Genomic DNA, 115,343 nt, shown 5'->3' with positions numbered 1-115,343 from the left:
TATATTTCAGGGTAAAGCTTTTTAAGGCAATCCGGGCAAATGGCGTGGCTGAACATGACATCCGTGCGCTCACTGAAGTATTTCTCCACCTGCTCCCAGTATCCCTCATCATTTCTGACATTTTTACACGAAGCACAGATTGGAAGAAGTTCATTAAGCATTCTGACATCTTTAAGAGCCTCCTCCAGCTCACGTGTTCTTTGCTCAAGGGTGTCTCTCTTTATTTTAAGCTCAAGATGATTGCGAACCCTTAAACGGACAAGATCCGAATTGAAAGGCTTTGTAATATAATCTGCAGCACCAAGCATAAGGCCTTCGGATTCTTCGTCAGCATGGCCAAGGGCAGTGATGAAAATAATTGGAATACCGGATAATTCAGGTGTTTCTTTTATTGTTTTGCAGACTTCGAATCCACTCATTCCCGGCATAATTATGTCCAGAAGAATAAGATCAGGCCTAAGACTCGCCACTCTCTTCAGCGCATCTTTACCATTTAAGGCAAAATAAAGCTCAAACTCGCCGTCCAGAGCCGAACTGAGTATCTGGATATTTTCGGGTAAGTCGTCCACAATAAGAATTGATGGTTTACTATTTTCCATAAAGATCCTAACAAAATGACTAAAATGCATTAATCGCTGAAGCAACCATAATTCTTCGGACTATTCCTAATTATAGCATTTGGTTATAGCTTTCTGTTTTGGAGTTCCATAAAAAAGGGATTAAGGGCACTCCAGCCTTGATGAACCCGCAAAAAGCCTGATTACTATCATTCCGGCGGGCCTGCCCCTGTGAAAACCGGGTGCATGAATCCGGAAGTGTCTGAAAATACAAAGATGGCGGATCAAGTCCGGCATGACACCGGCGTCTTTTTTGACTTTTTGCGAGGCCATCAGTCTTTGCTTTAACATAATACTTTTTTTTAAGGATGAATCCAGAAAAATAAATGGGTGTAAAAACACATAACCTGAACAATCAGTCCGGAATAATACAATTGATTCCCGGGCTGTTTTATTAGTTTTTTATTTGATAAAACAAATGATTGCGTTTTTAATTATTTGCATGTATCGCAAAATGTCGGCTTTTTCTGAAGAGGCTGCTTGCTGAAGCCAGGGCTTCAAATTCAAATTGAAACCAGATAAATCAGGGAGATCCGTTTCATGTTTTCCGCACTCGTCAATCCTGAAATCCGGCAGCTCATAAAATCTAAAAATTTCAAGCTTCTCAGAGAAGTGTTAACAGATCTTTATCCTGTTGAAATTGCGGGTATAATTGATGATCTTCCTGCCCAGGATGATATCATTGTTTTCAGACTTCTTCCCCGTGATCTTGCGGTCAGGACATTCGAGCAGCTTTCCCTTGAAAAACAGCATGAACTGGTTGACAGACTTGCAAAAGATCCATATTCCCTGTCGACCCTGCTAAACGACCTCTCTCCTGATGACAGAACAAGTCTTTTTGAAGAACTCCCAGGTTATATAACCCAGAAGCTCATGAGGCTCCTGTCTCCTGAACAGAGAAGAATAGCAGTCACTCTGCTTGGATATCCGCCTGAGAGCGTCGGCCGCCTCATGACCCCGGATTATGTCTGTGTCAATGACAAATGGACTGTTGAAAAAGCCCTTGATCATATCAGAAAGACCGGAAGCGACAGTGAAACGCTGAATGTTATTTATGTCGTAGATGACAATGAAAGACTCATCGGAGACATGAGGATCAGACAGATTATTCTTTCGGAGCCAATGGTTCCTATATCCTCACTTATGGATGGCAGACTTCTGACCCTTAAGGCCACGGATGACCAGGAGTCTGTTATTGGAATCTTCCAGGACTACGACAGAACGGCCCTTCCTGTAACTGACACGGACGGAGTTCTCATAGGTATAGTTACCATTGATGACGTGTTTGACGTCATGGAGGAAGAAGTAACAGAAGACATACAGAAGGTCGGTGGTACCGAAGCCCTTGACGCCCCTTACCTGGATATCCCTCTTTTTACTCTTATAAAGAAAAGGGCAAAATGGCTGATAAGCCTTTTTATCGGTGAAATGCTCACAGCTTCCGCAATGGGAGCTTTTGAGGATGAGATCGCAAAAGCTGTGGTACTGGCGCTGTTTGTTCCTTTGATAATTTCCAGCGGAGGCAACAGCGGCTCCCAGGCTGCAACACTCGTAATCAGAGCCATGTCATTAGGCGAGGTCAAGCTTGCTGACTGGTGGACAGTAATGAAAAGGGAGATTTTTTCAGGCCTGGCTCTGGGCGGACTGCTTGGGGTAATTGGCATTATAAGAATCGCTATATGGCAAAAGGCCTTTGGAATGTATGGAGAACACTGGCTGTCCATTGCAGTTACTGTCGGTTTGTCATTGATACTGGTTGTTTTATGGGGAACTCTCACCGGATCCATGCTTCCGCTTTTTATGAAAAAAATAGGCGCAGACCCAGCCACTTCATCCGCTCCCTTTGTTGCAACGCTTGTCGACGTAACAGGCCTGGTTATTTATTTTTCCATGGCTATTTTTATCATGCAGGGTCATTTGATATAAAACCGCTCGTCCGGAATCTTTAAATCATTAATCAGCAAATTTGACAAATTCAGCTTATTTGTTGTACGTTGAAGAGTCACTTCATTTTGTTTCAGTATCTTTTCTTTGCAACTATTATTTTCAGTCCCTAAGACTTGACCATGACATCAGTTGAACTATCCGCGAAAGACTTCAATCAGTTCAGAAACCTTGTCTATGAGAAATGCGGCATAAATCTCGGAGAAGGTAAAAAGGATCTTGTCAGGGCCAGACTTTCTAAACGCTTAAGAAAACTTGGTCTTGAGAGTTTCAGAGACTATTACAAGATGGTTACGGAGGATTCATCAGGTCAGGAACTTGTATGCCTCATGGATGCAATCTCCACAAATCTTACGAGTTTTTTCAGGGAAAAGAAGCATTTTGATTTTCTGACAGACAAAATTCTGCCGGATTTCATGAAAAAAGGAAAAGGAAGATCCTCATCTGAATTCAGGGTCTGGAGCGCAGGATGCTCAAGTGGTGAAGAACCTTATTCCATTTCCATTTCCCTAAATGATTTTGCCGAAAAAGCAGGAGCGCTCCCATACAGAATCCTTGCCACCGATATCTCCACAAAGGTTCTGGATAAAGCGGCCTCAGGCATCTATGATTTTGAAAGAGTAAAAAACCTTAATCCGATTTTAAGAAACAAATGCTTTCTCAAGGGCCATACCAGCATGGATGGCCAGGTAAAGGTAAAGCCTTTCATAAGAGAGCCCGTTACTTTCAAGAGATTGAATCTTATGGATTCTTTTCCGTTCAGGGATCATTTTGATCTTATTTTCTGTCGAAACGTGATGATATATTTTGATAAAAAAACCCAGGAACAGCTTGTAAAAAAGTACCATGACAGCCTCAGGCCAGGAGGCTATCTTTTCATCGGTCATTCAGAGAGTCTTATGGGCATAAGCCACAGTTTCAGTTATGTGCAGCCGACTATCTACCTTAAAAGCAATAGTTAAACTCTTTAGAGAGATACGCCATGAATAATAGTATTGAAGCAAGCATCCGAGAAAAATTCGGCAAGCTCCTTATGATGGTGTCAGGCATTTCGGTCGAGGATATACCTGCCCTTGGGGACAGCCTTAATTTTGTGATTTCGCTCCACGAATTCGCCTGCTCAGAGAATCATCCAGTCCAGGATGCCCTTACGGAAATAAGAAAATATCTGGAAAAAATAATCCTTGGGGAAGAATCAGATACCTCGGCCCTTTCAGAATGCGTGGAAAAGCTTGCAATGTCAGACTCCTTTTCTACAGAAAACAGCATGGCCGCCATATACGGAATTTCTGGTCAGAATAGTGATGAACAATCAATTCTTGTCGGAAAAAGCCAGACAGAACCCTGCAAAGCTGAAAATATCGAAGAATTTCACCAGAATAAAACCGAAGAAGATGTCCAGATTCTTTGCGATTTCATAGTTGAAGCCATGGACAGCCTTGATAATCTGGAATTTTCCCTGGTTGCGCTTGAAAAAAATCCCAATGACCAGGAAACCCTGAATGGCATTTTCAGGATATTTCATACTATAAAAGGCGTATCAGGTTTTCTTGAACTAAAAAAAATAAACACCCTTTCACATACCACAGAAAGCCTTCTTGATGAAGTCAGACAGGGAACTTTTGCAGTTAACAAAAAGGTAATAGACATAATTTTTGAAGCTGTGGACACCCTCAAGCGTCTCATCATGGACAGAAAAACCAATATGGAGGCCGGATTTCCATGGAGGGAAAGCGACACAGACATAAAAAAGCTTGAGGCCAAGATTGAACTGATTGATGAATCGACTGAAGAGGAGTTAGAAGATCTGCCCATAGGAGAGATTCTTGTCCTCAAGGGGATAGCAAAGAAAGAAGACATTGATGATTCCCTTGCCTTTCAGAAGGAACATCCTGAAAAACGTCTTGGAGAGATTCTTGTTGAACAGAAAAAGGCTGACACAAATGAAATCAACAATGCCCTGAAAGATCAGAAAAATTCCAGATCCCAGAATGGCCAGCAGGTCAAGATCGATATCTCCAAACTGGATAACCTTGTAGATCTTACAGGAGAACTTGTCATAGCTCAGTCAATGCTCAAGCAGCATACCCAGGCAATGATCGGAGCGGAACCGAGGTTCCATCAATTCATCAATCATCTTTCCAATGCGGTTTCAGGTATTCAGAAAATCGCAATGTCAATGCGAATGGTTCCCATAAGAAGCACATTTCAGAAAATGGTGAGGCTTATCAGGGATCTTTCTAAATCCGCAGGCAAGGAAATAATCCTCAAGATGACCGGAGAAGATACGGAAATAGACCGCAATATGGTAGAAGCCCTGTATGAACCCATGGTCCACATGATAAGGAATTCAGCGGATCACGGACTTGAGACGCCCGAAGAAAGACTTGCTGCCGGAAAACCATCCCATGGAACGGTTTTTTTAAGGGCTTATCATAAAGGTGGCAATATAGTCATAGAGATAGATGATGACGGAAGAGGCCTGAGCAAGGAAAAAATAATTGAAAAAGCACTTTCAAAAAAGCTGATCCAGTCTTCGGACAACCTCACGGATGACCAGATCTATGATCTTATTTTTGAACCAGGATTTTCAACAGCAAACGCTGTCACAGATATTTCAGGCAGAGGCGTCGGAATGGACGTTGTCAAGCAGTCCATAGAAAAAATGAGGGGACATATCGGAATAACCTCTACTCCGGGCAGAGGGTGTACGTTCCATATCAATCTGCCTCTTACACTGGCAATAATCGAGGGAATGATAGTCAGAGCAGGCAAGGAAAGATATATCATACCCACCATGGCGATACTTGAGTCTTTCAGGCCAAAGGAAGAAGAATACAAGACCGCACATAACCGAGGCGAAATGGTCAGGGTCAGGGGAAAACTTCTTCCGCTCATAAGAACAGGCAATGTTTTCGGGGTGGATGTTGATGTAAAAAATCCGTGGGAAGGAATAGTAATTGTTCTTGAGAACAAGAACGAACGCCTCGGATTACTTGTGGACGAAGTTCTTGGCAAAGATGAATTTGTCATAAAAACCCTTGGAGATACCTTCAGAGGTGTTCAGGGAATAGCCGGAGGTTCCATACTCGCGGACGGTAAAGTTTCACTTATAATCGATGTTCCAGGACTTTTTGACAGGATATTCGAGTAATTTCCGTTATATTTTTTATTGTTCCGGCAATTGCAAAACAACGGTACTGGCCTTGTTGGATATTCAGGAAAAAGCGGTTTTTTATTCTGATGTAAAGGGTGTGTCTGGATGAATATTGTAGTCGGTATTTCTGATATGAAAGTAAGCGGCACCTCAGGTGATAATATTATTACCTATTCACTCGGGTCTTGCATAGGTGTCGCAATATATGATCCTCTGGCAAAGGTGGGCGGCATTCTTCATTATATGCTGCCGGAGTCTTCGCTTGACAAGGAAAAGGCTGAAAGAAATCCTTTCATGTTCGCGGACACCGGAATTCCGACTCTGTTCAAATCTGCATACGCTCTCGGAGCCAAAAAGCAAAGAATGAAGGTGGTTATAGCAGGAGGCGCCCAGATTCTTGATCAAAAAGGATTTTTCAATATTGGAAAAAGAAATCATATGGCGCTTAGAAAACTCTTTTTCAGAAACAACGTGATGAGCACGTATGAAGATGTCGGCGGAAGTGTCAACCGTACTATAAGGCTTGATATATCCACAGGCGAGGTTTCCATAAAGATTTCAGGAAACGGTGAGATTAAAATATGAAATCCGTAGAATCACTGATCAGCGAGATAAAGAATCTCAAGCCATTCCCGAAGATTGCTCAGCAGCTGCTGGAACGCATTGAGGATCCGAACAGTTCCTCTGAAGATATTGCAGAGCTGATTCTATATGATCCTGCAATAACAGCAAACCTTCTGAGGGTATGCAATTCAGCCTTTTTCAGCCTTCCGCGCAAGATAGAATCCGTTCATGAGGCTGTTAATATTCTTGGAATGAATCATATAGTTGACCTTGTCATGGTAAAATTTGGTTCCGAGAATTTCAAGACAAGCCAGGAAGGATATGGTCTGCATGAAGGAGAGTTGTGGCGTCATGCTGTATCATCAGCCCTTATTTCCAAAGATCTGGCAGCAAGAATGAAAATTGAGGGCGCACATTCAATTTTTACGGCGTCTCTTCTGAAAGATCTCGGGAAAGTAGTTCTGGACAGATTTGCGGCAAACGCCTTTGAAAAGATCTACAATACGGCAAAAAACAAGGGCATAAGTTTCAGGGACGCTGAAAAGGCCATAATCGGCATAGATCATGCCGAAATAGCCGGACTTATCGCCGAAAGCTGGGGGTTCCCTCCAAAACTGGTCAAAATGATCAGGAACCATCATTCACCAAAAGACTGCGAGGGACCTGAGGCTGCCATAATCTACATGGCTGACTGTATATGCATGATGATGGGCATAGGCGTGGGAGCGGACGGTCTTTCATATTATTTTTATGAGGATATAGCCAGGGATCTTGGTATCACGCCCGACGTAATCCAGGAGATCATGGTTGATTTTTCAATTGGAATGCAGAAAGTTGAATCTCTCATAGGAGCAGATTAGCATTTTAAGATTAATGATCCGGAGTTATCTATGACTTTAAAAATTCTGATAGTCGATGATTCAGGCCCAATGAGAGCCGTTATCATCAAGACGGTCAAGGCCGCTGGTTTTGGCTGTGCCGTTTTCCTTGAGGCCAAGGATGGACAGGATGCCCTTAATATTCTGGAAAGGGAAGAAGTTGATCTGATAATGACAGATTATAATATGCCTTTAATGAATGGCCTGGAACTTGTTGACAGGGTAAAACACGATGAAAAACTAAAATCAATTCCTGTGGTTGCTGTTACGACGGACGGAAATCCAAGAAGGATCATTGAATTTATTGAAAAAGGAGCAGCTGATTATGTCAGAAAGCCTTTTACTCCGGAAGTCATAAGCGAAAAACTGAAAAGGATCTTGGGAGATGTTAATGGACGTTCAAACGACCCTGCTGAATGCAATGAAGATTTCGATTTCTGAAATTTTCGAAACCATGTTTTATATGCCTGTCGAGTTTGAAAATAAGCCTGAAATGGAAGCCGTAATAAACGCCTCATCTGTAATGGCCGCCTCCATAAGCTTCTCAGGAGCACGATCCGGCCATTTTAAGGGCATTTTCCCTGTTTCTGTTCTTAAGTCCATTGCCTCTGCGTTCATGGGCATTGACGAGTCAAAGATAACCCAAAATGACATGACCGGGACCATAGGCGAGATAGTCAACATGATCGCAGGAAATACCCTTACGTTGGCTGGCGGGGATTTTCATCTTGAACTCCCTGAAATACTGAACCATAAGGATCTGGAAATAAAAGCCCCGGATAATACATTAGAGGGCCGGACATTTGTAAAAACATTAAATGGGCTGTTCAGCGTGAGCTTCGATCTTATCTGAGAAGATTGAAACAGAATGCGTGCTCTGCCAACATTTCTGTTTTGACGTTGAAAAAACGGCGGATCTATAATTCTGATAAACTCGCAAAAAATCAAAAGATGGCGTCAGCATCATGCAGGGCTTGATCCGGCATCTTTAATTTTAAGATACTTCTGGGTTCCAGCCTGCACCGGAATGACGAAAATAGGACTTTTTTGCGACCTTGCCGATTTTGGATGTAGTGGCAAGAAAACGGTGCACTGAGAACCGGAGTTTATGAGTTTATAAATGAGAAAAAACCATCCAACCGTTTAGATATTTCACAGGCATACATGGCTATAAGTTTTATTAAAAAAAAAATAAGGGTTCTGATAGTCGATGATTCCGCCGTTGTCAGGCGGATTCTAACGACAGAGCTTTCCAAGGAAAAGGATATGGAGGTTGTCGGAGCAGCTCCTGATCCTTATGTGGCAAGGGATATGATTGTTGCCCAGAACCCTGATGTAATAACCCTGGATCTTGAAATGCCGAGAATGGACGGGCTTACTTTTTTGAAAAAGCTCATGATATACCGTCCTGTTCCTGTTATCATTGTCAGCTCACTCACAAGAACTTCCAGCGAACTGGGCCTTGAGGCTCTTTCCCTCGGAGCGGTTGATATAGTCAGCAAACCTGCGGAGGCATACAGTGTAGGCGATATGGTCGAACAGCTCAAGGAGACGATCAGAGGGGCTTCCAGAATAAGAATCTCTGATCTTAAATCCAAGATGCAGACAGCCCATCTTGCAGGAACCCAGATAAATCGTAAAAAAAGATCCGCTCCCCTTTCACTTACAACTGACAAAATCATAGCAATTGGTGCTTCAACAGGTGGAACAGAAGCTATTAAAAATGTTCTTATGAAGATGCCACCAAATTCTCCTGGAATTGTTGTGGTTCAGCATATGCCTGCCGGTTTCACAACCCAGTTCGCTAAAAGACTCGACGGCCTTTGCGCCATCCATGTCAAGGAGGCCGAGGACGGCGAAAGCGTTGTTAATGGCAAGGCCCTCATAGCTCCAGGAAACTTCCACATGGTTCTTGCGCGGAGTGGGGCAAGATATTATGTCCAGATTAAAAACGGCCCCATGGTGAACCACCAGAGACCCGCCGTAGACGTGCTTTTTGAAAGTGTCGCCGCAAATGCCGGGGCAAATGCAGTTGGTGTTATTCTGACTGGTATGGGAGCAGACGGGGCAAAGGGCATGCTTGAAATGAAAAACGCAGGAGCAAAAAATATTGCCCAGGATGAGGCATCTTCGGTTGTTTTCGGAATGCCAAAGGAAGCCATAAGGCTTGGGGCCGTGACCAAGGTTGTGCCTCTCGAGAGAATAGCTTCCCTTGCCTTGAATATGGCAGGATCGGATAAATAAGGCAGGATCAGATCCCTGATTTTTTCAGCAGGCCCATGATTCCTTCAAGATGTGAGCCAGACCAGTATATTCTGTCGCAGGAAGAGCAAATCAAAAAATTCTCGTAATAAAGAATCGTTTTTGGCTGAAGCCTGTGGACAATATCCTTCTTCTCTGTTTTTTCAAGGAGTCCATTGCACATTGAGCATCTTGTGAGCGGCTTAAGAAACCGGCCCAGGTCAAAAAATTCAACAACTTCCCTTAACTGATCTTCAGGATGAATTGATTTTACATATTTAGCGAACTCAAGATGCTTTCTTTTGAGGAGATTGGTGTCCCTTGTTAGAAGGATTCTTTTTTCATTGCAGGCTTTTTCGGCAATATCAAGATCTGAAAATTCAGGATCATAGGCTGTATCCATACCTGCCATTCTAAGCAGTTTTGCAAGCCTGCCGGCATTAAGATCAACAATGAATTTTATTTCTGTCAAAGGCTCCGGCCTTAGAAGAGAAGAAGAAAAAACATCAAGGGGAGGTTTTATGGCTTCGATTCTGAAATGCAGGCCTTGCTGGGCATAAAAACCGAATCCAACCTGTTTACCATGATGAATTATTGAACCGGCTTCGGTGTGGGGAATTCCAATGGATTCGATTACATCCTTTATAGAGGTCTTTCTGTTTTTCAGGCCGTATTCAAGGAATTCAGCCGTCCTAATGGCTTTATGCAGAAAAAAGCGCAAATCTTGATCTATAAATAATATCACTGGCGCTTTTTGATTCATGGCTTCAGGTTTGTGCAAGTCTTATAAGGGTTATTTCGGAGGGTGCTCCGAGCCTTACCGGAGGTCCCCAGTAGCCTGTTCCGCGACTGACATAAATATGCATGTTTTCAATTTTTTTAAGCCCTGCAGTGACCGGCTGATCAAGCCCCACAAAAAGGTTCCATGGCCAGAACTGTCCTCCGTGGGTATGGCCGGATATCTGAAGATCAAAACCAGCCAGAGTCGCAGCGTGAAGACTTTTGGGCTGGTGGGCCAGAAGTATTTTATAATCAGAATCAGGAGCTCCTTTGATTGCAAGCATGGGATCTGAAGCATGGTCCTTGATGAACCCTCCAGCCCTGAAATCAGGAACTCCCGCAAGAAGAAGCCTCGCTCCTTCGTGCTCTATTATTTTGTGGTTGTTCTGAAAAATCTCGAACCCCAGTTCCTTGACCTTGTCAAGCCAAGGAAGAACTCCTGAATAGTATTCATGATTGCCTGTGACATAATATTTGCCTAGTTTTGCCTTAATCTCCGCAAGAGGTGAAACATCCACGCCCAGTCTTTGAACAGAACCATCCACAAGATCTCCCGTAAGAACAAGAATGTCAGGTTCGATTTTGTTGATTTTCCTGACGAGTCCCTCAATCCACGAACGCTTAAGGGTCGGCCCTGCGTGTATATCGGATATCTGCACAATTTTGAGTTTCGTCAGAGCTTCAGGGATTCGTCCGGCAGGAACAGTGACCATCCTGACTTCGGGTATTTTTACAGCCTGATAAGTTCCGGCCGCAGTTAGACCTGCCGATGCCATTATGAGCGCGGAGCTGAAAGATGTGCCTATGAAAACCCTTCTTCCTGGGTTGAAATCTTCGTCTTCGGTTTCCTCAGGAATTGCGTCCGTGAATTTTCTGGTTCCCCACCATGTGAACTTGAAAATATCCATTATCACGATGAGCATAAGGAGCATGGATAAAAAGCCGAGACTCATATATACGATCCAGGCAGCAGAGTCTGTCCAGAAGTTTTCGTATCCCAGGCGCTGTAGACCTATTATAAGCGGGACAGCCGCCAGCAGGGCAAAAAGCAGCACTCTTGTCGTATGGCGCCCCCATTTGCCTACGCAGGAATATGCCACAACCCTTCGGTATATATATGATTCTGCAATAGCGACAAGCGTCAGTAGTATGCCAAGAAAAATAAATAGTCTGATCATAATTTCTTTTTGTTATATGAATCTGTTTAAATGCTTTGAACGTCGGGCTTTTTGATCTCTGAATCTGGATTTATGATTGATGGCAGCAGGCCAATACTTCAAAAATCTCCGTTCAAAAATCACGAGCCTCCGGCGGGTCGCTTTTTGAAAAAAACTCCGCAACAACTTTAGGTAGTGGGGGCAGAGGCAATAATATAGAGTCAACTATGATAAACTCGCAAAAAGTCCGGTTCCCGTCATTCCGGCGCAGGCCGGAATCCAGAAGTAGCTCAAATTAATGGATGCCGGATCAAGTCCGGCATAACGCCGTTGCCTTTTTTTGAATTTTTGCGACGCCTTCAACCATACTCTATCGTTAATAAAAAACATAAAATTCTTGAGGGGTATAGGGAACGGCATTTAGGATACTTGTCTTTATAAATGCGTTCCAGTGAACTTTTTACAAAAAGTTCCCCTGAACATGCACCTCAAATAAAATCGGTAATGGCCTTAGAAATCAACATTTCCAGGAGTTCTTGGAAAAGGAATTACGTCCCTGATATTTGTAGTTCCTGTCAGAAGCATGAGGAATCTTTCGAAACCCATTCCAAAACCGCTGTGAGGAACGCTTCCGTATTTCCTCGAATCCAGATACCACCAGTATTCTTCCTTGTTCATACCCATGCCGTCCATTCTCTTTTCGAGAATATCCAGCCTTTCTTCACGCTGGGATCCGCCGATTATCTCTCCGATTCTTGGCACAAGAACGTCCATGGCAGCGACTGTTTCATTGTCGTCATTTACCCTCATATAAAAGGGCTTTATTGTCTTTGGATAATTATAGACTATAACCGGGCCTTTGAAATGGTCTCCTGTCAGAAATCTTTCGTGCTCGGACTGAAGATCCTTGCCGTATTCAGGTTTGAAATCGAAAGTTTTCCCGCTTTCAATAAGTATTTTTACGGCTTCCTTATATGGCAGCCTGATAAAGTCTTGATTAAGAATGGCTTCGAGATGGCTCTTAAGGTTTTCATCCACAAATTTTGAAAAAATATCCAGATCTTCATGACATTTTTCCAGAGCAAAGCGGATAAGGTATTTCAAAAAATCCTCGGCAAGCTCCATATCGCCCGCAAGATCGCAGAAAGCCATTTCAGGCTCCACCATCCAGAATTCTGCGGCATGCCTGCTCGTATTTGAATTCTCAGCCCTGAAGGTAGGGCCGAAAGTGTAAACGTCTCCAAGTGCGAGGGCAAAAAGTTCTGCTTCAAGCTGGCCGGAAACTGTGAGATTTGTTTCTTTACCAAAAAAATCTGCGGAAAAATCCTTCTTGCCTGTTTCATCAGGAGAAGGAAGTTTGTCAAGGCAGGTTATTCTGAACATCTCTCCGGCGCCTTCGCAATCAGAACCGGTAATTATAGGGGTATGGAGATAACAAAAGCCTTTTTCCCTGAAATAATTATGTATGGCAATGGCTATTTCTGACCTTATTCTGAACATTGCGCCGAACCGGTTTGTCCTTGGCCTGAGATGGGCTATGCTTCTTAAAAACTCCTCTGAGTGACGCTTTTTCTGTAAAGGGTAGTCATCCGCAGCTTTGCCTATAATGCCGATTTTTTCGGCTTTTATTTCAATATTTTGGCCTTTTCCCGGAGATTCGACAAGAAGCCCTTCCACTGTTACCGAAGATCCTGTTGAAAGGTGAATAATCTCATCATAATTTACGAGGCTTGAATCCGCTATGACCTGAATATTCATAAGGCATGAACCGTCATTTATTTCCAGAAAGGAAAATTCCTTTGAATCCCTTCTCGTTCTGACCCATCCGCAGATCATCACCTGATCGGCTTTTTTTCCTTCTTTTATGACGGATTTAATCCTGCTTCTTTTCATGGCCGGAATTTCCTGTTTGTGTCAGTCTTTATGGATTTTTTCAGTTAGGCACCTTGACTACGCCGGAAGCATGGACGAAAGAAACTTCCTTGCCAAGCTCCGGCAGCATTCTTTTCAAAACAGCATATGTTTCTTCATGGGGATGACCAATTCCCACAGCCTGCCCCTTCGCCTTTGCTATTATGATCAGTTTTTTCAACTGGGCTTCTATGGCAGCTTCGGTCTGAACATGATCAAGAAAAACATCCCTTTCAGCAAAAGGAATTCTGAAAAGCCTGGCGGACGGCTTGCAGATAGTATTTGAAGTGGTTCTGCTGTCAATAAAATACAGATCCTTCTTTTTTATTGCGGTAAAAACCTGATACATCTGGGTGGAATTGGACGTGACCCTTGATCCCATATGATTGTTGATTCCTTTTATATAAGGAATTTCTTCCATGTTTTCATTCATACGGTTGATTACTGTGTCCGGAGACATTCCAGCCATGATTGCGCTACGACCAGGCTTCACTTTGGGATATTCGTTGGGCTCCATGGGCAGATGGAGCATGACTTCAAATCCCCGGGCATTAGCCCTTGCCGCAAGACTCTTGTGATAAGTCCCGTATGGAAGAATGGCAAAAGTCAGGTTGACTCCGATGTCCATAAATTTTTCAGCAATCTGCCTGTCATTGCCAATGTCATCAATGATGATTGCAATTCTTGGAGTGTGATCTCCGGGCGGGAGTTGATCCACGCCTGGCTTGTCTTCCTTGATGGTGTCTTCGCTGTAAATTTCGAATTCGAGCGATTCTTCATCATCGGGTTCTTTTTCAGTTTCAGGCTTCCTGGTCACAGTTTTTTCAGGCTGTGGAGGCTTGACTATGTTTTCTTTTGGAGGAGGAGTTTTCTTTGTTGAAACAATAGGTTGTGAAGGTTCTAAGAAAATCCTGAGCAGAACCGCGCCTAAAAAAGTAATGGCGGCGAGAATCATAAGAGCCGCCGCCATTTTTTTCAGATTTTCAGTGATCGGCCCTGAAGCCGGGGTCTTTTTCTTTTTTGGACTTTTTTTTGCCATCTTTTGAAAACCAGGAGAGTCTTTAAGGTCATCAAAGACTCTCCCGTGAAATTATTTTGTCTTAATGTTTTTAAAAACGCTGTAACCGATGAGAAGATCAAGTCCTCTTCTTACCTGATTATCATCGAGAAGTCTTTCTGCTTCAAAGGTATCCGAACTCTTCCGCATTTTTACTTTTTCTTTCTTTGCGGATTTATCATCCTTCTTATCTTCTATCTTCTCTTTTTCCTTGGTTTCCCCATTTTCTGTTGTTCCAGGATTTACAAGGTGATTCTTAAGGTCTTTTTCCTTGAGGAAAAGGCTCTTTTTCTTTTTTTCTTCGGCTGCGGCCTTATCATCCTTCTTCGGTTCTTCGTATGTCACTTCAATATCAGGAACAATGCCTTCGGCCTGGATTGATCTACCGTTAGGGGTATAATATCTGGCGATCGTATATTTCAGACCGTATCCATCTTTAAGAGGCTTGACAGTCTGTACCGATCCTTTTCCGAAAGAAGTCGTTCCAACAACAATCGCCTTATTGGTATCCTGAAGAGCTCCGGCAACAATTTCAGAAGCGCTTGCGCTGCCGCTGTTTATCAGAAGCGCTATGGGATAATTTCTCGGCGTCGTGTTTGGAGTAGCTTCCCATGTCCTGTTATTTTCTTTTTTGCGGCCCTTTGTCGAAACAATAGGCCCCTTGTCTATGAAAAGATCGGCTATTTCGATTGCTTGGTCAAGGAGACCGCCAGGATTACCTCTGAGGTCTATGACAAGGCCCTTAAGAGGATTAGGGCCGCTTTCAAGAGCCTTGATTGCCTTTTCAGTATCTTCTGCAGTCGATTCCCTGAAGTTTGTTATGAGAACATAACCGTATCCAGGTTCAAGCTCTGCCCATTTCACGCTTTCCAGGGGAATATCATCCCTCACGAGATCAAAATCAAGGGGTTCTTTGGTTCCCTCGCGGAAAATGGTGATCTTGACATGCGTTCCTTTTTTGCCGCGCATCTTTTTGACAGCTTCCCAGAGCTGCATATCCCTGGTCTGTTCATCATCCACTTTCAAAATGATGTCTTCGGCCTTTATTCCCGCCTTTGCCGCTGGAGTACCATCAATTGGAGATATTACGGTTATTGCCCCGTCTTTCATGGTCAGGACTATACCGATTCCGCTGAACTCACCTTTTGTCTCCATCTGCAGATCAGCAAAATTTTCAGGTGGCATGAAAGCGGAATGAGGATCCAGGCTGCTTACCATTCCTTCTATGGCTTTCTGTATAAGTTCGTTGGGTTTTACTTCATCCACATAGTTGTACTGGATTTCTTCCAGAACCTCTGTTAGCTGCTTGAGGGATTTGTACGTTTCTTCAGAAGTTTCCGCACCCGCAAATATTTCCCTGACATAACCGGCACCGAGAATACAGATGACTACGGTTACGGTCAGAACAGTTGAGAGGCGAGGATATTTTCTGGTTAGCTTGAGCATGATCTGTCAGTCCTTTTCATGTTTTGAAAAATTGGCTACCAAAAGCAATTGTTCCGGTTTAGATAAGTTGGCATACTAATATTTTTATTGAATTAAAGCATCAATCTTTTTATTCTTTATGAAAAAAAATTCCGCGTCACCGATTATAGAATGTGGTTATGCTCAATTCTCAGTAACATTTGAAAGTTCATGGGCTTAACATTTTTAAAACTCTAAAAATATCAGTTTTTTGCCTACTAACAAAACCATAAAGTTTCTGCGGAGCTTTTTACAAAAAGCGACCCGCTCGAGGCACTCGGCTTAACGTCGGATTACGGACAAAGGGCGTCCTAATCCGACCTACGCATCACACTTTTTTGATGGCAAATTAACCATAAAAGGCACTTCTTAACTGAAAATCAGGCAGAGCCACATTATAGAATGACAAAATAGAAAAAAGTCCGATTCCCGTCATTCCGGCTCAGGCCGGAATCCAAAAGCATCTGAAAATAAGCAGATGCAGAATCAAGTCCGGCATGGCACTGAGGCCATTTCTTAGCTTTTTGCAGTCCATCATTTTTAAATGTGAAGTCATTATTTTGGCCAATACCGGGGCTTGACTTATTGACAGGTATAATCTAAGTTTAGGGCTGTTTTGCGCCCGTGGCCCAGTGGATAAGGCGTCGGCCTCCGAAGCTGAAGATCGCAGGTTCGATTCCTGCCGGGCGCGCCATTTAAAATCAGCATATTAGGCCCCATGATCCTGAAATCATGTGGTTTTATTATCTCTATGATGAAAGTCCATCACTCAAGGGCTCTATGTATGATTCTCTTGAGGGCATCTACCTTGAAGGGTTTCTGAATGAATCTTACGAGTCCTTTTCCTGAAAACATGGATGATATTTCGGTTTCAGAATAACCGCTTGCCACTATCACCCTGACGTCGGGATCTATTTTCAAGAACTCATTATATGCCTCTTCTCCGTCCATTACAGGCATGGTCAGATCAAGAATTATGCACGCAATTTCATCCCTGCTCCTGCGATAAACAGACAGGGCCTCCTGTCCATCCTGGGCAGTCAACACCTGAAATCCAAGTTTTTCAAGCATTCCTGTTCCGACTTTCCTTATGATTTCTTCATCATCAACAAGAAGGATTTTCCCGTGCGGAATTTCGGATTCATCAACCTCCATCTCCTGATCCGAGCCAGACATTGATGCAATACCCGTTAGAGACGCAGGAAAATAAAGATTGAAAACAGTTCCAACCTCTGGTTCGCTTTGAATCAGAATAGCTCCGCAGTGCCCTTTTACAATGCCCTGGACAGCAGCCATTCCGAGACCCCTTCCCGTGAACTTGGTGGTAAAAAAGGGCTCAAAAATTTTTGAGAGAGTATCCTGATTCATTCCGCACCCATTATCTGAAATTTCCAGATTTATATATTCTGACTTAGGATTTACTGTGCTGAAAAAAGCTGAGTCAGGAGGGATTTCTCCTCCAAAAACCTTTCTGGCTGAAATGGAAATAAGGCCGTTCCTATCTCCGATGGCTTCTGACGCATTGATTATAAGATTCATTATTATCTGCCGAATCTGACTGGCATCAGCCTCCATCTCAGGCAGATTTGCCTCAAGATTCAGGGCTATATTCGCTTTTTTGGAAATACAGGTTTCAAGCAGGGGAATCATATCCCTGATAACATCATCAACATTTATCCTTTCGATGATAAATCTGCCCTTGCCAGTATAGGCAAGAAGCTGCTGGCATAATTCAGCGGCCCTCTGGGATGCCTTCAGGATTTCATTCATATGGGATGACGCCATGCTGCCTGCTGATATTTCATAGCTGCACAGTTCAGCATAGCCCATGATGGCCATTAGCAGATTATTAAAATCGTGGGCTATGCCTCCGGCAAGAACGCCAAGACTTTCCAGCTTCTGGGTATGGAGAAGCTGGCGCTCCATTTCTATTCTCTTGTCCTCTTCTGTCTTTCTATCCTCAACTGACCTTGCCGTTGCAATAACGCCGTTAATATCAGGATCATCAATGAAGCTCTGACCAATCGCTTCAAGATGAACAAATCCTCCATTTTTATGAGCATGCCGGAATTCAACCTTGACAGCATTTAATGGATTCCCGGTGCATTCTTTCCAGGCTTTTTCCACGATGGAAATATCATCGGGATGTGTTATGGACAGGATGGATTTTCTAAGCTCATCAGGGCAGAATCCTGTAATGGTCTCAATTGCAGGGCTCACATATCGAATTACTCCGTCTGGCTTTATGATTACAAAAATATCAGAAGCGTTCTGAACCATTTTGCTGAATACGGCTTCGCTCTTGGCAAGACGGGCTTCGGCAATTTTTCTTGCTGTCGTGTCTCTGCATATTACTACAACTGCATAGACCTCGGAGTTATAGTGCCTGATCGGAGAAAAGACTGATTCCGTGAAAATTATGTTTCCGTCTACCTCGAAATGATCCTCAGACTTTATGGGCTGGCCTGTTTGAAAGGCCCTATCGATCTTTCCTTTAAGAATGGTGCCAAGTTCCGGTATATGGCGGAAACAGGAGGATATATCAGCGCCAGATGGGATTTTCTCCTTTATTTTAAAAAGATCGATTGCTGAAGAATTAACGAATGCGCATCTGAATTCCTGATCCCATACAGACATCGCATCGTAGCTGAATTCAAATATGGATTTGAACCTTTGCTCACTTTCATTCAGATTTCTTATTTTGGTATTTACGGCCCTTCTTAATGAAAAATTCCATGCCCACATTCCTCCGAATACAAATACCAGAAACACGATGACCCATTTAAAAAGCCATAGATATGATTTGGCCTTAAGAATAAAATTGTCTGTCTCATATACTGCAAACCATTTGTCATATATTTCATTGTACTTTCCCGAAGACTTCAAAATCTGCAGACCTGTGTTCAATTTATCAAGAAGATCCGCATTCCCCTTTTTAACGGCAAAGCAGTAGTCCATCTCAAAAAGATTGTCTTCAACAGCCACAAGATCCTGAAGCTTAAATTTTTCTATTATGTAATACCCCTGCATTCTTCCGACAAGAACAGCGTCATGTTTTCCTGCTGCAAGAAGAGTAAGCGCTTCCGTAATACTTGGGACAGGTATTATCTTTTTGGAAAAATCGTTAGCAATGGCCCAGTCATGGCCGATATCGGATTTTTCAACAATGAGTTCCCTGTTTTTAGCGTCACCGGCTTTTTTTATGCCAGAACCTGCTCTTACAAAAAGAGTATATGCCGAGATATTATGCCTTGTGGAGAAATCGAAAAAGAGTCTTCTTTCAGGCATATTGAACATGCCTGATATGGCGTCTATCTGACCTGATTCGAGATCGGTCTTTACCTTGCTCCAGGGTTCCAGACGTATTTCAACCCTTATGCCCAGTTCGCGGGCGAGTGCCTTTGAAATATCAATGTTAAAACCTGATGGCTGGCCGTTTTCATCCAGAAAAGCGTATGGAGGATAGCTGTGGTCATCGCCAATTATGATTTTATTTTCAGCTTTTGGAGGCAGCGGTTCAGAATAAGCAGTTTCGACTGAGCATATACCAATAAGAGCTAATGCCAAAAAGCTGAAAAGCAATATGCAGCTATATGAGTAGGTCTTTGAAGGCACTGATTTCTCCGGATAGTTTTAAGGGTCGTGATTTTGGGAAAAAATAAGGCCTGGCAAGGTTGTGAACAGATATTAGGTTTATTATTGATATGGTTTTTTGGGGTGAAAAGCAAATGGTATTTATAAAAGCCTGATCAGCGCCATGGCACTGATCAGGCATCTGTTGATGGACTCGCAAAAAAGTCAAAAAAAGGCTTTAGCGTCATGCCGAACCTGATCCTGCATCTTTGCAATTTCAGCCACTTCTGGATTCCGGCCTATGCCGGAATGACGAGAATCGGACTTTTTGCGACCTTGTCAACTATTAATGCTGATTATCTTTCGTAATAAGTATATCCTCTGAGGCCTGATTCATATGCCTTCAGAATCTGCAATCTGTCAGGAACAGATATTTTTTCATCCCTTACAGCCTGCTCGGCTGTTTCCCTCAGCCTGTTGAGCATGGATTTAGGATCATATTCAACATAGGTAAGGATGTCTGCGACAGAATCACCCTCATGCTCCTTGACAAAGTCATAGGTGCCGTCAGCATGAATTCTGACGCTTACGACGTTTGTGTCTCCGAAAAGGTTGTGAAGGTCTCCCAGGGTTTCCTGATAGGCTCCGACAAGAAATGTGCCGAGGTAGTATTCTTCGTTTTCCTTCAGGTCATGGAGAGGAAGAGCCCTTCGAACTCCGTGAAGGTCTATGAATTTGTCGATCTTGCCGTCGCAGTCACATGTGATGTCAGCAATGATTCCCTGACGTGTGGGCATTTCCTCGAGTCTGTGAACAGGCATAACCGGAAAAAGATGATCAATGGCCCAGGAGTCCGGAAGTGACTGGAATACGCTCATGTTTGCGTAATAAATATCGCAAAGAGCACTGTTTAAATCTTTCAGATCGCTTGGTATGTATTTCAGGTTTTTTGTTTCTTCTGAAATTGAGTGAATGGTGTGCCAGAAAATATTCTCGCCAAGAGACCTTTCACGCAGGGTTATGTCACCATGTTTGAATCTGGTTCTGATTTCATCCCTATAATAAATGGCGTCGTTAAAACATTCCTGAATGTTTCTGACATTTACGGAATGAAGTACATCAAGCAGGTTCGCTATTACATCCGGAAGATCATTGGGAAGATTGTCAAGGAAAGGAAAAGGATCGAGTCTGCTGACATCCAGAATATTGAAAAGCAGAAGCGAATAATATGCGACTATGGCCCTGCCTGACTCCGTAATTATTGTGGGATGAGTAATATCCTTCTCATCCATTGTGCTCATGACCGTTTCTATTATATCCGCGCAGTACTCGTCATGGGTGTAGTTACGACTGCTTTTGAAATTGGTATGAGATCCGTCATAATCGACCGCAAGCCCCCCCCCAAGGTCAAGGTATCCCATGGCTGCGCCTTCATCAACAAGGCCTGTATAAATGCGGCAGGCTTCCAGCACCGCGTTTCTTATATCGCGTATATTAGGAATCTGGGAACCAAGATGATAATGAAGCAACTGGAGACAGTCGAGCATGTCATGCTGCCTCAATACATCGACCAGGCCTATTACCTGGGTTGTGTTGAGTCCGAATATGCTTCTGTCGCCGCCGGATTCTGTCCAGTGACCGCCAGCCCTTGAAGCCAGCTTGATTCTGACGCCGATGAGAGGTTTTACGTCAAGAATTCTTGATCTTTCCATTATGAGTTCAAGCTCGCTGGGCATTTCCACAACGATGAAGCATTTAAAGCCCATTTTTCTTGCGTAGAGTGCGATATCCACAAACTCTTCATCTTTGTAACCATTGCAGATGAGGCATGCCTCGGGATCCTTGAAAAAAGAGAGCGCCGCTATGAGTTCAGCCTTTGAGCCCGCTTCGAGGCCATAATGATAACGCCTGCCGAAGTCAGATATCTTTTCCACAACCTGTTTCTGCTGGTTGACCTTTATAGGATAAACACCTCTGTACTGGCCTTTATAACCAACGTGTTTGATGGCCCTGTAAAAAGCGTCATGAAGATTTGAAATCTGAGAATCAAGAATGTTTTCGATTCTCAAAAGCAAAGGCATTCCCATTCCTCGCTCTCGCATGCCATCAATTATGGACGGAATGCTTATGGCGATTTCTTTACGTTCTGGAAAAGGGGTAATTACAACCTCTCCATTTTGCGAGATGTCAAAATAACCTGCTCCCCAGTTCTGAATTCCGTAAATGTCTGCTGACTTTTCAATAGTCCAGCGTTCCAGGGTGTCTTTTTTTATCAATTCTTATAATCCTCACAAGGTTTTTGCGGCGGGGCCGACTGAGGGTTTAATTGGTTGTGGACAGATTTCTTTCTGCCAGCTTTTTACCAAAAATCTGGGTTCTTGACAGGAACACAGCATAATAAAAGCACGAACTTAAAAAGAAAATTTTAAGAATGAAAGGAGCAGATAAATCATTATTATCCAGGGGTCAAGTTCGAATTATATAATGATTTGAATTTTATTCACATAAACATATTTCCCGTGCTCCCAGGTTTTTTATGAAAGATTGACCACCCGGATATTACCTGATAAAAGCACATCTGTACAGGGGTGGCTGCAAAACGGTTTTCCTTGTCAAAAACCTCCATCCATCCCAATCAAAAAATTTTTCCCGGATGGAGGTTTTTCAAAACAATATTGCGCAACGCATTAAAAATGATGATCTCGCAAAAAGCCATAAAAGGATTTCTATGTCATGCAGGACTTGATGGGGTATCCAGTATTTTCAAATACTTCTGGATCCAGGCCTGCTCAGGAATGACGAAAATCGGACTTTTTGCTACCTTGTCAAAAATAATTATTCGATCAGGGGCAAATAATGAAAGAAGAACTCTTAAGGATTCTGTGTGAAAAGTCTGTAAAGACCTCGGACGAACCTGTTTTCAAACTTGTTTCAGGCAAGATGAGCGATTTTTATGTCAATTGCAAGCCAACAACCCTGAGCCCCAGAGGAATGTATCTGATAGGCAATCTTGTTTTTGATGCCATAAGGGGCGCCAATCCCCGCGGAGTCGGAGGCCTCACCTTTGGCGCAGACCCCATAGCAATGGCCACAGCCTTTGTTTCCGAGATCAAAGGACAGCCAGTAAGCGCCTTTTCCATAAGAAAGACCAAAAAGGATCACGGGATTTCAAAATGGATAGAAGGTGATCTTCAGAAAGGTGACAGGGTCGTAATCATCGATGACGTGGCAACAACCGGAGGCTCTACAATTTCAGCCATTGAAAGGGCAAGGGAAGAAGGAATGGAAGTTGCCCGCGTGATCGTCCTTGTTGACCGTCAGGAAGGCGGAATGGGGAATATAAGACAGCATGTAAAAGACGCTGTTGCCCTGGTAACAAGGGAAGAGCTTGTGGCAATGGCGAAAAAGCCATAATTATCGGGTCTGTTTCAATGAAAATTTTTATAAAAGGACTCGGCCAGAGCCTTGTAATAGCCATGGGATATATTCCCGTGGCAATAGCTTTTGGTGTTACTTCTGTCAAAATGGGGCTTGATCCGATTGAGGCGATAATGGCCTCAATTCTTGTTTTTGCGGGCGCAAGCCAGTTTATGCTTGTGGCCCTCTGGAATACGGGTACAGGCATTGCAATGGCAAGCCTGATCATGTTTCTGATAAATCTCAGGCATATTTTTTACGGGCCATCCCTTTTTTCAAAAACAAAGCCTGAAAAAAGATATCTTCTGCCCCTGATTTCTTTTGGAATAACAGACGAAGTATATGCTACCTCCCTCGTAAAATCAAATTCCATTATTGAAGATGAAAGACTCTCCTGGACAGCAGGACTTGAAACAGGAGCTTATCTTTCATGGATTTCAGGAACGGCCATTGGCGCTATCCTTGGCGATCAGATTCTCAAGAATTATCCAGTGATAGAATCAACCCTCTCGTTTGCCTTGCCAGCCCTTTTCCTTTCTCTGTTTCTGAGCATATATGATTCAAAAAATGTTGCCATGCTTGCAGCAACTGCCGTTCCGGTGATAGTTCTACAGTATTTAGGATTTACTTCCGCAGCGGTCATAGCAGGAATAGTAAGCGGAATAACCTCTTCAGCACTTTTTGGAAAGAAAGACTGATGCGCGAAGATTTTTTCACAATGATAATAGTATCAACCGCCATAACCTACAGCCTCAGATTCGTTCCAACCTGGCTGAGCACAAGCCGGAAATTAGCGTCCTTTTTTTCTCCTGAAAATTCGAGCGCAGCATGGATAAAGGCAGTGGGGCCGTCCGCCATTATTTCGCTTTTTCTGGTTTCAGTCGTGCCACGGTCATCTGCAATGCCTGATCTCAAATCTTTGATGGCCACAGTTGCAGGAGTTTTCATGACCGCGGCTGCTTACGGTTTCCGCAAGAATATCGTTTTTTCAACTCTTTCTGGAATAGGAGCTTATGGGCTTACTATTTTTCTTTTTGGATGTTCCATATAAAAACATTTCACATCATCAAACAAAATCATTTCTTCTGATTCAAAATATCCTTCTAATACTCCAAATTAAGCTGTAAATACTTTTCTTCCACACATAAGAAACGGAGTATAAATGAAAAGACTTCTCGTAATAGACAACTTCGATTCCTTTACCTTTAATTTGGTTCAGATGTTCAAGGCAAAGGGAGTTGAAACAATTGTCAAAAGAAATAATGAAATTAATATCAACGAAGCCCAAATGATTGATCCTTCTCATCTGCTAATTAGCCCTGGCCCAAAGACTCCGGCTGATTCAGGTTGCAGCATAGGTATGATTGAATTCTTCCATAACAGAATCCCGGTTCTTGGCGTATGTTTAGGCATGCAGTGCATCGCAGAATTTTTTGGAGGAAAAACAATAAGAGCCGCCCTTCCTGTCCACGGAAAAACCAGTCTTGTTTTTCATAATACAAAAGACCTTTTTGAATCAATTCCGACGCCCTTTAAAGCTGCAAGATACCATTCACTCATTGTGGAACCCAATGATGAAACGACAGAAATTACCGCAAAAACCGAAGACGGTGTTATCATGGGCGTAAAGCATAAAAACCTCCCTGTTTTTGGTGCGCAGTTTCATCCGGAGAGCTTCATGACTGAACATGGTGATATCCTGATCGACAATTTTCTAAATGCTGGCAAAAAAACATGATTCTGCCTGAAATTAAAGAAATTCTCACAAAGGAACTGATCACAGACAAGGCGCTGATAAATATAGCAGGCTGTTTTCGGGATATAGCAGGCACTGTATTTCTCCTTGGAAGCAAGTCCGGCAGTGCATCTGAGTACAATATCCTCGGCTTAAAACCCTGGCTGACCATTTCATCAAAAGGAACAAGAATCAGCCTGCATCCTCAAAAGCAGGAAATCAAGGCAAATCCCTTTGACATTCTAAGAATAGTACTTGGGAAATACCACTTAGAATCAGACTTCAATCCAGTGAATTCAGGCCTTTTTGGCTATCTTGCATATGATCTTTGCAGAATTCTTGAAAATATCCCGAATACTGCAATGGACGATCTCAATCTTCCTGATCTTTATCTTTGCGCTCCTTCCATCATTCTTGTCGAGAATATTAAAACCGGAAAAATTCTGATTCATACCATTGAAACTGATTCCGAAAATTCCGAAACCCATGATTATTTAAGAAACTGGTTTGATTTAAATCTGAATAATGACTCTTCTGAACGCACATCTTACTCGGCCAAAAACATGAAATCTGTTTTTACCGAAGAAACATATAAAAAAGCCGTATCTGAGATAAAAGAGCTGATTTCTGCCGGAGATGTCTATCAGGTCAATCTTTCCCAGAGATTTGAAGCTGAATTCAAAGGCGATTCCTTCAAACTGTTTAAGGATTATTACAGCTCTAATCCGGCATCATTTTTTGCCTATATAAATGCTGGCGATCATTCAATAGTTTCAACTTCTCCAGAGAGATTCGTATCAAGAAGAGGCTCAAAAATTGAAACAAGGCCTATCAAAGGAACAAGGCCAAGAAAATCAGACATCGAACAAGATGAAAAAATTCGCCAAGATCTTTTAACCAGCCCTAAAGACGATGCAGAGCTTTCCATGATAGTCGATCTCATGAGAAATGATTTCGGAAGGATTGCAAAACCCGGATCTGTAAAGGTGAAAGCCCATAAGGATATGGAATCCTATGAAAATGTCCATCATCTTTTCTCGAGCATAGTTGCAGAACTTGAAGATGGTTATGATTCCGTTGATTTTCTAAAGGCTGTTTTCCCGGCAGGATCAATAACAGGATGCCCCAAGATCAGATCCATGGAAATAATAGACGAACTTGAACCAGTAGGCCGTCATATTTATACAGGCTCAATCGGCTATATAGGATTCAATGACAGCCTTGATCTTTCTGTGGCAATAAGAACATGCGTCATTAAGAATGAAAAAATCTATTTTTCTGCTGGAGGCGGGGTAGTATTTGATTCAGATCCAAAGTCAGAATATGAAGAAACCCTTCACAAGGCAGGAACTATCATGAAGGCTCTTTGTTCAGGGAATGAAAAAAATGAAAAAGATTATCTCATGTGGCTGAACGGGTTCTTCATGTCGGATTCAGTCCCTTTTTTGAGGATTTCTGACCCAGGAGCAAATGGAGTAGGTTTTTTTGAAACAATATATGCGGAAAATGGTAATATTTTCTTTCTTGAAGATCATCTTGAAAGATTTCTGAAAGCCTGGAACCAGATATTTACTCATGCTCCTGAAACGCCTGCTCCTGCCATCTCATATGAAGACATTATAAATAAGCTTCTTGAAAAAAACAGGCTAATGCAGAAACCAGCACGGGTCAGAGTATCGGTTTATGCTACATCAAAATCGCCAGGTTATTTTTTGAGCATACTGGCAAGGCCTTATGTTCACAGACTTGTTTCTATCAATAAAAGGGGCGTCGATACGGTCATCTATGATAAACCGCAGACAAGTCCATTTGCCGAACTAAAGACAATATCCAGAATATTTTATGACGCGGCAGGAAGAAAAGTCTCCGAACAGGGCGCGGATGAAGCAATCATACTTGATTCAGAAGGCTATGTCCTTGAAACCAACACCGCCAATATCATTGCCATAAAAGACAAAAAAGTCCTGATTCCACCATATTCAAACAGACTTCCCGGAGTCATGGAAAAAAATGTTTTGAAAATACTTACGGATTGGGGTTATTCCATAAGTGAAGAAAGATTAAAGGCCGAGGATCTTTTTGAAATGTCCTCGGTTTTTATTACTAATGCCCTTATGGGAGCTGTTGCTGTTCTTTCTGTAAACGGAATAAAGATTATTTCTGATCCCGATTTTGCAAAAAAAATTGAAACAGCAATCCGTTCCTGATTATCAAATAGACTCAGAATCTACAATCATCGAATGCATTTATTCTCATCTCAGCTCGCTCAATCAATAGCGATTTAATGTCTTTCTAAAGTTATCCGCCTTTCTGCCGATGTACAGAAAAGGAGAAATAACTTAAGCAAGGAGGCTTTCTGATGGTAGATATTATAATAGGCGTAATGCCAGCGACAAAAGTAGCGGAGAATCCTGTAAGGGCAAATCCTAAAAAGGAAAACTTGATTGACGCTAAAATTCTGGACATGAGACCTGCGAGAAAAGGTCGCAAACAAGTACCTGATGGACCTGATGACAGAAGACATATTGGCAGGACAAATGTGGATCCACTGGGAAGCACCGTGCTTGTACTGATGGTAAGCAACGCCAATAATCTACCACAGGATCTAAAAACGGGCGATTACAGGATTAGTATTAAAATTACCAATAAAAAGACGGATCAGAAGTTCTTTGTTCAAGGAATCCAAGCGTAAAACAGACTCATTCGCATGGAAATGAAAATAAAAAAGCCGGCTGCCATTAGGTAGCCGGCTTTTTATTTTAAGACAGATTGATTATCCTTTGACTTCTTCCTTAATGGAAGCAGCCATTTTAAAAAGAACAGTAAGGACAATAAAACCTATTGAAAATATGCCAAAGGTGATCAGAAGCTCGGTTCTGGTCGGAGCATATTCAGTGTAGATGTGCATTGGCGAAGGAACAAAACCGCCCGAGATCATGCCAAGACCTTTGTCTATCCATGTTCCTGCAAAAACCATGAGGCACAGAACAGGAAGAATCTTCAGGTTATTGCGGAACTTTGGAATAACAAGAAGAATTGCTGAGCCAACCATGAGAATAAGAGACGTTCTCATCCATGGCACAAGGCTGTTGGCACCATGACTTCCGAAGAAGAGATAGTTAAAATGTACTGTGTGATCCGGAATCTGGCTGTAATAAACGACAAAAGCCTCGCAAAAGAAAAAGAACACATTGATGATGATTGCATAGCATACAATCTTTGCAAGGGTCTTGATTGCTTCTTCGCCTGGATCAAATTTGGTGAATTTGCGTACAAGATAGCAAAGAAGAATCAAAAATGCCGGTCCTGCTGCAAACGCTGAGGCAAGAAATCGTGGAGCAAGAACTGCTGTGAGCCAGAAATGTCTTCCTGGAAGACCGCAGTAAAGAAACGCTGTAACAGTATGGATGCTTATGGCAAAAGGAATAGAAATATAGCTGAGAACCTTTGTCCATTTTGCTGGAGCCACGCCATTGCGCTCTGCTTCAAGAACTTTCCAGCCTATTATTATGTTAAGCAGGAGATAGCCGTTCAAAACCAGGGTATCCCAGAAAAGAACCGAGCCAGGTGTGGGATAAAGCCACACATTAAGAATTCTCATTGGCTGACCAAGGTCGACCACGATGAAAAGCAGACACATGATAAGAGCTGCGACAGCTAAAAATTCGCCGAGAACCGTAATTCTGCCGAATTTCTTGTAGTCATGCAGGTAGTATGGAAGAACCACCATTACACCACCAGCTGCAACCCCGACAAGAAAGGTAAACTGGGCAATATAAAAACCCCAGGAAACGTCACGGCTCATACCTGTAACACCGAGACCCAGCTGGAACTGTCTCATATAAGCCAGAAACCCTATTCCGGCGATGGTGGCAAGCACAAGCAACCAGATCCAGTATTTCTTGCTTCCTTTTATGGCTGTTTCAAGCATTTGTCACCTCTATATGATGTAATATACAGACGGAAGAGTGCCAAGGGCTTCCTTACGTCTGATGGTGAAGTTGGAATTAAGAAGCTTCCTGACTTCTGACTTAGGATCAGCCAGATCGCCAAAAACGATGGCGCCTTCAGATGCCTCAACACATGCAGGAATCTTGCCTATGGCAAGACGCTCAGCACAAAGATTACATTTTTCCACAACACCCTTCATGCGTGTTGGGAAAGCAGGATCAATCTTTGCTGGGTCAAGGAATTTTCTCGGATCACTGAAGTTGAAGCTTCTTGAGCCATAAGGACAAGCAGCCATACAGAAACGGCAACCTATGCAACGGTGAAAATCCATCATTACGATACCTTCGCTGTTCTTGAAGGTGGCCTTGGTTGGGCAAGCCCTGACACAAGGAGGATTGTCGCAATGGTTACAGAGAGCCATTACAGGCATTTCTTTGAATTTTTCAGCAAGGTATGGATCTTCCTTGTCTGGAAATACATGCTCGAACTTGTCAGGCCATATCCACTTGATTTCCTGCTTCTTGTTCGGAATCTCGGGAACATTGTGGATTGCATGGCATACGGCAGTTATCTTAGCCGCTTTTTTAGCGTCTATCATACTGGTGTTTATTACCATACCCCAGCGAGCTCCATGAATAGCGCTCTTATTTGTCTTGTAAGGAGAATCAACCGATGATTCTTCCTTTACAACCACTTTTTTCTCTTCATGGGCTACTTCACCGCCTGAGGCCAAAGCATTCAGCACCGGAGAAGCGGCAGCTACGCCCAAAGCAGATATACCTGCAACTTTTATAAATTCACGTCTGCTGTTTTTCATTTCGCACTCTCCTTCTGGTCAAGATGGCAGTCCCAGCAGTAAGGAGTAACATTGGCATAAGTATGGCATTTGTCACAGAATTCGGCCTTGTTGTTATGGCATCCAAGACATGAATTCTCTCCTGTTGAAAAGCTGACATTATGCTCAACACCCTTGCTGTTGACAAAGGTACGCTTGCCTTCACGAACTGCGAGTACACGCCATTCATCGAGAAGCTTCATATGGCTCTTTGCCATGACATCCTTGGATTCTATACATGCTCCGGCTGCCCTTGCCTTATCACTGATGACAGGCTTTGGAGCAGGCTTTGCCTTGGCCATATTCCACCAGAAAGGCAGAGTAAAAAGAACAATAAAGACCGTCAGGCCTGCTATGGCTATTTTTTTATCATTCATCGCCTTCCTCCTCATCTCTCAAAGGCTCACCACGCAGGTTGGTTTCGCGTTCTATTTCACCGTCAAGTATCAAAGCGTTTCCGACAAGTTCATGCAGACCGGTTACCGAAACTCCAGGCACCCAGTAATTCATGAGAGGAGGAAGAACAGCTCTGTCGATGGCGCATACGCAGGCCAGCATGTTGACGCCGTATTTGTCATGGACATATTTGACTGCATTTGCTCTTGGAAGTCCGCCTCTAAGGCGTATTTCCATGATTTCCTCTGTGTTGAGACCACTACCGCTGCCGCAGCAGAAGGTGTTTTCCCTGATGGTATTTGCAGGCATGTCATGGAAATTATTACATACAGCTTTCAGAACTTCTCTTGGCTCGTCCAGCATACCCATGCCTCTGGCAGGGTTGCATGAATCATGATAGGTAACGATATGTTTATCGTTTCTTGAAGGATCGAGCTTGAGCTTGTTGTGACGGATAAGGTCTGCTGTGAATTCCGCTATATGAACCATTTTTGTGGATTTAGCGTTTTCAAATACAGTGCCTGTTATCGGAGACTTAGGAACTTCAAGGAAATTAGCAGGGCCATTCATGGTTTCCATATACTGATTTATTACTCGCCACATATGACCGCACTCGCCGCCGAGTATCCATTTTACTCCCAGACGTTCAGCTTCATGGTACATCTTGGCATTGAGCTTCTTCATCATGTCAGATGATGTGAAGAGACCAAAGTTACCGCCTTCCGAAGCGTAGGTACTGATTGTGTAGTCAAGACCGATCGCTTCGAAAAGAAGCAGATAGCCCATGTATGAATATGTTCCAGGATCTGCAAAAGCATCGCCAGACGGAGTGATGAAAAGAACCTCCGCACCCTTGCGGTTGAAGGTTGGCTCAATTCTCTTGCCTGTAATATCTTCAAGATCATCGCAGAAAAACTCGATGATTTCCTTGTAGTTCTGGGGCTGGATACCGAGATGGTTACCGGTCTTGGAGCAGTTTGCAACAGGCTCCATGATCCAGTGTATGCTTATTCCAAGCTCATGAAGAATTTCACGGGCCATCATGGTGATTTCTGCCGTATCAATGCCGTATGGACAAAAAACTGAACAACGACGGCATTCAGTACACTGATAGAAATAAGCGAACCATTCCTTGATGACTTCTTTGGTCATCTTTCTGGCTCCGGCGAATTTGCCCAGAATTTTTCCGGCGAGGGTGAAATCATTGCGGTAAATGGAACGCATGAGTTCTGCTCTCAGAACAGGCATATTTTTTGGATCGCCTGATCCGATGTAGAAATGGCATTTGTCAGCGCATGCTCCGCAACGAACGCACACATCCATGAAAATCTTCAGGGAACGATATTTGTCGAGTCTCTCCTTGAAGGCTTTGTGTACTATTTCCTGCCAATTCTCCGGAAGTTTCCAGTCCTCATCGGACGGAGACCATTCTCTGGGATTCGGGAAATGAAGATACTCAAGATTCTTGGGTTTTGAAGGAAAGCAGAACTTTCCGTCAGACATATCAGCCGGAATGTCCATCCAGGACTTCTTGGGCGGCTTCTTGTCTATTGAATTCAGCAGTTGATCCGCTTTTGGGGTTGCCATTTCTTACTCCTTTTCCACTGGGAGTCCAGCTTCAATCATTTTTTCCCTGAACTCGTTCTCGTAATCTTCATAGGTTACAAACTTGAGCTTCGGATTCCACGGATTAATATGCCGTTTCATGCGGCTGTCGTTTGGCAGATTTCTTGTCGGGCTAAGGAATACGCCGCCTGCATGCATGAGCTTGCTGAACGGAAAATAAGCCAGAAGCACTGACACAAAGAAAAGATGAATGTAGAAAACAGCAGAAACTCCCGCTGGAATCACAGGACTGAATGTAACGAGACCCATGGTGAGTTCCTTGATTACGGTGATATCCACATGGGATACATAGCGCATGAAGATTCCGGTTCCAGCTATTCCTATAATGAGGAAGAGCGGGAAATAGTCTGCAGCAAGTGAAATGTATTTTACCTGTGGAATAGTAAGGCGCCTTGCAAGAAGATAGCAGGCAGCACCAAGCAGAAGCACTCCGGACATGAGAACTCCAGGCAGGCCGATCTGGAGAAAACCGTCAAGCGCTTCAACCATCTTGAGAAGTCCCGGAACTGGCTCAAGGAAAAAACGGAAATGACGTACGAGAACTGTAAAAAAGGAATAATGGAAAATCAAACCAAAAAGCCAAAGCCAGATCTCCAACTCGAAAACGAGTCTGCCTTCTTTAATTGAGTTTTTGGTGTTTCTGAACAGGGATCTGAACAAAAGAACCTCAAAAAGCATTCTCAGCACAACGCCTTTTTTATCAGAAGGGTTGTCTATCTTGTTCTGTTCAATCCACGGCAGGGATTTTTGCTGACCACAGGTGGTCGGAATCCTGAACGGCACAGGTGACTTGAGCCATCCCAGGACTTTTTTCACGACGCCCGCGATGAAAATGATGACGGCTGCGTACGGAATAATAATTCCGAAAACTGACTGCAGACCGCCGGACGTTCCACCGACGTAGGCTACCATTCCCAGAACCAATACCGTCAGCAGGGGAAAAACGATTTGCAAGTTCATTACTTACCTCACTCTCCGGCCCTTGTTAATATTGTTAACTTTAAAGCCAAAGCCAGATCTTCCGTCTGACGCGCTTTCCATCTGCACCCGGGTATTTGCAGGAAAGAGCGCACACGAAAAAAAAGCTTTGTGCCACAAACTAATTATTACCGAAACTCTGCTTATATACATCATGTGGGATTATTTCCGTTCCCACCTCAGGCACCTCGGCCAGAAGCCCTGCTTTTTGAAGCAGCTTCTTTGTTCTGTCTTTCACATGACTGGCTTTAAAACCATATATTTGCTCCCTGCAGCCCATAAAAACGTCAAATGAGGAAAGAAAAAGCATATCAAGATGGTTTTCTAAAGATTCTATCTCTGACTGGTTCAGATCTGGTTTTTTCTGGTTTTTTGCTATGAGTTCCCGAAGTACGGGCTTTATCAAAAAAACGATGGAAACAGCTCTGGATGCTGTAAAATCCTGAACGGCCCTTATTCTTATCATGGGATCCAGCGCGGCTCTCATGGCATTTTCATCCTGATTCCCGTCCGCAAGAATTTTCAGACTGTCTGTCAGGCTCTGCCTGATAGCGGCTCCTACAGGATTGGAGAACTGATCTTTTTCATTTGCAAGAAATCTGGCGGTGTCGCTATCATAGGTTCTGACAATTTTGTCGAACCATTTTTGCATTATGTAATCCTGGTTTTTTTTAAAAAACTCCTTCAGCGACATACCCATCCTTCAATCAATGATTTCTTATGATAAATTGCGGGTCAGATCTTGCCAGGCAAACATTTATGCCTATTATATAAAAATCTGTCTATAGTCATTTCACATAGATGTGTCAAGGCTAAACTCCCTTGTATTTTCTTGATTTTCAAGCACATCTGAACTTTTTGAATACTGAAAATGCACACGATGTTGTACCTATTTCCAAACAAGATTGAATATATTTGAATCCGAAGCCTGTTTACAAAATTTTATCCCCTGCATTTATTGATCTGTCCGTTTCGTACAGACTGATCAGATGGCCAAAACTCATTCCAGGCATTCTGGTTAAAAGATATAAAAGATTTCTTGCAGATATCAAACTGGACGACGGAACAATAATTACTGCACACTGCCCAAACTCCGGATCAATGAAGACATGTTCCGAACCAGGCATGGGGGTATGGATATCTGAAAGCGCAAATCCAAAGCGTAAACTTTCATGTACATGGGAAATTATTGAAATGCCCGGCTCCATGGTAGGAGTAAATGCAATACTGCCGAACAGACTTGTGAAAGATGCCATCACTTACGGACTAATCCAGGAGCTTTCCGGGTATTCGGAGATTATCCCGGAAATCACCACCTCGGAAGGAACAAGACTCGATCTTTGCTTGCGCTCGCATGAATGCAAGCCCTGTTATATTGAAATAAAAAACAGCACTTATGTTGAAGAGGGACGAGCCTGCTTCCCGGACGCCGTTACATCAAGAGGGAAAAAGCATGTTGAGGAACTTGAAAGGCTCGCAAATGAAGGCTTCAGGAGCGTCATTCTTTTCATAGTCCAGAGAATGGATTCCGAATGCTTCTCTCCGGCCGACCATATTGACCCAGCCTATGGGAAATCTCTTAGAAAAGCTGTGGCTAATGGGGTCGAAATTATCGCCTATGATACGCTTATTGATCTGAAGGGCATAAACATACGCAATAAAATACCTGTAATGCTATGAATTACCTCTGAATTATATATGGCTTTTTATCATTTTTTTTTGTATTTACAGGTAACTTTTAGATTTTTTAATGGGGAATGATTTAGATGTTTGGAATAGGAATACAGGAACTGCTTCTGATATTTGTTGTGGCAATGATTGTTCTTGGGCCAAAAAAGCTACCTGAACTTGCAAAAACCCTTGGAAGGGCTGCTCGAGAATTCAAAAAAGCATCCAATGATCTTAAAACTGCCATCGGCCTGGACGAAGATGACGAAGTCGAGAATAAGACAAAATATTCTAAAAAAACCGACACAGTTACAGTTTCCGAAGATATGCCTTCTTCCGAGCCTTCCGATGAAATAAAAAAACATGCCTGCACGGAGGATGATCATGCAGGATGCTGATTCAAATTATGAAAACGTGGCTCTTCCTTTTACCGCTCATTTAGAAGAGCTAAGATGGCGGCTTCTGAGATGTGTCATCGCTATTGCGATCGGCTTCGGGATTTCCTATTTTTATAAAGAGGAAATCTTCAATATACTCATGATTCCTCTTCTCAAGGCCATGAACAATCATGGAAAGATCATATTTACCGGTCTCACAGAAGCTTTTTTCACTTATCTTAAAGTAGCTTTGATTTCCGGCATCATGCTGGCCTTTCCATATTTGGCCTTCGAATTCTGGATGTTTGTGACTCCAGGACTTTATAAGCATGAAAAAAGAATTCTTGCCCCCGCAATTTTTCTTTCAGCCTTTTTTTTCATTGGAGGAGCACTTTTCGGCTATTTTGCTGCTTTCCCTTTCGGATTTGAATTTTTTCTAAGTTTTACAAATGAGCATATTGAAGCATTACCTTCCATGAAGGAGTACATGAGTCTTGCGTCCCTCATGCTTCTTGCATTTGGTGCTGTTTTCGAAATGCCTCTTGTGGTTACTATAATGGCCAGGCTTGGAATTGTAAGCCCGGGTTTTCTGAGCAAAAACAGGAAATATGCTGTTATCATCATTTTTATCATAGCAGCAATTATTACTCCTGGTCCTGATGTGATGAGTCAGTGCATAATGGCAGGCCCACTTCTCATTCTCTATGAAATAAGCATTATCGGAGCAAAAATATTTGGCAAAGAAAGGCAAAAACAAGACGAAGATGATAAAGCCGAGGTTTTTGAAGAATAATCGAAGGTTTTTATTTTGATTGTTTGTAAGTTTTTGCGTTTCTTAACATTGATTCTATCCACTGGCTCGCACCAAGAGCGTGGATATGCATATAAGAAGCAAGGGTATTTTTATAAGAGAGGCCATCCCGGCCGTTTATTATGCCAACGCCCCTCTTCATTCTGTAAATCATATCCTTGTCGCTGCATCCGCAATATTCAACCTTTGAATACCTGAATTCATGCCCTTTTACTTCAACACCCTCATCAAACCAGATATTTGGCTGATCAGGACTTGCAATCACATATCCATGGCCCTGGGGTTTTTTGGATATTGTAAAATCAAGGGGGAAAATACCTGACATCTCATGCTTTTTTGAATCTGTTTCTATGGTTCTTCCAAGAAACATGAGGCCACCGCATTCAGCGTATACAGGCAGTCCTTCTTCTATCTTGTTCTTAAGCGATTCCCTGAACGAAGCATTATCTGAAAGCTCTTTAGCATGGGTTTCAGGAAAACCTCCGCCAATATACAGAGCATCAATTTCCGGAAGCTCTTTATCTTTTAAGGGGCTTATATAGATAATCTCGGCCCCTCTTGATGTAAAACAATCAATATTATCAGGATAATAAAACTGAAATGCAGAATCCCTGAGAACTCCTATCCTTATTTCAGCTGATGATGTCAGGTCAGCAAGCTGCTCATATTGAGTTTGCATTGAGGGAGCTGAGTTTGCAATATCCAGAATTTTTTCTAAATTAATATATTTGGTTGCAGCCCGCTTTGCAGCGTTAATCGATTCCATGGCGCCCTGATGCTCATGGGTGGGAATAAGCCCCATATGCCTTTCCGGAAAATCATCGCTGCTGAGCTTTGGAATAGCTCCAACTATTGGAATTCCGCTATGATGCTCTATGGTTTTGGTGAGAATACCCTCGTGCCTTGGTCCTGCAACCCTGTTAAGAACTATACCCGCTATTCTTATATCAGGCTCAAAAGCCTTGCATCCGCATACGACGGCAGCCATGGTTCTTGTGGTTTTTGTGCAGTCAAGACAGAGTATTACAGGAGCGTCGAGCAGCTTTGCAATTTCGGCAGTGCTTGTATTTCCAGACATGTCTATTCCATCAAAAAGACCGCGGTTTCCTTCAATAACAGAAATATCTGAATGTAGTGCTTTGGATAAAAAGGATTTTTTGACGTTATCAGGGGTAATCAGAAAGGTGTCCAGATTGTGACAGGGCCGGCCGGCCGCGAGGGCCAGCCAGCCCGCGTCAATATAGTCAGGCCCTTTTTTGAAGGGCGCAATTATCTTTCCTGACTCTTTGAGAGCTGCTATCAGTCCGATCGATACAATAGTCTTTCCGGAGCCGCCTCTGAGTGCGGAGATAACAAATCTTGGGAACACATCGGACTGAATCATTTTTCTAATTAATACTATTCGTTTTCAGTAGCCGCCTGCTTGCCCATGCCCTTGAGACCGATCATAGTAGAGCTTCCGCTTGACCAGTATTCAAGGGTTCCATCAGCAACAAGAGAGTTAACTACATTCTTAACTTCGCGTGGGTTGCATCCAGGAAGAAATTCATTGAAATCCTTAAGATAAAACTTCGACTTGGTCTTTGTCTTCTTTGTAAGACCTTCAATGATGAGTTCTTTTGCGTTTTCTGGAACTGCCATAATCTTGCTCCTTATATAAACAAGATGAGCCGGGGGGCGAAAAAACGCTCCCCGGCCTTATTAATCTTTAAACACAGTCAAATTAGAACTTGAACTGTGTGGTTTGACGCCAGGTGTGGTAAGCGTGATCACGGAAATCGTCAATCAGATGGTGAGTAAATTCGATTTCGCATTTTTCGAAGAAACGCTCCCAGCCAATACGCTCTGCCCAGTCACCGAAACGCTCATACTTACGTGCGCCGCTTGCATATGCTTCAACCATACGTGATATGGTCTGGGTCATTTTTGGCCAGCGAGGCATGTCGTTTTCAATGAAAGCAACAACAACCTTGGAGAACTTAGGAGCTGAGATACGGTTAGAAACCTTACCACCAGCCATAAGAACTATACCGTCACCTTCGGTATCCGCAAGCGGAAGAGAAGGACACATGGTGTAGCAGTTACCGCAGTACATACATCTGTCCTGGTTAACATCTATCGAGTTAACAATGGCACCGCTATCAAGGGTGATCTTCTTAGGCTTGATGGCTGCTGTTGGACATGCAGCAATCGCCAAAGGAATTTCACAAAGCTTGTCAAGATACTCATGGTCCATCTTTGGCGGCTTACGATGATAGCCAAGGATAGCGATATCAGAACAATGAACAGCACCGCACATGTTAAGGCAGCAAGCCATAGAAACACGAAGCTGTGCAGGAAGTCTCATATCCTGGAAGTCCTTGAAAAGAACGTCCATTGTTGCCTTAACGGTACCAGATGCGTCAGACGCAGGAGTATGGCAGTGGAGCCAGCCCTGGGTATGAACTATGTTGGTAACGCCGCAGCCAGTCCCACCGATTGGGAACTTGAAAGATCCGCCAGGAAACTTGCGGCTTGCAAGATCAGCCTTAAGAGGAGCAACCTTGTCCTTGGAATCAACCATGAACTCTATGTTGTTTCTTGTGGTGAAACGAAGGTGGCCATCACAATGCTTGTCAGCTATATCGCATATTTCACGAATGAGGGTACCGCTCATAAGGCGCGCAGCACCAACACGAACTGTATATACTTCTTCGCCTGTTTCAGAAACATGAACCAGAACGCCTGGCTCAATGATTTCATGATAAAGCCATTTACCCTTGTTTCTTGCAATAACTGGAGGGTAAAATTCGTTGAAATCCCTTGGACCGATGTCAGTGATGCGGTTCTCCAAAGGCTTATCCGGATTAAATCCTGAAGAAATGAATGCCATGACTACTTCCCTCCTTATGTTATCTCAGGTGATGTTTTCTGTATTCTTCAATGTCATTCACCCAGCCGCCAGGTACTTCTTCTTCTTTCCAGAAGATGTACGGGTTGGTACGTGGGTATTCGACATGGCAAGGCTGTGGAGTGATATTGCACACTTCGAGAGCCTTCTGGAAGCCCTGACGGATTATAAGCTCGCCAAGACGTTCACGGTTCTTGCCTTCTTCCATCCACCAGTTCCAGATATTTTCGATAACTTCGGTAACTGCCGAGTAATCTTCTTCAGGTTTAACTTCAACAAAAGGAGCAAGAAGTGTACCCATCTGAGCGCCGTCAACGATTGGAGCCTTTGCACCAACAAGAATTGAAAGGCCGGTATCCTTACCAACTCTGAGAGCGCGAGGCATTGCGTTGATGCAGTGCATGCAGCGTGTACATTCTTTATTGTCAATCTTAAGGGTTTTGCCTTCCATCCACATACATTCGGTTGGGCAAAGATCAATAACTTCTTTCTGAATGTCGAAAGGACCCCAATCACGGCTGCCTTTGAATGCGCCGCCATTTGCAGGAATTTCGCCGCCGATATAAGCCTGAACAGCTTCCTGATCTATACGGATTTCATCTTTCCATGTACCAACAAAGGCCATGTCAGAACGAGCTATTGAAGCGACGCAGCAGTTAGGGCATCCGTCCATCTTGAACTTGAACTTGTATGGGAACGCTGGTCTGTGAAGCTCATCCTGGTATGTCTGGGTAAGGAAATAGCAGAGTGCGTTGGTATCATAACATGCATATTCGCAACGTGAAGAACCAAGACAGTCAGCAGGGGTTCTCAGGTTGGAACCTGAACCACCAAGGTCCTGATTTACGTTGTGTGTAAGCTCGTAGAAAATTTCTTCAAGCTGAGGAGTTGTGGTGCCAAGGAAAATAATGTCACCGGTTGCTCCATGCATGTTTGTGATACCTGAGCCGCGGAGCTGCCAGATATCCATGAGCTTGCGAAGATAATCGGTGGTGTAGTATTTACCTGAAGGCTGGTTAACACGGACAGTATGGAACGCCTGTACGCCAGGGAAATTTTCAGGCTGGTCACAGTAACGGCCGATAACACCACCGCCGTAACCAAATACGCCTACGATTCCACCATGTTTCCAGTGGGTACGTCCATGTTTATAGGACAGTTCGAGAATACCAAGCAGATCTTCAACAGTGTCGCTTGGGATCTGGAAATCAATTCCCTGCTCATTTTTCGCACGGAATTCCGCTTCCAGCTTCATATCCGAAACAAAGCTTGGCCATGGCCCGGACTCCAGCTGGTCCAACAACGGGGTCGCGTGTTTGAACTTCATTGTCTTTCCTCCATAGTGATAAAATTAAAATCCTGACACTCAAAGAGAACTACGCCTCTTTTCAGGTTAGGAACCTCGTCAAGTTAACTCCATTCCTATCTAAAGACGGCTATTACCGCCATTATCTGCTTAATCAGAGATGACCTATAGGACGTATACCCATGGTTGTCAATAGAAAAGCTTTATTCTTACAGGCCCTTAAAGGGCTTGTAGCCTGCATGGAATGAGCATTTCCACTTTATGTTGAGTCAAAAAAAACAGGTAAAAGTCTATATTGTGTTGAAGTGGCCTGAAAAAAGTCGATGGGCCGTTTTTGAGTGGTTCTCGAGATTCTCCCGAATAACACTGATTTCAGGTGAGGCGGGATTATACATGGAAACCATTTCATCCGCCATTTCAAAAAAAACCTCTTCCGAAAAACCCTTGATACCCATTTCAAAAGCTTCCGCTCCTGTCATTCCGGCAATGTCCATGAGCGCTGCTGAATCCAGAAATCCCTTCACGGTGCTTTCAAGAACAAAATCATCTGCCCAGACGTATTCACCTATTCCGTCCAGTCTGTCTATTCTCATGCGAATGGACATATTCAGAAAAAAATAAATGAGGCCGATTATGGTGTTTTCAATACTATCATCTTCATCAAAATTAAAAAGCGACTCATACTGCCGAACAGTTATCAGCCTGATATCAACAAGCCCGTCTTTTCCGCATCTTATTATGAAATCGCCGGCTGCATGGTGCCAAGGATATATTTGCTTGTAGTTAAAAGGGTTATAGAATTTAGTAAGAATTTCTGCCGCTATTCTGTATGCTTCACGGGCCTGATCATCCGTCAGAAAAAAATGGGCTTCAGGATCCCATACAACAACGCTTTTGCTGTTTCCTGAAAAATGAAATTCATGAAAACCGTCCAGCCAATCTCCTGTAAACATTGCAAGCATTGAGCCAGAATCAGTTTCTGATTCTTTGAAGCCGTAAACCACAGGGATATATGTTCCGCCTTCACTTTTTCTGAGATTGCTCAATATTTCAAACTCGTTTTTTGCGGTCTTCCTTGCAAATTCATTTATGGCAAAATTAACCACAAAATTTCTTGATTCCCCGTTTATGTAACAAACATGAATCCTTCCCGGATGATAATAAGCACCGTGCTTTTCAATATGTATACTTATTTTTTCTATTTTTTCAGGGGATGACGAATCAATGCATGAATATTTATCAGAAAGGATAAAACCGGAAACAGCCAGAAAATAATCTCCGTATGTCGGATATCCGGCTTTTCGCAATTCTTCGGTCGATAGCCCTGATGGTAGGGGTTCCTGCCATACAGGGCTTTTATTTCCAACCTCTTCGTCCAGGCCTGAAACAAAAAAACTGAAAGAAGGGGCATTTGACAACATGACTATGCCTTTGCCGCAAGAGCGTTTTCAATGTCTTTTAGCAGCTGAGGGGCAACCTCATAACCTAGAGACAGGGCTTTTTTTGCATTTTCATCAGCAGCGGAGACATCACCTTTCTCAAGGTAAGCAACAGCAAGATTATTGAAAGCAATCGGAAAATCCGGTTCTATTTCCAGGGCCTGCCTGCTTGCCTCTATGCTTTCATCAACAAGCCCAAGCATAAGATAGGCAGTTGAGAGCGTAACAAATGCCTGGATGAATTTGGAGTTAAAGACAATGGCTTTTTGAAGAGCTTTGACAGCTTCCTCCACATTTCCCTGCTGAAGCTGGAGAAAACCGATATTTCCATATCCTGGAGCGAAACCCGCTCTTGCTTTTACTGATCTCTGATTCCAGTAAAGACAGCTTTCCACATCTCCCCTCTGGAGAAATATTGATCCAAGCTGCACATAAGCTTCCGCAAGATTCGGGCTACAAGCTATTGCCTCATTGAATTCTGTTTCTGCCTCTTCGTATCTTTTCAAGCCCATCAGAGCGACGCCCAGATTGTAATGGGTTGATCCGCATTCCGGATTTGAGGCCAAAGCAACCCTTTGCCTTGCTATAAATTCTTCTGCATTGTTTGCAAGGGCCATATTCTTTTTCCTTTCATATATTAAATATTAACACTACTTTATAAACGAAATGATGTGCTTAACACATATTAGGTACCAGCGCCAGAAAAACATGAAACAGTTTAATTATTGCGCTTTTGATGCAGGTTAAAGTGTTTTTTGAATCCTGGGTTTGATTTTGTTTGTAAATTATAATACAGCTTGATGTTTAGGGCTGGATTATTAAGGTCTTATGACTATCAGAAAAATGACTCTATGAGTCAGATTCTAAACTTGGAGGAAATCTATGCGTGCAGGATGCTATACGGCACTGGCGACGCCTTTCACCTCAAACGGTGAAGCCGTGGACTATGAAGGACTTGAAAGACTCATCGACTTTCAGATCAAAAGCGGAATTACAGGAATTCTCGCTGTCGGAACAACGGGCGAGAGCTGTACCCTTACCTGGGATGAACATAATAAGACCGTTGAAATAACAGCCAAAAAAACAAAAAACAAATGTGCATGCATAGCAGGAGCGGGAAGCAACAATACAAAGGAATCCATTGAGGCAGCCATGCATGCAATGCACGCCGGAGTTGATTCAATCCTTCTTGTGGATCCGTATTATAATGGCCCGAGCAGTCTTGAAATCCGCAGGGAATATATAGAACCTGTTGCAAAGGCATTTCCGTCCCTGACCATCATACCCTATGTCATCCCGGGCAGAACCGGCGCCCAGATGTTTCCTGAAGACCTCGCAATCGCTTACAGAAACTGCCCCAATGTCAAGGTTGTTAAGGAAGCCACCGGCAATCTCGATAATATGAGAAAAACAAGAAAATGCTGCGGAGATGATTTCCTGATTTTCTCAGGAGATGACGGACTTACCTTCGAAATGATGACAGATCCGCAGATAAAAGCCTCTGGCATAATTTCAGTCGCATCAAATATTGTCCCCGGGCCGATAACAAGAATGACGGAACTTCTTGCAGAAGGAACGGATACTGCAAAAAATGAGGCTGAAAAGATAATGAATTCCGTAATGCCTCTTTTTGACATTGTTACTGTAGTGACCAAAGAAAATACACCATTCGGAGAAGTCACATGCAGGGCAAGAAATCCGCTTGGGCTGAAGACACTGATGAATATCCTTGGCATGCCATCAGGCCCATGCAGGCAGCCTCTAGGAAAAATGACAAAACAGGGAATAGACAAACTGATCAACATCGCCAAAAAGGTTCAGACCGAGAATCCTGCTGTCCTGAAACCAGTTGCTGAATTCTTTAATACTGATATTTCAGCAAGACTCAATGATGACTCTATAATAAAAGCGCTCATTTATCAGGAATATTGATTTCACAAATCAAAAAGGAGGCAATTTAACCGCCTTCTTTAAAATATGCACTATTCTTTATATTAATAGGCGCATGCAGCTAAAACAGAGAAAGGAAAGGTGGTGCCATGGCGGTAAAAGACAGCAACGGCAATGAGCTGAATGACGGAGATTCTGTCCAGGTAATAAAGGATTTGAAGGTAAAGGGATCATCCATTACTTTAAAGCGCGGAACTTCATACAAGAACATACGACTGACATCTAAGGATGATGAAGTTGAATGCCGTGAAGGAAAAAGCACCATAGTCCTCAAGACCTGTTTCCTGAAAAAAATGTAATGATCTGAGAAGTCTGAAGCCTCTTAACAAAAAACCGCATGAAACAGATTCAACGTTTCATGCGGTTTTTTTATTATTTTTAAGCCCGAACACTTATCATGCCGAAGGTTTGAAGTTCTTCCTCGCATGGAATCCGAGAGCGGTTTTCCTGAGCCTTATTGACTTTGGAGTAACCTCAACCATTTCATCATCTCGAATGAAGTTTATCGCCTTTTCAAGTGTCATTGGTTTTACAGGAGAAAGAAGAATATTGTCATCCTTGCCAGACGCCCTGACATTGGAAAGCTTTTTCTCCTTGCAGGCGTTAACATCAAGATCCTGCGGCCTGTTATGTTCGCCTATGATCATGCCTTCATATACACTGTCGCCAGGCTGAACAAACAGCTGCCCCCTTGGTTCGAGGTGAAAAAGACCATAAGCGACGGCCTTTCCCAGTCTGTCACAAACAATGGAGCCTGTGAATCTTGTCGGGAAATCGCCTCTATATGGCTCATATCCGGATAGAATGGAGTTCATTATCCCGGTTCCCTTTGTGTCTGTAAGGAACTCGTCCCTGTATCCGATTATTGCTCTGGATGGCACGGAAAACTCCATTCTGACACGTCCCTTGCCGTTGTTGACCATATTCATCATTCTGCCTTTTTTTATGGACAGTTTTTCTGTAACAACGCCCATGAATTCTTCGGCACAGTCAACGTAAAGATGCTCAATTGGCTCGGTCTTGACATCTCCGTCATGCTTGATAATAACTTCGGGCCTGCCAACGCAAAGCTCGAAACCTTCGCGTCTCATGGTTTCGATGAGAATGGCCATCTGGAATTCGCCCCTGCCCTTAACGATGAAGGTGTCTTTTTCATCTGTTTCATCAACGGCAATGGCAACATTTCTGAGTGTTTCCTTACGAAGTCTTTCAATTAGCCTGCTTGACTGAACCCACTTCCCTTCCTGTCCGACCAGAGGAGAATCATTGGTCGTGAACTTCATTGAAACAGTAGGCTCGTCTATTGTTATTCTTGGAAGAGCGGCAGTTGCATCTTTTGCCGCAATCGTGTCTCCTATTTTTATATTTTCAATTCCTGAAAGAACAATGATGTCTCCGGACACAGCTACATCGGCAGGAACAAGACTAAGTCCTCCATATGCCTGTATGGATGAAATCTTTGCAGGTACGGTGCTGCCTGATTCTGTGAAACAGATGAGGCTATCATTTGGACGTACGCGACCACTGTGAATCTTGCCGATGGCGAGTCTTCCCATGTAATCGGAATATCCGAGATCCGAAACCAGCATTCTGAAAGGAGCATCCAGGTCAGTAAAAGGAGGAGGGATTATTCTTGCTATGAGCTCAAAAAGGGGGTCGAGTGATATACGTTCATCATCAATTTCCTTCATAGCAACGCCGTCTCTTCCAATTGCATACATAAACGGAAAATCAATCTGCTCGTCGCTTGCGCCCAGATCTATAAATAGATCATATATTTCATCCAGAACTTCGTCTGGCCGTGCATCTTTACGATCTATCTTGTTAATGACAACAATCACCTTCAGACCGGCCTCAAGGGTTTTCTTGAGAACGAACCTTGTCTGTGGCAGAGGCCCTTCGGATGCATCGACAAGAAGAACTGCACCATCAGCCATGGAAAGCGCTCTTTCAACTTCTCCGCCAAAGTCGGCATGGCCTGGAGTGTCGATTATATTTATCTTCAGGTCGTTCCAGATAACTGAACAATTTTTTGCAGCAATGGTAATGCCTTTTTCCCTTTCGAGATCCATGCTGTCCATTATTCTTTCATTTACCTGCTGTCCGGCCCTGAATATTCCACTCTGCTGAAACATGGAATCCACAAGTGTTGTCTTTCCATGGTCAACATGGGCGATAATTGCAATATTTCTTATCGAATTTTCTGATCTCATCATACCTACTATTTCTAAATTTTCTTTTCCGTCACGAGCCTTGCAAAATGCTCAAACGATCTGTCATATGTTTTTTCTGCCGACTCTGAAAAAAAACAGCCCGGCACCTGCCTCTTATTAAGATGATATGAAACACATTCGCAACATATTCCTTTTTTACTGCAGGACTCATATGAACATGTACAGTTTGCGAGGTTTTTTTGCTTCATGCAATCCATAAGCATGCTCTCCATCTAAAACACCTATTCGTGAACAAAATCCCAATAACACGATTTGTCTGCCTGGAGGCAAAGCTTGACCATAAGATCTTCGTTGCCTCCTTTTAAATACTCCTCCAGATTTATTATTCCATTATCATCAGTAACCACAGTCTTTGAAATCTTCAGTTCAGGAATATCAACAACAAGTTTTTCCCCTGGAGCTGGAATCTTGGTTCCGCACGGGACATTTTTTCCTGTTTCCTTGCTTTCATAAATGGTTCTTACTTCACTGTTTTTTGAAATCAGCCCTGCAGTAACCATATCTGCAACACCGAGTCCGAAAAGTGGTATTTCAAGTATCCCAAAAAATACGCCGCGAGGCTTTTTCCTGGTCAACATTACAACTTCTTTCATTTCCTTACACAGTGGCAGCTTATAGACAACAAAGCGTCCTTCGTGCTTTTCAACATTATAAGTAAACCCTTCCTGTCTCCCGACAAACAAGGAACCATCTTCCTTTTTAGTCTCAACTGGTCCGGCAATAGTTATTATAGACGCGCAACCATAAAAGAACAGAACAGAAACAGCAAACATTTTCAGAAGCAGAACTCTTTTAAGCATTTCTCTCTCCATTTTTTGTCTTATAATTCCTGAAGATGATGTCCAACCAGAGAGTGCGACCTATAAAATAACCATTACCGATACAAAGAAAGGCTTTTAACGCTAAGCCTGACAATAATAATGGCAAAAATAATCAGATCTGCACCAAATACTTGTTATTTGATAACCGGCACGCCAAAGAGACGGTCTTTGGGGCTCCATCGATCACTCCGCTTTCAAATGGCCAAACTTGCGCGGATATGCGTATAGCTTCAACGTCAATCATGGCGTTCGGATATCATCTTAACGTCTAAACGGAATAAACTTATACGGCGAGACTAAATATAAGGCTATGCGCTGTTATTACATCAAAAAAACGCTCTTGTAAAACATACCTTTTCGTGAATAACTACAAACATCTGATCATTTGGATTTTTTCTTGCTGCTGCTTTGCCGCTAATTTCCTAATTATCTTATTGATCTTGCAATGCCGTATGCCGATAATAATGCAGAAATAATTCCTGTAATGAAAGACATGGCCCCGAGAACCAGACATGGAGTACCTCCAGGAACAGCTGAATTATCATGTCCAAAGCAAGAAACAAAAATAACCACAAAACCGCTGAATATCATGGAGAGGCCAAATATTCCCAAAAGAATATCAACGACAAGCCTTGTTCTTCCTTGATTGCCCTTTATTTCACTGCTTATTTTTACACCGGTTATTCTGCTGGCGTAGTATCTTGAAAAAATTATTCCGCATGAACGGCAGGAGTCCACAGATAAATCTGTGGGATTTCCACATTTAGGGCATTTTGAAATATTCATGGAACACCAGAAACAAGTTATTTTTTACTTACGTTTGACAAGGTCTCAAAAAAGTCCAATTTCCGGCGCAGGCCGGAAGTCAGAAGTATCTGAAAATACAAAAATGCCGGATCAAGTCCGGCATGACGCCGTTGCCCTTTTTTGAGTTTTTGCGACGCCATCACGTTTAACGGAGCAACGAAAACTATCTTTTTGTCCAGACTGTTTTCACAAATGCAAGATCAACTCCTTCCCTTTTGATGCAGTGAAGGAACTCAGGTTTAGAGTCATTACTGACTTTTTTTGTTTTCACATTTACAGAGTCCGGGTAAACAGCGGATTTTTTAAAATAAACCTCTATCTCAGACACCCAGAAATTTTCCCATACATAATCAGACACTGATTCAATTGCCCAGGAAACATAATTTACATTATTGACATGCTTGTTCATATCAAGATCACTTCGCCTGACATCAAATATTTTTACAATATCAGGCTCCGCAACGTTCCCAATTAACTGGGCTTCATAGTCATAAAGAATCTTATCAAGGACGGGGTAATTAGGTATTGATTCAATAGGAGAAATAATTTTTTTTGTCTTAATTTCGATGAGATTGAAATAGCCCGTTGCCTGGACAAGCACACTGCCGTCTGCTGCTATTATTTCAAACTCTCTTGGCGCAGATAGATCTTGCAACTGTGGACGTCTCCATGTTCTGACTTTTACAGGGTCTCTCCATCTTGATCTTTTAAATATGGAGATTCTGTATCGAGAAACGACCCATGTAAGTCCGCGCGCAATAAGATCCGTAACAGGTATACCCAAGGCATAAGACTGGCTGCTTGCCGTGTTTTGAAACCAGTCAAGGATGCTTACCGGCCTGAGCATTCCATCATAGTCTGCTTCATTAAAACCAACTTCATACTGCTTTTCAAATACTGGATTCATCGCCATTCTCCATTCAGCTGGTTTGAAATCTTCAATATATGGATTTGACATTTATAGCTGTATTAGTAAACATATTTATATATAAGAATTTTTAATATTCATGAGAATCAACAAAGGCTTTTATACAGATGCGGTCATGGAAAAAACCTCTTTTATACAAACTTGGCTCTTTACTATTTATTCTGGTTATCATCGCAGGCATTATGCCATATATGATTGCAGGATCTCCTAATGCAAGTCCAGAAATCATAAAAATACCTGAAAATATTGATGCCGGGGGATATACTGATTCAATAGAGTCAATCAAGATTATGACTCTAAATTTAGCACACGGCAGGGGAGTGAATTTTAATCAGTTGTTTGTTTCCAAGAATCAGATTGATAAAAATATTAATACTATTTCTCATGCTCTTAAGCAAGTCCAGCCGGATATTGCAGGATTTCAGGAAGCAGACGGCCCTTCGTTCTGGAGCGGGCATAAAGACCACATAAAGCAGATAGCTGAACAATCCGGTATGTATTCATTTTTTCACGGATATCATATTACTGCTCCCTATCTTTCATATGGCACAGCCATGGCATCACGATGGAATATTCAAGATGCCGCGTACGTGACTTTTACACCAAGCCTGTTTGCTCCGCCAAAAGGTTTTTCTGTCGGATCATTCAAATGGCCGGGAACAGAAATTATCGTAGATGTTATTATTCTCCATCTGGATTTTATTTCTGAATCAAAACGGAACTCACAGATTGAAGAAATAAGGACTTTCATGGAAAAAAGGGCAAAACGCCCGGTCATTGCAATGGGAGACTTCAACAGCACATGGAGTAGCAGTGATTCTTCTGTAAAAAAAATATGTTCTGTTTTAAACTTACGGTCATACAAACCAGATGACAAAAATCTTTCATCGTTTCCATTTACAAACAAAAGGATAGACTGGGTTCTGATTTCAAATCAACTCGAATTTTCCACTTACAAAGCCTTAGATGAACAATTTTCAGATCACCTTGCAGTTGTATGCGATATAAAACTTTTAAGGAAATAGACATGCTTCTTGATCAGATTTTTGACATGATTAATTTAGGAATAATCATCATAGAAAAATCTTTCATCATTAATAATATTAATAGATGGGTTGAAATTCATGGTCGTATTTCTTCAGAGGAAATGATTGGTAAGCATTTTTTTGAAGTTTTTCCCGAGCTGGATAATCCTTGGTTTAACAGAAATTTCAAATCTGTCGTGACTTTCGGAAATTTTTCATTTTTTTCCCAAAAAAGCAGACAAACATGCTTTCCTTTTAAGGCTGTTAATACTTATAAGGGGAATTTTAAAGAAATGCAGCAAAGCTGCACCATGGGACCTTTACGCGATGAAAATGGCCACATAAGTCATGTTTTCATTATGATCCATGATTCTACTGAAATAGAAGCAGCAAACTCTTTTCTCAAAGAGGAAAAAATCAAGGCCGAAAAGCTGGCGCTTGAGGCAAGTGCCGCCAACACCGCAAAAAGCGAATTTCTTGCCAACATGAGTCACGAAATCAGAACACCAATGAACGGAATCATGGGAATGACATACCTTCTCATGGATACCCATCTTGACCCTGAACAAAATGACTATCTCAAAACTATCCAGCACAGTTCAGACGCCCTTCTTACCATAATAAACGACATCCTTGATTTTTCCAAAATTGAAGCAGGCAAACTTGATCTTGAAAATATCAATTTTGATCTTCACAGAACCATAGAGGATGTCACGGAACTGATGACCCCGAAGGCGTCTGAGAAAAAAATAGAACTTACATCCATAATTACGAATGATGTTCCAAGATTAGTAAAAGGAGATCCTGGCAGATTAAGACAAATACTTGTAAATCTTGTCGGTAATGCCATTAAATTCACAGAAATCGGAAGAGTCTCAATAAAGGTTGAGCAGCTTGAATTTAATTCTGAAAATGATGAGAGCCTTCTGCTTTTCTCTGTTTCAGATACAGGAATAGGTATTCCGGCTGAAAAAATTGACAGACTCTTTCAATCATTTTCCCAAGTTGAACTTTCGACAACAAGAAAATACGGTGGCACTGGCCTCGGTCTTGCCATATCCAAAAAAATAGTCAATCTTATGAACGGAGACATTGGCATTACTTCAGAACCTGGTAATGGGTCATGCTTCTGGTTTAAGATATTCCTGTCATCACAATCAAAGAGTTCTCCCGAAATACCTTCAAACCTGCCTGCTGTAAATCTTCACAGCAAGCGAATACTTATCATTGATCCAAATGCAAACAGCAGAGAAGCAATAAGGGATTATCTTGAATCAATAGGATGCTTTTTTGATCAGGCTGAAAATGCGAAAGAATCTCTTTATATCTTGAGGGAATCAAAATCCCTTAATAAACCTTTTCATCTCGCCATAATAAATCATTCCCTGGAAGATATGAAGGGAGAGGATCTAGCAAAATTCATCACTTCAGACAATGACCTTAAAGACACTTTGATGATAATGCTCACTGTTCGTGGTTTCAGGGGGGACGCAAAGCTTGCCAAAGATGCCGGCTTTTCCGCTTATCTTACAAAGCCTATAAGGCAATCCCAGTTTATAGATTGCCTAATGACCCTTTTCGGCAAGAAAGAATCCTGTCATTCCGGAAAAAAGGATTCTTGCGACGAGCTGATTACTATTCACTCACTTTCGGAATCAAAAAAAGAAAAAAAAATCCGCATTCTTCTTGCTGAAGATAATCCGGTTAACAGGAAACTGGTGATCAAAATTATAGAAAAAGCAGGTTATCATGTAGATGCCGTGGAAAATGGCCTTCAGGCATTAGAGGCTTTAAAAATTTACGACTACGACATAGTTCTTATGGATGTACAGATGCCTGAAATGGACGGCTTTGAAGCAACAGAGATGATCAGGTCAGGAACTTCAGGAATCAGAAATCCGGAGATTCATATTATAGCAATGACAGCACATGCAATGAAAGGCGACAGGGACAAATGTCTTGAATGCGGAATGGATGATTATGTGTCTAAACCGATTAAGCCGAATGATCTTTTATTGGCCATTATGGCTTTAACAAATAAAATCTAATCAGACCAGAATGTTACGACTGACATTTTCAAACAATCTATTGAGATTTATCAAAATAATGCAAAACGGAACCAGCTAAAAGCTGATTCCGTTCATAACAGTAAACAAATTAAATTATTGTATCAATATTATATGGTCTGGAGTTTTCTCCGCTTCCTTTAATAGTAATTACAAATGTACTATTATCCTCTATATTTTTATTTTTTATTGTAAATGGAAATAAAGTTGATCCCAAACCTAAACCTGTGCTGTTTGATAAAACATACTTATTTTTATCGATTTCAAAGGTAGTATTCTCGGTTCCATTTTTATTAACGGAGAAAGATATCTCCGTACTTTCTGGCAGAGGGTTGCCATTGGAGTCCTTTACTTCTGCGTAATAAGTTTTTTCAACTACACCCTTCAGATCTATATCTGTTACAGGATTAAGCGACGAATCATATAATTTGATAACTGAAGAGTTAACCGGCTCAGTATGAGTCGCTATTATTACGTTACTTCGCCAGATTCTGATTAGATCTTTTGAGCATAGACCAGCAGCCTCGGCACTGTCTGAGCAAAGCTTTCCGTTATAAATGTTGTTTGGCTGAGCATCCCAGACACCATTCCCGTTATCGTCAATAAACTCATCTACTCCATAGTCATAGCTTGAATCAAAGGCTCCGTTTACCATATCACTCTTGTTGATAAACATCTCACTGAGATTGTCTTTGGAAGGATCCCAGAATGCATTATCATCAGAGTCATAGAGTCCGTTTGAATTCACATCTGTAAAACTCTCTTCTCCAATAACCGAGGCAACAATCGTAATTCTCCCATAGGGATTTTGTCCTGCAAAAACAGATGTATTACCGCCACTTTTCCATATTACCGAACACTGACCGCCTTGAATGGTACATGATGAATCTATTTGTCCCCACTCAGTCCTGAAATTTACTGTCGTTCCATCTGGCACAGGGTTATTGAATATATCCGAAGCCTGAACTATGATTTTCTTTTCCAGGCCAAATGTATCCAATCCACCTATTATATGATTTGAACCCTCCGGGCCCATCACAAATCCTCTGTAAGTTGCCCTGCCTGTACTTATATTTACATGATTAGATATTACTCTTATATTAGAATTCGAATCAAGAGACGCAACTACAGATACAGATGTTGGAATATTTCCTGATATTAGGCTTACCTTAACTTCTCCGTTTAAATCTGTCTTCTGAGAGTGTGAACTCAGTGAAAGTCCGCCAACAGTAGTATTAGTTTCAAAATTTACCAAAGCTCCTGTTACTACGTTGCCAGTCTCATCGATAGCCTTGAATTTCAACTCCGAAGTTTCGGTGAGATCTGATCCGCCCGTCCCTTTTAATGCTATCAGATCGTGACTTGCAGATATGTATTGTAATGATTTTACGCTTGCACTTGTTATTTTAATCTCACTTGAAACAGCCTTTATTGATGTGTTTTCTGATGCAACCGCATTTACTGTAAATGCAGTTATTACAGTCCCAGATGCCACATTAACAGAAATCTCTCCATTAGTATCGCTTGTTGCTGACGTTGCTGATAGAGTTATCCCACCCACATCTGTAGACAGGGATAAGTCAATCTTGGTTCCTGCTAAGACTGCTCCTGTGGATCCATATACCTTGAATTTGAGGGTTGCAGTTTCAGACACGTTTGCGTTACCTGTCCCTTTAAGGGCTATGACGTCACTTGAAACACTTACAAACTCTATTAGACCTGGCTTTATTACTGTGTCAGTGCTACCGTCTGTAGTTTCGTCATCCTCCCATCCACATCCGGAGAATATGAATACTGATATAAACATCAGCATTATTAGTTTTGGTAGAATTCTGTTCATTATCATTTTTATTACCCTTAATTTATATTAAAAGCTCTTAACCCTTCTGTTCAAGTTGCACTATTCTTGGAGTTATGAAAAGAAGCAATTCACTTCTTTCATTATCGGAAAGCTTATTTTTGAAAAGCCATCCCAAAACAGGAATCTTTGAAAGGTAAGGAACGCCCTGCGAGCTGTCTTCTGTTCTTGTCTTAACTATACCGCCAATTACAACGGTTTCTCCGTCATCAACAAGCAGCTCTGTTGTGGCTTCCTTTTTAAGAAATGACCTCGCAAAAGTTTTTGTGTTGCCTGTTATTCCTGATGTTGACTGAACAATTTCATCGCCAATATCGTCTTTCTTTATGACAATGGTCATTGCGATTCTATTATCAGGCGTAACATGAGGCTTTACTGTTAGATTCAGGGTTAATGGCTTAAGTTCATATGTTGCTTTTCCATTCTCATCAATTTCTTTAAGATACGGATATTCAACACCCTGTTCAATTTTAGCTTCTTTATTATCAAGAGTTAGAATTTTAGGTGAAGAAATTATCTTTATGTCTCCTGTTGACTCAAATGCTTCTAATCTTGCGTTAAGAATCATATTATTGCCTGCAATTCGTGTAAAACTCAAGTCAACGAGTCCAGAGGCATTTGCCGGCAAATTTGTTGCTCCCATTGCATAAGTAAATATCGTATCATCACCAGCTTCACCAACTTTGTCAGCAGCATTCCATTTTGTACCTATTTCTCTGGATACTGTATTGGTTGCCTCTACAACACGAGCCTCTATAATTACCTGAGGAGTGACCTTATCAATGCTTTTGATTATATCTTTAGCTTTAGCAATTTTTTCTTTAGTATCAGTTATTATTACCTGATTGTTTCTCTCATCTATGCTTATTGATCCACGCTTTTCTGTTATTAATGATTTCAAATGAGGCATAACTTCATTTTTGGCATTTGAATAATTCACTGTTATATATTCTGTAAATATTGGTTCCAGTGCCTTTTGCTGATATTCCTTTTCAGTCTGAGCCTTAAGAACATCTCTCTTCATATCTTCTTCTTTTTTAAGCCGATCCAGAGTAGCTATTCTTATGATATCAGCATCTTGAGCCATACCAAGACCATTCATCTTAAGCACGAGATCAAGAACCTGATCCCATGGTACAGGCTCGTCCATACGCATTGTGACTTTGCCTTTGACATCACTGTCTATCGCAAAATTCTTTTTGCTTACGGTCTGAATAATTCTGAAAACGTTTCTTATGTCAGTTTCAAAGAAGTCAAGCGCAATTTTCTCGCCGATGTAATTCTTTTTAGTATTTCCAATATCAAAGCCTATATTCTCTTCTTTTGGCATCATACTGCTTTTTGACACCGAAGCCATATTTGGTGCTGCCAGTTTTACAGGATTGACCTTGCCAGCCGCAGGTGAAGTTACTGCTGCTGGAATTTTTAAAGATGATTTTGTTGCTGTTTGAGAACTTGAAACTGCTGGGCTTGTTCCTTTTTCAAAATGAACCGATATAATATTTCCATTCTGTTCAACCCTGTATGGTACCTGATTTCTCATTTCAACCATAAGGGCGGCATCCGAATTCTTTTGGCTCGGTAAAATCTTTTCCACTGCGCTATCAAATTTATTTGAAACAACTGGTTTCTGCTGTTCTGTTGATAGCGAAGTATTTTTAATGGAAAGTTCTATTTTTTTACCTATTGGAATTACTTCATATTTAACTGGGCTTGATGTATTAATCTGTAAAATTGATTTACCAGAATTATCAGAACTAAGATCAATTTTTTCCACTTTGCTTAATGATGATTGCCCGCCTGTTGATGCTACGGTTGAAGCGGCGCCAATTCCTGTTTTCCCTATATCAATAATAAGGCCTTCCGGAGTGGTTATATCTGTAAAATTCTTTAAGGCGTTTGCCTTCGAATCTATGACAACTCTTACATAATCACTATAATTATAATATCTTACTGCATCAGCATAAGGACTGTTCACAGATATTTTCTTTTCTTTGTTCGCGTCTGAGGATATTTTATAAATATCAAAAACTATTCTTGGATTTGGCTTTTCAATAACTGATTTCTTGTAGTTGTCTATCTTTCCATTCCCAACCAGTTTAATTCTGAGCCCATTACCTGTATTTTCAGTTTTTATCGATACAAGCCGGTCTGCATTAGGAGCAGCAGTTACTTTTTCTGTCTTCAGTTCATCTGTTTTATTTTTCAGATTAATTTTTATTAAGTTATCAGACTCTCTGACAATCGAATGCTCAAAATCTGAATTGGCATTTATTTTTATCATTGATGACTGATCTTCTTTTGATTCTTCAATGGCGAGATTTTTTACTACTCCCCGTGACTCAATATTTCTGTCTATTTCTTCTGAAATCAAAGTCTTTGGGAGATAAAGTTCAAGACTGTGCAGATCTTGCTTTTTATTGACAGAGTATGTCAGCCTGGATGTGGACTGGAGCGTTATGACAGATCCTGATTCATCTATCTTCAGCGATGAGATTCTTCTTGGCTCATCACCATCTGATTGTTTAGACGATTGAACATTATCTTCAGATATTCCCGTGTTTTTTGATGAACAGCTCATAAAGAAACTGCTTATCAGCACCACAAATACCAAAGATGTTACCAAAGTAAAATTTTTGTTTTTCATTTGACCGTAGCTCATTAAACTATTCTCCAGTAGGTTTCTGAAGTTTCAGTTCTCTTTCCTGAATGGAAACCTTGCCAAATATATTTTCTATTTCTTCCTCTATAATTACTTTATCAGACAGCACGCTTATTACTTTTCCTGAATTAAGACCTATATATGTGCCTTCATTTAGAACATAGCCTTTCCCATTAGCTTCTTCGACTAGAGCTATATTTCCTGAAGGTGTTCGCGTAATTGCTGTCAATCTTAACCGCCCTATGTCAATTTTTTCAAGTGGTGTGAGGGGCTCTCTCTTTTTCTTAGTGTTTTCAGTTTTTTCTTTATTCTCTTCAGCATCATCGTCTGAAACGAATGGTAAAAAAGGATTTAATTTCCCTGTTGGATCGAATTCTTTATTAACAGAATCATCATTTGTCTGTTCTTGAGCCTTATCATTAACAGCTGTGGTTTTTTCTGTTTCAGCCTGCTGTACAACTTCAGGCTTTTGATCAGGTTTTCCACTTATTTCAGTATTTTCTTGAACATTGATTGGAGTTTGTGATGTTTTATCTTTCACTGTTTCTGTCTGACTCGGCTCTATCTTTTTTTCTATTTTTTTTGATACGGCCTTAGACTGGTCAGTTGATATTTTTTTTGTTTCACTCTTATCATCAGAGCAGGCTGACATAAACAATAGAAAAATAGCAGACAATATTGTTATACACTTGTTTTTGTTTGTCATTTTATCTGCACCTATTTATTTGACACTATTATTTTTTATTTTTAGCATCTTCATTTTTATCGTCTTTAGTTTTCTTAGATTTTTTTGGGTCTTTCGTGTCTTTAACTTCTTCTTTCTTTTCGACAAACTTATAAGTGACAGCTTTTCCAGATGTCATCAGTAGATTTTTGTCTTTTTCGTCACGAATAATTTTTATATCTCTAATATTAACTATTCGATATAATTTCGATATTTTATCAAAAAAAACCATCAGATTTGAAAAATTTCCTTTGATTTTTATATCAACGGGAATTTCAGCAAAAAAGTCTTTTACTACTTCAGGTTTGGGTTCAAATAATAGAAAATCCATTCCGGATTCATTACCTGACTGAGAAATAGCTGAAAGTAACGATGGTATTTCTTTCTTGTCCGGCAACGCAACCATTGATGTCTTGTATTGTGCTTCAGCTTCCTTTATCTCAGCCGTGTATTTAGCATGATACTGAGCCTTGTTTTTTGCCGTTTCTAGACGCGAATCAAATTCCGAATTTTCTTTTTCAAGATTTGTTATTTTTTCAAATCTTGGCATATACAAGCCATAGACAAAAGCAACAATTACTAAAACAAAGGATAAAATACATATTATCATTCTTTGAATTTTTGTTAGCTCTTCTATTTGCTTTATGATTGGCTCAATTATTTGTTCAACTCTATTATTATCTATGCTCATTTTTTTGCCTGATCAGTTTTTTTAGGTTGATTATTTTCAGGTTTTTTTTCGCATATTACTTCAAAATATCTCAGGTCTACATTCGACTCACCTTTTTTTGAACCTTTTGTAAGACTCTGCTGCTTTATCGTTTTAAGATTTATGGCACTATAGAATTTTGATTTTTCGAGATTTTTCATAAAATCGGCCACTGTCTGGTTATCGATCGCAAAGCCCTTTAGCTCTAACGAGGATCCCGAATTTAATTCTGTAAGCCACATTCTGTTACGAATTGTAGCGTTTGACATCTCATCAAGCATTTCAAGAGGTATTTTTCTATTTTTTTCCAAACTTGCAATGACATCCATCTTCATTTTAAGCAGCTCAAGCTGCTTTTTCATCTCATCAACTTCTTTTGCTTTTTTCTCATATATTTTAAGATCTTCTTTTGTTTTTGCTAATTTTGTTTCCAGTTTTCCTATTTTAGTACCAAGCATCATGGAATATACGAGCATGATCAATATAGAGAGTATAAGGCCTAGAAAGAATATTGAAATTTGTCTCCTGATATTCTCTTTTCTTCTAGCAGCCCTGAATGGCAGTAAATTTATTCTTATCATTTGTCATTAATCCTTCTCATTGCAAGGCCCATGCATATTGCTGCCTGCGGTGCCATTTTACGAAGATAGTCGCTGTCAAAGACATCTTCATTAATAATCAAATGACCGAAAGGATTCAGAACAATTACTTCAGTTGAAGTCTGCTCGGACAGAAGTTTTCTGAACGAGGCGATATTTGCTCCTCCTCCGCACACATATATTTTTCTGATCTTGTCGCCTGAATAAGAAGCATAGAAGAAATCCAGTGCCCGGCCGATTTCTGCGCACCAGTCAGATACAGTATTATATATTATCTGATCAACATATTCGGTATCTATCTTGTCACTTGTCTTTTGGCCCGTTTTAATATCTTCTGCGTCAGTTTCAGAGCAGTTTGCTGCGTTCATGATCTCATGATTTATCTGAAAGCCGCCCATGGAAACGTCTCTCATGAATACACTTGCACCATCTTTAATAATATTGAGTGAAAGCTTGGTGGAACCTAAATCAATCAGAGCAACATATTCATCTTGATTTCCATAATTTACTTCAAACACATTCTGAATAGCAAATGCGTCTATATCAACAACACGGGGATCTAAGCCAGCCTCATCAAGAGCATCCAAGTATCCTTGAATGACGTCTTTCTTTGCAGCGGCTAATATTACATTCATATTGTTCGGATTATTTTCGACAGGCCCTAATATCTGAAAATCAAGATTAACCTCTGAAATATCATATGGGATATAATGTTCTGCCTCAATATTAATAACCTTTTGGAGCTCTGATTCTGTCATTGTTTTGAGGCTTATTTTTTTTACTATCCCTGCATTACCTCCTATGGATAATGCAATATTACTTTGCGTAATATTAAATAACTTAAATAATTCTTTGAGATAATTTGATAATTCAGCAGCATTCTGAACGGTTCCATCTTCAATAATACCTGGCGGTATATCTATTGTTCCGAAACGTTTTAGCTGGAGACCATTTTTAGTCTCTGATATTTCACCAGCCTTAATCGTTTTCGAACCTATATCAAGTCCAACTAGATGCTCTTTTTTCTTAAGAAACATATTTGACTCTTCTTTTTGGGGTAGAGATCAAGATTTTAGCTCTATAAAAGGAGCTTTGGATCAATCAAACTAATATGTGGAACGGTATATGTAACAGATAAGATTAATACTTAGTGAGGATTTTAAACTATCAGAGCCTAACGTCAAGATATTTATTAATATTTTTTTTACTGATGTTACATATTGTATTTACTAAACATTAAATAACAAAATATAGATTATTTTATCATATGAACCGGGTTTATTTAGCTCATTATCTTACTAAGGGTGTTTTATTATTACACCCTTAGTAGTCCTTTAACCCGGAAATTTTTCTTTTATGAGCTGAGTATAAATTGAATTATTATTTACTTCCAGGGCTTTCAAAAATGAATTTTTATACTTTTCCGGGTCCTTTAATTCATTATAAGCTATTCCACTATATATGAAAGCTTCGTCTCTGCCCATATAAAGATTTGAATTAGCAATTTTATCAAATGATGCTATTGCTTTGTTATTATCCTTGAGCATGAGATAAGAATAACCAGTGCCTGCTAATGCTATTCTCCCAAGCAGAGGATCCTTGTCAAAATTTTTTGCTGATTCTTCATAAAGCTCTAAAGCTTCTTTATATTTACCAATATTATACATATACGAAGCATACACGATGCCAGATATTTTAGCGGATTGATTAGTCGGAAACTCGCTTTTTAACTGCGTATACTTTTTTTCAACATCTTTTATTGATGTGCCTGTATTTGCATCGTTTTTAATTAATGTCATCATTTCAGTCAATAAGTATGATGCTTTCTCATCCCTGCTTGACTTCATATTAGCATATATTAGTGATCCTGCTATTAAAGCTATGATTACTACAAAGCTTCCTATAATACTTATTCTATTATCAGTGACAAATGAAGTAAACTTATGAATATATTTTTTTGCTGTTTCTTCGTCGATAATAAGATTTTCTGAATCCTTTTTCATTAAAGATCTCCATTCGGTCTATATTATTATTTTTCTTATTCTATCCCAACCTGCTTCAGGTATAACTGCTCCATCAACCTGACAAACTTCATAACCACAGGCTGAAGCAATTCTGCCAGCTTTATTTATATCAAATCCGCTAACTATTCCATAAAGAAAACCTGATGCCCAAAGGTCACCTGCACCCGTTGTATCTCTTGCAGAACCATCTCCCATTGGTTCAATATAGTGAATTTTATCTTCATGGCTGATAAGACTGCCCCTTTTGCCAATTTTAAGAACGCCTATATCAACATTTGCAGACATAATTTTAAGAGATTCTTTTTCATCGGAAACGCCTGTAAAATATTTTGCCTCATCTTCATTAGCAATTAGTATATCCACATATTCAGAAATAAGATCGTCAAGAATATCTTTTGAAGACTCAACCACGGTATAACTTGCAAGATCCAGAGCTATTACTGATCCTGCTCTTTTTGCACATTCAAGGGCCTTTTTTATAAGAGCCCTATTAAAAAGTAGATATCCTTCAATAAAAACTATTGCGCAGTTTTCAAAGCAATTTTCTGTAATTTCTTCAGGTTTTAGTTCTGCTGAGGCCCCAAGGTAAGTAAACATGGTTCTTTGAGCATCTTCGGTTATTACTGAAATAACTCTTCCTGTGGGCAATGATGATTTTATCAGAAATGTTTCAACACCGCTTGATTTAAGCCCATTCTCAAAAAAAACACCTGTCTCGTCATCTCCATATTTAGCTATGAATCTTGCCCTACCACCAATTTTTCCTATTCCATTGATTGCGTTGCAGGCAGCTCCGCCAGGAGCTGTAACCGGCGTATCCAGCAGCATTTTAATTGCATTTTCTATAGTTTCTGAGTCCACAAGCGTCATGCCGCCTTTTGATCCACCTATTTTCAAAAGTGTTTCATCTTTTTCATGGGACAGTATGTCAACCAGGGCCGAGCCTATTCCTGCAATAATGTTTCTGCCAGGCTTGATACCTTTATAATATGTCATTTATTATGGTGCTCCATTTCAGTATCATTATAATAAGGTCTGCATCTGATTTTTTCTGAAAGACCTCTTCCAATGATAAATCTTTTTCCTTCACGGGCTATTACCATCTGTCCTGAAGAATAGTTAGTTATTACTTCTATGCTATCGCCGGGCTTAAGCCCAATATTCATAAGCCTTGTACGGCTGTTTTTGCATCCTGTCAAATCATCAATTATAAGTCTTTCGCCTTCACGTGCTGAAGATAAAACAAAATATGGCATTCTCTTATCCAGACATGAATTGCAGATTCCATATAATTCCATTCTATGATTCAACATGTGAAAACCACTGTTCTTGGCAATCTGAACCTGCAACCTCTCCAGTTCTCTGTTTTCAAATTCAGTTATTTTACCACATATTGTACATATAATATGGTCGTGATGATATCCAATATGCAGATGTTCGTATAATTCTATTCCACTATCAAATGTCCGCTTCTGGGCAAAGCCAAGATCGCACATAAGATCAAGAGTCTCTTTTACAAAGGCATCAGAACGAATTATTCCATCCTCTCCAAGCAGGCATGACAACTCATCTGAAGATAAATGCTTTTCTGTTTTTAAAAAAGTTTCCAGAATACTGTACCGATCTTCATAATCTCCGAATCCGCATTGCTTTAATATATTTTTAAATTGTTCTTTCTCTATGTCGTGTATCTTAAACTTATCAAAAAACATCTAATATTCCTGCATTCTATATTCCGAGGTACGCCTTCTTCACTTCTGGATTTGAAAGCAGCTTATCTGTTGTATCAGCCAGAATTATTTCACCATTCTCCATAACATATCCTCTATGTGCACATTTAAGAGCAAGATTGGCGTTCTGTTCCACAAGAAAAACTGTGGTTCCATTTTCATTGTTTATTTTTGTAATAATTTCAAAGATCTGTTTGATTATTAAAGGAGCCAGTCCGAGTGATGGTTCGTCAAGCAGAAGAAGCTTTGGCCTTGTCATAAGTGCCCTTGATATTGCGAGCATCTGCTGCTCTCCACCGGAAAGGGTTCCACCTGCTTGGGTTTTTCTTTTTTTCAGAATTGGAAAAAGGTCGAAAACATAGTCCATATCTGATCTGATCTCTTTATCTTTTCTCAGATATGCACCCATTTCTATATTTTCAAGAACTGTAAGCTGGGGAAATATTCTCCTTCCTTCAGGGACATGGGAAAGACCCATTGCAACTATTTTTTCAGGACTCATGCAGCTAATATCAATTCCGTTAAAAACAATTTTGCCTGATCTTGAGGCAATAATTCCTGAAATAGTCATCAATGTTGTTGTTTTTCCTGCTCCGTTTGCCCCTATAAGAGTAATAATCTCTCCCTCTCTTATTTCCATGGAAATATTTTTAAGTGCTTGAATATTCCCATAAAATGTATTTATATTTTCAAGCTTGAGCATTTTCTTCTTCTCCAAGATAAGCTTTAATTACAGCCTTGTTTGTCCTTATATGATCCGGATTGCCTGATGCTATGATAGTACCGTAATCAAGGACATATATTCTGTCGGATATATTCATGACCAGTTTCATGTCATGTTCAATAAGAAGTATACTTATCTTGTCAACATCACGAATTTTTCTGATAAGTTCATCTAATTCAAGTGTTTCCTGGGGATTCATCCCTGCAGCTGGTTCATCGAGCAATATTAGAAATGGATCTCCTGCCATTGCCCTTGCTATTTCCAACCTTCTCTGGGCTCCGTAAGAAAGATTTTTTGCAAACTCATTGGCAAGCTCGGCAAGTTCCATTTTTTCAAGAAGCTTGAAACTATCTTCAACAATGGATTTTTCTTCATTCATCATTTTGGATGTTCTTAACAAGCTTCCGAATATTCCTGAATTAGTTCTTGGATGACGTCCAATCATAACGTTTTCAAGAACTGTCATATTCTGGAAAAGTCTTATGTTCTGGAAGGTTCTTGTCATACCAAGCGATGCAACTTTGCTTGGCCTGAAGCCATTCACAGTCACAGTGGATGAACCACCCGGCTTTCTCATTGTCACCTGACCAGCCGTAGGTTTATAGATTCCGGATATACAGTTGAAAAAAGTTGTTTTTCCTGCTCCGTTAGGCCCTATAAGGGCTGTTATTTCACCTTCGAATATTTTGAAATCCACTTCATTGAGGGCTCTAAGTCCTCCAAAATCCATGCATAACTGTTTTACATCAAGAATTGGTTCCATTATTTTCACCGTTAAGGAATTAAATCTTATAAATTTTACGGACGTTTGAAATAAGCCCCTGAGGCCTGAAAAGCATCATTAGAACCATGCTCGCTCCGAATATGATCATTCTGTAATTTCCAAGCTCTCTCAAGTATTCAGGAAGAAGAATAAGCACAAGTGCCGCAATTATTACTCCTGTGATAGACCCCATTCCACCTAAAACTACTATTGAAAGAATAATTGCTGATTCCATGAAAGTGAAACTCTGGGGATTTATAAATGTAGTCTTTGCAGCAAAAAGCACTCCTGCCACGCCCGCTATTGCAGCGCTAAAAGCAAAAGCTGTGAGTTTTGTTTTAGTAATATCAATGCCCATGGCTTCACTTGCAATCTCATCTTCTCTCATAGCCATGAGAGCCCTTCCTATTCTTGAACTCTGAAGCCTGTTTGTAAAAATAATAACCAGAATTGTCAGGATCAGGGCAACATAATAGATATACATTATGTGCTGATATGAATTCAGCTTCATTCCAAAAAACCAGGGACCAGGTATTTCTGAAATTCCGCTTGGACCTTTAGAAAATTCATTCCAGTTTTCGAGTACTATTCTTACTATTTCTCCAAATCCAAGTGTAACAATTGCAAGATAATCACCTTTAAGCCTCAAAACCGGCAGACCAAGAATTATACCAAAAATGGCCGCTACAAGACCTCCTATTGGAAGTGCAAGCCAGAAACCAATCCCTAAATGAATATGAAGAAGCGCATATGTGTATGCTCCAACAGCGTAGAAGGCGGCGTATCCGAGATGAAGCAGACCAGCCATGCCGACTGCTATATTGAGCCCAAGACCCAATATTATATAAAGCATTGCGGTTGTGAAGATAGTAGTCTGATATGGGCCTGCAAAAGGAACGACAGCCGCTAAAACAGCAACTGAAATATAAAAAGCATTTTTCACACTTTTTGTCTGAGCTGCATTGCCTAATAAAACAAATCTGTCCGAACTAGCTGACTTATTTTTCGGACTATTTTTTTTATCCTGAAAATAATTCCATATATATGAGAATAAAAAACCGGCGGCACCTGCAAATAATGCATTCACCCATCTCCAGTTAATAGTATTTTCAATTGTATTTACTTTTATGACTGCAATCGGAAAAGTCAGAAAAACCATCCATAAGGCTGCAATCACTGATTTTTTTAAATATTCGGCTTTTATCATTATTATTATAATCTCCTTTTCAATTTATACCTTTTGAGTCGTTGCTCTTCCCAAGAGACCTGAAGGCCTGAAAATGAGGATAAGAATAAGAAGGGCAAAAGCGAACACATCCTGATAATCGCTGGAAATATATCCTGTTGCAAAACTCTCTGTCAGGCCAAGAACTATGGCTCCAAGAACTGCTCCGGGAATACTTCCTATTCCGCCCAAAACTGCGGAAGTAAATGCCTTTATTCCTGCCATGAATCCTATTCCAAAATTAATCTGTCCCATCTGTGAGGCGACAAGAACACCTCCAACTGCGGCAAGGAATGATCCAAGAATAAATGTAAATGATATTATTTTATTTACTGACACACCAAGAAGCATAGCCATAGTTCTGTCCTGGGCCGTAGCTCTCATGGCTTTGCCTATTTTTGTAAATTTTATCAAAAATGTAAGGGCTGTCATTATTACTGCTGTAAGAACAAGAATTACAAGCTCAACTGAACCAATTATATGTGAATAAGGCTCCCAGAATTCAAATTCAGGTATGACCGAAGGAAAAGGAAGATATTTATCTGTCTGAGCTATAAGGACGTAATTCTGAAGAAAAATAGACATACCTATGGCACTTATCAGGGGAGATAGCCTTGGAGCTTTTCTTAGGGGCTTGTAAGCAATTTTTTCTATGGTAAATCCATATGCAGATGCCCAGATAACCGCAGCAAGAATTGATATCACAAAAACAGCAAAATGATTCAGCCCGAGAAATGTCAGAATTCCAGCAATAATAAGGGCTGTAAAAGCACCAATCATATAAATCTCGCCATGGGCGAAATTGATGAGCTCTATGATTCCATAGACCATTGTATATCCTAGGGCTATGAGGGCATAAATACTTCCTCTGCTCAGTCCACCCAAAAAAAGCTCAAAAAAATATTCAAAACTCATTTATGTTTATTTCTCCGTAAACGGATTAAAAGGGTATCTCTAAAGTATTTTTTCTTTTAAAAACAAGACAGGGGGTTGAGATAAAATCCCAAACCCCCGATATTTTTAACTATATTTTATTTACTTGACCTGCTCTACAAATTTGCCTTTTTCAACCTTGTACATTGATAGACTGATACCAGTAGCATCACCATTCTTGTCAAAGCTTATTTTTCCTATAGGCGTATCTACAGATTCCGACTTCAGAGCTTTTGTTAAAGCTGCAAAATCAGTTGATCCTGCTTTCTGGATAGCGTTAAGAAGTGCAAGAGTTGCTGAATATGCTTGATAATAAAAAGCACCGGGCTCTTCACCATATTTCTTAATATGCTGTTCCCTGGCTTTTTCTGCGAGGGAATTTTTAGGGGTAGATGGGCCTGATGCATATACACCTTCAGCATCTGCTCCTGCTACCTGAATAAATGTTTCATCTTTTAGTCCGTCAGGACCTATGAAATTAACCTGCATCTTTTTCTGACGAATCTGTTTTATTATCTTTGATGCATCTGCGTGATATCCGCCCCATACAATGGTATCAGCCTTTTCATGCTTAATTTTCTGAACTATGGCAGCGTAATCAACTGCTCCGCTTGTAACGCCTTCAAAAACTACAATTTTATCTTTAAAACCTGCTTTTTCAATTTTTTCCTTAACAATTGTTGCAATACCCTTTCCATATTCACCTTTGTCATGAATTATTGCAATCTTCTGTGCTTTAAGATTATTTAAAACAAAATCTGCCTGAAGATCTGCCTGTAAAAAATCATGGGATATTGTTCTGAAAAAATTTGGATAATCACCGCTAAGTGTAAAATCTGGCGCTGTTGCTGAAGGCGAAATACATACAAGATTTGAGCCTTTATATATGCCTATAGCAGCCTTTGTGGCTCCGCTGCATATGTGACCAATTACCGCCTGAACTCCGCTTGTGATGAGTTTGGTTGCGGTATTGGTAGCTATTTCCGGCTTACATGCATCATCTTCTTTGATTAATTCAATCTGTTTTCCGAGAATTCCGCCAGCGGCATTTCTTTCTTCAACAACAAGCTCTGCCGCTTTTACGGTTGGAAGACCATAAGAAGCAAGATCACCACTATGAGCTCCTCCTATTCCTATTTTTATGGTTTCTGCAGCAAAAGCCGGGGCTGAAGCCATAAAAATACATGCAAAGGCAAATACTGCTTTTCTGTTTATTTTCATAAAATAACCAATCCCCCTTGATAATTTGTTTAATAATAATCAAAATGCTGGATATAAATAAAAAGATAAATTTTATGAGTCAAGTACAAAGAAAAATACAAGTGCACATAATTTTTGAATTTTCTTTAATATGGTTATCTGGATGAACAATACGAAGTCTAAAAAAATAGGTTTTGTTGTAAAAAACGATGACAATGCTATCAAAAGCTCTTTGATTCTTGAAAAATGGTTCAATCAGCGCGGTATAGAAATAATTAGAAAAAAAGGTTTGCCGATAAGTGAAAAATCTTCGGAAACTGATTTTATTTGCATTTTTGTGCTTGGTGGAGACGGAACTTTTCTTAGCGCCTCTAGATGGGCAGGTATAAAGCCTTCTCCAATGATAGGTGTAAAATTCGGTGAAGTAGGTTTTCTGGCTGAAATATCCGAAGATCAGATATTCCCTGCTGCAGAAGCAATTATAAATGGAAATTTTACTGTACAACACAGAATAAGGCTTGAAATTACTCTTGTCAGAAATGGCAAAACCATTGTCAGTGAAAATGTTCTAAATGATATGGTTATCAACAAAAGATCACTTGCAAGACTAGCCAGAATAAAGACCATTGTAAATGATTTCAGTCTTACGACATATACAGGAGATGGCCTCATCATAGCCACACCCACAGGCTCAACTGCATATTCCATGGCTGCCGGCGGACCAATAATACATCCATATGTGCCATGCATAATCATGACTCCAATATGTCCTTTCACGCTCACAAACAGGCCTCTTATCCTTCCTGAATTCTCAAAAATAATTCTTGAACCAGAAGAACGCTCTTCAGAACTTATTCTAACGCTAGATGGTCAGGAAGGAATTGATATCATGGCCGGAGATTTAATCTACGTGGAAAAAGCGGAGTATCCTGTTCCAATGATAATGCTTTCTGGAAATGACTATTTCGATGTTCTCAAAAAGAAGCTCAGATGGAGCGGAGGAAGAATTTGATCTAAGTTTTGTGGTCTCGCAAAAAGTCAAAAAAGGCATCGTCCTCATACCGGACTTTATCAGGCATTCAGTATTTTCAAGCGCTTCGGGATTCCGGCCTGCGCCGGAATGACTGAAATAAGACTTTTTGTCACATTAAATGTGGTTATGGTTATTTTTTAAACACCATAACCACATTTAATTTATTTTAATTACAATGACATAGGATAACTTTAAAATATCTGAACATAAAGATAATCCATTTTATCTCGATCTTCTTCCACCACCACCAAATGATCCACCAGAAGGCCTCTCCATTCTGCTGCGCTGACTAAGATCATTTCCTCTCTGTCTGGCCTGGGCCTGGGATTCGAGACTCTGGCGAGACTCAAATGAGTTTCTGTTTGCTGATGTATCTGAAACCTGCCTTGACTGTGTCTGTGCTGTATTAACTTGTGTAGCTGAAGACCTGGCACGGCTTTGGGTTGATGTGGCTGTTGAATTTGTTTTCACGCTCTTTGACTGTTGTCTTTCCACAGACTCCCATCCGTCTCCACTATTGCTGCTCCAGTTGCCTGAATTGTCTTTTTTATAAACTGTGCCGTCTTTGCCTGCATAAACATTGCCCTGTCTGCCCTTGGCCACAGCTCCTTCACTATATTTGGTATCCCACGCAACAGCTCCGGTACCCTTGTTTGTCTTAAAACCTGCGGCAGATCCGTTTGCATTGCTCCTGTAGCCTCCTCTTACAGCTGTGCCTGTTGCAGGATTATAAGCGGCTCCGCGACCAGCAGAGCCATAAGCAGTATTAACTCTGGTTGATGTTGCTCTGGCACCTGTATAAGGATTGTACGCCTGTCTTACTGATGCGCTGCCTGCAGGGCCATAGGCATAGGCTCCTCGAGAATATGTGCCGGTATATGGATTATATCTCGCAGCTGCTCCGGCTCCGCCGTAAGGACCATATGAGACATGAGCTGCACGGTAGTAACCACCATATGCATAGCTGTATCTGGCGCCGCATCCGTAAGAATAATATGCAGGATAAGGAGGATAATAATAGTGGTCATGATCATCTGCTATCATGGCACCAAGGATCATTCCGGCTCCGAACATCAGGACGCCTGTGGCGGCAACATATTCTCCGCTGTATCCTGAAGTCTGGGAGTATGTAACTGTATCAGGAGTACTGTCCTGTACTACAACATATGTTACATTATGCGTCGGATGCGTTGGAGGAATGCTGTAAATCTCCTTTGGAACATTTGTGCATAAGGCCCAAGGTCCATTTGCACTGCTGCTGCTTAACCAGACCCCATTTTCACAACAATAGTAGCTTCCATTTACTATAAAGACCGTATTGGGTGAATTTGTTGCATACTGTACTTTTGTATCAGGTATTGTCTGAAAATTAGGTTCGCCGCTGTATGTAACATCAACCTTTACTGGATCCGACTTTTTAACAACTGATTTTGAAGGTATTGAAGCAAGTAAGACAGCGTCTTTTGCATCGGTTGTTCCAGGAACAGATGATTTAACAAAAGCAGAAGGATCATCATCAGGAATCCTTGCAAAATCAGCTGGAAGATCCTTGCTAGCTGCTGACCAAGGCCCTTGCAGACTAGCAGCTCTGAACCATCTTCCAGCCATAAGAATATAATATTTGCCATCACCAGAGTTAAGAAAAACCGTACTTTCCGAATTTACAACACGAAGCAGCTTTGTACCCTTTATTGGGCTGAAGCTGGTTTCTCCATTTGTTAAAATAAGTTCTGCCGGTTCATTACTTACAAATACCAATGGAGAATTCTTATCAGGTTTTCCAGGAATATTCTTTTGAACATCTATCCAGTTATCATTGGCTGGCAGGGAAGACAATGCTGACGGCAATTTATCAACAGCATTCCATTTTTCGCTTGTAGGATCCCCGCTTTTAAGCCAGCTGCTGCCGTTAAGAAGATAATAATTTTGGTCTGTGGTGTCATAAAATACGTCCCAGTTGGTATTCACGGCAAACATCAGATCTGTCCGGTCCTTTTCAACAGGTTTTAACTCTGGTTTACCCATGAATAATACTAAGATTGCAGGTTTGCTGCTGTAAAAAATCTTAGGAGGATCAAGATTTACTTCAACCGGATGCTGCTGGGTCTGATTTATAGGATCAATATAAGCCATTACCCTGTCAAGTGATATTGTCATTGCGCTTTTTGGTGGAATCAGCTCATTTACTACCTTAATCAAAGCCTCTGCTTCGGCTTCAGATGTGTTCGGAAAACGGATTTCCCTTTTTTTGCTGATCAATGCAACAACTCTGGCTGCCTGGTCAGTAACAGTATCAGCCTCTATTTCTATTACACCGAATTTTTCATTTTTGGATTTACCGGTTTTTAAGGAAATGGCGCTTCTGAAGCCAATATCTTTGTAATCCTTCCAATAATCCACCTGGGGCTGGTATATTGTAAGTACTTTCCCGTTTTTTTCTATAATTCTTGGCCATCCCTGGTCAGCAGAAGGATCACCTGGTGCTGATTCGGAAGAAGCGGCAAAAGATAGCCCTGATACCATCAATGTAAGAATCATAATTATAAGAGTTTTATAAATCTTCATATCCTCTCCCTTTAACCTCAAAATTGTTTCGATTTTACCGGCGTTCAATACTCACAGATTGATATTCTTTCTCTGTTTAATAACTTGAATAATTATCAAAAACCAGTCTACTAATTATTTTCTTTAATTATTAAATATAAAATAAAAGATTATAATAGAATGTATATTTGTGGATAATCTATATAATATATTGTATTTAATGAATTTATTATCAGTTTATTATATTATTGAATTGTTCATATCTCGAACCTTTTGAACAATATTTTTTTTGATGTTCAAAAAACCAGTTATTATTGACATAATAATATTTCAGAATAACGGATTAACAATTATAAGTTCTCATTCCATAATAATACAAATTAATAGTATTATTAAAATATTGAGTCTTTTAATTATTTATTAAATAAAGGAATGGTCGGTTTTAACGGTAACAATGTATTAACAATCAATAAAAAACAGAGTATTATGGGCAGAAAAAAAGCACACAGATATGATGATGTATATAATTTTCCAAATGTTATCAAAATATTTCCAGGTGACGATTCTATCTCGGAAAACATGGAGAGACTTAAGCAGAAAATCTCAGATTTCGAGGATAACATCATTATTGAGCTTGGATGCGGAAAAGGTGAATATACACTTGGACTTGCGAGACGATATCCTGAAAGGTTTATAATAGGAATTGACATAAAAAGTGACAGAATATGGCGGGGAGCAACCAATGCCATCCAGGAAGGACTTTACAATGCTTTTTTCGCCAGGATCAGAATAGAAAGTATTCTTGATTTTTTTCATGAAAACACGGTAGATGAAATATGGATACCATTTCCTGATCCCCAAAGCGGTGAGAGTAAAGCCAATATAAAGAAAAGACTCACATCAGAAAAATTTCTTGAAATATATAGAAAAATTTTAAAGCCCGGAGGCTCTGTTCATCTTAAAACAGATGATGATAATCTTTATCATTTTTCCAAGGAAAGTGCATTGAACAGCGGAGCAAGCCTGATTTACCATACAGACGATCTTTACAATAATAATTTTTATAATATTTCAGATAGTTGTATTGAAATACAGACAACTTTCGAAAAAAAATATTTGAAAAAGGAGAAAAAAATTAAATATATAAATTTCACTTTTTCAGATTTATCAGGCAATAGTTAGAATATACTTTTTTTCAATAGAATCGGGTCTGATGGTCTCGCAAAAAGTCAAAAAAGGAAGGTGTCGTCATGCCGGACTTGATCCGGTATCTTTTTAATTTCAGCCATTTCTGGATTCAGGCCTGCTCTTTTTGCGATATTGTTAAGTCTGACACAGTATGGTGTGAAGCTTGTGCCTTTTTTTAATTTTTGCAAAACGATGAAACATATTTTTAATAATTTATAATCTTTTTGCCGGTTAATTTTTTATCAATAAAATAATAAAGGAGTTAATTTATGAAAATTTCCAAAAAAATTGTCTTATTATCTGTTTCTTTTTGCATGGCTTTTTCTATTTCAGCATGTATGAAAACCAAACAGGCAAGAGATGTAGAAGCAAAGACATTTCTCGTTGACAAATCAATACTGAAAGATGGTGGAGACGGGGAAGCTCTTAAGCGTTATGTTAATCCAAAGGCAAACTTCAAAAAATATTCAAAGGTCATTATTGATCCGGTAATAATTTTCAAACCTAAAAATGCTACAGCAGAAGAACTTGCAGATCTCAAGAACCTTTCATCAAACAGTTATTCATATCTTGTCAAGGAACTGAGCAAGGATTACAAGATAGTTAAAGACCCTGCTCCGGATGTATTAAAAATTCAGACAGCTATACTAGACGCAGATGCTTCAAATCCTGCCATGGATACTATGTCAACCATCCTTCCTTTTGGAGCAGCTTTTTCTGTCATTAAGACTTTTGCCACAGGAAAGCCAAGTGCAGTTGGTGAAATCACCGGTGAAATGAAAATTACAGATGCAGCTACAGGCGAAATTCTTGGGGCTGCGGTGGATCGCAGAGTTGGCGGAAAAGGTATGGGCGGACTTTTCGATTCATGGAATGACGCGAACGCAGGAATGGAATACTGGGCCAAGAAAGTACGTTATGCGCTTTGCACTGAAAAAGGCGCTACCAATTGTGAAAAGCCTGATAATTACTAATATGTTCTGATTTTATTAAATATTTCTTTATAAATAATAAAAGGCGGAACTTATTCAATCCGCCTTTTATTAACCTCATTCAAGATTAAAAATTCGGCCTCCTGGCGGATATGTTTATCTATGATCTTTTTGCACAGCAATTTACAATATACGTGCTCAATAAATTGTTAGAATATCTATTCCAATTCAATAAATGCGTTGACTCATATTAAGGGTCAGAGGCTATTTAAAATAGTTCTTCAAATTAAACTGAATTAATAAAGATTCTATTAAAAAATTTTCGCAATTTCAGTTATTATTTTAACATTCGGCTTTAATAGAAATTTTTTAGAGATGGCCTTTTGTTTAAATAACTCAAAATATTACACCTTCACAGCTAATCCTTACAGTGGGAATTATAAACCCGCTGAGATTTTCCAATCGTTAAAAAAGGAGTTTTAAGATGACAAATATATTTTCGATTCAGGACCAACTGACAGAATATATGACCGACGCCTATCAGAGGTCTGTCCTTTATTGGGACATTATGCGTCAGCGAGGGAATCTGAATCAGGAACAACAGGAAAAAATAGCACCAAACGTACTTCAATTCGAATATGAACTTATTGCAAATGGTAAGACACTGGCTGAACCGGTTAATTACGCTCTTGTCAGAATTGTTCCTCCTAAAGGCGTGACTGTTGATGAAAAGAAAAGACCTTTTGTTGTTGTTGATCCTCGTGCCGGCCACGGACCTGGTATAGGTGGTTTCAAGGCTGACAGCGAAATAGGAGTGGCATTTAAAGCAGGTCATCCATGTTATTTCATAGGTTTTCTTCCAAATCCTGAACCTGGCCAGACCATTGAAAAAATAATGAAAGCCGAGGCCATTTTTCTTGAAAAAGTTATTGAACGTCATCCAAAGGCTGATGGAAAGCCTGTAGTAATAGGTAACTGCCAGGCAGGCTGGGCAATCATGATGGTCGCAGCCACACGTCCTGAACTTTTCGGGCCAATAATTGTGGCTGGTTCGCCTATTTCATACTGGGCAGGTGTGCGCGGAGTCAATCCAATGCGTTATTCTGGCGGACTTCTTGGCGGAAGCTGGCTGACCGCTCTTACTGGTGATCTTGGCAATGGTATTTTTGACGGTGCAGCGCTGGTGCAGAACTTTGAAAATCAGAATCCTGCCAATACTTTATGGACAAAGCAGTATACACTTTACGAAAAAATTGACACTGAGCCTCCACGTTATCTTGAATTTGAGAAATGGTGGGGCGGCCATATTACTCTTAATGCAGAAGAAATGCAGTATATTGTGGATAATCTCTTTGTTGGTAACAAGCTTTCCACAGGCGAAATTATCACAGAAGAAGGCGTTAGCGTCGATTTGAGAAGAATAAGTTCACCAATTATCTGCTTCTGTTCCAAAGGAGACAATATAACTCCTCCCCAGCAGGCACTTGGGTGGATTACCGACCTTTATGGCAGTGTTGACGATATCAGGGCCGCAGGTCAGACCATTGTATATGCCGTACATGAAAATATAGGCCATCTCGGAATTTTCGTTTCAGGCGGCGTTGCCAAAAAAGAGCATCAGGAATTTGCAAGCAATATAGACTTTATAGACTGCCTTCCGCCTGGTCTGTATGAAGCAGTGATGATAATTAAAAACAAAGATACAGCCAATTCTGATCTTGTAAGCGATGATTATATCTCAAGTTTTGAAGCTCGGACACTTGACGACATCCGGGCAATGGGCTGCAATACAATTGAAGACGAACGCTGCTTTGCTGCTGCTGAAAAGATGTCCCAGATAAATCTCGGTCTTTATCGCACAATGCTGCAACCGCTGGTAAAGGCAATATCAAACGAACAGACTGCCGAAATGCTTCGCAAGACTAATCCTCTGCGTTTGAGTTATGATCTTGTATCTGATGCTAATCCTATTTTTAAAAATCTTGAAGCGACCGCAAAAGAGGTTCAAAAACAGCGTAAGCCTGTGGATAAGGATAATATTTTCTGGAAGACCCAGGAAGTTATTTCTGACGGTATTGTGGAAAGCCTGGATTTATTCAGAGTATGGTCAGAAAAAATGTCAGAACAGATGTTTTTCAGCATATATGATAATCCTATTACCCAGGCCTTGCTTGGTCTTAAGGCATCTGATGCACCTCCAAGAAACAGACCAGGACGTGATCCTTTTTATCAGGCACTCGTTAAAAGCAAAATTAAAGAGCTGCGGAACAAGATGGAGCAGGGCGGACCACGAGAAGCCATAATCCGTTCAATTATATATGTTCGCCTTCCGGAAAATGCGCCTGATGAACGTGCGTTCGAGATGCTGAACCGTATCAGAAAAACCTATGCTACTGACATGAGTCTGGCAGAATTAAAGAATCTTATTCGCGAGCAGTTTTTTATGGTTCTAATGGACGAGAAAAAGGCAATTGATGCCATCCCATTATTAATCAAGGGTAATGAAGACAAAGGAGAGCAGATGCTTGATATTGTCCAAAAAACTGTCACAGCCAAAGGCGCTTTAAGCAAAGCCCTGGAAAAACGTTTTTCAGAAGTGGCTAAATATTTCACTCCTGAAAAAGCAAAGAAATAGAACCAAGATAATACCCCCAATGTTGTTGAATTAAGAATTATAATTTAGGTCTGATTAGAGCGTACTTTGTTCGTAATCCGACATAAAGCCAAAAGTCGGATTACGGGATTTATAGATAAAGCATATATCCCTAATCCGACCTACGATTTAAAATCTGTCAATAATTATTCCAAAATATTCCGCCTTGAATGAGCGGATTTTCAATAAGTCATCGGCTGTATTGCTTATCCATAATTGGTAAATTAAGGGAAAAGGTTAAAAATATGGCATTATTCGATTTTTTATCAAAACTGAGGGACAAATTAGGCCAACAGGAAACAGAAGGAATTCGCCCCAAAGATGAATTATGGGAAGCGGTGGATCTTGTTGTCAAAATGAGTCATCCCAATGTTCACTATGTCCCTAATTATCGAAAAAAGCTTATGCCAGCAGTAGAACATACACTTAAATATGCTGACGAGCTGGTGGCACAAATGACGACCCTTGTTTCGATTCATGCTGATTCATGGAATAAAGATCCTTTTCTAAGAAAAATATTCTTAAATAACAGGATGTTTAATAAACTATTCACTGAAAACAAGGCTTTGACAGAATTTTTTCAGAAAACAGGAGCTTCAAGATGTTGTGCGCTTTTGGTTATGGATCGTAAGGATAAAAATATTTTCGGCGCAGAATTGGAAGGCGAAATAATTAACAGGGATGTTCTTAAGACAAGCATCAGTTTTTCCAATCATCAGATTGTTGTGCCCAGTATTTCAGAAGAAGAAACAAGAAAGGAATTATCAACTCGTGCACTGATATTACTTACAGCCCACGCTCTTGAAGAGATCATGTCTATTATTGCGTGGAAAAAAGAAATGGAGACTGAAAAAAAGACCCTTGAGGTCAAATTGCAGATACATAATGCATATATAAACAGCACGAAATCTCTTTTGCCTGATAAATCTGAAACAGATGACGCAAAAGAAGTATCTGAAATAATAGATCAGCTTGATCAGAAAATAGCCGAGGCTCGTGAAGAAATTGATGAACCAGAGGATTATCTGAACAGGGTTACAAATCTGCTTTATCACCCCGAGTTTTTTCTAAAATATGAAGCTGTACGACTGCTTGTTAATGACATGAACGTCATTGTTGAAAACGATCAGCTTGGAAAAGTTGATGAAATTAATTTCCTGGAACTAAGCACTGCATCAGGACTAAAGAAAGCAACAGTTCTTGTGGATTGCAACAGATTCTGATTTTTAAAACCAGACATATTTGACAAAGTCGCAAAAAGTCCGATTCAATCATTACTGCTTCTTATTTTGATAAGCTTATCAGTAATGAATGAAGTCGGATTTTTTATCTGCAGCTTTTATATTTTCTTTATTAATTATAAATTAAAAAGATAATTATAATAGCCTGTTTATTTGTATAAATAATTTATAACCACTTGAATTAAATAAAATTATATACAAAAATTTTAATTTTTTGCTTGTTTATAAGTTTATGGTTTTGAACATGAAAATTTTTTATGTTCAAAACATTGCTTTTAATTGACATTTTCGTTCCTGATTTTAGTTAAATGCTTAATACGTCTATAACCATGCTAAAAAGCATTGTATATAATCTTCAAAATATGCTCAGAACCACCAAAATTAAATAATTTATGAACAATTACTCTGTACATGATAAATATTATAGAAAAATACATAAGGAGGACTGATGAGTGACCGCAAAGTTGCAAGTTCTGTAGCGGCAGATATCAAGGCCGGGATGAAACGCGGAAAAATTGTAACAGCAGATGAGGCTGTTCGTCTGATCCGAAGCGGAGATACCATAGCCCTCGATGGTCTTATGGGTGGAGGTTCGCCAGAAGAGCTTATAGAGGCCATGGAGATAAGGTATAATGAAACCGCTGAGCCCAAAAACCTGACTCTATTATACGCCTCTGGTATAGGCGACAGCAAAGACAAGGGCCTTAATCGTCTGGACAAAGAAGGTTTGCTAAAAAGAGTTATTGCCGGGCATTGGGGTATGACGCCAAGGCTTCAGAAACTCGCAGTGGCTGATAAAATAGAGGCTTACAACCTGCCCCAGGGCGTTCTCTCTCATATGTTCCGTGACATTGCGGCAGGTAATCCCCGCACCATTACGAGTGTAGGCATCGGAACCTTTGTTGATCCTCGTCTGGAAGGTGGCAAGGTAAATTCAATTACCACCGAGGATATAGTCGAGGTTGTAAATTTCGATGGCAAGGAATATCTGGCTTACAAAACCATGCCTGTGCAGGTCGCATTCCTGAGGGGCACGACAGCTGATCTTGACGGCAATATAACCATGGAAAAAGAGGCCATGACTCTGGAAGTGCTTCCTGTTGCCATGGCAGCCAGAAATTCCGGAGGTCTCGTGATTGTTCAGGTAGAACGCATTGCAGACAGGGGCGCACTTAATCCACGCGATGTGAAGATTCCAGGAATTATAGTTGATTGCGTGGTGGTGTCAAAGCCTGAGAATCACTGGCAGACATCAGGAACGTATTATAATCCTGCCTTCAGCTGCGAGTTCAAGGTTCCTGCTGCCAGCGTGGCACCGCTTGAAATGGATGAGCGCAAAATTATAGCTCGGCGTGCTGCTTTTGAGCTAAGACCTAACATGGTTGTCAATCTTGGAATTGGAATGCCTGAAGGACTTGCTAGCGTGGCCAATGAAGAGGGGATTTTTGAATTTCTTACCCTTACGACAGAAACCGGCTCTATAGGGGGCATTCCCTCTGGCGGTAAAAATTTCGGTACTTCGACCAACATGGACTGCATGCTTGATATGCATATGCAGTTTGATTTTTACGATGGCGGAGGGCTTGATCTTGCCTGCCTTGGGCTTGCCCAGATGGACAGGCACGGAAACGTCAACGTGAGCCGTTTCGGCCCTAAACTGGCTGGTTGCGGAGGTTTTATAGATATCAGCCAGAATTCGAAGAAAATGGTTTTTGCAGGTACTTTTACAGCAGGGAAAACCAAGGTATCTGTTGGTGACGGAAAACTGAATATTATCAATGAAGGCGGCCTGAAAAAATTCGTTTGCGATGTCGAGCAGATTACATTCAGCGGTGAAACTGCCAGAAATAATAATCTTGAGGTTATCTATATCACGGAACGCTGCGTATTCAGACTTACCCAGGAAGGCGTAGAACTTACAGAAATAGCGCCCGGAGTGGACCTGGAAAAAGACATTCTGGCATATATGGATTTCAAGCCCATAATAAAGAATCCGAAGTTGATGGATGAGAGAATATTCATGCATCAGCCAATGGGTCTTAAAACAGATCTTATAAGCAAACCAATATCCGAGCGCATGTTATATAACTCCGCAGATAATACTTTTTACGTTGATTTCGAGGGTTTCCAGGTATGCTCAGTAAAAGACATAGAGGATATAAGCGCCCAGGTAGAATCTATTCTGGCCCCACTTGGCCGCAAGGTGAACGCCATTGTAAATTATGACAATTTTTTCATCATAAAGGATCTGGCGGATGCCTATGTCGATATGGTCAAATCAGTAGTTTCCAGATACTATGAGAAAGTTACTCGCTACACTACCAGCGCTTTCATCAGAATGAAAGTGGGAGAGGGTCTTAAGGAGCGGGGAATAGCCCCGCACATCTACGAATCCAGGGAAGATGCTCGTAAAAAGCTCGAAGTTTAATGATGGGATAGATTATAACCAGCTATGCCCTGCCTGATCAGGCAGGGCTTTTTTTATTCCGGTTCATCATCTTTTTGACCCATGGCTGATCCAAGACCCACAACAATAAGTTCAAACGCAAATACAATCTGAATCATTGTAATCACTTTTGCCAGGGTCGTTTTAGGATGAATATCTCCATATCCAACTGTGGCCATGGTGACTGTGCTGAAATAAAGAAAATCAATTACGATTTTAAAATCAGGAATAAAGCAGAGTCTGTCTATTCTGCTGTCCTCTTCACTCCATCCGCCAGCCGGAGCAGGAGTATCGATGCCAGTATATGCCGCGCTGTTCGAAAACAGGGCCACATAATAATGTATTACTGAAAAAGCAAATGCTGTTGCAGCTATTAGCTGAACCATTTTCAAAACATTTGATGTTCTGTTTATTACCGTTGCTGATTTTATAAAGGATCTCAATGCGAGATAAATATAGTGAAGCCATATTAAAGCAGAAACAAGACCAAAAGACATTCTGAAAGCCATTGAAAGCATTGTGCGTAGTACATCTGTCTGGAAAAAAGGACCTGATATTTTTAATATAAGAATCATGAAGAAAGCTAATAAAAATCCGAGCGCTATCATTAAAATGCCGTAACTGAAAAAAAGAGGAATAAGTAAGGACGGATGTTTTTTCAGGGACGCGATCATTTTAGAATCAACAGATGAAATAATATTTACGATTTTAGAGGTCATTTTAAGCCATCTCACTGAATATGTTTTCAAATTTTTGAATCACTGTTTTTAGCTCAGTTTTAATAATGAACAGCCCATAAGTGTTAGACATTTCAAGGGTTGGTGTGTTATTAAGCAAAGTCAAAATCCATGTAAAGCTAATTCTGATGGTCTTACAAAAAGTCAGAAAAGGTCTTTAACGTCATGCCGGACTTTATCCGGCACCCAGTTTTTCAGATACTTCTGGATTCCGGCCACAATTTTAACCTGGTCAGACTCCTACGGAATGCCTGAAATCTCGGATTTTTTGCTATTTTGTCAATTCTGAATTATAAGAACTAATCCATTCGCTTTATTAAGATTACTAAAATCAATGAAATACTGCATTTTGAAGTTTTAGAATATCTGTGTTTTCAGATAAAGAACTTGATGTCAGTAAAAACAAGGAGAGATTGATGGGATCTGTCGGTAAAAAAATATTATTTTTTATGCCTTTTATAATTGCTGTTTGTAGCGGCGTTTCATTGGCTGATACGGACAGCTACAACAAATGCATGCTTGAAGAGATGAAAAAAGCTGATGGTTCAGCTTCAATTGAGTCAATTCGTTCAAAATGCTCAGTATATCTTGATTCTCCTGCCAAAGTTCAGGAAGAAGCAAAAAAAGCTGAAGAAGACAAAACTTCTGTTATTGATAAAAGGCTTGAAAAAGAATCAACAACAATGGAATCGGCCTTTGTTCTTACTCCCTACAGACCTAATTATGTAATGCCTTATACTTATAATCCTTCCAAGAATGCGGCTCCTTTCGGTCTTGAAGACGATGATGTAAAGGATGAAGAAATAAAATTCCAGATAAGCGTCAAATATCTTCTTTTTGATAAAATATTCAAAGACAATGGCGACTTGTATGTGGGCTATACTAACCAGTCTTACTGGCAGGCTTATAACAGCGCGGCTTCAAACCCTTTCAGGGAAACAAATCATGAGCCTGAGACATGGCTCCAGTTTAAAACAGATTATGATATCGCTGGAATAAAGCTTGGTATTGTTTCAGTTGGTTTAAACCATCAGTCAAACGGAAGGGGAATGGCAAACTATAACGGATCAAATATGCCGGCCATATCAAGAAGCTGGAACAGGGTTTTCATGAATTTTGTTTTTGAAAAGGGAAACTGGGTAATGGCTTTAAAGCCATGGTACAGAGTTCCTGAAGAAGATGAGGACGACAATAATCCTTCCATAGAAAAATATGTTGGATATGGAGAGTTGAAAACCGGGTATAAATGGAAAGATCATGTATTTACCATGATGCTCAGAAACAATTTAAGGGAATCAGGAAATATGGGCGCTGTTGAGCTTGGATGGAGTTTTCCTCTTTACAAGAAGCTCAGAGGATATGTGCAGCACTATAACGGATATTGTGAAAGTCTTGTTGATTATGATGCATCTTCCAATCGTTTTGGAGTTGGTATAATGCTCTCTGATGCACTTTAATAATAGTTGATTTTTGAGTTTAAATTTTTAAAAAAATCGCCGCAAAAAAAAATAATTTAATTATGCTTGATAATATTAACAAAGCAAAAAAGGGGAAGTAATTATGAATTTGAAAAGAAGCTCTTTTTTTGGGTCAAAAGCAAATATACGGCTTTTGATATTCACACTTACGGTACTTATGTCTTTATCTTTAATTATGGGATGCGATAAAGACAAAAAAGCTGCTGCTCCTCCACCACCGCCAGAAGTCAAAGTATCGAAAGTTCTTCAGAAGACAACTCCTGTTTACAAGGAATTTGTCGGTCAGACCAGAGGTCAGACCGAAGTTGAGATACGCGCTAGGGTTGAGGGTTTTCTTGAGACAGTAAATTTTAAGGAAGGATCTTTTGTTAAAAAAGGTCAGCTTCTTTACACCATAGACAAAAAGCCCCTTGAGGCAAAACTTGATCAGGCAAAGGGAAATCTTGCCCAGGTAAATGCCGCGTTGTCAAAGGCCCAGCAGGATGTAGCGAGATTCAAGCCCCTTATGCAGCAGAACGCTATACCACGACAGGATTATGATACCGCCGTTTCCCAGCAGCTTGCGGCAGAAGCAAATGTACAGTCAGCAAAAGCTTCTGTTGACCAGGCCCAGATCAATCTTGGATATACATCAATTTATTCGCCTATGGATGGAATTATAGGGAAGACCGAAGTAAACCCTGGAAACCTTGTTGGTAGCGGTCAGAAAACACTTCTTACGACAGTTTCCACAATAGATCCTATCCATGTAAGAGTTTCAATCAGTGAGAATGATTATCTGCTTTTCAGCAGAAACAGAAAGCCTGAAAAAGACGCTCCTAAAAAATCTGATATTGAAATGATTCTGGCAGATGGCAGTGTTCATAAATATAAAGGCGGTATTGCTTTTGCAGAAAGCACAGTTGACGCCCAGACAGGAACCCTCATGATTGAACTTGCTTTCCCTAACCCTGAAAAGCTTGTCAGATCAGGACAATACGCAAAAGTTAGGGCAGTAGTCGCAACAAAGGAAAATGCCATACTCGTTCCGCAGCGTGCTGTTCAGGAACTTCAGGGAACTTTCACCGTGGCGGTTGTTGATAAAGACAATAAGGTTGAGCTAAGGCCTGTAACTGCTGGTGAAAGGGTTGGAAATCTCTGGATAATAGACAAGGGACTTAATCCTGAAGACAGAATAATAGTTGAAGGCCTTCAGAAAGTTAAGCAGGGCGTGACTGTTAAAGCACAGGAAGTTAATGTGGAAGAAGAGCCTGCTGCGGCTGCAAAGCCTGAAGAAACAGCCCCTCAAAACGCTAAAAAAGGGGAATAAAACATGAGTAAATTTTTCATAAACAGGCCGATCGTGGCTATGGTTATTGCCATACTCACCGTCATGATTGGCGTCATTACCCTGGAAAAACTTCCTATTGAGCAGTATCCTCAGCTTGCTCCGCCAGTTGTGCGTGTTGAGGCCAATTATCCCGGAGCAAATGCGGAATCAGTTGAAGAGTCGGTTGCAACGCCTATTGAACAGAAGATTAACGGCGTTGAAAACATGATCTATATGAAGTCATCCAATACAGGTGACGGCAGAATGCTTCTGGACGTATCCTATAGCGTTGGAACCAATCTTGATAACGCCAACATGCTGACCCAGAACAGAACCACCCAGGCAGAAGCGCGTCTGGCCCAGGAAGTTGTTCAGCAGGGTGTAACTGTTTCCAAGATGAATCCAAGTATTCTAATGCTTGTGTCCCTCTATTCTCCTGATAGTACAAGGGACGCGCTATTTCTTAACAACTATACCATGATCAATATAAGGGATGCTTTATTAAGAATCCAGGGTGTTTCAGACGCCACTCTTTTCGGAGGGTCAGAGTATGGTATGCGAATATGGATAAGGCCTGATACCCTAAAGAATTTCGGGCTTACGACCACCGATATAATGACGGCCGTAAAGGAGCAGAATGCCCAGGCTCCGGCTGGTCAGATAGGTGCGGCTCCTTCAAAGCCTGATCAGGAGTTTACATATACAGTAAACGCACCTGGCAGACTTACGACTGCTGAGGAGTTCGAGAACATTATCATAAAATCGACCGATTCAGGCGCCCAGATAAGACTGAAAGACGTGGCAAGGGTAGAACTTGGAGGTGAAAACTATAAGGCATTCAGCCGTCTTGACGGAAAAGCTGCTTCTGTTCTTGCCCTTTATCTTCTTCCAGGAGCCAATCAGCTCCAGACCGCAAATGGAGTTTATAAAGCCTTGGAGGACATGAAGAAATTTTTTCCTGCTGGCGTTGATTACAAGATTGTTTATGACACTACCCCGGCAATTACAGAATCTCTCAAAGAAATTGTAAAAACCCTTTATGAAGCGATCATACTCGTTATCATAGTTGTTTTTGTATTCCTTCAGAGCTGGAGAGCGACACTCATACCAATTCTTACTATTCCGGTTTCTCTGGTTGGTACATTCATCTTTTTTCCTCTGTTCGGATTTTCAATAAATACACTCACAATGTTCGGGCTGATTCTAGCCATCGGTATTGTTGTTGACGATGCCATTGTTGTTGTTGAGGCTGTAATGCATCATATCGAGCATGGAATGCAGCCAAAAGAGGCGACTCTCAAGGCCATGGAAGAAGTTTCAGGGCCTGTTATAGGTATCGCCCTTATCCTTACCGCAGTTTTTGTTCCTGTCGCATTTATTGGCGGTCTCACAGGAAGGCTTTATCAGCAGTTTGCTTTAACAATAGCAATATCGGTTCTTCTTTCCGCTTTCAGTGCTCTTACGCTGAGTCCTGCTCTTTCGGCGCTTCTTCTCAAGCCTCATACTGGTGCTTCAAAAGGACTTCTCGGAGCTTTCTTCAGAGGGTTCAACAATATTTTTGACAGATCCACAAAAGGCTATGTCAAGATAGCGGGCTATATGGCCAGAAAAACCATTATAAGCCTTGTGCTACTGGCTTGCGTTCTTGCTGGTTCGGCTTTTTTCGGAAAGGCGCTTCCAAAGGGCTTTGTTCCGAATGAGGATCAGGGGATATTTCTTGTGAATGCCCAACTTCCAAACGGAGCGTCCATTGAAAGAACCGACAAGGTAATGAGGCAGATCGAGGGTATACTCAGCAAGACTCCTGGTGTTGAAGCCGCCAATGGTATTGGCGGTTTTGGTGTAATGACCAACACCTTTAACCCTAATTATGCCACCTTTTTTGCCAAGATGAAGCCATGGGATGAAAGAACCACTAAAGAGGAAAGCCTTCGAGGTATACTTGGTCATCTTCAGAAAGAATTTTCCAAGATTTCCGAAGCTATAGTATTTCCTTTCATTCCTCCTACAATATCGGGTTTTGGAGCTTCCGGAGGTTTTAACTTTATTCTCCAGGACAGGAGCGGCTCGCTAAGCATCGATCAGCTTGGGGTTCATACCAGCAAATTTCTTGCCGAAGCCAGGAAAAGGCCGGAACTTGCGAATATGATTACTCCTTTTGACCCTAGTGTTCCGCAGATAAAACTGGATCTTGACAGGGAAAAGGCAAAGAAACTTGGCGTGCCGATCAACGATGTTTTCACAACACTCCAGGCAATTCTTGGAGGATCGTACATAAACGACTTCAACCGTTTTGGACGTCTTTACAGGGTTTATATGCAGTCTGAATCTGACTACAGACAGAAGCCGGACGATATTAAACAGTTTTATGTAAAAAGCAAAACAACCAACGAAATGATTCCATTGTCAACCCTTGTAAAGATAACTCCTGTATCAGGTACGGCCCTGACCACAAGATTCAACCTCCTGAGATCGGTTGAAATATTTGGCGCAGCGGCACCTGGGTACACATCAGGACAGGCAATGGCAGCGCTAGAAGAGGTTGCTACAGCTGTACTTCCTCCTGAAATGGGATTTACCTATTCAGGTATGTCTTATGAAGAAAAGACAGCACCTTCATCTGTTCCGACATTTATCATGGCTATTGTTTTTGTTTTTCTTCTGCTTGCTGCCATGTATGAAAGCTGGAGTTTGCCGTTCAGCGTACTTCTCGCCACTCCTACGGTTGTGCTCGGGTCATTGCTTGGAACCTGGCTGATGGGACTTGACAACAACGTATTTGTTCAGGTTGGCCTTGTAATGCTCATAGGTCTTGCCGCTAAAAACTCAATCCTCATTGTTGAGTTTGCAAAGATGAAGAGCGATGAAGGAAGTTCACCAATGGAAGCTGCAATGGAATCAGCCAGACTCAGATTCAGGCCGATTCTCATGACCGCATTCGCTTTCCTTTTTGGTGTAATTCCACTCATCCTCGCAAAGGGATCAGGAGCTGCATCACGAATAGTAATGGGCGTCGCGGTTTTCTCAGGAATGCTTGTGGCAACCATACTTGGTGTTTATCTGACTCCTTCGTTTTTTGTAATGATGGAAAAATTGTTCCCGAAAAAGAAAAAAGCAGAGGAAACCCCAGCTGTGACCCATGGAGGGCATTAATTATGAAACGTTTTATAAGATTCTGCCTGCCTCTGGCTGCAGTTATGACTTTGTCGGCCTGTGCTGTCGGGCCTGATTATAAAAGACCTGAAATAGAAGAACCTGAAAAGTGGAGTGTTTCAGCAAAAGAAAGCCAATCCCTTGCTGATCTGCCCTGGTGGGATGTTTTCAAGGATCAGAAGCTTGCGGATCTCATCAAGGTTGCCATTGATGAAAACAAGGATATACGAATAGCGAGTGAAAGAGTTGAGGAAGCAAGGGCTCAGTTTGGTTTCACAAAGGCGGATTTATTCCCGAAGGTTGACGCCAGAGCCTCTGCTGGTACGTCTGAACCTACGGACTATGGTTATGCACTTCCTGGGGAAGCTATGGGAGATAAATCTGACATTTATTCCCTTTCTGCAAATCTTTCATGGGAAATAGATATGTTCGGACGGCTCAGAAGGGCAACAGAAGCCCAGAAGGCTGTTTTTCTTTCCACAGAGGAAGCAAAGAAAGCGATAATGATATCGGTTGTAAGCAGTGTTGCCAGCGCTTATTTTGAACTGCGTGATATTGACAATCGTCTCGAAGTTGCAAAAAGAACCCTTGAATCAAGGCAGAGTTCATCCAAGCTGATAAAAACCAGATTCGAGGGCGGAGTTGCTGCTAAAATTGATTATTACCAGGCTGAAGCAGAGGTTTACAGAACCAAGTCCATAATATCAGATCTTGAGAAGCAGATGCGCATCAAGGAAAATGAGCTTTCTTTCCTTCTCGGCAAAAATCCGAGGCCAATCATGAGAGGAAAGATTCTTAAAGATCAGCAGGTCGTTCCTCAGATTCCTGCTGGTATTCCTTCTGCCCTTATTGAAAGAAGACCTGATATTCTTCAGTCTGAACAGGAACTTGTGGCGTCAAATGCAAAAATTGGCGAATCCAAGGCAATGCTCTTTCCAAGAATATCCCTCACAGGCGGTTACGGATATGTGAGCAGTGATCTTGGCGAGTTGACCGAAAGTCCGTCAAGCAACTGGAATATAGCCGGTAATCTTGTGCAGCCGATATTTGAGGCCGGAAAGAATCTCAGGAGAATAGAAGTTTCTGAAGCCCAGCAGCGTCAGGCTTTGTTAAAATATCAGAAGACTATTCAGCAGGCTTTCAGGGAAGTTGAAGATTCACTGGTATCATATCAGAAAACAGGTGAACGCCAGCAGGCGCAGACAGGAAATGTCACCAGCAACAGGGAAGTCCTTAAGCTTGCCGAAAGCCGCTATATAGGCGGTGTTTCATCTTATCTTGAAGTGCTTGATGCCCAGCGTTCACTCTTCAATTCAGAACTTGATGAAAGCCAGTCTGTAAGGGATCATCTTGTTTCACTGGTTACTCTTTACAAGTCTCTTGGTGGCGGATGGCAGACAAAGGCCGACGAAAAGAGGGCTGAAGAGACGAAAGCTGTAGAAAAAGCTCCGGCTGCTACTGAGGCACAGGTGAAGAAATAGTAGTTGTTTAAATAATAAGTTTTAAGACTAAGCGGGGAATTTTGAAAAAATTCCCCGCTTTTATTTTGCAAAATCTATATTCGCAAATGAGCGTTTTATTCCTTTTCGGTACTTCACTGAAGGATAACCCATGATAACAAACAGTCCTTCCCTGCTTTTTGATCTTATCCCGTTACGTTTCCTGAATTTTGCTGCTCTTCTTCCGTTTTGAATCATGGGATGAACAGCGCCAAGCATGCATGTTCCAAGTCCAAGAGACTCTGCCGCGATCATGGCGTAAGTGGCGGCAACTATCGGATCCGCAGGATCACAATATTGAGAACCGTAAAAATACATAGCAGCCGGTGCATCGTAGTTAACAACATTAACGCCCTGTTTCATTTTCTCTGTGTATATTTCTATACATGGCTTTACAAAGCCTCTGAAAAGTTCGTCGTTTTCTTTTCCCCAGAATGGTTTCATAATATTCAGAAACCAATCCGAAACAAGCCATTTCATGCCTTCAAGATATCGGCAGAAATCTTCGGCAAATGCTCTGATCTTTTCCTTTGAATCAAAGACAAGCACGTTTACATCGGATGGAGGAAGACCCATAGGAGCTGTTTTTGCTGCAGAAAGAACCTTTTCTATAATCTCTTTTTCAACTGGAATATCCCTGAACTCTCTTATGCTTCTTCTTTTTTGGAGCAGACCGAATAAAGAATCAAATCCTGCTGCGTTTTTTGCGTCACAGAGATCAAAGAGGTCATCCGTAGACATGCATCGGCCCGAAATTTTTATGGCTCCTTCTGGGCATATAGCCATGCAGTGTCCGCAGGCCATGCATCCGAAAACGGGATTATCTGAAACACAGGCTTTTTTATCTTTAAGTACAAGGCTGAAATCCTTGCATACTTCTATGCAAAGAGCGCATCCCTTACATAAAGTCGTATCTACTGTAATAATGGCATTTTCTGACGTTCTTGATGTTGGTATTGCCATTATTCAGATCCTTTATTTAGACTCTTAGAAATTCCATTTCAGAAAATTAAGAAAAATGATGAGGATGACAACAATAAGACAGACCGGATATGATATTTTTTTAAGTCTGTTTGTCAGTTTAGAAACCCTCTCGTCGTTTTTCATTCCAACGAAACAGGAGGCTATAGCCAGAATAACCGCCGCCGCAGCAAGGATTGAGTCCTTTACAGGATCATTGATAAATTTCATTCCTATGAGGCAACCACTTGCAGCCCATAGCAGAATGTCAGCCGGAGCAAGGCTCAGTAGCTCGCGCCATTCGTGTTTATTCATGATTATCCCCTGTATTTTGTTTAAAGAATCAGAAAAAGAAAAGGTATTATTAAAGAAGTAGCATTTAACTTGTTTTACGCCTTTTTTGGCTTGCTTCTGAGGATTATCTTACTGTAAATTGCTTATCAAATAATATACTTAATGCCGCCGCAATTATTGATATATTTTATATATTGAGACTCTATGCTTTGTCCAGACAGGAATGGAAATTTATAATGCTTAGTTTAAATCGCAACATAATGAAGTTTGGCTTTTTTCTTTATCCGCCTCGTTTTTTTGTCCAAGCCAATCCTCAGAAAGCGAATAAGATTGTTTTTGTAGGTTTCTTCATTGTTGCCCTGATACTAATGGATGTCAAGGTCCATGCCGGAGAGATTGAACCAAGAAGCTACGTCAATACTCCTGTTGGAATTAATTTTCTCATTGCCGGTTATGCTTATTCGGAAGGAGGTCTGTCAACAGATGCTTCGTCTCCTCTCAAGGACGCAGAAATCGAAATGCATACAGGAATCCTTGCTTATGCGAGGTCTCTGGATATTTTGGGCAAATCAGGAAAAATTGACATTATAGTGCCTTATTCGGATCTGTCAGGAACCGCTATGGTCAATGAGGAACCAAGAGAACGAAATGTTTCCGGGTTCAATGATCCGAGGTTTCGTTTTTCTGTCAATTTACTCGGCTCCCCTGCTCTGTCACTTAAAGATTTTGCCAATTATCAGCAGGATTTAATTATTGGAACCAGTCTTCAAGTGTCCGCGCCTCTTGGTGACTATGAATCTGAAAAGCTTGTCAATATAGGAAACAACCGTTGGTATTTCAAACCAGACATAGGAATATCCAAGGCATTTGGGCCTGTTACCCTTGAGCTTTCCACAGGAGTTCTCTTTTTTACCAGGAATGACAATTTTTTCGGTGGTAAAACACTTGATCAGGATCCGGTTTGCACAACCCAGCTTCATGCAACATATCTTTTTGGTAAAGGTATATGGGGTGCCTTAAGCGGAACCTATGATTTTGGCGGCCAGACTACTGTGGACAAGATTGACAAGAATGATTCGCTTGACAATTCGCGCCTCGGAGCCACTCTCGCCTTGCCTGTTAACAAGAACAACTCGATCAAGCTTTATGCAAGCACCGCAATTTACACACATTCCGGCAATGACTACAACCTTGGCGGAGTTGTCTGGCAGTATCGCTGGGGAAGCGGTTTGTAAGCTTTTGCGAGCAATCGGGTTTACTGCTGACTGCCAGGCTCTTCACCCATGACAATAAGGGCAAATGATTGCTTGTCCTTATAATCTATGCATGTGAAACCATTATGATACTCTTCTTCAAGGGCCTCATCCATAAGACTGTGTGATGTAACAGACACATTAAGATTAAAAGTACCACCCTCCTTTGGAACTCCTGAAATTATGAGTTCACGGTCAGTTTCTGAGATATAGAGTCCGTCAGGCAGATATCCGTCATAGGAAAATTCGTAATCATAGAGATCGTCATTGGGATTGTGATCTATTCCAGCCGTAATTTCAGCCCTGTAATATACCCCAACATCAGCAACCGGAAGCCTGTCAGTATATATTGTCATCTCGTATGCATTTATGGCGCATCTTGTGACGCTGTCGCATCCTATTAAAAATAGTATTGGGAGTATGGCCATAAAAGTCAGGAGGCGGATTTTCATGGTTTTTGTTTCCTTTGTTTAAAAGAAATGACTTTTAGCAAAGTGTAATACGGCAAGGGTATTGAAAACAAGAAAAACATGCTTGGTGATATGGCGGGATTTTCATCCCGCCATACTTATGCTTGATATACTACATAAATAAATCTCTAAAAAAGCGATCTGAGAAATTTACAATTTTAGATTTATGATCGAATGTTTTTGAAATATTGGTCTGCCTACATCAATCATAAATCCAAATTCCTGACGTCGGATTACGGACAAACGTTAAATATCAGTCCAATTTTTTCAGCAGCTGGTTTGCAGCCGTCAGAAGAGGGTCCCATACAGGCCCGAATGGCGGAGCATAGGCAAAATCGCATCTTTGAAGATCCTTGACAGTCATTTTTGCGTAAAGAGCTGTTGCAAGGGAATTTATTCTGTGGGCTACGCCCTCTCTTCCTATCATGACACCGCCTAGGAGCTTTCCTGTTTTTTTGTCAGCCACCAGATTTGTCCATATTCTCGTGGCACCAGGATATGAATGGGCCCTTGACCTTGTTTTTATCATTACCTCAACAGGATCAAAGCCTTCTGCCCTTGCCTCTTCAATGGAAAAGCCGGTTCTGGCAACAACAAGCTCGAATATCTTGAAAACAGAAGTTCCTGCAATTTCCGGCATATCAGCGTCTTTCCCGCAAACATGATCGGCAACTGTCCATCCGCCTCGGTTGGCTGTCAGAGCAAGGGCAATCCATGTGGGCTTTCCTGTAAGAACATGAAATGCCGTGGCGCAGTCACCAGCAGCGTAAATGTCAGGATCTGATGTCTGCATGAATCTGTTTACGAGAATTGCTCCTCCAGGGCCGAGCTCGAGTCCTGCATCCTTTGCCATGGAACTGTTTGGTCTCACTCCTATGGCAATGACAATCATATCGCCTTCAAAGGTCTCTTTAGGACAGATGGCCAGCAGTTTTCCGTCAGGCGACATTTCAATTTTTTCTGTATTGCATCCTGAATTAGTGAAAACGCCCTTGAAATCGATTTCCTGCTTTACGACTGCGGCCATTTCAGGAGGCATCCAAGGCAGAAAAACACCGCTCCTTTTGATCATCTTTACTTCTATGTCAAGTTCCCTGAGGGCTTCCGCCATCTCAAGTCCAATATATCCGATACCGAGTATCACAGCCTTTTTGATATTTTTTTCAAGAATATGATTTTTGAGCCTTCTGCCATCTTCAAGTGTTTTGAGAGCCATTACACCAGGAAGGTCAAAGCCAGGAAGATCAGGTTTAACAGGGCTGCTTCCTGTAGCGATGAGAAGCTTGTCAAAAGGAATCGTGAAATCAGCTCCGCCTTTTGTCACTCCTGAAACTGTTTTAGCTTCACGGTCTATGGACGTGACACGTCTGCCTGTCAGCAGATTGATTCCAAGAGTCTTGAAATCATCAGCCTGTCTTACTGTAAGATCATCCATATCCCTGTCAGGATCTGCAATATTGTAAGGCATTCCGCAGGCGCTGTATGAAACGTCTTCACCTTGCTCAAGAACAGTCACGTCAATGGACGGATTACTTCTTTTTGTACGGCTTGCAGCGCTCATTCCTGCCGCGTCTCCGCCTATTATTACAAATTTCATTGTTTCCTCCTTTGCCTATATTTAGAAGCCGGAGCCTATAAGAGAATCGATAATTCTAAACTTCTGGATAATCCCTATTTGTCACCTGTCAGACGCCTTGAGCCTTCAATAAGAGGGTGCCATCCGAATGTGAGGGAAACCATGAAGACATCCATGCGAAGATCATCAGGAGCGTCATCATTGATGGTCGATTTATAACCGAAGGTTAGGTTCATGTTTTCGTTGACGCTATAACCAAGCGTAAGTCCCATACCAAAATTATCGAGTTTTTCACCTGAAATTCCATTAATGCTTGCTTCACCGCCATTATACCAGGTGGCATCTATGGCTCCCCATAATCGCTCTGTCAGATCGCGCGTTATATGAGCGTCCAACTGGAAGAGTGGATCAGTCTCCATCTTTTGTCCGACATAGTCATCGTTGTCTCCGAAAAGCCATACCGCAGGCAGCAGTTCCAGAGTCGTGCGTCTACCCGGAACCCAGGATCCGAGCTGCCAGATGACAGGCATTCCCAGGCGTCCATACCAGCGGTTCTGTCCCAGGTTTAACGGCTGGCTGTTGTCATATTCGCCGATCGGTGCTGCAAGGTCGGCGAGCAGGTCGACAGAGAATCCAGGTTCATAGCGCAGGGCATCGGGGATGTTCATTTGCGCAGGTGGCCCTATCATGTTTATGTTTATTTCGAGCATAGGATCACCGAACCCGTTGGTTGATTGGTTCGTTGTCTTTCCGGCCACAGTCACATCACCAGATATTCGACCCATTGGCATTATGACTGCTGCCATGGCAGCGTGATCGAAAAGAGGAAAGGTAAATGCGAACCCTGGCAAAGCCAAGGTTGCATCGAAGTTAGCTCCAGGAGTCACAGTATGCGCAAAGTCGAACGGATTAGTATTTCCGCTCACAGACTCGACTATGAGCGGCACAGCACTTGCTCCTGACAGTGTCTTCCAATAGAAGCGCGCCGGAGCCTGGGCCTGAACATATATGGGGGAAAGTACGCCTATGGCAAGCAGCGTTATGGCGGTTAAACGTAACCATGCAATCGGCTTAATCGGGCTTTCGTTATTTTCCATGAGATGGACCTCCTTATTAATTATCTGAGTAATTGTCGAATTGGCAATACTCTAAGGTTTTGGATCAGCAACCATATCCTTTGGCGGTATAAACTGTTTTTTGTAAATAAGCGGCGGGAAGCCAGCGTCGTCCGGAACACGCTGAGGAAGTTTATCTTCCAGGGTCTCAAAAACGGAGCGATTCGGCAGAATAACATTATTCGTCCGTACATAGTTTTCCCAGAGCGAGAGCATCGACTTCACCTTGTCAGGATGATCTGCTGCGAGATCCTTTCTCTCTGCCGGATCAGCCACAAGATTGAAAAGTTCCCATTCGCCCTTGCCAAAAGGCTTGTATTGCCAGCGCAGCTTCCAGTTTCCCTGGCGAACCGCACGGTTGCCGAATATTTCCCATGCGAGGTAGTCCTGCTCCACGCGAGGTGATTCGGTCTTGCCTGCAAGCATCTGCGCCCATGATTTCCCGTTGAGCAATGGTAACTCACGTCCCTCATAAGTCTTAGGATAGCTGGTTCCAGCGATTTCGAGCAGCGTAGGCATGATGTCGCCTACCTGCATAATGCCATGATTGATACTTCCTTTGGCCCGTTTGACTGCCGGTCCGCTTACTATGAGAGCATTCCTGATTCCGCCTTCCGCGAGCCACCCCTTGTACTGACTGAATGGAGTCATGGATACTTGCGCCCACATTGGGCCGTAACTGACATATGAACCCGGATCACCCCATGCATTGGGATGAGTCTGTGACCAGTTTATGGCAGAGAAGAGAAAATCCCGGGTGCCCGGCGTACCAGCTATCTGTGCGAAAAGGTCGTTCCCCTCTGCTCCGTTATCGCCAAAAACGATGAAGATCGTATTCTCGTACTCGCCTGTTTTTTTAAGATAATCGATGAGCCGACCTATGTGGTAATCAAGGTTTTCCATCATGCCTGCATAGAGTTCCATCTTTTTGCCGAGTATTGCCCTGCTGGCCGGAGCGAGCACAATGGGATCGGGAAGAAACCACATTCTCTCGGCAAGCTGTGTATCCTTCGGCATGATGCCGAGTCCTATCTGTCTCTTCAGTCGAGCCTGACGAATCGCATCCCAGCCAATGTCGTACTCGCCGACATGGCGAGAGCGCCATTCCTTCGGCAGATGATATGGATCGTGCGGTGCCTGGTGGGAGACATAGGCAAAAAAAGGTTTTCCATCAGCACGGTTATTATCGATGAATCCAATCAGCTTGTCAGTATATGTCTTTGTGGCATAGTAATCATCGGGAAGTTTATTCAGATAATGTCCGTCCTCTGTGAATACTGACTGTGGCGATGCACCCGTGAAATTTGTCATGTCCCAGTAACTTCCAGCGCCGTCAAGCAGCGAGAAGTCTCTCTCAAATCCACGCGCAGCCGGTATCTGTGCAGGTGATTTGCCGAGATGCCATTTGCCGACCATATAAGTATGGTATCCCGAGTCTTTAAGCAGCTGAGGCAGCGTTGTCACCCGATTATTCAGATAACCTTCGTATCCATCCACACCACGCTGGTTGGGAGCAGTCCACTCATCCATGTTGCCCAGTCCATTCTGATGTGTATCGACGCCGCTCAGCAGCAAAGACCTGGTGGGGGAACAACTTGCCTGGGTGTAGAAATTCGTAAAGCGTACGCCATCCTTTGCCAGCGAGTCAAGGTTGGGTGTCTTGATTTCGCTGCCAAACATGCCCATGTCAGAGAACCCCATGTCATCGCCAAGAATCAGAACAATGTTGGGCCTGCGGGGTGTATCTGCTGCAAAGGCTGTAGATGATGCGGTCAGAAGCATGGCAATAAAAAGAATGCCCAGCATTCCTGGAAATCTAAACACCGTCTTCATGCTCCGCTGACACATTCGAGACAGGTAATCATCTCCATTAACCTTTTGTTCCCATATGCAGGAACATGTCCAGATCCAATTATTTCCTGATCGGGCCAGATTCTGTTTCATTTCATTGCTCCTTTCCCTGTTGTCTTGGATACTGCTTTGATATTTCTTTGAGAAGCATTTCGGCATCTTTGTGCTGAGGATACTCTTTTAAAATTCTGTTCAAGGTCTTTATTGACGCTTCTTTGTCACCCTTTTGGTTCAGATAAAAGGCAAGGGTATAAGCATATTTAGGATCATGGGGTCTGAGTTCGGACGCTTTCCTGCACCAGTCCACAGCTTCGTCAATGCGGTCTTTTGCTGTTATGATGCACAGACTATAGGCTGCCTGGGCCATGTTGGGATCAGCGTCAAAAGCTTTCTTCATATATTCTTCTGCCTCTTTAAGCTCCTTTTTCTCCGCCTTTAGAAGCCCCATATTGAAGTTCGCTGCGGCATTGTCTGGCGACAGTTTGAGAGCCTTGTAAAGGGATGCCTCTGCTTTGTTATTTTCTCCCATCTGTGCATAAGCCATGGAAGTGTTCACCATGGGCATGATTACCTGGGGATCAAGTTGCAGCGCTGTCTGATAAGATGCAACGGCCTTCTTTGCATCACCCTGGTCTAACAGATAATTACCCATATTATAATGGGATGTCCACTGGTCAGGCCTTGCTGTTATGGACGCTATGTATTCATTATTGGCTTTTTTGAGCTGAGATTCATAGGCCACAGGTACACTTTTTTTAGGAAAAGATGCGATCCCGGCTGCGGCCCGAACCCTCACCAGCCTATACTCGTCTTTTGACGCCACTATAAGGGCCTGAAGGCTTTCGGTGGTCGGCATGAGCCCCAGAGCCTGAACAGCCGCACCGCGCACGAGAGGCGACGGATCCTTGGCTGCCGAGAGTAATGCATATAAAACATTTTGATCCTGAACAGGCTGAATGAGCCTTATAAGCGAAGTGGCAAATATTTCATCGTGCTTGGGATCATTGATATAGGAGAGCATCTCCGGAAGCTTTTTCCAATCCCGTTTACGGGCCGCATCAATAAGAGCCGCGCGTTTCAGCACCGGCGCCTGGTAATCATGTGTGCGCCATTTGCGAACGGTCTTGTCAGCCCAGGCAGCATCTTTGTCAGCATGGCAGAGATTACAGGCATTCGGTGATTTATAGGCGACCGTAGACGCAGGTGTCGGAGGCAACATGGAGTGATCGCTCCGGTTCATCCTTGCAAATGATGTCATGGGCATGTGACAGGAGATACACTTGCTGCCCTCGCCATCTGCTGCGTGGTGTGTATGAGCCGCAGGATCTTTTATCTTGTCTTCATGGCAAGGCATACATGCGTCGTTGAATTTTTCCTTCTTGAATCTATATCGACCGCTGGATGTATGACAATGCATGCAGTCGATTTTGCCGGACTTGAAGCACGGACTCATGCTCCATGATGTTAGCGTGTAGTTCTCTCCCAGGTCACGGCCATCCGGATAGAAGTCAGGATCCTCAAGGGTCACGAGATCGAAATGATCATAGAATTTTTCCCCTGGCTTTGATTCGATGGTGAGTGGGCTGGCTTTAGCGTGACATCCTGAGCATAGATCATTCCTCTGGGTTTTCGTCATGGTCTTGGTACTGATTATTTTCGAGTCCGGCAATGGCTGGCCAACAGGAGCGGCTTTTGCAATTTTGTTATGCTCTATTGAAGATCCGTGGCATGTCTCGCAGTTAATGCCAGGTTCTGCCCAGGTTGTATGGTAGGTGTCGCTCAATAGATCATAATTTGTCGAGAGCTGGCTCACATGACAGCCGTAACAGGCGGTATTGAATGTATATTGGTATTCCTTCCAGTTGATGGATTGACCCTGTTCTCCTCCAGGAAAGTGGCGAATGCCGCTGGCGACGGTGTCGAACCATTCCTTTTTGTTGACATCATAGGCAATGGGAAGTGTCTGGAGTCTGCCTTTATCGAGAAGCGTCAGGAAATAATAAACGTTTTTTCCGCCGAGGACATGTTCTATTTTGTAATTCTTTTTACCTTTAGGGCCATTTTCGGTGACTTCTCCGTTTTTCAGATCACTCAGGTAGTTGTTACCGTTTATAACGATCCCAGTTTTTTGTGGTGCCAGTTGTTTTTCCGCAAAGTCAGTGGTGTAAGGCTGCATGGCAAGTCCGTGCCTGGACGAAGACCAGAGTTTATAAAATTTTTCATGACATTCCAGGCAACTTGAAGAACCAGCGTATTTAGGCTCCTTGCCAGGATCAGCTATCACAGCCATTGATAGCAAAAGGCTTATTATTAAGATACTCGCAGCTATTTTAAAGCAGCTTATCTTTTGATCGTAATATTTCATTTATATACCAATTAGATATAGGCATTTAATAATAGGGATGACAGGCGTCACTGTGCGCTTTATTGCTCCGGTGGCATAATATGTAAATTTTGAATTCCATGTTGTTGCTTAATTTAGAAGGAACCACACTTCAACTTTTTTATATATTTAATCACCGGAGCAATAACTTAGACAAGCCACTTTACAAAAGCGGCTTTACTGGCTCTTCACGGAACTCAGCGTCTATCTTTCCAGTTCCACCATTTGAGCTTTTCAGGATCATGTTCTTTATTTGAGGCAAAATATACCGCACATCTGAAAACATAAAGCATACATCTGTCTATTTTCTGGTCCCTTAGTATGCAGAAGTCTTCATAAAGTTTTTCAGGATCCTTTCCCTTCAGGTCTTCAATTCTTTTTATGCCGAGATCAACAAGATCAGACGCTATGCTTTTCCCCACACCCGGGATTTTAAGAAGCTCATTTTTCATATTATCTGTAAGTCTTGTAATCAATGCCGTATCTGTTCATCTTGTAAGAAAATTTGCGCACAGTGGTTTTCAGCATGTTAGCTGACGAGCAGACATTGCCCCTTGTATTTTTCAGGGCGTCAATAATCATTTCAGCTTCAAGCTTTGCAACCGCGTCCTCGAGGGAGCCTGACGGAAGTGTGTCTGTATCGCTGCCGGTTTGTATGGTCGGAGGCAGGTGATAGCTGTGAATCACGCCTTCCTCGCAAAGAAGAATGGCTCTTTCTATGCAGTTTTCAAGCTCTCGGACATTGCCGGGCCAGTGGTATGACATGAGCATGTTTATGGCCGGAGTTGAAAATCTTTTGATATCCTTGCCATTTTCACGCGCGTATTTTTCGAGAAAATGATCTGCAAGAAGCAGAATATCAGTCTTTCTTTCCCTTAAAGGCGGAAGATATATTGGGAAAACATTGAGCCTGTAATAAAGATCCCCGCGGAACGATTCATCCTCAACCGCTCTTTCCAGATTTTTGTTTGTAGCCGTAATTATTCTGACATCGCATTTAATGGTCTTTGTTCCGCCGACGCGTTCAAATTCCCTTTCCTGGAGAACCCTGAGAAGCCTGACCTGGACATTATGGTCGATGGCTCCGATTTCATCCAGAAAAAGAGTTCCGTTGTGGGCAAGTTCAAATTTTCCTTTTTTCTGCTGAACTGCTCCTGTGAAGGCGCCTTTTTCATGGCCGAACAGCTCGCTTTCTATGAGACTAACAGGAAGAGCCGCGCAGTTGACCTTGATGAAAGGCTGTTTTGCCCTGTTGCTGTTATAATGTATGGAGCTTGCGACAAGTTCCTTTCCTGTTCCGCTTTCCCCCCTTACAAGAACTGTGGCATTGCTTTTTGAAACCTGGGCCACCATCTGGAAAACTTCGCGCATCTTGTTGCTGTTTCCGACAATATTGTTTATGCGAAATTTGCTTTCAAGCTCGTTTCTGAGGCGTTTATTCTCGTCGTGGAGTTTTTCCTTCTCGAGTCTTATTTTTTCAAGGTTCTTGACATGCTGGGCAAGCATGGCAGCTAGAACACAGAGAAGCTCCACCCCTGCGTTGAGTGAATATGATACGTCATACACCCTGTCAACGCTCAGCGCGCCTATAACCTGATCGCCTCGCTTGATTGGAACACATATGAAAGAATACTCGTGTTCGTTTTTGCCGCTTCTTCTTGATGCGGTCTTGTTCAAAAAAAGAGGCTCGTCACTTATTTTGGGAACCGCAAATGGTTTTCCGGTCTGAATAACCTTACCGGTTACACCTTCGCCAACCTTGTATTTTCCTTTTTCCATTGCTGTTCTGGTGAGACCATGGGCAACCTCGATTCTTATCTCGTCTGTCATGGGATTAAGAATTGTTATGGTTCCACGTTCAAATTCACCCTGGGTTGAAAGAATATCAAGAACCCTGTACAGGGATTTTCTCAGGTCAAAGTTCTCATTCAGAGCCTTGCTTATTTCATAGCAAATGGTTATGTCTTGTACGTGTTTCATTATTTAAAGCCTTTCGGGACATGATGAAATCATTAATTGCCCATTTTGGCGCAATTTTTACAAATATGTAAACACATTTTTCTAAAACAGCAAATCAGTATTCTAAAAAATGATTCTTCACATAGATATGGATGCTTTTTTTGCCTCTGTGGAACAGAGAGATAATCCTGAATTAAAGGGCAGGCCTTTAATTGTGGGAGGTGTCTCAGGCCGCGGCGTTGTTTGTTCGGCGAGCTACGAGGCAAGAAAATCAGGCGTAAAATCTGCGATGCCGGTTTTTGAGGCCAGAAGACTTTGTCCTGATGCTATTTTTGTTCCGCCGGACAAGGAAAAATATGGAATAGCATCCAAAAAGATAATGAAGATACTTTGCTCATTTTCTCCAATTGTGGAGCAGGTTTCTGTGGATGAGGCTTTTCTCGACATTTCAGGTCTTGAAAGATTGTTTGGGAGCCACGTCGAAATTGCCATGAAGATCAAAAAAGAAATCATGGATAGAGAAGCTCTCACCTGTTCCATCGGAATATCTCCAGTACGTTTTCTTTCAAAAATTGCATCTGACATGAGAAAACCAGACGGCCTCTTTATCATAAAAAAAGATGATGTCGAAGTTTTCATCAATAATCTTCCCCTTCGGAAGGTTCCCGGAGTCGGAGGAAAAACCCTTGAAATTCTTTCTGTTATGGGGCTTTCAAGACTTGGTGAATTAAGGAAAGCTGACAGAAGAACAATAACAAAAAAATTAGGCCTTTCAGGAGAAAGGCTGATTGCCCTCTCAAATGGTATTGACGAGCCTGTTTCATGTTCAGGGCCAAAGAATCATTCCGTCAGCAAGGAGATAACGCTCGAAAAAGATGTAACTGACAGAGAATTTTTGAAAAAAGCCCTTATGGCCGAGGCTGATGATGTTTGCAGGGAGCTTAGGGACAAGAAACTCAAGGGCAGAACTGTCAGCATAAAAATAAAGACAAGGGATTTTTCCCAGATAACAAGATCAAAGACCCTTGCTTCTCCAGTGAACTGCACCCGCACAGTTTATATGACCGCTTGCTCTCTGTTTGCCGAATACGAAATAAACACACCGATCAGGCTTATTGGTGTGACAGTATCAAATATTGTTTCAGAATCTGCCCCTGTTCAGGGATTGCTTTTCAAAGACAGGAAAGGGGCTGATGAAAAATGGTCCAAGATAGATAAGGCGCTGGACAGAATTTCAGACCGATTCGGTGATGCAGCAGTAAATCACGCCTTTTTTTCTGAAAAGAGTAAATAATATCATTTTTTTTAGGTCATGCTTTTTGGTTGATTTATTGAGCTCATCAGGATTAGTTTTATATGGTATCTTTGCGACGATATTTATTGCACCGCTTATATTAATCGAATCAAAAAGGAGGCCCAGATGAAGAGTTTCATGGAAATGGTAAAGGGAAGAAGAAGCATTCGAAGATTTCAGGATAAACCTGTTTCTGATGAAGTTCTGAATGAACTTTTTGAAACCGTGAGATGGTCTCAATCATGGGCCAATACCCAGTGCTGGGAAATTGTGAATGTGAAAAGCCCTGAAAAAAGGCAGATGCTTCAGGATGCAATCAAAAAAGTGAGTGGGAGAAATCCTTCCCTAAAGGCTGTTATTGCTGCCCCTGTTCTTCTTGCGATGTGTGCCAGAAAGGGTACATCAGGATATTATGATGGCAAGCCGTCAACAAAATATGGCGACTGGCTCATGTTCGATCTTGGAATAGCGACCCAGACCCTCTGTCTTTCAGCTCACAGCCTTGGCCTTGGCACAGTTGTTGTCGGGCTTTACGATCATGACACAGCAGCTGAAATCCTTGAACTCCCGGAAGATTATGCCCAGGTTGCACTTATTCCCCTCGGCTATCCTGACCAGTCTCCAAAACCACCTGAAAGAAAGGTTTTAGCCCAGTTTCTTCATACGGATGTATTCAAAAAGTCGTGATTATTTCAGTGCGGACGTGGCCATGCTCTATTTTTTGTATTGTTTTTGGGAACTATACAATGGGCGTCCCTCAATCAAATAAGATTGTGGCTCTGCCTGATTTTCAGTTAAGAAGTGCCTTTTATGGTTAATTTGCCATCAAAAAAGGGTGATGCGTAGGTCGGATTAGGACGCCCTTTGTCCGTAATCCGACGTTAAGCCGAGTGCCTCCGGCGGGTCGCTTTTTGTAAAAAGCGGCTCGCCAAGGCTCCGTAACTGAAAATAATACAGGTCTGGTAAAGCCATGCAGAGATGTATGGCTTTATTGCCAATACAGCGTGCGATTGGTATTCTTGGTCTTGTTTAGAAAGGAGGATTTATTAAAATTCTATTTTTTCAGACAAAAACAGTTTTGTTAGCATTTGTTATTATGCTTCTTTTTCCTTTTCAGGCATTAGCGGAAACAATGACAGAGGCCCAGAAAATAGAAGCTCTGATAAACAAAGTTGAACGCCTCGGAGACGCTGTCTTTATAAGAAACGGAAAAGAGCACACGCCAAAAGAAGCTGCGGATCACATGCGCCTCAAGCTTGGAAACGCCGGAGCCAGAATCAAGACAGCCGATGATTTCATTAAATACTGCGGAACCGGATCATCCATGACGGGGGAGGCTTACAAAATTAGATTCAAGGATGGATCCGAAAGGCTGTCCGCCGATGTTTTGAATGGTTTTCTGGGTGATATTGAAGCGAATAAATGAAGGCATTTTTTGAAACCAATATTGCTGAACCAGCAAAAGCCTGATTCCTGTCATTCAGGCGCAGGCCGGAGTCCAGAAGTGGCTAACATAACTGGATGCCGGATCAAGCCCGGCATGACGCCGACGCTATTTTTAGATTTTTTGCGATTTCATCAATTTTGAGAAAGCTAAGGCCCATCCTTATAATTGGAAACCGGATTATTGCATATCGGGCAGGTTTCCTTTGGAAGCTCCATTACGGTCGAGCCGCATATAGTGCATATGTAACTTCGGGAAGATGAATTTTCTATGGTTCCGGCCACCATTCCAAAGAGGATATCAGACTCTGTGGCGGATCTGATAGTCTGGATTATCTGCCTGTGCTGCTTTTCAGACTCCCATGTAAAAGTAAGGGCCTTTATGGCGGACTCATTTCCCTCTATCTTCATTTTTTCAAGAATCCCCGGATATATCTGGTCAATATCCTGAAGCTCTCTGTCAAGCGCTGTTCCAAGATTTATTTTGGTATCAAGTATTTTTGTTTCCATATTCTGTGGATCTTTGACCTCAACTCCAAGATCAGAAAGAATTTTTTTCATATTGCGGGCGTGGATTGATTCGGACGTTGCAATGGCCACAAAAAGCCGTGCAATATTAGGGTAATTTTCAGCTTTTGCTTTTTCAGAAAAAGCCATATAGCTTTTTTGAGCCCGTGATTCCTTCATGAAAACCATTTTAAGGCCTGAAACAGTTTCCGGATATAATGGCTGGGCCTGTGCAAGGAAAAGAGGCAATAAGACAAACATGATTGAGAAAAGTAGTATTTTTATCTTTAGGGCCTGCATTTTGATCCTTTCAATGCCTTTATAATTTCCAACGCTGCCTTTGCAGCCTTTACATCATGAACCCTGACAATATCAGCGCCGTTCATGAGCGATGACGTGACTACTGCAAGGGTTCCTGCTTCCACCCTTTCTATTCCAGTTTTAAGATCTGTTCCAAGTATCTTCTGGATGAATGATTTTCTGGAGGGGCCAATAAGAACCGGCGCTCCAAGGGTTTTAAAATCAGGAATAGCGTTGATTATGGCAAGATTATGTGAAATGTCCTTTCCAAAGCCTATGCCTGGATCAAGTATTATGCTTGATTTTTCAATGCCGACTTTTTCGGCGCTATCCATCATGGTTTTCAGATATGCCATGATTTCTGAAACTACGTCATCGTAAAAAGGGTCTATCTGCATTGTTCTTGGCTCGCCCTTCATGTGCATGAGGATGACCGCTGCATTTGATGACGCTGCTGTAGAAAGCATTTCAGGGTCAATGGTCATTGCGCTGATGTCGTTTATTATCGACGCTCCAGCTTCAACAGCAAGCTTTGCGACTTTTGATTTTATGGTGTCTATGGATATAGGAGCAGAAACTCTTTTGCTAAGTTCGTAAATAAGGGGAATCACCCTCCTTATTTCTTCTTCCTCGCTTACTGCTTCAGCAAAAGGTCTTGAGGACTCTCCGCCTATGTCGAGTATATCTGCGCCTTCATCTTCGAGTCTGAGGGCATGTTCAACAGCTTTTTCGTTATCAAGAAACTTGCCTCCGTCTGAAAATGAATCAGGAGTGACATTAACGATACCCATGATTAGTGGGCCGCTTGAAAAATCCAGAGCAAATCTTTTTATGACCGTTTGTTTTTTAGTTAAATCATTCATATTTATGAGAGTCTATTTTAAATGCATAGTTCAAATATTTGGTTAAGGTCAGGCAGAGTCTGTGTTTTTTTATTATCAAGGCTTGCATAAAAAAGCCCTGATAGAAGGTCACATAAATGTCAGTAACTATCTTCAGGGCTTTTCTATCATTATTATGGTGCTTAGCCATTCGGCTTGAGCACCTTTTATTTTAAGGGAATCAGGCTGTTTCTTCAGGCACTTCCGGAGCTGTTTCCTGAACATTCTCAACAGGTTTTTCTTCTGTCTTTATGTCAATGATATCTTCATCATATTCATAGGACTTTGAAAGCTCAATTCCTGGCTTCATTGAAACTATGAGAGCGTCAAGCTCCTGGCCCATGACGGTTTCTTTTTCAAGAAGAAGGTCTGAAAGCTTGTGAAGTATGTCAAGGTTGTCGTTAAGAACTTCCTTTGCCTTGTCATAAGCCACATTTATCAAACCGGAAATTTCTGCATCAATATATTTCGCTGTTTCCTCAGAATAATCCCTTTGCTGATGAATTTCCTTTCCAAGGAAAACCTGCTCTTCGTCCTTGATATAGGCAACAGGGCCAAGTTTGCTCATTCCCCAGTTGCGCACCATTCTCTGGGCGATTGCCGTCGCCTGTTTGATGTCGTTGGCGGCTCCAGTGCTTATGCGGCTGAAGATAATCTCTTCTGCAGCTCGTCCGCCAAATGCTACGCAAAGCTGGTTTTCCAGCTGATCCTTGAATCTGAAATCCCTTTCATCAGGGAAAAACCAGGTGACTCCGGCAGCGCGGCCACGGGGAATAATTGTAATCTTGTTGACTATATCGGTATGGGGAAGAAATCTTGCAACCAGAGCATGTCCAGCTTCATGATATGCGGTGATTTTTTTGTCTTCCTCGCGGATTACTTTGGATTTTCTTTCAAGGCCCATGTAGACCTTGTCCTTGGCATCCTCGAAATCTTTCATTGTAACTTTATCCTGATTTCTCTTTGCGGCAAGAAGGGCTGCCTCATTGACCATATTTTCAAGATCAGCGCCGGAAAAACCAGGAGTTCCCTTGGCAAGAGCAAGAGAGTTGGCGTCTTTGTCCACAGGACTTTTTTTCATGTGTACTTCAAGAATTCTCTGTCTGCCCCTGATATCAGGCAGCGGAACCATAACCTGACGGTCAAAACGTCCTGGCCTTAAAAGAGCAGGGTCAAGAACATCAGGTCTGTTAGTAGCAGAGATCAGAATAACGCCTTCATTTGACTCAAACCCGTCCATTTCAACAAGGAGCTGGTTGAGGGTCTGTTCACGTTCATCATGCCCGCCGCCAAGCCCCGCGCCTCTCTGGCGTCCTACAGCGTCAATTTCATCTATGAAAATAATGCAAGGAGCATTTTTTTTGCCCTGGGTGAAAAGATCCCTAACCCTTGAAGCTCCGACGCCAACGAACATTTCAACAAAATCTGAACCGCTTATGCTGAAAAAAGGAACTCCTGCCTCGCCTGCGATTGCCCTTGCGAGAAGGGTTTTTCCTGTTCCAGGAGAACCCATGAGAAGAACTCCCTTTGGAATTCTGCCTCCAAGTCTGGTGAATTTTTTTGGATCTTTAAGAAAATCGACTATTTCGGAAAGCTCTTCTTTTGCCTCGTCAATACCTGCGACATCTTCGAAGGTAACCCTGGCAGCCTGATCCGAAAGAAGTCTTGCCCTGCTTTTGCCGAAAGACATGGCCTTGCCGCCGCCGCCCTGCATCTGGCGCATGAAGAATATCCACACACCAACGATCAGAATAACAGGAAGCCACGAGATGAGGGCAGAAACAAACCATGAAGTTTCAGCAGGAGGCTTAGCCTTTACCGGTATTTTCTTTTCCCTGAGAGTTTTGATCAGATCAGGATCATTCGGAGCATAGATAGAGTATTTTTTCCCGGTGTTATCCTTGGCTTTTATTTCGTTGCCCTGAAGCTCCAAGCCTGTAATCTGACCGCTATCCACCATTTCGATGAATTCGGAATAGCTTTTTTCAGTCTCTGCTATTGGCTGGGTATTAAAAATGCTGTAGAGCAAGATCACCATAAAAACGATGACAACCCACAACGTGAGATTTTTATAGAACGGATTCAAACTTGTCCTCCTGGGGTTTTATAGTCTGTGGGCCATCTCTTGTTTTGAGACTCCCTGTTATTTAAGCTTAACATAGCGACAAAGTACAATAGGATTTATACTAATCATCTTTGTGAATTAGGCAAGCAAAACTTGCCAACAACAGAATTTGCCGACAGCAGGATTTGATTGAATAGCCTCTGATATTTATAAGTAAAATCAACCCTGATAAAAGATTTCAGCTACTATATAATTACCTCCGGAATCCTTCAGTCTGAGCTTTTCAGATATCCTTTTCCCAAGAATCCAGAGAACTGTATCTCCTGATTCCATTATTGCCTGAATTTTTCTTTGTGATTCCGGTATCTTCAGATCCATGAGGAATCTGAGTACTGTTTTGGATCCTTTCATGCCCATTGGATTGAAGCTATCACCCGGCTTTGTGTTTCGAATAACAATAGGCAGCTTAAAGCTATCTTTTTCAAAGATTATTTTATTAGCTCCGGAAAGCTCGGACGGATTAACTTCTCCTTCTTGCGCCGCCCTGAATCTGATCCATAAGCCAGCCTGGGGAATATCAATTTCAAACGGCAGGTTTTCAAGGTCTTCGACCAGATATCTATATGCAGGAACCGGAAGAGGCGTCCTGAGACTTTCTTTTTCTTTTCTGAGTATTATGACGTCGCCATTTCTCAAGGCCCTTATGCGTCCGGGCATATGCATTTCACAGTCATAGTCTTTTGAGGCGAGCCCGAGTATTCCTTCAATATGGCTCTGGCCAATCCTTTTTAGATTACCTTTTATGTAATCTATGGCTTTCCTTATTATTCTTCTTGATATGGCCTCATGCAGGGATTTCAGATTCTTGCTTCTGAGGGATATCTCGTCTTCACCGTTTATAATAATCACGTCATGAAAATGATTGTTAGCTATGTTGTTCATATAGTCATTTTCTACGGCTATGATGTCTGAAAGTCTGTTTAGCGCATCTCTTATTCTTCCGTTGAATTTGTTTTCTATATGAGGAATCAGTCTCTTTCTTATACTGTTCCTGAGAAGACTTTCATCATTGTTTGAAGAATCTATCCTGAAAGGAGTGTAGGTGTTTTCAATGAACAGGGAGATATCGCTCCTTGATGCGTGAATAAATGGTCTTACAATCTTTTTTTCAGGAGAATAAGGCCTCATTCCTTCAAGTCCGTCAGGCCCTGTTCCTCTTATCAGATTCATGAGGACTAATTCTGCGTTGTCCCCCGAGTGGTGGGCCGTGGCTATTTTAGTGTACCCAAAGTTCTTCATTACTTCATTGAGGAAAGAGAATCTTAAGTCCCTGGCAGCTTCTTCAGGAGAAAGACCGTGTTTTAGTCTGTAAGCGTTTACGTCAACCTTGGTAATATGGAATTCAAGACCAAGCTCTTTAACATATTCTTCTACGAATGCTGCGTCTCCGTCGGATTCTGCCCCCCGCAGGCTGTGGTTGACATGCGCGACGCCAATCTTGAAGCCCATCTCGGTTGAAAGATCATGCAGAACAACGAGCATGGCCATTGAATCCGGCCCTCCTGAAACTGCCGCGAGAATTTTGTCCGAAGAATTTATGAGCCCGAGTTTTTTTATTGTTTGCTTAGCAATGGATTTAAGAATCCAGGCTAATTCAGGTGATGTTGTTTCCGTCATTTTTATTCCAGGTTACAGTTTGTTTCTGAATCAGATAAAAGACACCAGTTAAAGTCAATGGACTCGCAAAAAGTCAGAAAGGGGCTTCGCGTCATGCCGGACTTGATCATGCATTTTTGTCTTTTTATATACTTCTGGATTCCGGCCTGCGCCGGAATGACCGAAATCGGACTTTTTGCGACCTTGTCAAAGTTATATAACCAATGGGGAAATATAACAATTTCTATTATTTTCATTCATGACGGACAGAATTGTTCGTCGTGCTTTAAAACCATCTGCTTGCGATGATTTTAAAGCATGTCTCATGTTTTTTATTCTTTATGAATGGACTCGCAAAAAGTCAAAAAAAGGTATAAGCGTCATGCCGGATTTGGTCAGGCATCTTTGTATTTTCAGTTAGTTCTGGATTTAGGCTCCCGGATTTCAATGTGGCAGGCTCCACCGTAATGACTGAAATTGGACTTTTTGCGCTTTGGCATGATTTTAAACCGTAATAATCAATATGACCACGTCTGTATAGAAGCTAATACTATATATTGAATTTTTGTATAAATTATGGAGATTGTACGAAATCGGTTGATGGGTTTCGGATTTCATTTCTTGCAAGCCATAAAAATTTTCTATAATATCAAATTATTCATCTTGAATTGGCACCCTTCACACGACTCTTACTCAGGAACAACTCCATGACACTGAAAGGCAGCATATCGACCATATCTCTTTCTGGCATTATGCAGCTGTTGAGTTCCGAGAAAAAAACCGGAATCATGAAAGCAAAGCAAAACAGCAGGGAATTCCAGATTTTTTTTCTCGAAGGGGCCATAGTCTATGCCATTGAGTCGCTCAAGGAATCCAGGCTTGGGAGCCTTCTCAACAAGGACGGATATATAACGGAAAAACAGATAAACGATTGTCTGCGCATTGCCAAGGAAAAGAAGCAGTACATCGGTAAGACCTTTGTTGAGCAAGGGTATATTACGACAACCATACTTGAGAAATATATTTACAGGCAGGTTGAGGAAATAATTACCGGGATTCTGCTATGGGAGGAAGGAGAGTTTGAGTATATAGATTCTAGGTTCAGCCTTAAATGGCTGGAGGTTGTTAAGCTGAATCCTCTTCAACTCATGATGGACAGCGTGAAATATATTGATGAAATGGCAACCAGCAAGAAGGGGCCGGCTGTTTATGTGGTTGTCAAAAATCATGACGCGGAAAACAGCAGCGAGAATGGCGGAGCTGAAAAAAAAGAGAAAATTGGGAATAACAATAATCAGTCAGAGGCAGATTCCCCTCTTTCACCATTGGTCAAGATGAAGCTTTACAAGACCCTCGTCACTTTGAAAGATCAGCAGAATCTTTCCTTTGGCGACATCGCCGACAGGTTTGACAGTTGCGGAATCCCCGCGCCGGAAGGCATGACATGGTGCGAAGATACGGTGTGTTCGCTTTACAGGCATATTAAGGGGCTGAGCTGAGAACCTGGCATGGCGACGCCGCCTATTGCAAGCCCATCAATCCTCATAAAAGACTTTTTATTGTGTTGCCGGAAGTTTTCTCTTGAAAAAAGATTCTTAGGCGACTATAAACTGACCGATTTGTTTCAGATATACAAAGCGCCGAGGGTTACCCTGACCGGCCGCCACGTAACAGACGCCCACGAACCTCGTCAGGTCCGGAAGGAAGCAGCGATAAGAGGTGTCGGCTGTGTCGTGGATCGATCCCGGTCAGGGTAACCGTCAGCGCTTTTTTTATTTTGATCAATGCCCTCTCTTTATTTCAAGCCTTCCATATTTGATGGACTCGCAAAAACCAAAAAAGCAACGACGTTATGCCGGACTTGATCCGGCATCTTTAGTATTTTCGGTTACTTCTGGATTCCGGCTCCCGTTTTCGCCGGGATAGGCCCCGCCGGAATGTCGAAAAACGGACTTTTTGTGACCTATTCAAATTTTATTTATGCGCCTAATTTATGTGCCTTATCCAGAAATATCCAGCATAAGTCTTCGAAAAAATGTTCGTTTTATGATTCCCGTTTTCTTGACAAGCAATCAAGCGTTCTTATTTTCCAGCTCAAAAATATAGAATGTTTTGAATTTGCAGGATTTTCAGAATTAATCTCAAGCAACGTTCAGGAGTTTTCATTGACTGTGAAGAAGGAAGAGATGAAAAAAGACAATAATAATGAGGCTTCAGCAGAGGAATCGTCTGATATTAATGGGGCTGCGGCTGCTTCGCGGGAAGAGAGCTTGGAAAGCATAAATATTGATGATATTGCAAGTGACTCTGCAAATGGTGTGGAATCAGCTCTTTCTGTGGCCAAGGAAGAGGCTGCCGCGCTTAGGGATCAGTGTCTCAGGATAGCCGCTGAATTTGAAAATTACAAAAAACGTGCGGGACGCGAGTATGATGAATTCAAAAAATACTCAAATGCCAGCATTGTCAAGGCTCTTCTTCCATCTGTAGACAATCTTGAAAGGGCTCTTTCTGCTTCTCCATCCACTGCTGAAACATCATCTGCGGTCATTGACGGCGTGAAAATGGTTCTTGGTGACATGATCAAGGTCTTCGAAGGTTTTCAGGTAAAACAGGTTGAGGCTGAGGGCAAAATGTTTGATCCTGCATTTCACCAGGCAATTATGCAGGAAGAAGCAGATGGCGTACCCGAAAATCAGATAATCAAGGTTTTGCAGAATGGTTACATAATGCATGACAGACTGATAAGGCCTGCAATGGTGGTTGTCGCAAAAGCGCCAGCCAAACAGTAATTAAATAATAGAATACAACCGAATAAAATCGTTCAATATATGTGAGGAGGAAAAGATGGGTAAGGTAATTGGAATAGATTTGGGAACCACCAACTCGTGCGTGGCGGTCATGGAAGGGGGAGAGCCCAAGGTTATCACAAACGCCGAAGGTGGCAGAACCACTCCTTCCATCGTAGCTATCACCGAAGGCGGTGAAAGACTTGTTGGACAGATTGCGAAGCGTCAGGCAATCACAAACCCTGAAAATACAGTATTTGGCGTAAAGCGTCTCATCGGAAGAAAGTTCAAGTCAGCTCCGGTACAGAATGACACCAAAATTCTGCCATACAAGATCGAAGAATCTGAAAATGGAGACGTAAAGGTCAATCTTCGCGATAAAGGCTACAGCCCGGCGGAAATTTCTTCGTTTGTACTCTCTAACATCAAAAAAACAGCTGAGGATTACCTTGGCGAGACAGTTACTGATGCTGTAATTACAGTTCCTGCTTATTTTGATGACAGTCAGCGCCAGGCAACCAAAGATGCTGGTAAAATTGCGGGTCTCAATGTTCTCAGAATCATCAATGAGCCAACAGCAGCAGCTCTTGCCTATGGTCTTGACAGAAAAAAAGAAGAAAAAATTGCTGTTTTCGACCTTGGCGGCGGTACATTCGATATTTCAATTCTTGAAATCGGTGAAGGTGTATTTGAAGTTAAGTCCACCAATGGCGACACCCATCTTGGCGGCGATGACTTTGACCTTAGAATAATGAATTTCATTGCTGATGAATTCAGGAAAGAATCAGGGATTGACCTCAGGGGCGACAAGATGGCCCTCCAGCGCCTTAAGGAAGCTGGAGAGAAGGCAAAGATGGAGCTTTCCGGTTCAATGGAAACAGACATAAATCTGCCGTTCATAACAGCAGACGCCTCAGGCCCAAAACATCTCAATATGAAGATTACACGGGCAAAGCTTGAGATTCTTGTTGCAGATCTTCTTGACAAGATTGAAGGTCCTTGCAGAACAGCAATGAAGGACGCAGGTCTTTCTGCGAGTGATATCCATGAGGTTGTTCTTGTTGGTGGTATGACACGTATGCCAGCAGTTCAGGAAAGGGTTAAGAAGCTTTTCGGAAAAGAACCGCATAGAGGCGTTAACCCTGACGAAGTTGTCGCAATTGGAGCAGCCATCCAGGCTGGTGTTCTTAAGGGTGAGGTAAAGGATGTTCTTCTTCTTGACGTAACTCCGCTTTCACTTGGTATCGAAACACTGGGCGGCGTTCTTACAAGGCTTATTGAAAAAAACACAACCATTCCGACACGAAAGAGCCAGGTTTTTTCCACAGCCCAGGACAGCCAGACTGCTGTTACAATTCATGTTCTCCAGGGCGAGCGTGAAATGGCCCAGGACAACAAGACCCTCGGAATGTTTGAATTAAAAGACATTCCTGCCGCACCAAGGGGCGTTCCCCAGATTGAGGTTACTTTTGATATTGATGCCAACGGCATTGTTCATGTTGCGGCAAAGGATAAGGCTACAGGCAAGGAACAGTCCATCAAGATTACAGCATCAAGCGGTCTTTCCGAGGCTGAAATCCAGCAGGCCATAAGAGATGCCGAGCTTCACGCGGAAGAAGACAAAAAGAAGAGAGCTCTTATTGAAGCCAAGAACAACGGAGACAATCTCATCTATCAGACTGAAAAATCCCTCACAGAATTCGGCGAGAAGGTGGACGGAGCAACACGCGGTAATATCGAAGCAGCGATAAATGATCTTAAGGAAGCTCTTAAAGGGGATGACACTGACAGAATCGTCAATCTCACAAATACCCTTACCCAGGCTTCACACAAGCTTGCGGAAGCCATGTACCAGAAGGCCGCGGCCGAAGGCCAGCAGCCTGGCGGCGAAGCAGGAGTCCAGGGCGGTGCCAAGCCTGATGATGATGTTGTTGACGCTGATTTTGAAGAAGTAAAAGATAAATAATAAAAATATCCTGAAATTGTCGACTCCATAGAAAAAGCCCGGAATGCTTAGTGTTCCGGGCTTTTTATTTTTACGGAAATACCATGGGCGGTTTCAACAGATGTCATCAACCATGGCTATTTCATCCCTGAATATTGCCTTTGGCCCTTTTTCTTCTATTTCCTTCATAACGCGGGCTTCGTAATCTTCAATCAGAGAAAGAGCCTCGTTCCTGCTTTCAATTTTTTTAACTGCTATCCTGAACGAAGTGCTGCTGGGCAAACCTTTCACGAGCCATGCAAGCCTGCTTCTCAGCAATCTGCATCCTATGGATTCTCCTGAATATTGAATGCTTGCGTCGAGAAAATGTTTCATTGAAGCAAAATGTCTGGCTACATCAAATTCAGGTACAGGTTTTCCGTCAAGAGCGGCATTTATCTGGGAAAAAATCTGGGGGCCAGCCATGGCAGCACGGCCAATCATTACGGCATCACAACCTGTGGTTTTCATCATATCCACAGCTTTTTGAGGTGACGTGACATCTCCGTTGCCAATAACTGGAATGGAGACAAGTTTCTTTATCCTTGCGATTACACTCCAGTCTGCTGTTCCGCCGAAAGCCTGGACAGCTGTTCTCGGATGAACCGTAATCGCGTCGACTCCCGAATCTTCCGCAATTTTTGCAAGGATTTCGGCCTGGTCACCTGAGTTGTCCCATCCTGTGCGGATTTTTATTGTAAGGGGGATTTTTATGGCCTTTCTGACAGCCTTTATGATCGCCTCTGATTTTTTAGGATCGCGCATCAGCTCTGAACCTGAGCCTGTTTTAAGAACTTTTTTGACAGAGCACCCGAAATTGATGTCGATTATATCCGCGCCCTTGTCTTCCACCATTGCCGCAGCCTTTGCCATGACATCCGGTATTGATCCGAAAATCTGGACTGAAACAGGTTTTTCAGCCGGAGAGCTTTCAAGCATTTCCCAGGTTCTTGCAGAATCATAAAAAAGACCGTTGGAGCTTATCATTTCTGTGCATACGAGGCCGCAGCCTTCTTCTCTTGCCATCAGCCTCATCGGAAGGCTTGTGATTCCGGCAAGCGGCGCAAGCACGGTTTTTTCAGGTATTAAAACATTTCCAATATAAAACATTATTTTAGCTTCAATCTTTGACAAAGTCGCAAAAAGTCCGATTCCCGTCATTCCGGAGGGGCCTGTCCCGGTGAAAACCGGGAGCTGGAATCCATAAGTATCTGGAAATACAAAGATGCCAGATCAAGTCCGGCATGACGACACTGCCCGTTTTGACTTTTTGCGAGACCATCAATCTTTAATTTTAGTCATAAAAAAGGATTTTCCAGGCAGTATTTAAAAGCGACATTACATATTTAATTATATTTTGCAATCCGGGACAGACTATTGAATTCATATCGAGAGCGGATGCCGTATCAAGTCAGGCATGACGCCGTTGCCTTTTTTTTGAGTTTTTGCGACGCCTTCAAAAATAACGATCTACATTACCGGCCTCATAACCGGTTCTGGTGAAGATATTATGCCGGAAACAATCTCAAGCCCCCTGGCAAGCCTTGAAAAATCGTTTTCGCCTGTGAGCGAGAGCCTTACAGCTTTTGGGGGCTGCGAATTCCCCACGGAAAACTTTTCCGCTGAAAAAACATTCACTTTATGCTCCCTAGCAATGCTTTCAAGGGCCAAACCATTCCAGGATTCAGGCAGGCTGACCCATATATAACTACCATAAGGTATTGTCCTGATGGACACACCGTTGAAAATTTTAAGCGCATATTCAAGTCTTCTTGCGAGTTCGGCCTTTTTTGCGGCCAGCACCCTGTCCGCTGCGCCATTTTCAATGACAGAAGCAACGAATGCGGCGTTCAGGGTTGGTGTCATCCACATTGTATTATGGACAGCTCCGACAATTCTGTTTCTCTTGTCTTTGGAGGCAGCTACAAAAGCCACGCGCATTCCGGCCCAGAAAATCTTGGATACGCTTGCAATGAGCACTCCGTTATCAGGAATAAGTGATGAAACCGGAGGCGGTTGATTTTCCCTGTATGGGCTGTAGGCGTCGTCTTCTATGAGAGTCAGCCCATGCCTTGCTATGACTTCGGCAACAGCTTCGCGCCTTTTGGGAGACATGCACGCAAGTGTTGGGTTCTGGACTCCAGGCATCAGATACACACCTGATATGTCGTCCCTTCTGCAAGCAATTTCAAGACTCTCTGGTATCATGCCCTCATCATCCATCGCTATTGGAACGAGCCTCAAGCCAAGAAGGCCTGCAAGTGATTTTATTCCCGGATATGTGAGGCTTTCGGCCGCAATCCTTTGCCCAGGCTTAAAAATTCCTGCAAAAGAACAGGTAAGTGCATGCTGACCGCCCGCGCTTATCAATACGTTATCAGGAGATGTTGCCATGCCGAACCTGTTCATCCATTCTGCGCCTGTTGTTCTGTGGCTTTCCATGCCGCCAGGGTCTCCATAATTCATATAGGCGGCCAGATTTTTTTGTCTGGAAAACAGCGCAAGATACTCGGAAAGGTCAGGGTCAAAATCAGTCAAAGGTCCAACAATCCCCAATTCAATTATTTCTGACTGATAAGGCCCGGTTGATCTCATGCTTGAGACTGTACTGGCATCTGAGGCCACAAAAGTGCCCCTTCCCACTGTTCCGGCCACAAGCCCAAGCTTCTCAGCCTCCCTGTATGCCCTTGTCACGGTGCTGACATTCATACCGATATTGTCAGCCATTTCCCTGTGGGTCGGCAATCTTGTTCCAGGGTGAAGGAGGCCTGATTTCACATCTCTTTCAATGGCATTGGTCAGCCTTTTGTAAAGAGGCTCGTCTGTTTTTTCTATTTCAGGAATATATATTGTCATACATACAATACTCTATTTGACACCATACAATGTCAAGGATAAATTCACACATTATATTGATTGGCTGGCCAGCCGAAATTTAATAACTCAATCAAAGGATATATCAATGATCTCTCTTCCTTTAAATCTTTTTGTTATTTCCATGACAGCGACTCCTGGGCCGGCAAACATGGCTCACCTCGCCTCTGGCCAGAGCATGGGCTTTAAAAAAAGCCTGCCCTTTCTTTTTGGAAATGCTGTCGGTCTTCTGATTATGAATCTATCCGTAGGCTTTGGAATGGGCGGCATAATAAAGTCATCCCCGGAGATTAGCACGGCAATCAGAATTGCTGGAGTAGGGTATATTCTTTTTCTGGCATATTCACTTATAAAATCATCCGGCTCTGATGGAAGCTCTTCACAAAGCTTTTCATTTTTTCAGGGCATTCTGCTTCAGTTTCTTAATCCAAAGAGCTGGGCAATGTCTGTATCAGCATTTTCCCAATTCTCAGACCCCCAGATGCCCATTGTCCCGCAGATTTTGGGATTTGCGCTCTGCTTTCTTTTTTGGCAGCCAATTTCCCATGGTATGTGGACCGCAGCCGGGGTTGGAATAATGGACTGGCTTCAGAAAACCGGAGGCAGGAGGCTTGCTTTTAATATAACGGCTTCAGTTTTCATGGTTGGTTCAACTGTATATTCTTTGATGGGGTGAATGGGAGTCAAATGAAATCGAGTATATTCAAAATAATGCTTTTACTCAGATTTATTCTGATTCCTGAAAGCTCTTATAATCCGGGCCTTGACCATCCCATGGCGAGTATAATCAAGACGAGTCGATTGTGTGGAGTCATTAAAACATTTTTTTGGATTTGTATGGCCATCTGCTTGGTGTTTATAGTGGACAAACTTAAATGACAAAGCCATGAAAAAAGGCGTCGGCATCATACCGGACTTGATCATCTGTCCGGTATTTTTTGCATTTGGGATTCCTAAAAAACAATCAGACCAGAATTGTAGAACCCACAGATCCGAACTCAACCTTTCCCGGAAGAGAGTTGAAAAGATACACTGCCGATTTCATGCCTGTGCAATGGCCAACGATCAATCTGTCGATGTCAAATGCCTTCAGAGCCTCGGCGGTTTTTTTCAGTCTTTCCTCAGAAGCGCCTCCAAGGTGCAGACCGCCGGTTATGGCATGGAATTTATTCTTGCCCGTCATCTCGGATATGTGGGTCAGAGTGTTTATAAGCCCTCGGTGGGTGCATCCGAGAACAACCACAAGACCTTTTTCCGTATCAATTACAATGGCCTGGTCATCAGGAATATCATCATTGACTTTTTTGTCTCCGGAGTCTTTGAAAAAATAATGCTCAACTTTTTCAAAGCCCCAGATCATCGGGATTTCTCCTGTGGTAGTAATGCCAGGAGCGATTTCAAAAGGCTCCGAAGAGAGAATGACTGATGCTCCGAGGGATTCAAGTTCAGAAATTTTCTGGTGTACTCCGATATAGTGGAAGTTCTGATTGTCATAGGACAGATATTTGGGGTTAAAAGCCTCTGGATGGGCAACCACCTTTATATCGGGATTGTTTTTAACAACTGCCTTAAGTGCGCCGGCGTGGTCGTAATGACCGTGGCTGAGAACTGCGTGACTGATTCCTGAAATTGGTATGCCCATAGCCTTGAGATTGTCTTCAAAAACAAGGCCCTGGCCTGTATCAAAAAACATTCTGAGTCCGTCATTTTCAATATAATATCCGA

Annotated in this window: 96 protein-coding genes, 1 tRNA gene and 1 other RNA gene (2 of these 98 cut by a window edge); 41 read left to right on the top strand and 57 right to left on the bottom strand. The window is 41.9% G+C overall.

Translation table 11 applies throughout. The annotated features are described in order from the left end of the window. Nucleotides 1–599, bottom strand: the 5' portion of a protein-coding gene (locus K245_RS22630) for a response regulator (RefSeq protein ID WP_051283778.1). It extends 52 nt beyond the left edge of the window; the window shows 599 of its 651 coding nt (coding positions 1–599); its start codon is at nt 597–599; its stop codon lies off the left edge, out of view. Nucleotides 600–1,157: 558 nt separating this feature from the next. On the opposite strand from K245_RS22630, the gene mgtE reads away from it, so the two are divergent. The 8 genes from mgtE to K245_RS0101770 all read left to right on the top strand — a co-directional run bounded on the left by mgtE (nt 1,158) and on the right by K245_RS0101770 (nt 9,404). After that, nucleotides 1,158–2,543: a magnesium transporter gene (gene mgtE, locus K245_RS0101805; protein ID WP_027357938.1), complete on the top strand. Its 1,386-nt coding sequence runs from the start codon at nt 1,158–1,160 to the stop codon at nt 2,541–2,543. Nucleotides 2,544–2,683: 140 nt separating this feature from the next. Beyond that, a complete protein-coding gene (locus K245_RS0101800; RefSeq protein ID WP_035276311.1) occupies nt 2,684–3,523 on the top strand; it encodes a CheR family methyltransferase in 840 nt (279 codons plus the stop codon). A 20-nt stretch (nt 3,524–3,543) separates the two neighbouring features. Then, a complete protein-coding gene (locus tag K245_RS22625) occupies nt 3,544–5,715 on the top strand; it encodes a chemotaxis protein CheA (RefSeq protein ID WP_051283777.1) in 2,172 nt (723 codons plus the stop codon). Nucleotides 5,716–5,823: 108 nt separating this feature from the next. Next, nucleotides 5,824–6,303 carry a chemotaxis protein CheD gene (locus K245_RS0101790; protein ID WP_027357936.1) on the top strand — a complete coding sequence of 160 codons (480 nt, stop codon included), beginning with the start codon at nt 5,824–5,826 and terminating at the stop codon, nt 6,301–6,303. Next, nucleotides 6,300–7,142: an HDOD domain-containing protein gene (locus K245_RS0101785; RefSeq protein ID WP_027357935.1), complete on the top strand. Its 843-nt coding sequence runs from the start codon at nt 6,300–6,302 to the stop codon at nt 7,140–7,142. The genes K245_RS0101790 and K245_RS0101785 overlap by 4 nt, the downstream gene beginning before the upstream one ends. Nucleotides 7,143–7,172: 30 nt before the next feature. Beyond that, nucleotides 7,173–7,601, top strand: a complete 429-nt coding sequence (locus tag K245_RS0101780) for a response regulator (RefSeq protein ID WP_027357934.1) — start codon at nt 7,173–7,175, stop codon at nt 7,599–7,601. After that, the gene (locus tag K245_RS0101775; RefSeq protein WP_198013802.1) at nt 7,552–8,013 is read left to right on the top strand and encodes a chemotaxis protein CheX; all 462 of its coding nucleotides are present in this window, start codon (nt 7,552–7,554) and stop codon (nt 8,011–8,013) included. Before K245_RS0101780 ends, K245_RS0101775 begins: the two co-directional genes overlap by 50 nt. Nucleotides 8,014–8,324: 311 nt before the next feature. Then, complete coding sequence (locus tag K245_RS0101770; RefSeq protein ID WP_027357932.1) at nt 8,325–9,404, top strand: protein-glutamate methylesterase/protein-glutamine glutaminase; 1,080 nt, start codon at nt 8,325–8,327, stop codon at nt 9,402–9,404. 7 nt (nt 9,405–9,411) lie between these two features. On the opposite strand, the gene K245_RS0101765 is transcribed toward K245_RS0101770, so the two are convergent. From K245_RS0101765 to K245_RS0101745, 5 genes are all read right to left on the bottom strand, one after another. Next, nucleotides 9,412–10,122 (bottom strand): Mut7-C RNAse domain-containing protein, encoded by a 711-nt coding sequence (locus K245_RS0101765; protein ID WP_027357931.1) that lies wholly within the window; start codon nt 10,120–10,122, stop codon nt 9,412–9,414. 46 nt (nt 10,123–10,168) lie between these two features. Beyond that, complete coding sequence (locus tag K245_RS0101760) at nt 10,169–11,359, bottom strand: metallophosphoesterase (protein WP_035276310.1); 1,191 nt, start codon at nt 11,357–11,359, stop codon at nt 10,169–10,171. Between the two features lie 489 nt (nt 11,360–11,848). Continuing rightward, nucleotides 11,849–13,231, bottom strand: coding sequence for an asparagine--tRNA ligase (gene asnS, locus K245_RS0101755; RefSeq protein ID WP_027357929.1), 1,383 nt, complete (start codon nt 13,229–13,231; stop codon nt 11,849–11,851). 40 nt (nt 13,232–13,271) lie between these two features. Then, on the bottom strand, nt 13,272–14,288 hold the full coding sequence (locus K245_RS22615; protein WP_051283775.1) for a divergent polysaccharide deacetylase family protein: 1,017 nt from the start codon (nt 14,286–14,288) through the stop codon (nt 13,272–13,274). A gap of 51 nt (nt 14,289–14,339) precedes the next feature. After that, nucleotides 14,340–15,752, bottom strand: coding sequence for a S41 family peptidase (locus K245_RS0101745; RefSeq protein WP_027357928.1), 1,413 nt, complete (start codon nt 15,750–15,752; stop codon nt 14,340–14,342). 636 nt (nt 15,753–16,388) lie between these two features. On the opposite strand from K245_RS0101745, the gene K245_RS0101740 reads away from it, so the two are divergent. Continuing rightward, nucleotides 16,389–16,464: transfer RNA gene (locus K245_RS0101740), tRNA-Arg, on the top strand. Nucleotides 16,465–16,535: 71 nt separating this feature from the next. On the opposite strand, the gene K245_RS26170 is transcribed toward K245_RS0101740, so the two are convergent. Beyond that, nucleotides 16,536–19,385, bottom strand: a complete 2,850-nt coding sequence (locus K245_RS26170) for a transporter substrate-binding domain-containing protein (protein WP_051283774.1) — start codon at nt 19,383–19,385, stop codon at nt 16,536–16,538. Nucleotides 19,386–19,699: 314 nt separating this feature from the next. Next, nucleotides 19,700–21,619: a biosynthetic arginine decarboxylase gene (gene speA / locus K245_RS0101725; RefSeq protein WP_027357927.1), complete on the bottom strand. Its 1,920-nt coding sequence runs from the start codon at nt 21,617–21,619 to the stop codon at nt 19,700–19,702. A gap of 580 nt (nt 21,620–22,199) precedes the next feature. On the opposite strand from speA, the gene pyrE reads away from it, so the two are divergent. From pyrE to K245_RS0101685, 6 genes are all read left to right on the top strand, one after another. After that, on the top strand, nt 22,200–22,757 hold the full coding sequence (gene pyrE, locus K245_RS0101715; RefSeq protein ID WP_027357925.1) for an orotate phosphoribosyltransferase: 558 nt from the start codon (nt 22,200–22,202) through the stop codon (nt 22,755–22,757). Nucleotides 22,758–22,774: 17 nt separating this feature from the next. Further along, entirely contained in the window at nt 22,775–23,458 is a 684-nt protein-coding gene (locus tag K245_RS22605; RefSeq protein WP_051283773.1) for an AzlC family ABC transporter permease, read from the top strand. Next, entirely contained in the window at nt 23,458–23,811 is a 354-nt protein-coding gene (locus K245_RS27130; protein ID WP_084156090.1) for an AzlD domain-containing protein, read from the top strand. Before K245_RS22605 ends, K245_RS27130 begins: the two co-directional genes overlap by 1 nt. A 111-nt stretch (nt 23,812–23,922) precedes the next feature. Next, entirely contained in the window at nt 23,923–24,498 is a 576-nt protein-coding gene (locus tag K245_RS0101695) for an anthranilate synthase component II (RefSeq protein ID WP_027357923.1), read from the top strand. Then, nucleotides 24,495–26,702 carry an aminodeoxychorismate synthase component I gene (gene pabB / locus K245_RS22600; protein ID WP_035276307.1) on the top strand — a complete coding sequence of 736 codons (2,208 nt, stop codon included), beginning with the start codon at nt 24,495–24,497 and terminating at the stop codon, nt 26,700–26,702. The genes K245_RS0101695 and pabB overlap by 4 nt, the downstream gene beginning before the upstream one ends. Before the next feature lie 152 nt (nt 26,703–26,854). After that, the gene (locus tag K245_RS0101685; protein ID WP_027357922.1) at nt 26,855–27,187 is read left to right on the top strand and encodes a hypothetical protein; all 333 of its coding nucleotides are present in this window, start codon (nt 26,855–26,857) and stop codon (nt 27,185–27,187) included. An 81-nt stretch (nt 27,188–27,268) separates the two neighbouring features. Here the strand turns inward: K245_RS0101685 and dsrP are convergent, their stop codons facing one another. The 6 genes from dsrP to K245_RS22595 all read right to left on the bottom strand — a co-directional run bounded on the left by dsrP (nt 27,269) and on the right by K245_RS22595 (nt 32,975). Then, the gene (dsrP, locus tag K245_RS0101680; protein ID WP_027357921.1) at nt 27,269–28,426 is read right to left on the bottom strand and encodes a sulfate reduction electron transfer complex DsrMKJOP subunit DsrP; all 1,158 of its coding nucleotides are present in this window, start codon (nt 28,424–28,426) and stop codon (nt 27,269–27,271) included. Nucleotides 28,427–28,435: 9 nt separating this feature from the next. Beyond that, entirely contained in the window at nt 28,436–29,263 is an 828-nt protein-coding gene (dsrO, locus tag K245_RS0101675) for a sulfate reduction electron transfer complex DsrMKJOP subunit DsrO (RefSeq protein WP_027357920.1), read from the bottom strand. Beyond that, a complete protein-coding gene (gene dsrJ / locus K245_RS0101670) occupies nt 29,260–29,658 on the bottom strand; it encodes a sulfate reduction electron transfer complex DsrMKJOP subunit DsrJ (RefSeq protein WP_027357919.1) in 399 nt (132 codons plus the stop codon). The genes dsrO and dsrJ overlap by 4 nt, the downstream gene beginning before the upstream one ends. Continuing rightward, complete coding sequence (dsrK, locus tag K245_RS0101665) at nt 29,651–31,264, bottom strand: sulfate reduction electron transfer complex DsrMKJOP subunit DsrK (protein WP_027357918.1); 1,614 nt, start codon at nt 31,262–31,264, stop codon at nt 29,651–29,653. Before dsrK ends, dsrJ begins: the two co-directional genes overlap by 8 nt. 3 nt (nt 31,265–31,267) lie before the next feature. Continuing rightward, the gene (dsrM, locus tag K245_RS0101660) at nt 31,268–32,263 is read right to left on the bottom strand and encodes a sulfate reduction electron transfer complex DsrMKJOP subunit DsrM (RefSeq protein WP_035276306.1); all 996 of its coding nucleotides are present in this window, start codon (nt 32,261–32,263) and stop codon (nt 31,268–31,270) included. Between the two features lie 139 nt (nt 32,264–32,402). Beyond that, the gene (locus K245_RS22595) at nt 32,403–32,975 is read right to left on the bottom strand and encodes an RsbRD N-terminal domain-containing protein (protein WP_051283772.1); all 573 of its coding nucleotides are present in this window, start codon (nt 32,973–32,975) and stop codon (nt 32,403–32,405) included. 221 nt (nt 32,976–33,196) lie between these two features. On the opposite strand from K245_RS22595, the gene sfsA reads away from it, so the two are divergent. The 3 genes from sfsA to tatC all read left to right on the top strand — a co-directional run bounded on the left by sfsA (nt 33,197) and on the right by tatC (nt 35,119). Next, on the top strand, nt 33,197–33,961 hold the full coding sequence (sfsA, locus tag K245_RS0101650; protein ID WP_232223782.1) for a DNA/RNA nuclease SfsA: 765 nt from the start codon (nt 33,197–33,199) through the stop codon (nt 33,959–33,961). A gap of 86 nt (nt 33,962–34,047) precedes the next feature. Continuing rightward, the gene (gene tatA, locus K245_RS28450; protein ID WP_027357915.1) at nt 34,048–34,347 is read left to right on the top strand and encodes a twin-arginine translocase TatA/TatE family subunit; all 300 of its coding nucleotides are present in this window, start codon (nt 34,048–34,050) and stop codon (nt 34,345–34,347) included. After that, complete coding sequence (gene tatC, locus K245_RS0101640; protein ID WP_051283770.1) at nt 34,334–35,119, top strand: twin-arginine translocase subunit TatC; 786 nt, start codon at nt 34,334–34,336, stop codon at nt 35,117–35,119. Before tatA ends, tatC begins: the two co-directional genes overlap by 14 nt. A gap of 10 nt (nt 35,120–35,129) precedes the next feature. Here the strand turns inward: tatC and K245_RS0101635 are convergent, their stop codons facing one another. The 6 genes from K245_RS0101635 to K245_RS0101610 form a co-directional block, all read right to left on the bottom strand. Next, nucleotides 35,130–36,521 carry a cobyrinate a,c-diamide synthase gene (locus tag K245_RS0101635; RefSeq protein ID WP_027357913.1) on the bottom strand — a complete coding sequence of 464 codons (1,392 nt, stop codon included), beginning with the start codon at nt 36,519–36,521 and terminating at the stop codon, nt 35,130–35,132. Between the two features lie 14 nt (nt 36,522–36,535). Next, entirely contained in the window at nt 36,536–36,778 is a 243-nt protein-coding gene (locus K245_RS0101630) for a dissimilatory sulfite reductase D family protein (RefSeq protein WP_027357912.1), read from the bottom strand. Nucleotides 36,779–36,860: 82 nt separating this feature from the next. Further along, nucleotides 36,861–38,009: a dissimilatory-type sulfite reductase subunit beta gene (gene dsrB / locus K245_RS0101625; RefSeq protein ID WP_027357911.1), complete on the bottom strand. Its 1,149-nt coding sequence runs from the start codon at nt 38,007–38,009 to the stop codon at nt 36,861–36,863. Between the two features lie 19 nt (nt 38,010–38,028). Then, on the bottom strand, nt 38,029–39,354 hold the full coding sequence (gene dsrA / locus K245_RS0101620) for a dissimilatory-type sulfite reductase subunit alpha (protein ID WP_027357910.1): 1,326 nt from the start codon (nt 39,352–39,354) through the stop codon (nt 38,029–38,031). Nucleotides 39,355–39,623: 269 nt separating this feature from the next. Beyond that, a complete protein-coding gene (locus tag K245_RS26165) occupies nt 39,624–40,754 on the bottom strand; it encodes a hypothetical protein (protein WP_051283768.1) in 1,131 nt (376 codons plus the stop codon). Nucleotides 40,755–40,756: 2 nt separating this feature from the next. Then, nucleotides 40,757–41,389: a tetratricopeptide repeat protein gene (locus tag K245_RS0101610; protein ID WP_035276305.1), complete on the bottom strand. Its 633-nt coding sequence runs from the start codon at nt 41,387–41,389 to the stop codon at nt 40,757–40,759. Between the two features lie 265 nt (nt 41,390–41,654). Here K245_RS0101610 and dapA point away from each other — a divergent pair, with 265 nt between their 5' ends. Both dapA and K245_RS0101600 read left to right on the top strand, forming a co-directional pair. Next, the gene (gene dapA, locus K245_RS0101605; RefSeq protein ID WP_027357908.1) at nt 41,655–42,704 is read left to right on the top strand and encodes a 4-hydroxy-tetrahydrodipicolinate synthase; all 1,050 of its coding nucleotides are present in this window, start codon (nt 41,655–41,657) and stop codon (nt 42,702–42,704) included. Nucleotides 42,705–42,811: 107 nt separating this feature from the next. After that, the gene (locus K245_RS0101600; RefSeq protein WP_027357907.1) at nt 42,812–43,021 is read left to right on the top strand and encodes an alkylphosphonate utilization protein; all 210 of its coding nucleotides are present in this window, start codon (nt 42,812–42,814) and stop codon (nt 43,019–43,021) included. A gap of 96 nt (nt 43,022–43,117) precedes the next feature. Here K245_RS0101600 and typA read toward each other — a convergent pair whose 3' ends face one another. From typA to K245_RS26160, 5 genes are all read right to left on the bottom strand, one after another. Beyond that, complete coding sequence (gene typA / locus K245_RS0101595; RefSeq protein ID WP_035276304.1) at nt 43,118–44,938, bottom strand: translational GTPase TypA; 1,821 nt, start codon at nt 44,936–44,938, stop codon at nt 43,118–43,120. Between the two features lie 11 nt (nt 44,939–44,949). Then, on the bottom strand, nt 44,950–45,144 hold the full coding sequence (locus K245_RS28230; RefSeq protein WP_232223785.1) for a DUF6485 family protein: 195 nt from the start codon (nt 45,142–45,144) through the stop codon (nt 44,950–44,952). Between the two features lie 33 nt (nt 45,145–45,177). After that, on the bottom strand, nt 45,178–45,756 hold the full coding sequence (locus K245_RS0101585) for a hypothetical protein (protein ID WP_027357904.1): 579 nt from the start codon (nt 45,754–45,756) through the stop codon (nt 45,178–45,180). Between the two features lie 447 nt (nt 45,757–46,203). Continuing rightward, nucleotides 46,204–46,563, bottom strand: a complete 360-nt coding sequence (locus tag K245_RS0101580; RefSeq protein ID WP_027357903.1) for a hypothetical protein — start codon at nt 46,561–46,563, stop codon at nt 46,204–46,206. A 184-nt stretch (nt 46,564–46,747) separates the two neighbouring features. Further along, nucleotides 46,748–47,491, bottom strand: coding sequence for an acyl-[acyl-carrier-protein] thioesterase (locus K245_RS26160; RefSeq protein WP_198013800.1), 744 nt, complete (start codon nt 47,489–47,491; stop codon nt 46,748–46,750). Between the two features lie 203 nt (nt 47,492–47,694). Between K245_RS26160 and K245_RS0101570 the strand changes: the two genes are divergently transcribed. Both K245_RS0101570 and K245_RS0101565 read left to right on the top strand, forming a co-directional pair. After that, nucleotides 47,695–48,537, top strand: coding sequence for an endonuclease/exonuclease/phosphatase family protein (locus K245_RS0101570; protein ID WP_198013799.1), 843 nt, complete (start codon nt 47,695–47,697; stop codon nt 48,535–48,537). A gap of 2 nt (nt 48,538–48,539) precedes the next feature. Further along, complete coding sequence (locus K245_RS0101565) at nt 48,540–50,585, top strand: response regulator (RefSeq protein ID WP_051283767.1); 2,046 nt, start codon at nt 48,540–48,542, stop codon at nt 50,583–50,585. Nucleotides 50,586–50,694: 109 nt separating this feature from the next. Here the strand turns inward: K245_RS0101565 and K245_RS0101560 are convergent, their stop codons facing one another. The 14 genes from K245_RS0101560 to K245_RS0101495 form a co-directional block, all read right to left on the bottom strand. Further along, nucleotides 50,695–52,449 carry a hypothetical protein gene (locus K245_RS0101560; protein WP_027357899.1) on the bottom strand — a complete coding sequence of 585 codons (1,755 nt, stop codon included), beginning with the start codon at nt 52,447–52,449 and terminating at the stop codon, nt 50,695–50,697. A 31-nt stretch (nt 52,450–52,480) separates the two neighbouring features. Next, nucleotides 52,481–55,123 (bottom strand): type IV pilus secretin family protein, encoded by a 2,643-nt coding sequence (pilQ, locus tag K245_RS22580; protein WP_051283765.1) that lies wholly within the window; start codon nt 55,121–55,123, stop codon nt 52,481–52,483. Between the two features lie 4 nt (nt 55,124–55,127). Beyond that, nucleotides 55,128–55,829, bottom strand: a complete 702-nt coding sequence (locus K245_RS0101550) for a pilus assembly protein PilP (RefSeq protein ID WP_027357898.1) — start codon at nt 55,827–55,829, stop codon at nt 55,128–55,130. Between the two features lie 28 nt (nt 55,830–55,857). Then, complete coding sequence (locus tag K245_RS22575; RefSeq protein ID WP_051283764.1) at nt 55,858–56,538, bottom strand: type IV pilus inner membrane component PilO; 681 nt, start codon at nt 56,536–56,538, stop codon at nt 55,858–55,860. Then, a complete protein-coding gene (locus K245_RS0101540; RefSeq protein WP_027357897.1) occupies nt 56,535–57,137 on the bottom strand; it encodes a PilN domain-containing protein in 603 nt (200 codons plus the stop codon). The genes K245_RS22575 and K245_RS0101540 overlap by 4 nt, the downstream gene beginning before the upstream one ends. Further along, a complete protein-coding gene (gene pilM, locus K245_RS0101535) occupies nt 57,134–58,192 on the bottom strand; it encodes a type IV pilus biogenesis protein PilM (RefSeq protein WP_027357896.1) in 1,059 nt (352 codons plus the stop codon). Before pilM ends, K245_RS0101540 begins: the two co-directional genes overlap by 4 nt. Before the next feature lie 297 nt (nt 58,193–58,489). After that, nucleotides 58,490–59,158 (bottom strand): tetratricopeptide repeat protein, encoded by a 669-nt coding sequence (locus K245_RS0101530; RefSeq protein ID WP_027357895.1) that lies wholly within the window; start codon nt 59,156–59,158, stop codon nt 58,490–58,492. Between the two features lie 18 nt (nt 59,159–59,176). Next, entirely contained in the window at nt 59,177–60,175 is a 999-nt protein-coding gene (locus tag K245_RS0101525) for an adenosine kinase (protein ID WP_051283762.1), read from the bottom strand. Next, nucleotides 60,172–60,891: a transcriptional repressor gene (locus tag K245_RS0101520; protein ID WP_027357893.1), complete on the bottom strand. Its 720-nt coding sequence runs from the start codon at nt 60,889–60,891 to the stop codon at nt 60,172–60,174. The genes K245_RS0101525 and K245_RS0101520 overlap by 4 nt, the downstream gene beginning before the upstream one ends. Nucleotides 60,892–60,907: 16 nt before the next feature. Continuing rightward, nucleotides 60,908–61,612, bottom strand: a complete 705-nt coding sequence (locus K245_RS0101515; RefSeq protein ID WP_027357892.1) for an ABC transporter ATP-binding protein — start codon at nt 61,610–61,612, stop codon at nt 60,908–60,910. Further along, a complete protein-coding gene (locus K245_RS0101510) occupies nt 61,599–62,396 on the bottom strand; it encodes an ABC transporter ATP-binding protein (protein WP_027357891.1) in 798 nt (265 codons plus the stop codon). The genes K245_RS0101515 and K245_RS0101510 overlap by 14 nt, the downstream gene beginning before the upstream one ends. Nucleotides 62,397–62,415: 19 nt before the next feature. Further along, nucleotides 62,416–63,603, bottom strand: coding sequence for an ABC transporter permease subunit (locus K245_RS0101505; RefSeq protein ID WP_027357890.1), 1,188 nt, complete (start codon nt 63,601–63,603; stop codon nt 62,416–62,418). 24 nt (nt 63,604–63,627) lie between these two features. Continuing rightward, on the bottom strand, nt 63,628–64,536 hold the full coding sequence (locus K245_RS0101500) for a branched-chain amino acid ABC transporter permease (protein WP_027357889.1): 909 nt from the start codon (nt 64,534–64,536) through the stop codon (nt 63,628–63,630). A 120-nt stretch (nt 64,537–64,656) separates the two neighbouring features. Next, nucleotides 64,657–65,775, bottom strand: coding sequence for a branched-chain amino acid ABC transporter substrate-binding protein (locus tag K245_RS0101495; RefSeq protein ID WP_051283760.1), 1,119 nt, complete (start codon nt 65,773–65,775; stop codon nt 64,657–64,659). 142 nt (nt 65,776–65,917) lie between these two features. Here K245_RS0101495 and K245_RS0101490 point away from each other — a divergent pair, with 142 nt between their 5' ends. Beyond that, a complete protein-coding gene (locus K245_RS0101490; protein ID WP_027357887.1) occupies nt 65,918–66,766 on the top strand; it encodes an NAD(+)/NADH kinase in 849 nt (282 codons plus the stop codon). Between the two features lie 243 nt (nt 66,767–67,009). Here K245_RS0101490 and K245_RS0101485 read toward each other — a convergent pair whose 3' ends face one another. Then, on the bottom strand, nt 67,010–69,352 hold the full coding sequence (locus K245_RS0101485; RefSeq protein WP_027357886.1) for a hypothetical protein: 2,343 nt from the start codon (nt 69,350–69,352) through the stop codon (nt 67,010–67,012). Between the two features lie 465 nt (nt 69,353–69,817). Here K245_RS0101485 and trmB point away from each other — a divergent pair, with 465 nt between their 5' ends. The 5 genes from trmB to K245_RS0101455 all read left to right on the top strand — a co-directional run bounded on the left by trmB (nt 69,818) and on the right by K245_RS0101455 (nt 77,773). Then, nucleotides 69,818–70,513: a tRNA (guanosine(46)-N7)-methyltransferase TrmB gene (gene trmB / locus K245_RS0101480; RefSeq protein ID WP_027357885.1), complete on the top strand. Its 696-nt coding sequence runs from the start codon at nt 69,818–69,820 to the stop codon at nt 70,511–70,513. Between the two features lie 275 nt (nt 70,514–70,788). Next, nucleotides 70,789–71,493: a DUF3313 domain-containing protein gene (locus K245_RS0101475; protein WP_027357884.1), complete on the top strand. Its 705-nt coding sequence runs from the start codon at nt 70,789–70,791 to the stop codon at nt 71,491–71,493. Between the two features lie 442 nt (nt 71,494–71,935). Further along, complete coding sequence (locus tag K245_RS22570; RefSeq protein ID WP_051283757.1) at nt 71,936–74,086, top strand: DUF3141 domain-containing protein; 2,151 nt, start codon at nt 71,936–71,938, stop codon at nt 74,084–74,086. 263 nt (nt 74,087–74,349) lie between these two features. Continuing rightward, on the top strand, nt 74,350–75,327 hold the full coding sequence (locus K245_RS0101465) for a hypothetical protein (RefSeq protein ID WP_027357883.1): 978 nt from the start codon (nt 74,350–74,352) through the stop codon (nt 75,325–75,327). A 466-nt stretch (nt 75,328–75,793) separates the two neighbouring features. Next, nucleotides 75,794–77,773, top strand: coding sequence for an acyl CoA:acetate/3-ketoacid CoA transferase (locus K245_RS0101455; RefSeq protein WP_027357882.1), 1,980 nt, complete (start codon nt 75,794–75,796; stop codon nt 77,771–77,773). A 53-nt stretch (nt 77,774–77,826) separates the two neighbouring features. Here K245_RS0101455 and K245_RS0101450 read toward each other — a convergent pair whose 3' ends face one another. After that, a complete protein-coding gene (locus K245_RS0101450; RefSeq protein WP_027357881.1) occupies nt 77,827–78,510 on the bottom strand; it encodes a potassium channel family protein in 684 nt (227 codons plus the stop codon). Nucleotides 78,511–78,944: 434 nt separating this feature from the next. Between K245_RS0101450 and K245_RS0101445 the strand changes: the two genes are divergently transcribed. The 4 genes from K245_RS0101445 to K245_RS22565 all read left to right on the top strand — a co-directional run bounded on the left by K245_RS0101445 (nt 78,945) and on the right by K245_RS22565 (nt 85,949). Continuing rightward, nucleotides 78,945–79,985: a phospholipase A gene (locus K245_RS0101445; RefSeq protein ID WP_035276303.1), complete on the top strand. Its 1,041-nt coding sequence runs from the start codon at nt 78,945–78,947 to the stop codon at nt 79,983–79,985. 103 nt (nt 79,986–80,088) lie between these two features. After that, the gene (locus K245_RS0101440) at nt 80,089–81,315 is read left to right on the top strand and encodes an efflux RND transporter periplasmic adaptor subunit (protein WP_051283755.1); all 1,227 of its coding nucleotides are present in this window, start codon (nt 80,089–80,091) and stop codon (nt 81,313–81,315) included. A 3-nt stretch (nt 81,316–81,318) separates the two neighbouring features. After that, nucleotides 81,319–84,468, top strand: coding sequence for an efflux RND transporter permease subunit (locus K245_RS0101435; RefSeq protein WP_027357878.1), 3,150 nt, complete (start codon nt 81,319–81,321; stop codon nt 84,466–84,468). Between the two features lie 2 nt (nt 84,469–84,470). Then, the gene (locus K245_RS22565) at nt 84,471–85,949 is read left to right on the top strand and encodes an efflux transporter outer membrane subunit (RefSeq protein ID WP_051283754.1); all 1,479 of its coding nucleotides are present in this window, start codon (nt 84,471–84,473) and stop codon (nt 85,947–85,949) included. 60 nt (nt 85,950–86,009) lie between these two features. Here the strand turns inward: K245_RS22565 and K245_RS0101425 are convergent, their stop codons facing one another. Together K245_RS0101425 and K245_RS0101420 are read right to left on the bottom strand one after the other, a co-directional pair. Continuing rightward, nucleotides 86,010–86,930 carry a nitroreductase family protein gene (locus K245_RS0101425; RefSeq protein WP_027357877.1) on the bottom strand — a complete coding sequence of 307 codons (921 nt, stop codon included), beginning with the start codon at nt 86,928–86,930 and terminating at the stop codon, nt 86,010–86,012. 24 nt (nt 86,931–86,954) lie between these two features. Continuing rightward, complete coding sequence (locus K245_RS0101420; RefSeq protein WP_027357876.1) at nt 86,955–87,242, bottom strand: hypothetical protein; 288 nt, start codon at nt 87,240–87,242, stop codon at nt 86,955–86,957. Between the two features lie 215 nt (nt 87,243–87,457). On the opposite strand from K245_RS0101420, the gene K245_RS0101415 reads away from it, so the two are divergent. Then, entirely contained in the window at nt 87,458–88,456 is a 999-nt protein-coding gene (locus tag K245_RS0101415; protein ID WP_198013798.1) for a transporter, read from the top strand. Between the two features lie 20 nt (nt 88,457–88,476). On the opposite strand, the gene K245_RS0101410 is transcribed toward K245_RS0101415, so the two are convergent. From K245_RS0101410 to K245_RS0101380, 7 genes are all read right to left on the bottom strand, one after another. Further along, nucleotides 88,477–88,926: an Ig domain-containing protein gene (locus K245_RS0101410; RefSeq protein WP_027357874.1), complete on the bottom strand. Its 450-nt coding sequence runs from the start codon at nt 88,924–88,926 to the stop codon at nt 88,477–88,479. A gap of 271 nt (nt 88,927–89,197) precedes the next feature. After that, nucleotides 89,198–90,541: an FAD-dependent oxidoreductase gene (locus K245_RS0101405; protein ID WP_027357873.1), complete on the bottom strand. Its 1,344-nt coding sequence runs from the start codon at nt 90,539–90,541 to the stop codon at nt 89,198–89,200. A gap of 74 nt (nt 90,542–90,615) precedes the next feature. Further along, a complete protein-coding gene (locus K245_RS0101400; protein ID WP_027357872.1) occupies nt 90,616–91,617 on the bottom strand; it encodes a transporter in 1,002 nt (333 codons plus the stop codon). 51 nt (nt 91,618–91,668) lie between these two features. Further along, entirely contained in the window at nt 91,669–93,579 is a 1,911-nt protein-coding gene (locus tag K245_RS22560; protein WP_051283752.1) for an arylsulfatase, read from the bottom strand. 1 nt (nt 93,580) lies between these two features. Then, nucleotides 93,581–95,851: a HEAT repeat domain-containing protein gene (locus K245_RS0101390; protein ID WP_027357871.1), complete on the bottom strand. Its 2,271-nt coding sequence runs from the start codon at nt 95,849–95,851 to the stop codon at nt 93,581–93,583. Nucleotides 95,852–96,066: 215 nt separating this feature from the next. Continuing rightward, nucleotides 96,067–96,345 (bottom strand): helix-hairpin-helix domain-containing protein, encoded by a 279-nt coding sequence (locus K245_RS0101385; RefSeq protein WP_198013797.1) that lies wholly within the window; start codon nt 96,343–96,345, stop codon nt 96,067–96,069. Then, a complete protein-coding gene (locus K245_RS0101380) occupies nt 96,323–97,849 on the bottom strand; it encodes a sigma-54 interaction domain-containing protein (protein ID WP_027357869.1) in 1,527 nt (508 codons plus the stop codon). The genes K245_RS0101385 and K245_RS0101380 overlap by 23 nt, the downstream gene beginning before the upstream one ends. Nucleotides 97,850–97,958: 109 nt before the next feature. Here K245_RS0101380 and dinB point away from each other — a divergent pair, with 109 nt between their 5' ends. The 3 genes from dinB (at nt 97,959) to K245_RS22555 (ending at nt 100,548) form a co-directional block, all read left to right on the top strand. Then, nucleotides 97,959–99,122 (top strand): DNA polymerase IV, encoded by a 1,164-nt coding sequence (gene dinB / locus K245_RS0101375; protein ID WP_027357868.1) that lies wholly within the window; start codon nt 97,959–97,961, stop codon nt 99,120–99,122. Between the two features lie 126 nt (nt 99,123–99,248). After that, nucleotides 99,249–99,809: a nitroreductase family protein gene (locus tag K245_RS0101370; protein ID WP_027357867.1), complete on the top strand. Its 561-nt coding sequence runs from the start codon at nt 99,249–99,251 to the stop codon at nt 99,807–99,809. Between the two features lie 409 nt (nt 99,810–100,218). Next, nucleotides 100,219–100,548, top strand: coding sequence for a DUF5329 family protein (locus K245_RS22555; RefSeq protein WP_198013796.1), 330 nt, complete (start codon nt 100,219–100,221; stop codon nt 100,546–100,548). Between the two features lie 167 nt (nt 100,549–100,715). Here the strand turns inward: K245_RS22555 and K245_RS22550 are convergent, their stop codons facing one another. From K245_RS22550 to tilS, 4 genes are all read right to left on the bottom strand, one after another. Next, nucleotides 100,716–101,372 carry a rubrerythrin family protein gene (locus K245_RS22550; RefSeq protein WP_051283750.1) on the bottom strand — a complete coding sequence of 219 codons (657 nt, stop codon included), beginning with the start codon at nt 101,370–101,372 and terminating at the stop codon, nt 100,716–100,718. After that, a complete protein-coding gene (gene folP / locus K245_RS0101355) occupies nt 101,360–102,235 on the bottom strand; it encodes a dihydropteroate synthase (protein ID WP_035276302.1) in 876 nt (291 codons plus the stop codon). The genes K245_RS22550 and folP overlap by 13 nt, the downstream gene beginning before the upstream one ends. Before the next feature lie 199 nt (nt 102,236–102,434). Next, nucleotides 102,435–104,339: an ATP-dependent zinc metalloprotease FtsH gene (gene ftsH, locus K245_RS22545; RefSeq protein ID WP_035276301.1), complete on the bottom strand. Its 1,905-nt coding sequence runs from the start codon at nt 104,337–104,339 to the stop codon at nt 102,435–102,437. Between the two features lie 198 nt (nt 104,340–104,537). After that, entirely contained in the window at nt 104,538–105,995 is a 1,458-nt protein-coding gene (gene tilS / locus K245_RS0101340; RefSeq protein WP_027357865.1) for a tRNA lysidine(34) synthetase TilS, read from the bottom strand. A gap of 686 nt (nt 105,996–106,681) precedes the next feature. On the opposite strand from tilS, the gene K245_RS22540 reads away from it, so the two are divergent. From K245_RS22540 to dnaK, 4 genes are all read left to right on the top strand, one after another. Beyond that, nucleotides 106,682–107,473: a DUF4388 domain-containing protein gene (locus K245_RS22540; RefSeq protein ID WP_051283748.1), complete on the top strand. Its 792-nt coding sequence runs from the start codon at nt 106,682–106,684 to the stop codon at nt 107,471–107,473. 155 nt (nt 107,474–107,628) lie between these two features. After that, nucleotides 107,629–107,727: signal recognition particle sRNA small type (ffs, locus tag K245_RS27125), an RNA gene on the top strand. A 418-nt stretch (nt 107,728–108,145) separates the two neighbouring features. Beyond that, entirely contained in the window at nt 108,146–108,763 is a 618-nt protein-coding gene (grpE, locus tag K245_RS0101325) for a nucleotide exchange factor GrpE (protein WP_232223783.1), read from the top strand. A gap of 55 nt (nt 108,764–108,818) precedes the next feature. Further along, complete coding sequence (gene dnaK, locus K245_RS0101320) at nt 108,819–110,726, top strand: molecular chaperone DnaK (protein ID WP_027357862.1); 1,908 nt, start codon at nt 108,819–108,821, stop codon at nt 110,724–110,726. A 93-nt stretch (nt 110,727–110,819) separates the two neighbouring features. Here the strand turns inward: dnaK and dusB are convergent, their stop codons facing one another. Continuing rightward, complete coding sequence (gene dusB, locus K245_RS22535; RefSeq protein WP_232223781.1) at nt 110,820–111,905, bottom strand: tRNA dihydrouridine synthase DusB; 1,086 nt, start codon at nt 111,903–111,905, stop codon at nt 110,820–110,822. A 309-nt stretch (nt 111,906–112,214) separates the two neighbouring features. Then, complete coding sequence (locus K245_RS0101310; protein WP_027357861.1) at nt 112,215–113,600, bottom strand: aminotransferase-like domain-containing protein; 1,386 nt, start codon at nt 113,598–113,600, stop codon at nt 112,215–112,217. Between the two features lie 106 nt (nt 113,601–113,706). Here K245_RS0101310 and K245_RS0101305 point away from each other — a divergent pair, with 106 nt between their 5' ends. Next, complete coding sequence (locus K245_RS0101305) at nt 113,707–114,294, top strand: LysE family translocator (protein ID WP_027357860.1); 588 nt, start codon at nt 113,707–113,709, stop codon at nt 114,292–114,294. A 288-nt stretch (nt 114,295–114,582) separates the two neighbouring features. Here K245_RS0101305 and K245_RS0101300 read toward each other — a convergent pair whose 3' ends face one another. Continuing rightward, nucleotides 114,583–115,343: the 3' portion of an MBL fold metallo-hydrolase gene (locus K245_RS0101300; protein ID WP_027357859.1), read on the bottom strand. 73 nt of this gene lie beyond the right edge of the window; only the last 761 of its 834 coding nucleotides appear in the window; its start codon lies off the right edge, out of view — the gene reads right to left on this strand; its stop codon occupies nt 114,583–114,585.

Origin of the sequence: Desulforegula conservatrix Mb1Pa (genome assembly GCF_000426225.1) — a bacterium.
Classification (GTDB): Bacteria; Desulfobacterota; Desulfobacteria; order Desulfobacterales; family Desulforegulaceae; genus Desulforegula; species Desulforegula conservatrix.
Note: the sequence above shows the minus strand (reverse complement) of the source record. Positions and strands in the feature narration are given on the sequence as shown.

Excerpts from the sequence above, each read along its gene's own strand:
- K245_RS0101380 (WP_027357869.1), bottom strand. The coding sequence starts at position 97,849 with ATGAAACACGTACAAGACATAACCATTTGCTATGAAATAAGCAAGGCT.
- K245_RS0101790 (WP_027357936.1), top strand. The coding sequence starts at position 5,824 with ATGAATATTGTAGTCGGTATTTCTGATATGAAAGTAAGCGGCACCTCA.
- K245_RS0101455 (WP_027357882.1), top strand. The coding sequence starts at position 75,794 with ATGAGTGACCGCAAAGTTGCAAGTTCTGTAGCGGCAGATATCAAGGCC.
- K245_RS0101400 (WP_027357872.1), bottom strand. The coding sequence starts at position 91,617 with ATGGAAAATAACGAAAGCCCGATTAAGCCGATTGCATGGTTACGTTTA.
- K245_RS0101630 (WP_027357912.1), bottom strand. The coding sequence starts at position 36,778 with ATGGCAGTTCCAGAAAACGCAAAAGAACTCATCATTGAAGGTCTTACA.
- K245_RS0101580 (WP_027357903.1), bottom strand. The coding sequence starts at position 46,563 with ATGAATATTTCAAAATGCCCTAAATGTGGAAATCCCACAGATTTATCT.
- K245_RS0101405 (WP_027357873.1), bottom strand. The coding sequence starts at position 90,541 with ATGAAATTTGTAATAATAGGCGGAGACGCGGCAGGAATGAGCGCTGCA.
- trmB (WP_027357885.1), top strand. The coding sequence starts at position 69,818 with ATGGGCAGAAAAAAAGCACACAGATATGATGATGTATATAATTTTCCA.
- K245_RS0101780 (WP_027357934.1), top strand. The coding sequence starts at position 7,173 with ATGACTTTAAAAATTCTGATAGTCGATGATTCAGGCCCAATGAGAGCC.
- dsrM (WP_035276306.1), bottom strand. The coding sequence starts at position 32,263 with ATGAACTTGCAAATCGTTTTTCCCCTGCTGACGGTATTGGTTCTGGGA.
- K245_RS0101520 (WP_027357893.1), bottom strand. The coding sequence starts at position 60,891 with ATGTTTTTTGATAAGTTTAAGATACACGACATAGAGAAAGAACAATTT.
- K245_RS0101515 (WP_027357892.1), bottom strand. The coding sequence starts at position 61,612 with ATGCTCAAGCTTGAAAATATAAATACATTTTATGGGAATATTCAAGCA.
- K245_RS22615 (WP_051283775.1), bottom strand. The coding sequence starts at position 14,288 with ATGGCAAAAAAAAGTCCAAAAAAGAAAAAGACCCCGGCTTCAGGGCCG.
- K245_RS0101485 (WP_027357886.1), bottom strand. The coding sequence starts at position 69,352 with ATGAAGATTTATAAAACTCTTATAATTATGATTCTTACATTGATGGTA.
- mgtE (WP_027357938.1), top strand. The coding sequence starts at position 1,158 with ATGTTTTCCGCACTCGTCAATCCTGAAATCCGGCAGCTCATAAAATCT.
- K245_RS0101745 (WP_027357928.1), bottom strand. The coding sequence starts at position 15,752 with ATGCTCAAGCTAACCAGAAAATATCCTCGCCTCTCAACTGTTCTGACC.
- K245_RS0101465 (WP_027357883.1), top strand. The coding sequence starts at position 74,350 with ATGGCATTATTCGATTTTTTATCAAAACTGAGGGACAAATTAGGCCAA.
- K245_RS0101390 (WP_027357871.1), bottom strand. The coding sequence starts at position 95,851 with ATGAAATATTACGATCAAAAGATAAGCTGCTTTAAAATAGCTGCGAGT.
- dsrP (WP_027357921.1), bottom strand. The coding sequence starts at position 28,426 with ATGCTTGAAACAGCCATAAAAGGAAGCAAGAAATACTGGATCTGGTTG.
- K245_RS0101525 (WP_051283762.1), bottom strand. The coding sequence starts at position 60,175 with ATGACATATTATAAAGGTATCAAGCCTGGCAGAAACATTATTGCAGGA.
- K245_RS0101425 (WP_027357877.1), bottom strand. The coding sequence starts at position 86,930 with ATGGCAATACCAACATCAAGAACGTCAGAAAATGCCATTATTACAGTA.
- dsrK (WP_027357918.1), bottom strand. The coding sequence starts at position 31,264 with ATGGCAACCCCAAAAGCGGATCAACTGCTGAATTCAATAGACAAGAAG.
- K245_RS0101440 (WP_051283755.1), top strand. The coding sequence starts at position 80,089 with ATGAATTTGAAAAGAAGCTCTTTTTTTGGGTCAAAAGCAAATATACGG.
- dusB (WP_232223781.1), bottom strand. The coding sequence starts at position 111,905 with ATGACGGGAATCGGACTTTTTGCGACTTTGTCAAAGATTGAAGCTAAA.
- K245_RS22540 (WP_051283748.1), top strand. The coding sequence starts at position 106,682 with ATGACACTGAAAGGCAGCATATCGACCATATCTCTTTCTGGCATTATG.
- K245_RS0101420 (WP_027357876.1), bottom strand. The coding sequence starts at position 87,242 with ATGAATAAACACGAATGGCGCGAGCTACTGAGCCTTGCTCCGGCTGAC.
- pyrE (WP_027357925.1), top strand. The coding sequence starts at position 22,200 with ATGAAAGAAGAACTCTTAAGGATTCTGTGTGAAAAGTCTGTAAAGACC.
- K245_RS0101785 (WP_027357935.1), top strand. The coding sequence starts at position 6,300 with ATGAAATCCGTAGAATCACTGATCAGCGAGATAAAGAATCTCAAGCCA.
- K245_RS0101775 (WP_198013802.1), top strand. The coding sequence starts at position 7,552 with ATGGACGTTCAAACGACCCTGCTGAATGCAATGAAGATTTCGATTTCT.
- dsrB (WP_027357911.1), bottom strand. The coding sequence starts at position 38,009 with ATGGCATTCATTTCTTCAGGATTTAATCCGGATAAGCCTTTGGAGAAC.
- K245_RS0101505 (WP_027357890.1), bottom strand. The coding sequence starts at position 63,603 with ATGATAAAAGCCGAATATTTAAAAAAATCAGTGATTGCAGCCTTATGG.
- K245_RS28230 (WP_232223785.1), bottom strand. The coding sequence starts at position 45,144 with ATGAAGCAAAAAAACCTCGCAAACTGTACATGTTCATATGAGTCCTGC.
- K245_RS0101370 (WP_027357867.1), top strand. The coding sequence starts at position 99,249 with ATGAAGAGTTTCATGGAAATGGTAAAGGGAAGAAGAAGCATTCGAAGA.
- asnS (WP_027357929.1), bottom strand. The coding sequence starts at position 13,231 with ATGAAAAGAAGCAGGATTAAATCCGTCATAAAAGAAGGAAAAAAAGCC.
- K245_RS0101445 (WP_035276303.1), top strand. The coding sequence starts at position 78,945 with ATGGGATCTGTCGGTAAAAAAATATTATTTTTTATGCCTTTTATAATT.
- K245_RS0101500 (WP_027357889.1), bottom strand. The coding sequence starts at position 64,536 with ATGAGTTTTGAATATTTTTTTGAGCTTTTTTTGGGTGGACTGAGCAGA.
- K245_RS22560 (WP_051283752.1), bottom strand. The coding sequence starts at position 93,579 with ATGAAACAGAATCTGGCCCGATCAGGAAATAATTGGATCTGGACATGT.
- K245_RS26165 (WP_051283768.1), bottom strand. The coding sequence starts at position 40,754 with ATGTTGTCAAATGCCCCTTCTTTCAGTTTTTTTGTTTCAGGCCTGGAC.
- K245_RS22555 (WP_198013796.1), top strand. The coding sequence starts at position 100,219 with ATGCTTCTTTTTCCTTTTCAGGCATTAGCGGAAACAATGACAGAGGCC.
- tatC (WP_051283770.1), top strand. The coding sequence starts at position 34,334 with ATGCAGGATGCTGATTCAAATTATGAAAACGTGGCTCTTCCTTTTACC.
- K245_RS22595 (WP_051283772.1), bottom strand. The coding sequence starts at position 32,975 with ATGTCGCTGAAGGAGTTTTTTAAAAAAAACCAGGATTACATAATGCAA.
- K245_RS0101310 (WP_027357861.1), bottom strand. The coding sequence starts at position 113,600 with ATGACAATATATATTCCTGAAATAGAAAAAACAGACGAGCCTCTTTAC.
- dsrO (WP_027357920.1), bottom strand. The coding sequence starts at position 29,263 with ATGAAAAACAGCAGACGTGAATTTATAAAAGTTGCAGGTATATCTGCT.
- K245_RS22575 (WP_051283764.1), bottom strand. The coding sequence starts at position 56,538 with ATGAGCATAGATAATAATAGAGTTGAACAAATAATTGAGCCAATCATA.
- K245_RS26160 (WP_198013800.1), bottom strand. The coding sequence starts at position 47,491 with ATGAATCCAGTATTTGAAAAGCAGTATGAAGTTGGTTTTAATGAAGCA.
- K245_RS0101450 (WP_027357881.1), bottom strand. The coding sequence starts at position 78,510 with ATGACCTCTAAAATCGTAAATATTATTTCATCTGTTGATTCTAAAATG.
- K245_RS0101550 (WP_027357898.1), bottom strand. The coding sequence starts at position 55,829 with ATGACAAACAAAAACAAGTGTATAACAATATTGTCTGCTATTTTTCTA.
- dapA (WP_027357908.1), top strand. The coding sequence starts at position 41,655 with ATGCGTGCAGGATGCTATACGGCACTGGCGACGCCTTTCACCTCAAAC.
- K245_RS0101495 (WP_051283760.1), bottom strand. The coding sequence starts at position 65,775 with ATGAAAATAAACAGAAAAGCAGTATTTGCCTTTGCATGTATTTTTATG.
- K245_RS0101570 (WP_198013799.1), top strand. The coding sequence starts at position 47,695 with ATGCCATATATGATTGCAGGATCTCCTAATGCAAGTCCAGAAATCATA.
- K245_RS0101305 (WP_027357860.1), top strand. The coding sequence starts at position 113,707 with ATGATCTCTCTTCCTTTAAATCTTTTTGTTATTTCCATGACAGCGACT.
- dsrJ (WP_027357919.1), bottom strand. The coding sequence starts at position 29,658 with ATGAATGATAAAAAAATAGCCATAGCAGGCCTGACGGTCTTTATTGTT.
- K245_RS22605 (WP_051283773.1), top strand. The coding sequence starts at position 22,775 with ATGAAAATTTTTATAAAAGGACTCGGCCAGAGCCTTGTAATAGCCATG.
- K245_RS22625 (WP_051283777.1), top strand. The coding sequence starts at position 3,544 with ATGAATAATAGTATTGAAGCAAGCATCCGAGAAAAATTCGGCAAGCTC.
- K245_RS0101635 (WP_027357913.1), bottom strand. The coding sequence starts at position 36,521 with ATGATTCAGTCCGATGTGTTCCCAAGATTTGTTATCTCCGCACTCAGA.
- K245_RS0101530 (WP_027357895.1), bottom strand. The coding sequence starts at position 59,158 with ATGAAAAAGGATTCAGAAAATCTTATTATCGACGAAGAAACAGCAAAA.
- pabB (WP_035276307.1), top strand. The coding sequence starts at position 24,495 with ATGATTCTGCCTGAAATTAAAGAAATTCTCACAAAGGAACTGATCACA.
- K245_RS22550 (WP_051283750.1), bottom strand. The coding sequence starts at position 101,372 with ATGCAGGCCCTAAAGATAAAAATACTACTTTTCTCAATCATGTTTGTC.
- tatA (WP_027357915.1), top strand. The coding sequence starts at position 34,048 with ATGTTTGGAATAGGAATACAGGAACTGCTTCTGATATTTGTTGTGGCA.
- dinB (WP_027357868.1), top strand. The coding sequence starts at position 97,959 with ATGATTCTTCACATAGATATGGATGCTTTTTTTGCCTCTGTGGAACAG.
- K245_RS0101685 (WP_027357922.1), top strand. The coding sequence starts at position 26,855 with ATGGTAGATATTATAATAGGCGTAATGCCAGCGACAAAAGTAGCGGAG.
- pilQ (WP_051283765.1), bottom strand. The coding sequence starts at position 55,123 with ATGAGCTACGGTCAAATGAAAAACAAAAATTTTACTTTGGTAACATCT.
- K245_RS0101770 (WP_027357932.1), top strand. The coding sequence starts at position 8,325 with ATGGCTATAAGTTTTATTAAAAAAAAAATAAGGGTTCTGATAGTCGAT.
- K245_RS0101610 (WP_035276305.1), bottom strand. The coding sequence starts at position 41,389 with ATGGCCCTTGCAAACAATGCAGAAGAATTTATAGCAAGGCAAAGGGTT.
- K245_RS0101760 (WP_035276310.1), bottom strand. The coding sequence starts at position 11,359 with ATGATCAGACTATTTATTTTTCTTGGCATACTACTGACGCTTGTCGCT.
- K245_RS0101410 (WP_027357874.1), bottom strand. The coding sequence starts at position 88,926 with ATGAAAATCCGCCTCCTGACTTTTATGGCCATACTCCCAATACTATTT.
- K245_RS22565 (WP_051283754.1), top strand. The coding sequence starts at position 84,471 with ATGAAACGTTTTATAAGATTCTGCCTGCCTCTGGCTGCAGTTATGACT.
- K245_RS22570 (WP_051283757.1), top strand. The coding sequence starts at position 71,936 with ATGACAAATATATTTTCGATTCAGGACCAACTGACAGAATATATGACC.
- K245_RS0101540 (WP_027357897.1), bottom strand. The coding sequence starts at position 57,137 with ATGATAAGAATAAATTTACTGCCATTCAGGGCTGCTAGAAGAAAAGAG.
- K245_RS27130 (WP_084156090.1), top strand. The coding sequence starts at position 23,458 with ATGCGCGAAGATTTTTTCACAATGATAATAGTATCAACCGCCATAACC.
- K245_RS0101435 (WP_027357878.1), top strand. The coding sequence starts at position 81,319 with ATGAGTAAATTTTTCATAAACAGGCCGATCGTGGCTATGGTTATTGCC.
- K245_RS0101475 (WP_027357884.1), top strand. The coding sequence starts at position 70,789 with ATGAAAATTTCCAAAAAAATTGTCTTATTATCTGTTTCTTTTTGCATG.
- K245_RS0101565 (WP_051283767.1), top strand. The coding sequence starts at position 48,540 with ATGCTTCTTGATCAGATTTTTGACATGATTAATTTAGGAATAATCATC.
- K245_RS0101415 (WP_198013798.1), top strand. The coding sequence starts at position 87,458 with ATGCTTAGTTTAAATCGCAACATAATGAAGTTTGGCTTTTTTCTTTAT.
- dnaK (WP_027357862.1), top strand. The coding sequence starts at position 108,819 with ATGGGTAAGGTAATTGGAATAGATTTGGGAACCACCAACTCGTGCGTG.
- pilM (WP_027357896.1), bottom strand. The coding sequence starts at position 58,192 with ATGTTTCTTAAGAAAAAAGAGCATCTAGTTGGACTTGATATAGGTTCG.
- K245_RS0101600 (WP_027357907.1), top strand. The coding sequence starts at position 42,812 with ATGGCGGTAAAAGACAGCAACGGCAATGAGCTGAATGACGGAGATTCT.
- K245_RS0101695 (WP_027357923.1), top strand. The coding sequence starts at position 23,923 with ATGAAAAGACTTCTCGTAATAGACAACTTCGATTCCTTTACCTTTAAT.
- K245_RS0101800 (WP_035276311.1), top strand. The coding sequence starts at position 2,684 with ATGACATCAGTTGAACTATCCGCGAAAGACTTCAATCAGTTCAGAAAC.
- dsrA (WP_027357910.1), bottom strand. The coding sequence starts at position 39,354 with ATGAAGTTCAAACACGCGACCCCGTTGTTGGACCAGCTGGAGTCCGGG.
- tilS (WP_027357865.1), bottom strand. The coding sequence starts at position 105,995 with ATGACGGAAACAACATCACCTGAATTAGCCTGGATTCTTAAATCCATT.
- K245_RS0101510 (WP_027357891.1), bottom strand. The coding sequence starts at position 62,396 with ATGGAACCAATTCTTGATGTAAAACAGTTATGCATGGATTTTGGAGGA.
- folP (WP_035276302.1), bottom strand. The coding sequence starts at position 102,235 with ATGAATGATTTAACTAAAAAACAAACGGTCATAAAAAGATTTGCTCTG.
- K245_RS0101585 (WP_027357904.1), bottom strand. The coding sequence starts at position 45,756 with ATGCTTAAAAGAGTTCTGCTTCTGAAAATGTTTGCTGTTTCTGTTCTG.
- K245_RS0101490 (WP_027357887.1), top strand. The coding sequence starts at position 65,918 with ATGAACAATACGAAGTCTAAAAAAATAGGTTTTGTTGTAAAAAACGAT.
- typA (WP_035276304.1), bottom strand. The coding sequence starts at position 44,938 with ATGATGAGATCAGAAAATTCGATAAGAAATATTGCAATTATCGCCCAT.
- K245_RS0101560 (WP_027357899.1), bottom strand. The coding sequence starts at position 52,449 with ATGATAATGAACAGAATTCTACCAAAACTAATAATGCTGATGTTTATA.